Genomic DNA, 115343 nt, shown 5'->3' with positions numbered 1-115343 from the left:
CGCAGCAGCTATGTGGCTCCCAACCTGCCGGCCGACGGTGGCCTGGCCAGTCCGGGCGGCTATGTGATGGATTCCCGGCCGGGCCTTTACGACAACGTGCTGGTACTGGATTTCAAGAGCCTTTACCCCAGTATTATCCGCACCTTCAAGATCGACCCCATGGGACTGGTCGAGGGCCTGGCGGATGACGATGCCATCCCCGGTTTTCGCGGCGCGCGCTTTTCCCGTGACAAGCACTTCCTGCCGGACATCATTACCAATCTCTGGGCCCAGCGGGACATCGCCAAGCGGGAGCAGGATGCCGCCCGCTCCCAGGCCATCAAGATCATCATGAACTCCTTCTACGGGGTGCTGGGTTCAGGGGGCTGCCGTTTCTACGATACGCGCCTGGCCAGCTCCATTACCCTGCGCGGTCACGAGATCATGCAGCAGACTGCCCGCTGGATAGAGGAACTGGGCCATCGGGTAATCTACGGCGATACCGATTCCATCTTTGTCTGGCTGAGCGACCGACCCAGCCTCGAAGAGGCGGATGCGATCGGGAAGGGTCTGGCCAGCGAGATCAACGGGCGCTGGCGGCACAAGCTCAAAGAAGAGCTGGCGTTGGAGTGCGAGTTGGAGCTGGAATTTGAAACCCACTACCGACGCTTTTTGATGCCCACCATTCGCGGCTCGGAGGCCGGTTCCAAGAAACGCTATGCGGGCCTGGTGGTGAAAGGGAGCGAGGAAAAAGGGAGCGAGGAAAAGTTGGTATTCAAGGGCCTGGAAACAGTGCGCAGCGACTGGACCGCCCTGGCCAAGCAGTTCCAGACCCAACTCTACGCCATGGTGTTTCAGGGGGAAGATCCGTCCGACTATATCCGCACGATGGTGGAGAAAACCCGGACCGGGGACATGGACGAGCAGCTGGTCTATCGAAAGCGGCTCAGGCGCAAGCTGGAGCAATACGTAAAAAACGTGCCCCCCCAAGTACGCGCGGCGCGACTGGCCGATGAACTCCGCCGCCAGCAGGGGCTGGCGCCACGCTACCAGAACAAGGGCTGGATTCGTTACGTGATCACCCTCAATGGCCCGGAGCCAGTGGATCACCGTCAGTCGCCGATGGATTACCAGCACTATATCGACAGGCAGCTCAAGCCGGTGGCCGATGCCATATTGCCCTTCATAGAACTGGATTTCGACAGTCTGGTGGATGGCCAGCTGGGCCTGTTCGGAGTGACCGATTGAGCATCGGGATCACATCCCGTGCAACAGGTCCGCTATTGAAGTCCCGCTCGTCATCAGAAGCATAAATGGGGTCACCCATTAGCCGGCCCCCATTTATTTACCAGTTTGCCGCGGAAAGCCCCGTCCTTCAGGTCGGGGATGGATAGCGGGCAATGCAAAGCATTGCTGATTATTTGATACTGGATTAATATCCAGCTATGCCGCTCATTAAAACCCTCCAGGTGCGCGTGCGCGATAAACACACCAAGCTCCTGCGCCAGATGGCCCGGGACGTCAACCTGGTGTGGAACTACTACAACGAGCTTTCCGCCAAGCATTTGAACCGTACCGGCCAATGGCTGTCTGCCTACGACCTGCAGAAGTACAGCAAGGGCAGCTCCCGCTATCTCTCCATCGATTCCACCGCCGTCCAGGCCATCGCCGAGGAATTCGCCACCCGGCGCCGGCAGTTCTGCAAGGCTAAGCTGCAGTGGCGCCGCTCAGGAGGTGTGCGCCGCTCCCTAGGCTGGGTCCCCTTCAAGGCCGGTGCCGCCCGCTGGGTATCCGGCCAGGTGCGCTATGCCGGCCTGTACTTCAAGGTCTGGGACAGCTATGGCCTCAGCCAATACCGGTTCCGGGCTGGCAGTTTTTCGGAGGACGCCCGTGGGCGCTGGTATTTCAATGTGGCGGTGGAGGTTCAGCCGCAGCCTGACCACGGCAAGGTCGCTATCGGCATCGACCTGGGTCTCAAGGACATCGCCACCACCAGTGACCCGGCCCTGAAATTGGAAGCCGGCCGCTGGTACCGGGACCAGCAGCAAAAACTGGGCATCGCCCAGCGCGCCCGCAAGAAACACCGCATGAGGGCCATCCACGCCAGGATCAGGAACCGGCGCAAGAACGACCTGCACCAGTTCAGTCGCAAGCTGGTGGACCGTAGTGCCGCCATCTTCGTCGGCAATGTCAGCTCTAAACAACTCGTCAAAACCTCCATGGCCAAATCCGTGCTCGATGCCGGCTGGGGCCAATTGAAAACGATGCTGGACTACAAATGCGCACACGCAGGCATCGTGTTCGAAGAGGTCGACGAGTCCTACACCACCCAGCGCTGCTCGTGCTGCGGGGTTATTCCCCGCAGCAGTCCGAAAGGTAGGGCAGCGCTCGGAATAAGGGAATGGACCTGCTGCGAGTGTGGTGCCTCGCACAACCGCGATCTCAACGCGGCCAGGAACATTCTCGCGCTCGGGCATGAGCGTCTCGCCGGAGGAATCCCCTTCCTTTAGGAAGGGGAGGATGTCAAGAGATCCGCAATACTTCTGACCGGGTGCTAGAATGCCCGCCAGCCCCGCTCATCACCGGAGTACAAGCACTATGAACACGCCCCCCGCATCCTATCCAATCGGCACCCCCGGCACTCCCTGGGGCGACGCGGAGCGCGCCGAGTGGTTGTCGCGACAGACCCGTCAACGCAGCTACGAGGCGGATGTATTGAGCGTGATCGAGCGCCTTCGTCCGCGCTTCGACGTGGAAGAGTACGGCCGTCTGGACTATGGCCCCGACAGCTATCCGCTGTTGGCGATCCGCAGCCGCGACTGGCGCGACGACCTGCCCGTTGTGCTGGTGACGGGCGGCGTGCACGGCTATGAAACCAGCGGTGTACACGGTGCGCTGCAATTCGTCGAAGAGCATGGGTTGGATTACGCGGGCCGCGTCAATCTGCTGGTCGCGCCCTGTGTCAGCCCCTGGGCCTACGAGCGCATCCATCGCTGGAACCCGCACGCGGTCGATCCGAACCGCTCGTTCCGCGAGGGTAGTCCGGCTGAAGAGTCGGCGGCGCTGATGCGACTGGTGGCGCCCGTCCGCGATCGTGCGCTGTTGCATATCGACCTGCACGAGACCACCGATACCGACGAAACCGAGTTTCGCCCCGCGCTGGCCGCCCGCGACGGCAAGCCGTTCGAGCCGGGCGGGATTCCCGACGGCTTCTATCTGGTCGACGACAGCGAGAACCCGCAGCCCGGGTTCCAGCAGGCGGTGATTGCGGCGGTGGAGCAGGTCACCCATATCGCCCCGGCCGATGGCAACGGCGAGATCATCGGCTCGCCGGTGGTCGCGCCGGGTGTCATTGAATACCCGCTCAAGGAGCTCGCTCTTTGCGCGAGCATCACCAACGCCCCTTACAAAACCACCACCGAGGTCTACCCCGATAGCCCCCGCGCGACTCCCGAGCAATGCAATACCGCGCAGACTGTCGCGGTGTGTGCGGCGATCGACTACGCGTTGGCGCACCGGTAAGAGGAACAGGAGTCGGCGGCTGCGCGGCCCGGCCGGCGGATCGCCTCCGTCGACGATCAAAAGTCGCCGATACCCTGGGCGAGTACGGCTTCAGTGCCCTGGCCCTGCATGACGGCCTCGAGCAGCGCGATCGCGACCGGACCCTGGTGACATCCTCGGTGCCCTGACCTGGGAAGATGGCATCGCCGGCGATCAGGTGGGCACGATCAAGGTGAAGGAGTGCAGTACCGATGTCGCCATGAGCCGCGACTTGGCCAGGATCGCGCTGCAGAAATTGCGCGCGGGTAAGCTCAACATTTTTAGAGTGGCGCGAAACGATTGAAGTGTGATTCTCTCCAAGGGGGTGGTTTATGAAATTGGACGTGGATGATGAAGTTGCCGAGTGTTTAGGTCTTGACGAGAAAGAGTTGCTAGAGGTCTTGGCGATAGCTCTATACAAGCTGGAAAAAATCAACGGTGTTCAGGGAGGAAAAATTACTGGTACCTCAGAAATTGAGTTCCACGGTATCTTGGGTAAGTACGGTCAGTTCATCAACTACGATGAGAGCGAATTGGAAACGGACTTGAAGAATTTATAGAGTTGCTAAGTCGCAGTCGGGGATGTTGATCCGCTGTTTCACGTACCATGCCGCCTTAATTGGTTCAATCGTACTATTTGGCGATTTTCTGCTGTGGGTAGGCTATTGACTATTACTTGAAACGGCGGTTAATTAAGATTTAAATGACGTTCTCATTGGCTGGCGCAGTAAACAAGGAGTGTGTGAATGATTTCACCGTCTGGATTTTTAAATGCATCGAAGCGTTTTGAACAATTGCGGTTTGCTCGAGAGGTAACTGCCGAGAATCTTTCGGAAATATATCGTGATTATGCGAGTATTTGATTGGGGGGAATCGATTCGGAGGCATTGAGATGTTCGGAGATATGGCTTGACCATGAGTGTTCTCGGCCGCGAGCCGAATGGAGTTGGAACGAAGCGGCCAAAATTTATCGCCAACGCCACCCAAAGCGCTTCGAACTATCAATTTGGTATGACGATAAGCTCTGCGGACTGTCTTATGGTCGTCCGTCTTATGCCAGTACCAGAATGAGGATCGAGCTTATCGAAGGTGCTCCGCGAGCGGGAAATCCATTGGGCCCAAGGCGAGTAGTACCTATTACAATAATGAATGCCACCGCTTATGCTGGAATATTGGGCGCTAAAGAACTAAGGATCATGAGGCCCGCTAGAGCGCTAATTGGCTATTATGAGAGCCTCGATTTTACTTACGTAGAGTCAACAGGAGCGGAGCACTTTCCAGACTACCTTTTTAAGGTGTTGAGGTGAATTATGAAAGATGATGATCGTAAAATGTCTGAGGAAGAAAAACTTCTCAGAGAGAAGGCCAAGAAAGTGTTAAAGAAAAATGTTACTCCCCCGTATTCACCAGATGATGACGGCGGTGTTTCCGCAGGACCGCTGTCGAAAGATAAAATGAAAAAACAGGCTGAAGATGATGAGCAGTGAAACAAATGACACTCAGGCGATCAGAAGCGCCAAGCAAGCGCTGATCCTCAACAAGGTAAAACCACAGGCTACCGCTCAACGAACTAAAAGCGATAACAATAAAACCCGTTCTGAAGTGAAGAAACCGTAATCGTTTTTGGCAGAAAATCGGTTGTCAATCGTTTTTCCTTGTGAATGAATGGGCTCACCCCTATCGCCCCGGCCGATGGCAACGGCGAGATCATCGGCTCGCCGGTGGTCGCGCCGGGCGTCTACAAGACCACCACCGAGGTCTACCCCGACAGCCCCCGCGCGACTCCCGAGCAATGCAATGCCGCGCAGGCTGTCGCGGTGTGTGCGGCGATCGACTACGCGCTGGCGCACCGATAAGAGGGACAGGAATCGGCGGCTGCGCGGCGGATCGCCTCCGCCAACGATCAAAAGTCGCCTAAACAGAGGCTGGGTCCGTTCACCGGGCTCGACGGAGAATGCGGTCACCAGATCCAGGGAGGCGCTGGAGCCACTGCTGAGTGTGGTGCGCGTGGATGGTCGTCCGGTTGAGGTGGAGGATTTCATGCGGCTGCGCCGGGCGGGGCTGTGGATATCGCCGCCTGGAGATACTGGTGTGGCCCGATGTCCGGGGCGCGCAGTTGCGCGTGGCGCTGATCGTGGAAGTGCTGCTGGTTAAATCGCTAACGATTTTTAACGATCAACCGAATTTCATTGTTACCTGGGAACAGTTGCTCGACAAATGCTACCGCTCGATTCAGGTCCGCCCAGCGGTGTGGCTCATTTCGGGTAGTGATTAACTGGGAAGCTTTTTCAGCACCGCGAGCACTCAACACAAATTCAATCTGGTAATAGCGTTTACCTTCGTGCCTCACACGGACCAGCTTCAGGCTGGAAACCTTGGCTCCACCCTCTATCAAAAGCGTCGTTTCGCGAGTTGTCAGCGCCTGCATCGTAGAACTATCAACCGATCATGTGAACACCCTCCGTATTGTGAATATCCTCAAAGCAGGATAGCTATCATCGTTTCAGCAAAGTAGTATATTTTGATTGATCAATATAGCATATTTTGATAGATTGGTAGCCGTACCTTGAGGCTTTCCCCCGCAGGAGGCAACAGGCCAAGCCTGGGCGAAGCTTCAGCGGTAGTTATTTGCTGACGAAGCAGTCAGCCTGCAAGGAGGTGGGATATGGCCGAAATAGACGAGCTGTTAGCAACTATGCGCGGAGTTATCGAAAACGCCAGACGGCTATCCATGGGGCTGTGCGACTTCATCACCGCCGAGTCGCTGTCCATTGCCGATGTGATGTCGGATTGGTTTGATCAGTGCCCGTCAAAGGATAGGCCAATTAGCGAACAGGCCGTTGCGCGGTTTGTCGAACAGCGCCAAACCGCTACGCGCATCAAGGCATCCCAGACTTTTTCAGGGGTGGAACTATCGATACTGGACGATTGGCAGGCGCAGGAAATCAAGGCGTTAACATTCTCCCTGAATGCGCTTTGCGTATTCCGGCGAAAGTAAACACCCAATCCAGAGCATCGTGAATATCCGGATCTCTCAAGGAAGCGAGGGGCCGTTTGATGGGGGTCCCAAAATACTCCCCCGATTTCCGCATCTGTCAAGCCCTTGGGGATATTTGGGGTAGAGTAAAGTTTTGTCGCCAAATGGAGCGGTTGATTTAGGTGGTGCAGAAACTTTGTTCTGTCTCCAATATGCTGTCGACTTGTGGAGCAGCTAATTTGGCGTCTTGAGGGCGGAGACTCCAAAAAGGGGTTCCTCGACCTTAGCAGCCTTTATTTTTCAATCCCATTTAAGCCAATGAGCGAGATGTGTCTTCGCTGGTGGATTCCAGTAGCTAGCAAGAATTAGTCTGTTTAGGTCCGATGAAAACTAACAGATGAAGTTAAGTCTTAATCAATTTTTTGGAGTTTGTGTATTTCTCAATCGACGTCCTTGGAAAGAACATGGAATACTCATTTCCAGATTGGCAGCCAGTTAGAGCCTTATAATCAAGTATTTTCGAAGATTCCGACAGGCATTGAGCCTGTCGGATGGAAAATGTGTAGTGTCTAACTAACTGATAAAAGGAAATTCGTGACTATTTATTGTTATGAATTTTTTTAGCACCAACGAGCATCGCTAATAGCCGAATGCCTACGGAAATTAAAATAAGCATACTTGGTGCAGTAAGGTCAGGCATTGTCTTTAATTGGTTGATTTCTTTTTGAATGATCGTCGTATGATTTGCGTTGGACTGGTGCCTTGAAACACGGCTGAAGTCTTGCTTAAGTAATTTATCGAATGATTCAATTTCTCCCGAAAGCATATCCAGAAGCTCCACTTCATTCTTGCCGTCAGTTGGTGGCTTTCTCATATCCTCGTTAATCGCATCACCAATTTTTTTCCATTCTTTAGCGAGGAAGGCTTCAAGCGATGAGAGCGCCCCTAGTTTCGAGTTCACGGACTGATTGGCTTGGTAGGCGTTGTGTCCATGGGGGCTGGTCGCCATCACTCTACCAAAGTGCTGTACGCCATGTTTGGCAGTATTCAGGTTCCGGCTGATTAAGCAGAGTTGATCCGAGGTATTAGCCAGAGTCTGATTCCAGTTCGGATTTTTATCCTTATTCTTAATTGCTGCCAGGGCGGTGTTAACCAGTCGAGTTACCTGTTCCTTGGTCGCGTGTTCGTTAATAGACATATCCTTTTATCCTCATACAGTCGTTGAAGAGCGTATTCTACCCGTCTGATTTGAGATGAATGTGAAACGCTCCATTTTTTCTCAGTTGAAAACTTGAATTTAACAATATATCTCATTGTTCAAAGCCATTCGAACAACGGGCCGCAAGCTACACTTACATAAAAAGGGCATCTCCTGCATGGAGCTGGTCCGCCACCTGGGTATCTCCTACAACGCTGCCTGGTGCATGAAGCAGAAGCTCATGCAGGTGATGCTGGAGCGGGACCAGCAGTACAAGCTGTCCGGCTTCATCGAACTGGATGACGCCTATCTTGGCGGCGAGCGTACCGGATGCAAGCCGGGACGATGGGGCTACGGGAGGGGCGCCCGGGGCTCTTTCTTGTTTTGGCATACTATCTACCTATGCAGTCCGTTGCTAATGCCGGGAATTCTCTAGTTTCTGCACAAAAGGGTCAATATCAACGCTATTTTCATAAATTGCACTATGGTACCAATAATCGGCAACAATAAATGGATCAGATAAACTTTATGGCGTTAATCGATTGAGAGTATGCAGTGTCACAATGTTGATCTGCCCCTCATTTGGGGGCTCTATTTCGTCTCCGCATCAGCTGACGTTTCAGCCACTGCTGGCCAAACCAGGCCCGCCCGTAAACCCACCAGCAGGATGACATACGAAGTTTCCAGGGCTAGAAAGGTACCAATGGGATGGCCTGGCATATCTCGTATCAGCAGGTAGACCAAATAGACCATGGCAATCAGATTGCCCACCAGGGCAGCGGTGAGCGCGTAGCCACGCGCTTGCCAGAGCGACTTGCTGAGCAGGATGTTCAACACGGCGGTGCCGGCGAGCATTGCTCCGGGCAGCATCAGCAGCAGGCGACGCTGCAGGGCAGTATCCTCGCCCACTTTCGGCGATTTCGGCATTGCTCTTGCCAGCGGCGATCGTCGCCAGTACTTCGCGCTCCCGAGTGGTCAGGCGTTGCAAGCGCTCGGCCAGGTTGCGTCCCGTCCCCATCTTTTGCGGGAATTGGCTGATCAGGCGCCGGGTGATGCCGGGTGCGAGCATGGCACCACCATCCGCAACCGTGCGCACCGCCTGCACCAGCGCCTCGGGTGGAATATCCCTGAGCACAAAACCACTGGCGCCCGCCTGCAGGGCGCGAAACACGTATTCGTCGGGATCGAAGGTGGTCAGGATAATGATCCGGCAGGCTGCATCGCCGGCCTCTGCTGTCTCGGCTGATTGTAAGATGCGCGCTGTGGCTTCCAGCCCGTCCATCTCCGGCATGCGGACATCCATCAGGATGATGTCCGGTTGCTGCGCGCGCGCTGCCTCTATGGCCTCGATGCCGGTGCCGGCCTCGGCCACCACCTCAATATCGGGCTCGTTATCCAGCACCAGGGCAAAACCGCGCCGCACCAGCGCCTGATCGTCCACCACCATGACACGTATCATCAGCTTCCCCCATTCGCAGTGGGCAGTTGTGCAGTCACCTCGAAGCCACCGCCGTCGATCACGCCGGCGCGCAGATGGCCTCCGAGCAGTTCCACCCGTTCGCGCATGCCCGCGATGCCATGTCCACCCGTAGTGATATCGTGAATTTGGCCAGCAATGGGCTGCGCACCGGAGCCATACCCGTCGTCGCGAACACAAACAGCAAGTTGACCAGGCTCTGCGCGCAGGCTCACGCGCACGCTGGCCTCGGCGCCGACGTGTTTGATGACGTTGGTCAATGACTCCTGGACGATGCGATAGGCGGCGAGGGCGAGTCTGGCGGGCACAGCCGCGAAATCACCCTGGGTTTCATAGTCCACCCTGGCCACCACCTGCCGCACCTTGTCGATCAGGGCTGGCAGATCACCCAGGTCCGGCTGCGGTGTGAGCCTTGCCTTTTCACTGTTATTGTCACTGGCCGGGCGCAGCACGCCGAGCAGGTGCCGCATCTCTGACAGGGCGTGGCGACCAGCAGCCTCCACCGCAGCCATGGCCTCACCGGCGGCCTCCGGGTTGTTGCGGCTGATGGTTCTGGCGGCGCCGGCCTGGACCATCATCAGGCTGACCTGGTGTGCCACGGCGAACGTGAACACCCATTCCGGAGCATCGTGAATCCCTGGATCACCCGGGGAAGCGAGGGGTCGTTTGATGGGGATCCAAAAACACTCATATCCACCCTACGGACTCAGGGAATTCCATATTTTTCTGCCAGCCGGTCAATGTCTGACTGGGGTCTGGAAGTCTTGGGGCATTTCATTCTGAACCACAGGCTTGACTCACTACTCGTGTCACTGGGGTCCGATTTTTTAACTTCCCAACAGCGATCCCCCTGTTGAACAAAGGTCCCGGTGGTGGTCGCGTACTCGGTATCTCTGGACTTGAATTTGCGAACTTTATTGCGCTCTCGAACCAGTTTCTTCTCCAGCTCCGGGTCGAAAACCGTGGACCGGCTTTTGGCCCCAGAGTCAGCGGGTATATCCATAGACCTGGTGCCCGCCGTCGAAGGGGTCTCGGGTTTGGGCGTCGACTTGCTCTGTATCTCCGCATCGGGCCGGGAAGGAGCAGGAGGTCGTCCCGCCTCAGCCTTATTGGACTTTTCCGCATTGCGGTGTTCAGGCTTCCGGGGCTTCGCCGGGGTGGTAGGATGGTTGGTGTTTGGTGCTTGTGAGGCTTCAGTATTCTTACTGCTTAACAAAGTAATTTTGAGTGGAGATTTATTGCTTGCCGCCGTCCCCGGAACCAGTGGAGCCAGTGATACTGGAATGGTGATCAGTGCTGCGTGCACGCCAAACGCAATAGTCAGAGAAATCGCGAGACGCCAGGTATTCGATGTCTCGCTGCCGGTGCGCAAAGGAATTGTTGTGCTGAAGTCCATCGGTATCACAGAGCTTTCCGCAGTGGAGCTGATCAAAGTCCTGTATCGAAGGGCAACTGATGATCGGGCGGGGTTGCAGATATGACCCGCGTGGGTTTAAAAAGTTCTTCGCCTCATCGGGTATAATCCTCTTGCTCTCAGTATTGATGAAAGAACAGGAAGCTGAGTTAAGAAGGTCATTCGTGTCAACTGTCGTTTGAGTTCCAAACAGGATGGAACACTACACTGGCAAATCGAGTACGTTACCGGTGCGATACACTATCGGAAGTCCACCAGGAAGCTCCCGGCAAACCATGAACAGGTGTTACGCGAATATGAGCGAAGAATTTAAATTTAAAGACAGGGCATTTCTGGTTGGTTCAGCGTTATTTGCAGGTTTTTTTCTAATCCTCAGAGGGTTAGAAATAGTAACGCCTGGAAATTCAGCACGGAATGCGCCTAACTGGATCTTCTTTGCTGCAGGTATCGCGTTTACTGTTGCCGGCATTACGGTAATGGTAAGGAACGCCGGTAGATGGAACGCCTTATCGGCAACCGTTATTTCGTTGGTACTAGGTTCCATTTTTGGCTGGGTTTCTTTGTTTGCTGATGATTCCGGAGTTAGTGGAAGTGTTGCTTTTCTTTCTTTTCTGTCCGGAATCCCGTTTCACAGGATTCTTTTCGGTATCGGGGTAGTCATTTGCGGCCTGGTTTCTTACTTTGCATTCAGGTCATTTCTCAGAGACAGCGGCTAACGAAACCTGCATAGGTTCCGGGACTTTGCCCTGTTGCTGGGCATCCTGCCTTTGCGCAAAGTGTGTCCTCATTGTCATCGAAGGGCTTGAATTGAATTAATACCAGCGGGCATTGCGGCCCGCCGGCATTCCGCTCTCAGCCAGCCGGCTCAGAGGCTAACGGTGGCTCCCAGCGTCCAGGTCAGCGGAGAGCCAGGCATGGTCCAGAGTTTGTGATAGGAACTCACGTAGTATTCCTCGTCGAGCAGGTTGTCGACGTTCATGGTCAATTTCAGCTTGTCGGTGGCCTGGTAGGAGCCCAGCAGGTTGACCAGTGTGTAGGAAGGCAGGGTATAGCTAGGATCAATGGTTTCCCCCAGGCGGTCGTCCACATAGTTCACGCTGGTGCCGAAGGTGGAGGTTTTGCCACCGATGGTAAAGCTTTTCATCAGCATCAGGTTGGCGCTGTTTTCCGGGATGTTGATCAGCGGGCTTCCGGCGGGGATGTCCACGCCCCAGTCTGCGTTGGTGATGTCATTGGTGGTTTCGGCATCGACATAGGCGTAGTTGAACAGCATCCGCAAGGTGCCGGTCAGGTCACCGGTGATGTCGATTTCAACCCCCTGGCTCTCTGCTTCACCGAGGGCGGCGGAAAATCCGGAGTGTGCGGGATCGGCGGTGAGAATATTGGATTTTTCCATTTTGAAGAGCGCGATGGTACTGCTCAGGGCGCCGTCGAGTGCAACCAGTTTTGTACCCACTTCGTAGGATTTGCTCTCCTCCGGTTCAAAGGCGGTGCCGAAGAAATCCGCTCCGCTGTTGGGGCGGAAGCCTTCCGAATAACTCGCATAGACGGACAGGGTGTCGCTGGCTTCATATACCAGGCCGGCGCGCGGACTGGTGGCCGTCTGGGACTGGCGACTTTTCATTCCCGACAGGCGGTTTTCAATGTCCTGGCTGAAGTCGTCATAGCGCAGGCCCAGCAGCACTTTCCAGTGTTTGCCCAGGTCGATCTGGTCCTGGAAGTAAAGGCCCCAAGCGCTCTGCTTTTCCAGCCTATTGGCCAGCGGCGAGCCTTCCGGCGCAACCTGGCCATATACCGGGTTGAATACATCCACCGAGTAGGTCCTGTCGCCGGAATCCCAGTCGACGCGCCAGCGGTCCTGCAGGGATTCGAGTTCATATTCGTAGGTGTCGCTGCCCACGATCGTGTGATGGGTGAGCGCACCGGTTTCAAAAGAGCCGGACAGTTCGATGCGGCCGGATGTATCGGTGGCATCGAAATCCCGGCAGCGGCGCTGGCGCGAAAGGGTCTGGCCGTCTTTGTTGAGCAGCTGGCGCCCGGCGGAGAGCTCCGGATCTGTGGAGCAGCCCTCGAAGGAGGATGCCCGATAGTTGGCGCCGGCGAGGATAAACCAGTTGTCGTTCAGGTCGTGCTGCAGGACCAGCTGGTGGCCGGTGGCATCGATTTCAGTCGGGCCGTCCCCCGGTTCGCCGTAGAAGTTGGAAACCGGGACTTTGCCGGGATCTCCGTCGATGGCGACGATGCCGCGGTCGAAAGGCGCCTCCTGCTTCAGGTATTCAGCTTCGTAACTGAGAGAGGTGTTTTCGGCGAGCGCCACCAGGAACGACGGGGACAGGACGGTCTTTTCGGATTCCACGGTGTCGCGGAAACTTTCACCCTCATGGCGGGCGCCGTTGATGCGGAATGCCACCCGGTCGTTCAGGGTGTCGGCGTAGTCGCCCTCCAAGCGATAGGTGTCGTAGCGCCCGGCGGTCGCGCGCAGGTAGCCCTCACCGTCGCGCTCGAAACTGGGTTTCCGGGTAACGATGTTGATGGTACCGCCGGGCTCTCCGCGGCCGAACAGGGCGGAGCCCGGGCCTTTCAGGACTTCGATGGTTTCGATATTGGAGGCATCCCTGTTGCCGCTGAAGCCGCGGCCGCCGCTGAAGCCGTTGACCAGGTAGCCGGAGGGGAGGTTTTCATCCCCGGCAAAGCCGCGAATCGCAAAGCTGTCCCACAGACCGCCAAAGCTGTTCTGGCGGGCGACGCCCCCGGCGATGTCCAGTGCGCCCTGCAGTTGGACTGCGCCCAGCTCAGTCAGCATGTCCCCTGGGATAACCTGGGTTTGCTGGGGGAGGGATTCCAGGGGAGTGTCGCCGCGATAGGCCTGTTTCTGGGCGGTGACGCTGATCTCCTCGACGGTCGATGGAGCTTCCTGGGCCAGTGATTGTTGGGCGACGGTAAGCCCGAGTGCGGCGGATATCGCGCATGACAGCAGTGTCTTGCCGTGGCTGGGGGGAGTGGGCATGGTAATTTCTCGTGGCGGCGTTAATTCATCGGGCGCGTATTTATAAATATAACGATTCTCATTTGCAAGTCTTGGCGGCGATTTATTGTGCGCCAAGCAAAACTGCCGTCCATCTCCCCGCCGCCGTCACAGTGGCGCCAGCGCCTCCACCAGTTGGGGTTGGCTGGCGAGGGAAATGGTGGAGAGGGCGGGGACGGGGATTGTTTCGCCATCGACGCCGCACCTCTCGATGGCTCTTCACTTGCGTGGCCTGGTGGTGCACCACGAGGGCGCTGGCACCAGCGCTGCGGCCCTGCGCGCCGGCTTTTCCTCGGTGGTGGTGCCCTTCTTCGGCGACCAGCCCTCTTGGGTTTGGCGCCCGCTACCGGTTGGCGCCGCGCCGCCGGCACTCAGGCGCAAGGGGCTGACCGCGGCTGCATCCCGGTTCTCTGGGGAAAGGGCCCTTTCGGCGAGGGGGATTTCGCTATCCGGCCGGGTTCTCGAGAAAAGGAGGAATAGTCGGGTTCTCGCTGTACCTCTGCGTCTTTTTTTGGCTGGGTTTCTTTGTTTGCTGATGATTCTGGAGCTGGTGGAAGTGTTGCTTTTCTTTCTTTTTGGTCCGGAGTCCCGTTTCACAGGATTCTTTTCGGTATCGGGGCAGTCGTTTGCGGCTTGGTTTCTTACTTTGCATGCAGGTCATTTCTCAGAGGCAGCGGCTAACGAAACCTGCGTAGGTTCCTGGACTTTACCCTGTTGCCGGGCATCCTGCCTTTGAGCAAAGTGTGCCCTCATTGTCATCCAAGAAGTGAACAAGATGGGGCGCTACACTCTGGTGGTAATTCCGATGGCTCCCAGGTCGCTCGGTGCCATGCCTGACCGATGAGCATCCCTTTCGCTGTTCCAAACTCCCGAGACGAAGCGCCGCAAATACTGGATAATGCCGCGCCTCAGCGCTAAGGCCCGCCAAGTTCTCCAATCCCGGTAGTACCCCAATGGAAATCAACGTCAACTTCCTCGACAACCTCAGACTCGAAGCCAAGTTCGATGACTTCACTGTCATCACCGACCAGCCCATCCGCTACAAAGGCGATGGCTCGGCGCCCAGCCCGTTCGACTACTTCCTGGCTTCATCGGCGCTCTGCGCGGCCTATTTCGTTCGCGTTTACTGCCTTTCGCGCAATATTCCGACCCACAATATCCGCCTGTCGCAGAACAATATTGTCGATCCGGAGAACCGCTATAACCAGGTCTTCAAGATCCAGGTGGAGCTGCCGGAGGACATCTCCGATAAGGATCGGCAGGGCATTCTGCGCTCGATCGACCGCTGCACGGTCAAGAAGGTGATCCAGACCGGGCCGGAGTTCCAGATCGAGACGGTGGAGAACCTGGATGAGGATGCCCAGGCGCTGCTGATGGCGAAGCCGGACAGTGAGCACCGGACCTGTATCGAGGGTAAGGACCTGCCGCTGGAGCAGACCATCGCCAATATGACCGGCATCCTGGCGGATCTCGGCATGAAGATCGAGATCGCTTCCTGGCGCAATATCGTGCCCCATGTGTGGTCGCTGCATGTCCGCGATGCGGCGTCGCCCATGTGCTTTACCAACGGTAAGGGGGCCACCAAGGAGAGCGCCCTGTGTTCGGCGCTGGGCGAGTTTATCGAGCGCCTGAACTGCAATTTCTTCTACAACGACCAGTACTTCGGCGAGGAGATCGCCAACAGCGTCTTTGTCCATTACCCGGATGAGGAATGGTTTGTGCCGGGGCCGGACGACGAACTGCCGGAGGGCATTCTGGATGAATACACGCTGCCCATCTACAACCCGGACGGCGAGCTGCGGGGCTCCAACCTGATCGATACCAACTCCGGCAGGGCGGACCGCGGTATCTGCGCCTTGCCGTTTGTGCGCCAGTCGGACGGGGAACTGGTGTATTTCCCCTCCAACCTGATCGAAAACCTGTTCCTGAGTAACGGCATGAGCGCGGGCAATACGCTGGCCGAGGCGCAGGTGCAGTGCCTGTCGGAAATCTTCGAGCGGGCGGTGAAAAAGCAGATCATCGAGGAAGAGATTGCGCTGCCCGATGTGCCCCGCGCCGTGCTGGAAAAGTACCCGGATATCCTCGAGGGCATCGAGGCGCTGGAGAAGCAGGGCTTCCCGATTCTGGTAAAGGATGCCTCTCTGGGCGGCCGCTTCCCGGTGATGTGCGTGACGCTGATGAATCCGAGAACCGGCGGTGTCTTCGCGTCCTTCGGCGCCCACCCGAGCTTCCAGGTGGCGCTGGAGCGCAGCCTCACCGAACTGATGCAGGGCCGCAGCTTTGAGGGCCTGAACGATGTGCCGCCGCCCACCTTTAACAGCCTGGCGGTGACCGAGCCCCACAACTTTGTCGAGCACTTTATCGATTCGACGGGGGTGGTTTCCTGGCGCTTCTTCAGTGCCAAAGCGGATTTCGAGTTTGTCGAGTGGGATTTCTCCGGTGATCACGCGGACACCAATGAAACCGAGGCCAGCCGGCTGTTCAACATTCTTAAAGACATGGGTAGGGAAGTGTACATGGCCGTGTACGAGGACCTGGGTGCGCCGGCCTGCCGGATTCTGGTGCCGGGTTACTCCGAGGTGTACCCGGTGGAGGACCTGATCTGGGACAACACGAACAAGGCGCTGGACTATCGGCAAGACATCCTCAATCTCCACGCCCTGAGCGATGACGAACTGGCCGATCTGGCGGAGCGCCTGGAGGAGAGCCAGATCGACAACTACGAGACGATCACCACCCTGATCGGCATCGAGTTTGACGAGAACACCGTCTGGGGGCAGCTGACGGTGCTGGAGCTGAAGCTGCTGATCCACCTGGCGCTGCAGCAGCACGAGGAGGCGCTGGAGCTGGTGGAGACTTTCCTGCAGTACAACGACAACACGGTGGAACGCGGGCTCTTCTACCGGGCGGTGCAGGCAGTGCTGGAAATTGCGCTGGATGACGGGCTCGAGCTGGATGATTACATCGTCAACCTGCGGCGCATGTTCGGTGAGGAGACCGTGGATGCGGTGGTCGGCTCGGTTGATGGCACCCTGCGCTTTTATGGCCTGACTCCGACCAATATGCAGCTGGAAGGGCTGGATAAACACCTGCGCCTGATCGAGAGCTATAGAAAGCTGCATGCGGCCCGCGCCGCCAAGGCGGGAATTGGTTGATGGGCGTGCCGCCGATCGGCGAGCGCCTAGGCCGGCGCATCCCGGTGGATACCCTGTTCTAAATCGGGCTTTTCAGGATTCGTCATGCCGGCGTAAGCCGGCATCCATTTCGGGGGCACCTGGGTTCCGGCATGCGCCGGAACGACGAGAGTGCTGTGCAGGAGGCGGGATGGGCGGGGATTTCTGTCAGGAACTGCTATTCCGAAGACCGCTCGCGGCTCTCGTTTTTATCTATCCTCTCTAGCATCAAACGTCTTTATCTGTGCGTAGGGGCACCTTCCCCGGGAACGCCGAGCTCCAGCTCGGCTGGCGGGCCGCAGGCCCGATCGCGGCCATGGGCCGCTCCTACTGGGCGGCCCCCTTGGCCCGCATGCCGAGCTGGAGCTCGGCGCGCCCAGGGGGAAACGGCTTATAAAAAGCTCCGCAGTCCCGGGTTTATTGCGGCCAACGGCCGCTCCTACACAAACGTCGGAAGGAATCGAAAATGAGCGCTACTGTGGAGCAGAATATCCGTCCGGACTACGACCGTGAGATTCGGGACATCGCAGACTATGTGCTGAACTACCAAGTCGATTCGGAAGAAGCCTGGGACACGGCGCGCAACTGCCTGATGGACACCCTCGGCTGCGGCCTGCTGGCGCTGCGTTTTCCCGAGTGCACCAAACACCTGGGGCCGATCGTCGAGGGCACCGTGGTGCCGAATGGTTCGCGGGTGCCGGGCACCCGGTTTCGCCTGGACCCGGTGAAAGCGGCCTGGGATATCGGCTGTATCGTGCGCTGGCTGGATTACAACGATACCTGGCTGGCGGCGGAGTGGGGCCATCCGTCGGACAACCTGGGCGCGATTCTCGCGGTGGCGGATTATTTGTCGCAGAAACGCATCTCGACGGGCACAGAGCCCCTGCTGATGCGCGATGTTCTGGAGGCCATGATCAAGGCGCACGAGATCCAGGGGGTGCTGGCGCTGGAGAACAGTTTCAACCGCGTGGGTCTGGATCACGTGTTGCTGGTGCGGGTTGCTTCCACAGCGGTGGCCGCGAAGCTGAAAGGCGGGAACCGCAAGCAGGTTATGGCTGCGCTGTCTCACGCCTGGGCGGATGGTGGCGCGCTGCGCACTTACCGCCACGCTCCCAACGCGGGCTCCCGCAAGTCCTGGGCCGCGGGTGATGCCACTTCCCGCGCCGTGCGCCTGGCGGATATCGCCATGCGCGGTGAAATGGGCATTCCCGGTGTGCTGACCGCGAAGCAGTGGGGTTTCTACGATGTGTGTTTCAGCGTTACCAACGCGGATCACAAACTGAAAGCCGCGGAAGACCGCCGGTTCAAATTCCAGCGTGACTACGGCAGTTATGTAATGGAAAACGTGTTGTTCAAGATTTCCTTCCCGGCGGAATTCCACAGCCAGACCGCCTGTGAGGCGGCGGTGATTCTTCATCCGCAGGTGAAGGACCGCATCGAGGAGATCGACAGGATTGTAATCACCACCCACGAATCCGCGATCCGCATCATTTCCAAGGAGGGACAGCTCGCCAATGCCGCGGACCGCGATCACTGCCTGCAGTATATGACCGCGGTGCCGCTGTTGTTTGGCAATCTGGTGGCGGAGCACTATGAAGACAGCTTCCACGATGCGCATCCGGAGATCGACCGGCTGCGGGAGAAAATGGAAGTCGTCGAGGACAAGCGCTATTCGGAGGAATATCTCCACCCGGATAAGCGCTCCATCGCCAATGCGGTGCAGGTGTTTTTCAAGGACGGCTCGTCGACGGAAAAAGTGGAAGTGGAATATCCCATTGGTCATCGCCGCCGGCGGAAGGAGGGGATTCCGCTATTGGAGAAAAAATTCCGGGACAGTCTGGAGACCCGTTTCCCACCTGGCCGCTGTGAGGGGATTTTTGCCCGGTGCAAGGACCGGAAGGCGCTGGAGCAAACGCCAGTGCACGAATTTATGGATTTGTTTGTGATTTAAAAGGAGAGGGCGAACACAAGGTTCACCCTACGGGTGGGGTGTGTAGATACTCTGTTTCAAATCAGGCTCTCATGACTCGTCATACCGGCGCAGGCCGGTATCCAGGCTAGTGGCACCTGGATTCCGGCTTGCGCCGGAATGACGACAGTGCATTGTAGGGGCGAACCTTGTTTCGCCCTTGCTGGCCTTTCCGTCAGCTTAGAACTTGAACTCGGTACCGATACCAGCGTAACTGCGCTCGTAATCGTTCGCCGCGGTTTCGTCGGTAAAGAAACCGAACACCTTGGCCGCAGCGGACAGCTTGTAGTCCACACCCAGGCTGTAGGTTTCCGCCTCGGCCACTACGATATCGGATTCGCCGTACTGGGCCTTCAGGGTCCAGGCATTGATCTTGTAGGCGGCGGAGGCCATCCAGCCATCCTGTTCGCTGCCGTCGGGCCTTTCCTGTTCTTCGTAAAGCGCACCTACCTGCACCGGGCCAATGTTGTACTGGGCCACAAGGCGCTGTACATCCCAGTCGTTGGCTTCTACGTTCTGGTCGTAGGCGTAGGCCAGGTAGACGCCGTAGTTATCGTAGGCGAGGGACACGGAAGTGCCGTTGTCGCGGGTGATATCCTCGCCGAACTCATCCTGGCCGATTACCTCGTCCTGGTGGCTGATGTAGTCGGTGGACAGCTTGAAGCCGGCGAAAGAGGGCGTGGTGTACTGCAGACTGTTGGATTCGCGGTTGTCGCTCCTGCTGATAACGCTCTTGATATCGCCTTCCAGGTCGTTGAACAGATCGACCTTGTTCTGCGCCACCTTCATCGGAGTATCGAACTTGCCGCCGATCACCTGACCGAAGCCGCCCTCCAGGCCCGCGTAGATGTTGCGCTGCTCGAAGGTTTCCTCGGCGTCCCCGTCGATATCCACCTGGTACTCCATCTTGTAGATACCCTTGATTCCGTTGTCGAAGGGCAACTCGCCCTTCACGCCCAGGCGGGAGGCATTGCTCTTGATATCGGTATTGGAGCCTTCGCCCTCGTCGGCGGATTGAAAGTCCACATTGGCCTTGCCGTAGAACTCGAATACCTCGGCGCTGGCCAGGGCCGGAGTCAGGGCGACGATGGCCAGGGAGATTGCGGTCTTTTTCATCGGTCGTCTCGCACAGTTATGATTTTTGGAAATAGAGGGCGGATGGTGTCCGGGCACCCGGCCTCTAGCTGGTGCGGATTCTGCGAGCCGAACATTACAAGAATGTTAAAAATGGCACTTTTCTTAAAAAATTGTGACCGCAGGGTGCCAGCTTATACAGGAAAGGCACTTTATTCGGTCCGATGATGCTGAATAGAGGTCCAAGGGCAGCCCCTGTTTTGCGCCAGGCCGGAAAATCTGGCACAACAAACGCTTCGGCACAGGATGTGGACTGACACTATGCAATGGGCGGCGGGCGCAAGAACGGCGGAAGAGCGGAACTCGCTTTCGCTGACCCTGTTGCTTTGGAGCTACGCCCTGGCGATCGCCGCCGTGGGCTGCCTGCCCCGGATTCCCCCGCCCATATTCCTCGCCGCACTGGCCGCCGCGCTCCTCTGCTGCGCCCTGTTGCTGCCGTCCCGCCGGCGCCTTGTGCCGCTGCTTTTGGCGGTATTTGCCGGGGCGGGGTGGGGCAGCTGGCACAACCGGCAGGCACTGGAGGAGCGCCTGCCGCTCAGTGCCCACGGTGCCGACTTCCTGTTACAGCTCGAAGTGGTTTCCCTGCCGGAAAGCCGGGTCTCCGCCCTCCGCGACGGCGATTCCGAAGCCGCGGTCAATCTGCGTTTCAGCGCGCGGGTGCTGGGGCAGTTGGACGGCGGGGAACTTTCATCGCCGCCCCAGGGGCAACTGCTGGATCTCACCTGGTACCGGGCGGATGCCGAAGTCCGCCGCCAACTGCGCGCCGGCAGCCGCTGGAATTTGCCGGTGCGCCTCAAGCGCCCCCGCGGCAGCGTCAATCCCCACGGTTTTGATTACGAGGGCTGGCTGCTGCGCCGCGGCGTTTACGCCACCGGCTATGTGCGCCCAGGGGATCACACGCCGCAATTTCTCGACAGCTTCAAGGGGCTGCCGGCGATGCGCCACTGGCTGCGGGACCGGCTGGTGGAGCAGCCGGCGCGGCGCCCGGAGCTGTTGCGCGCGCTTCTGCTGGGTGACCGCAGCGGTCTGGACAGCGACGACCGCCGCCTGCTGCGGGAGACGGGCACCGCGCACCTGCTGGCGATTTCCGGCCTGCATGTGGGCATGGTGGCCGGCTTCTTCCTGCTGATCGGCAATCTGCTGGGGCGCCTTATGGGCGCGGTGACCGGGATCTCATTCTTTACGCCGGCGGTGTTTCTCGCCCTGGCCGGCTCCCTGGGCTACACGCTGCTGGCGGGGACGCCGCTGTCCGCACAGCGGGCCCTGGCGATGACCTGGGTGTTGCTGCTCGCGTGGCAGTGGCGGCGCAGAATCGGTCCCGGTCTCGCCTACAGCCTGGCGTTGGCGTTGGTATTGACGCTGCAACCGCTGGCATTTTTCGGCGCCGGTTTCTGGCTCTCCTTTATCGCGGTGGGGGCGCTGCTGCTCGCTTTCAGCCATCGCGTGCGGCTGCGGCGGGACGCAGAGGATACCGAACCGGGGTACGCTCGCCGGATAGGCCGCGGTTTTGCCGGCCTGCTGTTCAGCCAGTGGGTGGTGACGTTGGCATTGCTGTTGCCTTCACTGGTGTTTTTCTCCGGTTTCAGTCTCGCCGGGATGTTGATGAACCTGGTGGCGATCCCCTGGCTGGGCCTGCTGATACTGCCGATGCTGCTGTTGGGTACCCTGTTGATCTGGACTCCGGTGGGCGGTTGGTTTATCGGTTTTGCCGGTTGGCAACTGGATCTGCTGATGGGGTTTCTCGAACAGGGCCGCAGCCTGCTGCCGGCCTGGCAGACACTGGCTCTGCCGCTGGGAACCTTCGGCCTGTTTCTGGCGGCGCTGGGTGTGTTGCTGTTGCTGCTGCCCGCGGGATTACCCGGGCGCCGGTTGGGCTGGCTGTTTCTGTTGCCGCCGCTGCTGCCGTTTCTGCCTCAGGTAAATGGAGAGGATGACCTGCGGGTAACTGTGCTGGACGTGGGGCAGGGGCTGGCGGTGGTGCTGCGCACGCGTCAGCAGCGCCTGCTCTACGACACCGGGCCTCTTTCCGGATCAGGTTGGAGCGCGGGCAGCCAAATAATTGCGCCCTATCTCCTCGGGGAGGGTATACCGGCTCTGGATACGGTTGTGGTCAGCCACGGCGACCGGGATCACGCCGGTGGCCTCGTCGGGCTGGTGGAAACCGTACCGCCTGGCCGGGTCATAGCTCCCGGCCTCCTGGCTGACAGATTCAACAACTTTCCGCAGCGGATGACCGCCAACTGCAGGGCCGGGGAGAAGGAAACGCTGGGTGATCTCAATCTGCTGTGGCTCTGGCCCGAAGACGGGGAGGTCTCCGGGGAGGAAAATGACCACAGCTGCGTGGCCCTGGTCGAGTGGCGCGGCGTGCGCCTCCTGTTGGCCGGGGATATCTCCAGTGGGGTTGAGCAGCAGCTCGCCCTGCGCTATCCGGACCTGGCGCCAGTGGATTTCCTGCTCGCGCCACATCACGGTTCCCGAAGTTCCTCCTCGGCGGCGTTTATTCGCTGGGCGCAACCGGCGAACGTGATCTTCAGTGCCGGTTTCCGCCACCACTTCGGCCACCCGCATCCGGAGGTGGTGGAGCGCTATCGCGATGCTGGCGCCCGTATCTGGAATACCGCGAGCAGCGGTGCAGTCACCTTCTCCTGGTCGGGGGCGAAAGAGCCTCGGATTTCGCTGGCCCGCGACGCCGGGCGCTTCTGGTATCGCAAATCCGCCGATAAATAGCTGCTCGGTTTTTGTGCAAAAAGTGCGCGGAGTACTTTGCTTCAGGCACGATAAAACTGAGCAGCCTCATACGGTCCCGGGAGAGGGGTATCCTTCCCTTCCGCCTTATTAGTAATTTCTGCGAAAAGCACCATTTCCCGGATCAATAACTGCGAGGTGGATCGCAGTGTTCTGCCGGGCCTGTGCTATGGTTCTGGGCCTTTGAACAAATATCGAATTGGAAGTACCAGGTTTTCTACATGAATAAAAAAGTGCTTTGCAGCGCGATGCTGTCGATGGCGACTGCGCTCGCCAGTTACGCCTCCAGTGCGTCGGAGTGGAAATACACTCTGGGAACCGATATCAGCAGTGGGGACTACGGCGATACCTCCGAAACCGAAATTGTCAGCACCCCCTTTACCGTCAGCTACTCACCGTCGGCCAGCTGGACCTTCAAGGCTTCTCTGCCGTGGACACAGATCGAGGGGCCGGGCGGGGTGGTTCCCGGCGGCGATGGTGGTGTTGTTGTCGGGCGCGGCAATGGCCGCGGTAACGGCAATGGCAATGGCGGGGATACGGAAACCGGGATCACCCGGGACTCGGGCATCGGCGACCTGTGGCTCACCGGCACCTACAGCCTGGAGCCGGTGGCGGAGCGCTGGTTCTTCGACCTGTCCGCCAAGTACAAGGTACCCACCGCGGATGAGGATAAGGGCTTGGGGACCGGCGAAGCGGACTACACCCTGCAGGCCGAGGTCTTTACTGTGGTCGGCGATTTCACCCCCTTCGCCACTGTGGCGCGCAAGTTCAAGGGTGATCTGCCGGAAACGGAAATTAAAGATGTCTGGTACACCTCTGTGGGCAGCGGCTATCGCCTGAACGAGCAGAGCAGTGTGGGTGCGTCGCTGGACTACCAGCAGGCGACCACCGACAGCAGCGATCCGTCCACAGAACTTTTCGGCTATTTCAACCACAAGCTGAATGCCCGTTGGAGCGGCATGGTGTACGCCTATCTGGGCCTCGCGGATGGCAGCCCGGATCAGGGTTTTGGATTTCAGGTGAGTTATCGCCCCGGCAATTAATTTTTTTGAACTGCCGGGAACGTTTCGAAGCGGAGACACGTGTTAAGTATGACGCCCCCGGTGGGTCAATCAATTGAACTGGAGAAGACAACGATGAGAATGCCATTCAAAGCCCGCCTGCTGCCGGCAGTGTTGGCCGGGTTGCTGGTGGGAAATTTCGCCTGGGCCGATGAGGATATGCCGGAAACCGATGCGGCGGATACCGAAGTCGTGGAGTCGGTTGCCGAGGTACCCTCCGGCAAGATTGCCGGCTTCTTCAGCGACTTCCTCGGCGGGGAAGAGCAATCCCAGGCCACGGTGGAAGGCCTGCGCGGCGGTTCGATCAGCTATCGGCCCCCGGAAGATACCGGGGATGGTGCAGAAGGCGACGCGGTCGAGGATGTCGCCGATGGCGATACCGATGTTGACGAAGTCGAGGGCGAAGCCGGCGAGGCGGCCGCCGGAATGGGCTACGGCAATGTGTTTATCACCTTGGCGCTGGCGGAGCAGTTGGCTATGTCCTCTACCGCCGGGGAAATCGGCATGACACCGGAGGAATCCCTGAACGAGGTGCTCTACCTGCGCCAGGTCGAGGGTATGGGCTGGGGCCGGATCGCGAAAGAGCTGGGCGTGAACCTCGGCGAGGTGATCAGCGGCATCCGTTCCAACCGCCCCGACAAGGTGGAAAACGCCAAAGCCGAGAGAATGGCCAAGGCAGACAAAGGAACGCGGTCGGAAAAGGCGCTCAAGGTGGAGAGGGTCGACAAGGTTGAGAAGGTGGCCAAGCTCGATCGACCCGAGCGCCCGGTGAAACTGGAGCGCCCGGAAAAAGTGCAGCGCCCGGAAAAAGTGGAGCGCCCGGAAAAGCCCGCGCGCCCTGAGCGTCCATCGCGCTAAGTTAGTAGCATCCGCGACGCGAAGGCCGCCGGCAGCAATGCCGGCGGCTATTTATTCGGGCCGTCCCTGGCCCTCACCCTTCGGGCAGCCTTAGGCTGTGCAAAACGGCAATCCTGCCGTTTTGTTATTCGGGCCGTCCCTGGCTCGGAACGCCGAACCGCTCACCCTACGGGCAGCCTTAGGCTGTGCAAAACGGCAATCCTGCCGTTTTGTTATTCAGGCCGTCCCTGGCTCGGAACGCCGAACCACTCACCCTACGGGCAGCCTTAGGCTGCGCAAAACGGCTGGTCCGGCCGCTCCAGGTATTCACGGCGCCTGCGGCCCTGCCGTTTTGTGCTATGGCCGTCACATAGAAGAAAAAGACGCCCCCGCGGTCTTAGCTGCCGTCGCCAGCTGTGGTAGAGTCTTCATCCGAATTTTCTCTTCCGCAGCCTGGGACCTAAGAAAAGTGTTGGAAATAATAAAATCCGGCGGCTGGTTGATGCTGCCTATCCTGCTCTGTTCCGTTGCCGTCATCGCCATTTGTATCGAGCGCCTGTGGACCCTGAATCCACGCAGAATTGCCCCCCGCACCCTGCTGGGTGAAGTCTGGGGGTGGTTGAAAAACAATCAGATCAGTGGCGACAAGCTCAAAGAGTTGCGGGATTCCAGCCATCTGGGCCGCATCTTCGCCGCCGGCCTGTCCAACTCCCGCCACGGCCGCGATGTGATGAAGGACAGTATCGAAGAGGCCGCCAGTCAGGTGGTACACGAACTGGAACGCTTCCTCGGCGCTCTCGGTACCATCGCCGCGGTGGCGCCGCTGATTGGCCTGCTGGGGACGGTGGTGGGGATGATCCAGGTGTTTACCGCAATCATGCTGGAGGGCACCGGCAATGCGGGTGTGCTCGCGGGTGGTATCTCCCAGGCGCTGATCACCACCGCCGCCGGCCTCACCGTGGCAATTCCCGCGCTGATGGCGCACCGCTACTTCCAGCGCCGGGTGGACACCATCGTGGTCACTATGGAGCAGGAGGCCGTCAAGCTGGTGGATGCGCTGCACAGCGACCGCCGTATCGAAGCGGCCTGAGCAGGAGGCACTATGCAGTTTCGCCGCCAGGCCCGGGAACAGGATGGAGTCAACCTCACGCCGCTGATCGACGTGGTGTTCCTGCTGCTGATTTTCTTTATGGTCTCCACCACCTTTACCAAGGAGAGCCACCTGAAGCTGGACCTGCCTGAAGCGGCGGGGCCCCAGGCGGACAACCCGCCCAGCGCCATCGAGGTAGTGATCAATGCGGATGGCTCCTACGCAGTGGACGGCCGCGCGCTGATCAATAAAAAGCTGGCCACCCTGAAATCGGCGCTGTCGGAAGTTTCCGCGGGCGAGTACAATCGCCCACTCGTTATCACGGCCGATGCCATTGCCCAGCACCAGGCTGTGGTCCGTGCCATGGATGCCGCCGGCCAGTTGGGTTTCGTCCATCTGAGCATCACGACGCGGCAGCCCTCCGGAGAGCAGGAAACGGGGGATTGAGTCTCTTTTTTTCCGCACTCTGTTTTTGTGGTCTGAAACAAATATCCTATGGATAAAATCGCCAACCCGGCGGCGCCCGATCGCCGGGGATCGAAAACCTACCGCCGCCTGCTCTCCTACGCTCTGCCTCTCTGGCCGGTCTTCGCCCTCGCGGTGTTCGGTTTCATGCTGTTTTCTCTCATGAATGTCAGCCTGATCGCAGTGACCGAGCTGTTGCTCGACGCGGTGGGGACGGGCATCCAAGAGGGCCGTGGTTTTCTCTCCAGATATGTCGCCGGCTATTTTCCCGGCGGGGTCATGCCCCAGGAGATCGCGCGCTGGCTGATACCGCTGGCGATGTTGGGAATTATTCTGTTTCGGGCCATCGGCAATTTTATCGGCAGCTACGGCCTGGCCTATGTGGCGCGCTCGGTGATCCACAAGCTGCGCACGGAACTTTTTTCCCATATTGGCGAATTGCCCAGTGCCTATTTCGATCGCTATACCGGCGCCTACCTGATTTCCAAGGTGTCCTACAATGTGGAGCAGGTGACCAACTCCATTACCAAGGCATTGAAAATCCTGATCCGGGAATCCTTTACCACCATCGGCCTGCTCACCTACCTGCTTATGGTGAACTGGAAACTGACCCTGACTTTTTTCCTGTTCGCGCCACTGATCGCCGTAATCGTGCGCACCGTGGGCAAGCGTTTTCGCAAACTGAGCCATCGCATCCAGAACACCATGGGGGATGTGACCCACGTGACCCAGGAAGCGATCGGCGGCTACCAGGTGGTGCGCATGTACGGTGGGCGCGAATATGAAAATGCCCGCTTTGTCGCCGCCAGCGACAACAACCGCCAGCAGTATATGAAGCTGGTGGTGGCGGACAATGGCAGCGTATCGGTAATCCAGGTACTGGTGGGTGTGGCCACCGCTTCCATCGTCTGGCTCGCGCTGGCGCCGGGAATGGTAGAGGCCATGACCGCCGGGGTTTTCGCCTCCTATATCGGTGCCGCGGCTTCGCTGGCCAAGCCGGTGCGCAACCTGTCGGAGGTCTACGCAGATATCCAGAAGGGTGTGGCCGCGGCGGAAAGTATCTTTGAAGTGATCGACGCGCCCAAGGAGCCCCGCGGCGGTACCACGCATCTGCCGTCGCCGGTGCGCGGCGCGGTGACCTTCGAGCAGCTGGGCTTCCGCTACGACGAAGCCGCGCCTCCGGTGCTGACGGACATCGATTTTTTCGTGGAGCCGGGGCAGACGGTAGCGCTGGTGGGCGCCTCCGGTTCCGGCAAGAGCACTCTGGTCAGCCTGTTGGCGCGCTTCTACGAACCGACCAGCGGGCGCATTCTGCTGGACGGTGTGGATATCACCAAAGTGCCCCTGGAGGAACTGCGCCGGCAGATCGGCATGGTGTCGCAGAATATCGTATTGTTTAACGATACCGTGTACCGCAATATCGCCTATGGGGAATTGCAGTCGCGCACGCCGGAAGAAGTGCGGCGGGCCGTGGAGCTGGCTCACGCCAGCGATTTTATCGACGAGCTGCCGGAGGGCCTGCACACGGTGCTCGGGGACAATGCCCAGATGCTCTCCGGCGGCCAGCGCCAACGCCTGGCCATCGCCCGCGCGCTGCTCAAGGACGCACCGGTCCTGATACTCGATGAGGCTACCTCCGCGCTGGACAATGAGTCTGAGCGCGCCATTCAAATGGCGCTGGCGGAGGTGATGAAAAATCGCACCACTTTTGTGATTGCCCACCGGCTCAGCACTATTGAAAGTGCCGATCGCATTCTGGTGATGGAGCAGGGGGCGATTATCGAGAGCGGTACCCATGCCGAACTGCTCGCATGGGGCGGTCGTTACGCCACTTTACTACAGCAGCAGACCTGAGATGTCATTGGAAGACTGGTTCAACAAACGCTGGTACCCGGAAAGAGAGCGCGCTTCTCTGCTTTCGCTGCTCGCGCCCGTGGAATCCCTCTACCGCTCGATCAGCCGCCGCCGTCGCCGCCGCGCGCTGGAGGACCCGCCGCCGTCACTGCCGGTGCCGGTGATCGTGGTGGGCAATATTACCGCTGGCGGCGCGGGCAAGACTCCGCTGGTTGCGGAGCTGGCGCGCTGGCTGCGGGATCGGGGCATGAACCCGGGAATTGTCAGCCGCGGCTATGGCGGCCGCGCCAAACAGTATCCTTATCAGGTCACCGCCCAGTCCCACCCGCTGGAGTCCGGCGACGAACCGCTGATGCTTCACCTGGTCACCGGCCTGCCGGTAATGGTTTCCCCCGACCGCGCGGAGGCGGCCCGCGCGCTGATCGATTACCACCAGTGCGATGTGATCCTCGCCGATGACGGCCTGCAACACTACAAGCTCTGGCGCAGCCTGGAGATTTGTGTGGTGGATGGCCAGCGGGGCCTGGGCAACGGCCGCCTGCTGCCCAGGGGCCCGTTGAGGGAACCCGCCGAGCGGCTGCGCACGGTGGATCTGGTGGTGTCCAACGGCGAGCCACAGGAGCGGGTGAAGTCCCAGTGTGGCGAATTGCTGGAATTCCAAATGAAGCTGGCGCCGTCCAGCTGGCACCAGTTCAACCTGGACCAGACCTCCACCCTGAAACTGACCTCGGGACCGGAGCCGGGACCCTGCCACGGCGTCGCCGCCATCGGCAATCCGCAACGCTTCTTTCGCGAGCTGCGCCAGATGGGCTACAAGGTGACGGAGCAGCCCTATGCCGACCACCACCAGTTCAGCGCCCAGGAGCTGCAGTTCGACGGTGTGACGCCGGTGATCATGACCATGAAGGACGCGGTAAAATGCCGGGACTTCTGGCAGAGCCACTGGTGGGCACTGGAGGTGCGGGGCCAACTGCCGGACCTTTTCTTCCAGAAAGTACATCATCATCTGCAGAGTTTTAGACGTGACTGATTTCGACGTGATTATCCCCGCCCGCTACGGCTCCAGCCGCCTGCCGGGCAAGCCCCTGGCGGATATCGGCGGCCTGCCGATGGTGCAGCACGTCTACCGCCGCGCCCGCGAGAGCGGCGCGGGGCGGGTGATCGTGGCCACTGACGATATGCGCGTGGCGGAAGCGGTGCGCGCCTTCGGTGGAGAGGTGTGCATGACCGCCGACGATTGCGCCTCCGGTACCGACCGTCTGCAGGAGGTGGCCGCCAACCTGGGGCTGGCGGAGGACCGCATCCTGGTCAACGTGCAGGGGGACGAGCCGCTCATACCCCCTGCGGTGATCGACCAGGTGGCCGCCAACCTGGCCGCGAACCCGCAGGCGGGGGTGGCCACCCTGGCGGAGCCGATCCGCACCCTGGAGGACTTCCGCAACCCCAATATCGTCAAGGTGGTGGCCGCCGAGAGCGGCCTTGCCCGCTACTTTTCCCGCGCTCCCATCCCCTGGCCGCGGGACGCCTTCGCCGTCGAATGCCGCGAACTGCCCCGGGGGCTGGAACCTCGCCGGCATATCGGCATCTATGCTTACCGGGTGGCGCTGTTGAACCGCTTCGTGTCCTGGCCGATGGCTCCGCTGGAGCAGTTTGAGGCGCTGGAGCAGTTGCGCTTCCTTTATCACGGCGAGGATATCCATGTGGCGGATGCGCAGGAGGAGGTCCCCGGTGGCGTGGATACCGAGCAGGACCTGGAGCGCATGCGCGAGTTGTTGGCGTGATTCAAACCGATATCGATTTACAACCACTCAATACCCTGGCAATCGCCGCCCGAGCCGCATACTTCGCGCGGGTGGAAAGCCTTGAGCAGTTGCGGGAGGCATTGGCATTCGCCCGGGGGAGGAAGCTGCCGATACTCCCCCTCGGGGGCGGCAGCAATATCGTGTTGACCAGTGACTACCCGGGTCTGGTGATCTATATGGAGCTTCACGGCCTGTCCCTGGAGGAGAGTCCTGAAGGCACCCGCCTGAGCGCCGCCGCGGGGGAAAACTGGCACCAGTTGGTGATGCACACGGTGGAACGGGGGTTGGGCGGGCTGGAAAACCTGGCCTTGATCCCCGGAAAAATCGGTGCGGCGCCGATCCAGAATATCGGCGCCTACGGCGTCGAATTGCGGGACTCCTTTATCGACCTCCAGGCGGTGCATATCGCCACCGGCGAGCTGCGTGAATTCTCCGCTGCCGACTGCGAGTTTGGCTATCGCGACAGCGTGTTCAAAGGGCGCGCGCGGGATCGGTACATCATTACCCAGGTGCGCCTGAAGCTGTCCTCGGATTGGCGCCCGCGCATCGACTACCCCGCACTGGGGGAGTATTTCGCCCGTCGCGAACAGGGCGGCAGGGCACTGACGCCGGACGAGGTGGCGCAGGCGGTGATCGCCATCCGCAACAGCAAGCTGCCGTCACCGGACGAGATACCCAACGCCGGCAGTTTTTTCAAAAATCCCCTGGTGGACGCGGACGTCTACCACAGCCTCAAGAAGGCCCATCCCGACCTGGTGGCCTTCGCCGCCGGCGAGCGCTGGAAACTGGCTGCCGCCTGGCTGATCGACCGCGCCGGCTGGCGCGGCCGGCAACGCAACGCGGTGGGCGTGCACGACCGCCAGGCCCTGGTGCTGGTAAACCCAGGGCGGGGCGCCGGCGCCGAAGTAACCGCCCTCGCCGCCGAGATAGCGGCGGATGTCCGCGCCAGGTTCGGCGTGGAACTGGAACCGGAACCCCGCTACTATCCCTGATCCGGCTGTACGGCGCTCCGGTTCCGCCCCCACTTTGGTCAGCTTATGGACGAGAAAACTTTCACACAACAGGCGGGTTTGTTACAGAGCGCATACGCCGGTACGCAGTGGCTCGACCTGCCTCCCGGCCACGCCCTGCTGATTCCCACTTGGCTGGCACCGAGCGAGGCGGCCTCGCTGTTGGACCACTGCCTCGAGGAACTGCGCTGGGAGCAGCCGATTGTGCGGGTCTTCGGCAACGAGCACCCGATTCCCCGGCGCCACGCCTTTGTCGGCGATAACGATGTCGTCTATCGCTGGTCCGGCCTGGAGCAGCGACCACAGCCCTGGACCGAATCCCTGACCGTCCTGCGGGCTCAGCTGGCCCGCGCCGGCTTTCTATTCAACAGCCTTCTCGTCAATCACTACCGCGATGGAGCCGACGGCATGGGCTGGCATGCGGACAACGAAAAGGAGCTGGGCGAGAACCCGGTGGTGGCCACGGTCAGCCTGGGCCAGGAACGCAGGCTGAGCTTCAAACAGCGCAATGGAGGGGGGCGCCTGTCGGTGATTCTGCCCAGTGGTTCGCTGCTGCTGACATCCGGGGCGGTGCAAAAACACTGGTTGCACCAGTTGGCAAAAAGCAGCCGACCGCTGAAAGAACGGATCAGCCTAACTTTTCGTTATATCAATTCGTAACCCCTTCACACTTATCACTTTTTGGCTGATGGTGAACCACTGGTCTCGCTTTGCACATGGGTATTTGTCTGGTATGTTGCTGGAAGGCTCTGTGGATGGATCTCGGGTGGGGCGGCCGCTCCACTGAGCAAATAACAACAACCTTTTGCCGCGTACGCACGGGTGACGTATGAAGCCGTGTGGGGCTGCACTGAAATATCCGTAGTTGGGGCTAATTTGATCAAAGTCTTGGTGGTGGACGATCACGACCTTGTGCGCATGGGGATTTCGCGCATGCTGGGTGACGTCAGTGGTGTGCAAGTTGCGGGTGAAGCCAGCAGCGGCGAAGAGGCGCTCGCATTCGTGCGCGAGACCGACGTGGACGTTATTCTGATGGACGTCAGGATGCCCGGTATGGGCGGGCTGGAAGCCACCCGTAAACTCCTTGCCCGCCGTCCCCAGGCCAAGGTGATCGCGGTTAGCGCTCTGGACGACGACCTCTTTCCCGGCCGCCTGATGCAGGCTGGCGCCCGCGGTTATGTCACCAAGGGCGCGGACCTGGAGGAGATGATCAAGGCCATCCATACGGTAGTGGCCGGCGATGTCTATATCAGCAGCTCCATGGCGACCAAGATGGCCCTGCGCAATGTCAACGGCAAGGCGGAGAAGGCCTCTCCCTTCGATGTTCTCTCAGAGCGCGAGCTGCAGACGGCGGTAATGATCGTCAACGGCAACAAGGTGGCGGAGATCGCCGATACTCTGTCGATCAGCCCGAAAACCATCAACAGTTACCGCTACCGCATTTTTGAAAAGCTGGGCATACACAGTGATGTGGAGCTGACGTTGCTGGCGGTGAAATATCAGCTTCTGGACCCGGAAGCCGCCTTGTAGAGCTCGATTGTTTTGTAGGATGGGCAAAGCGCAGCGTGCCCATCACTCGCTTGCTGATGGGCACGCTGCGCTTTGCCCATCCTATCAGTTCCCAGATGTTTGACAGCAAACGCTTCCTGCAGACCACCACCCGCAAGCCGGGCGTCTACCAGATGTTCGACGCCGACGGCCGCATTCTCTATGTGGGCAAGGCGAAGAACCTGCGCAACCGCCTGTCCAGCTATTTTCGCGCCTCTGGCCTCACCGCCAAGACCATGGCGCTGGTTCAGCGCATTCACAGTATCGAAGTCACGGTTACCCGCAGCGAAACCGAGGCGCTGGTGCTGGAACAGAGCCTGATCAAATCCCAGCGGCCCACCTACAACGTGATGCTCAAGGACGACAAGGGCTATCCGTATATTTTTGTTTCAGACAAAGACACATTTCCGCGCATCGCCCTGCACCGCGGCGCCAAGCGCAAAAAGGGGCAATATTTCGGCCCCTTCCCCAGCGCCTCTTCGGTGCGCGACAGCCTGAATTTTTTGCAGAAGACTTTTCGTATCCGCTCCTGTGAAGACAGCGTATTCCGCAATCGTTCGCGCCCCTGCCTGCAATATCAGATCCAGCGCTGCACCGCGCCCTGCGTGGACTTTATCACCGAAGAGGATTACCGGGCGGATGTGCGCCACGCGGAGATGTTTCTCACCGGCAGGAGCGACAAGATAATCCGCGAGTTGGCGGATGAGATGGACCGGGCCTCCCGCGAGCTGGAATTCGAAAAGGCCGCGCGCCTGCGCGACCAGATCTCCGCACTGCGCCGCCTGCAGGCGGACCAGGTGGCGGAGCGGTCCAGCGGCGACGTGGACGTGCTGGGCATTGCCAGCCAGGGCGGTTCCAGCTGCGTGCATATATTGTTTATCCGCCAGGGCCGCATTCTCGGCAGCCGCAGTTATTTTCCCGACGAGCGCCTGGGGCTCTCCACCGCGGAACTGCTCTCTGCCTTTATCCCCCAGTTCTACCTGGGTACCCAGCGGGAGGTACCGCGGCAGATCCTTACCTCCGAGCCCATCGAGGACCTGGAGCCGCTACAGCAGGCCCTGAGCGAGCAGAGCGGCCGCGAGGTGGCTATTCTCCACCGCTTGCGCGGCAACCGTGCCACCTGGGTGGACATGGCCCGGCAGGCGGCGGAGCAGAACCTGGGCAGCCGCACCGCGGCGCAACAGAAGCTGCAGAGCCGTTTCGAGTCCCTGCAGGAAGCCCTGCGCCTGGAACAGCTGCCGGAGCGCATGGAATGCTTCGATATCAGCCATTCCGGCGGTGAGGCCACGGTGGCCTCCTGTGTGGTTTTCGATACCGGCGGCCCGGTAAAGTCCGACTACCGCCGATTCAACATTGAGAATATCCAACCGGGGGACGACTACGCGGCCATGGCTCAGGCGCTGAAGCGGCGCTATACCCGCCTGTCCAGCGGCGAGGGCCGGTTCCCCAATATTCTGCTGATCGACGGCGGCAAGGGGCAGGTGCGCCAGGCGGTGGACAGCCTCAACGAGCTGGGCGTGGTGGGTGTGCAGATTGTGGGTGTGGCCAAGGGCACCACCCGCAAGGCGGGTTTCGAAACGCTCTATGTGGTCGCCGGCAACCGGGAACTGGTACTGTCCGCGGACTCGCCGGCACTGCACCTGATCCAGCAGATCCGGGACGAGGCGCACCGTTTTGCGATCACCGGCCACCGCCAGCGGCGCGACAAGAAACGCCGCGAATCCCCCCTCGAAGGGATCCCCGGCGTGGGTCCCGCGCGCCGGCGCGCGCTGCTGCGCCACTTCGGCGGCCTGCAGGAAATCCGCCGCGCCTCGGTGGATGAGATCGCGGGTGTCGAAGGCGTCAGCCGCAAGCTCGCACAGGATATATACTCCGCACTACACAGTGAGTAACGGCAACGCTGACAAAATTTAACGCTTCGAACCTCGTCTGTCGTTTCTTTTTGTGAAATGCCTTGGTAAGTTACGCCCACCGAAAGTACAGGGACAAGCATGACACTCGCCAACCAACTGACACTGCTCCGCGTCGCACTGATTCCGGTTTTCGTGCTGGTGTTCTATTTGCCGTACAAATGGAGCTACATGGCCTCTGCGATTATTTTTGCGGCGGCGGCGGTAACGGACTGGCTCGACGGCTACCTGGCACGCAAACTGAACCAGAGCACGCCTTTCGGCGCCTTTCTCGATCCGGTGGCGGACAAGCTGATGGTGGCCACCGCCCTGGTGCTGCTGGTGGGCCTGCATCAAAACGCCTGGTTTACTATCGCCGCAGCGGTGATTATCGGGCGGGAAATCGCGGTTTCCGGGCTGCGCGAGTGGATGGCGGAACTGGGCCAGCGCGCCAGCGTTGCGGTAACCGTCGTCGCCAAGTTCAAGACTACCGCGCAGATGGCGGCGATTATCGTACTGCTCGCCTTCGATGTGCGCGAGTACCCGATAATGGAGAGCATCGGCTATGTGCTGCTGTATGTCGCCGCGGCCATGACCCTGTGGACCATGGTGGTGTATCTGCGCGCAGCCTGGCCGGCGCTGATGAGCGACGAGAGCAGCGGTAAATCCTGAGTTTTGTAGCTGGGGTGGGGCGGCTATGACTGCCTCACCGGGCACGTTTTAGTTATTGCTGTACAAATATGCCATAGGTTGCGCAGCTGCCATTATCTGTTAATCCCACTTTTCCTATAGCTGGTTTTAGCCGGTTTTTCGGCTCTCCCTTCCCTGTCTTCATTTTCTTTAAGGAAACCCTGTGATGGAAACCCGCGACTACCAGCTCAGCATGAGCGTCCTGATGACCCCCGACATGGCCAACTTTTCCGGCAAGGTTCACGGCGGCGAACTGCTCTCCTATCTCGACAAAGTGGCCTACGCCTGCGCCAGCCGCTACGCCGGAACTTATGTGGTGACCCTGTCGGTGGATAGGGTAATGTTTCGCCAAGCCATCAACGTCGGCGAGCTTGTGACCTTCCTGGCCTCAGTCAACTACACCGGCACCACCTCCATGGAAGTGGGTATCAAGGTAGTGACGGAGGATATCCGTAACAGAGTCGTGCGGCACACCAATAGCTGCTACTTCACCATGGTGGCGTTGGACGACGAGGGTAATCCGACCCCGGTACCGCCGCTCGAGCCCCAGAGTCTGGAGGAAAAGCAGCGCTTTCAGGCGGCCATACTGCGCCGCAAATTGCTGCGCGACCAGGAGGCTGCTCACGATTCCATCAAGAAGGAAGTGCGCGGTCTGGAAGGGTAGTTGAGCTTGCCAGAATAGGTGTGCCAAGAAGCGCGGGATGCGCGAGCCAACGGTGCGTAGCGATGCGTCCATCTTCCGGGGCCTTGAAGGGCACGCTAGGTCTGAATTACTACATTGGATTTAATTAAGGTGTTGGTGCCCGGGGCCGGACTTGAACCGGCACGGCCGTAAGGCCGGGAGATTTTAAGTCTCCTGTGTCTACCGATTCCACCACCCGGGCAGGGAGGTATGCGAGGGGTGATGCCCGATGTCTGGATCGGGCCCTCGCTGATCGCCGTACTCCACAGGGGCAAGTAGGCGGTGGGGAAAATGGAGGCTAGGGTCGGAATCGAACCGGCGTACACGGAGTTGCAGTCCGCTGCATGACCACTCTGCCACCTAGCCAAAAATAACTCTGTAGAGGATTTGCTCGCCGGTTCGAGTCTCACCGGCCCTCTTTAAATCGCCGCAGGCGCTGGAGTTGCAGTCCGCTGCATGACCACTCTGCCACCTAGCCAAAAATAACTCTGTAGAGGATTTGCTCGCCGGTTCGAGTCTCACCGGCCCTCTTTAAATCGCCGCAGGCGCTGGAGTTGCAGTCCGCTGCATGACCACTCTGCCACCTAGCCAAAAATAACTCTGTAGAGGATTTGCTCGCCGGTTCGAGTCTCACCGGCCCTCTTTAAAATCGCCGCAGGCGCTGGAGTTGCAGTCCGCTGCATGACCACTCTGCCACCTGGCCTTGTATCCCGCTCTGAGCAGGAGTGAAAACGCCGCGGATTCTATCCGATTGAAGTGAAAAATCCCAGCATTTTCTTATACTTACGCGCGGCTCGGCGCGTAGGAAGGCGCTATTCTAGGGGCTGGCGGGGATTAGTCAAGCTGGTACTTTCAGTCCAGCGCGAAAACGGGGGGGGGGGGGGCACCTCTTCGCCTCTGCCGCCTTCTCCAAAGGAGGAGAGGAGGGTCCAGGAATTCCTCTTCTGGAAGCCCTAGGGAACTTCTGAATATCGTCATTCCGGCGAAGGCCGGAATCCAGGACGGGTTGATTTCTCTGGGCTCCGGCCTTCGCCGGAGCGACGAAATGGACTTGTTCAGAGGCTCCTAGTTACCGGTGGTTGCTTTTTATACAAGGGAACTGGCTTTTAATAACTTTTTGTACTAGTTGTGTTCAGCCTATTTCCAATCGATCTAAATTTTCGTCTTGCCACCCTGGAAATTTTCCGGGTCTGTTCGATACTTTCCTTAGCTGGCTAGCACAACCTCCCCCCAAACGTGTTTAGTAATGCCGGCAGGGCATGAATTAGGTATGCCCGCTGTGTTGTAAGGATGAAATCCTCCAAGTTTCACTCCTAATGGTCTTGGCCCTGACGCTCTCCCCCCCCATCGTCAGGGCTTTTTTTTGCCTGCCTGTTGTGCCTTCCCCAGTTTTTTGGGGGCCAGGACCTTTATTTCTGTACCCGCTGCCTGCTCCGCCAGTTTGGTGAACTGTGCAAGGGAGACCTCGCCGCGCTGTTCCGCCAGGCCCTGTGCCACGTCGTCGAGGCTGGCCTTGTTATCGCTGGCAGCGCGAATTTCCCGGTCCAGTTCGCGCATGACGCCCACGGCCCGGGCGGTAATGGGGCCGGAGGAGCGTTTGGCCAACAGTGACGGGGCTTCCTCTCCCCAGCGGGCGAGTTTTTCCATGGCCTCGTCAAACCGACGCTGGCTGATACCCCCAGAGCGCCGCAGGATTTCCAGCGAGTAGTACTCCGCGAGACCCTCCACGATCCAGTCACTTTGCCCGTCGCCGCGGATGCCGGTGGCTACGTGGACCAGTTCGTGGATCACGCTGCTGGTGCGATTGCCGCTGATTAGCGGGCGGTCGGCATGCATGTACAGGGAGCGGGTGCCGGACAGGCCGCCGCGCCACATGGGGTCGCCGGCACTGACTATCAGAAGATGGCTCGGAAACTTCGGGAAGACTTTCTTGAGTTCGGGCAGGTTCCAGCTGAGGAAGGCGAGGGTATCCTGGCGGTGGATATCCTCGCCCAGTGGGGCGGCCACCATGGTGTCGACGCCGGCGATAACGTCCTGGCGACTGCCGATACGGCCGACGATCATCCAGCCTTTGGGGCGGATAAAGCGGCGGCCGGGGTCGATCAGTTTGTAGCGGCCGTCGTCGTCCTTGTCATAGGGGAGCGCTGAGGACCACTCCTTCGGCAGGTCCAGTTGCAACCGGGCGCGGGAGCGCAGGCTGGCGGGGGCGGTGGCCGCTATCGACGGAACCAGTTTGTCGCTGCGCAGTATTGCCCAGTCCTCGGTAATGCGGGAGTCGTAGCTGTGCCGGCCCTTTTTCTTGTCGATCTCGAATTGGTAGCTGAGGGTCGCCTTGGGGCCGTCCGGCCGCCATATGGCCCGGTCGTCGGTCAGTTCCAGTGGCTGCTCGCTGTGCACTTCGCGGTAGCGGCCGGATTCCAGGTTCAGCGACAGCTCCCGCGGCAGTTCGTCGCCCTCCAGTTCTATCTGTACCTCCGCCAGGCCGGTGTCCGGGTCTATACCGACGCGATAGAGGAGATCATAGGTCTTGGCCAGTGTGCAGAGGGGGAACAGGAGGGTAAGGAGCAGGATAGAAATTCTGGGAAGCATAGGAACGCCGTAGCCAGTGAACTTGATACCGTTGGACAGCGCGCAAGGGTAACGGTGCCGCGACAAGGCTTTCAAGTGACTTGAACCCCGAAGGAGTCCGGGTTCTGAAAATTGTGAAATGGATAAAGAAGTAGAAGGGAAAATGGTCGGTGAGTGAGGATGAGCTTCGCCCTTCGGGCTCGCTGGTCTCCGGCGGCTGCGCCGCCTCCGGCTCGAACCTCGGCCCGTTTCTGAGTCTGGGAGAGCTTGGGGGATGTTTCAGAAAAGTGGTCGGTGAGAGAGGATTCGAACCTCCGACCCCTTCGTCCCGAACGAAGTGCGCTACCAGGCTGCGCTACTCACCGACTGCAGTGCTTCATCAGCGAAGCGGGCGGCATTATAACAGCCGCGCCGCGGCTGTAAACCACTGATTTACTAGTGTGGTGTAAGGTACTAATTGTGTATATCAGAGCCCCCCAAATTGTTCACAGTTAGGCGCAGCTCGCAGGGAATGGTCATTCCATTTTCAAGAGCTGCAACGAGCTGTGGACGATTTGGGGGGCTCCCTTCGGGCGGGCCGCTAAGCAGCCATCTGCGGCGTTGCATTTGCTTGACATAGATGACTATGCCGGCGCAAATGCGCCTTGCATCTGGCCGCTTAGCGGCCCGCTGATATATACAATTAGTACCTTACACCACACTAATGTTTGTCGATCTGCCGAATCAGGCCCTCCTGGGCTGTGGAGGCCACCAGGACACCGTTGCGAGTGAAGATCTGTCCGCGGCAGAAGCCTCGCGCACCGCTGGCGGAGGGGCTGTCGGTCACATACAGCAGCCAGTCGTCGGCGCGGAAGTCGCGGTGAAACCACATGGCGTGGTCCAGGCTCGCGGGCATCAGGTGCCGGTCGAACAGAGAGATGGGGTGGGGCTGCAGGCTGGTGCCAAGCAGCGCCATATCCGAGGCATAGCAGAGGGCGCAGCGGTGCTCCACCGGGTTGTCGGACATCTCCCCCTGGGCGCGCAGCCAGAACATGCAGCGCGCCTCGCGTACTTCCGCGCCGAAATAGCTATGGGGGTCCACCGGTCGGAAGTCGATCATATAGCGGCGCTGGTCATTCTGCGGTGTGGCCAGGCCGGCTTCTTCCGCCAGTTGCTGGGTGTTCTTCAGGGTTTCCGGTTCGGGGATGCCGATGGTGGGCATATCACTCTGGTGGTCGAAACCGGGTTCGCGGATCTGGAAGGAGGCGGACATGTTGAAAATCGCCCGGCCTTTCTGCCGTGCCACCACCCGCCGGGTGGTAAAGCTGCCGCCGTCGCGGATCGGGTCCACATCGTAGATCACGGGCATTTCGCTGCTGCCCGGGCGCAGGAAGTAGGCGTGCAGAGAGTGGGGCAGGCGGTCCTGCACGGTGCGGGTTGCAGCCGTCAAAGCCTGTCCCAGTACCTGACCGCCAAACAGCACCTTGCGGTAATTTTCCACGTGCTGGCGGCTGCGAAACAGATTGTTGTCCAGTTGTTCGACGTCGAGTAGCTTGCTCAGCTTTTCCAACATGGGCGATACTGCCTGTCATCTATTAACGAGTGGGTTCCGATAGTGTGGAGTAGGCCACGAGCCATTCCATCGGCGGGATAATAACAACAGTTGGCGCAATGACCATTACCGAATTTATCAAGACCGATGTCAAAGCGGCGCTGCACGCGCGGGGACGGCTGCCTTTCAAACTTACCCTGGGGGCTATGTCCAGCCACTACGGTGTCAGCCTGACCCCGGTGCGCCACGCTGTCGATGAACTGATAGAGGAGGGGGTGATCCGGCGCAAGGAGAATGGACGGCTGGAGTTGGTGCCGGACGCGCTGAAAGGGCAGGTGGTGGAGGCGCCGCAGCCCGAGTCGCCGGATCAGAAACTGGACGAGCAGATCCGCCAGGATGTGATTGCGCGCAGTCTCCAGCAGGACACCGAATACCTGCGCGAGCAGGCCACAGCGGAAAAGTACGGGGCCGGGCGCACGGTGGTACGGCAGGTTTTCTCCCGCCTGGCCGGTGCAGGGCTGATCGAGCACGTGCCCCGCTGCGGCTGGCGGGTGCGCGCCTTCAGTGAGCAGGACATGCACGACTACCTGGATATCCGCGAAATGCTCGAACTGAGGGCATTGGACCTGGCCCGGGACAAGTTCGATGAAGACGAACTGCGCCAACTGCTCAAGGCCAACCGGCCGGGGCAGGGCAAAGATCGTTCGCTACTGGATTTCGACCTGCACGACTGCTGGATAGACCGTTGTGGCAACCGCTATATCCGCGAATTTTTTGCCCGCTACAGTCCTTTTTACAACGCCCTGTTCAACTATGCGGTAATCGATGAAGAAGTGAAGCGGGAAATGGCCCGGGAGCACTGCGAGATTATCGAGTGCCTGCTGGAGCGGGACTGGAAGGGTGCACGCGAGGCGCTGTCCCACCATATCCGCGAGCAGCGCGGCGCTGTTTCGCGAATGATCGATTACCTGAACAGCAGAAAAATGGCTTCCTGACCATTCGGAAGGGGTGACCCGCTACCGGGCTTTTGCGGTGGCACGCCTAAATACTTCCCCGCAGGCTCTGCGCTCGTCCGTCTTATCCGGGGATGCCGTGCACAAACGGATCCTCCGGCTCCAGCACCAATCTGGCCTCGGCGCTGATATAGGCGCTGCCGGTGATTGTCGGAATCAGCTGTCCACTTTGCGGGCGCACCCGCCCCTCGAAAACGCTGCCGATAATGCTCTCCTGGCGCCACACTTCGCCCTCTTTTAGCAAGCCGTCGGCATGGAGGCAGGCGAGTTTTGCGCTAGTACCGGTGCCACAGGGAGAGCGGTCGTAGGCCTTGCCGGGGCAGAGCACGAAGTTGCGGCTGTCCGCCAGCGCGGTATCCGACGGCGGCCCGAAGAGTTCGATATGATCGATCTCGCCGCCGTTCCCGCCGCGGATTCCGCTCCGCTCCAGCGCCTGGCGAATGCGCCAGCAGTAGTCGGTCAGCCGATCGGTATTGTCCGCCTGCAAAACCTGGCCGTGTTCGGAGACCAGGAAAAACCAGTTGCCGCCCCAGGCGATATCCCCGCGAACTTCGCCGATGCCGTCCACCTCCACCGGCACCGCTTTGCGGTAGCGGTAGCTGGGCACATTGTCGACGCTCACCCGGTTGTTGTTGTGCAGGGTGAAGGAAACCCGGCCCACCGGGGTTTCCAGGCGGTGTTCGCCGGGACCGATCAAGCCGCGGCGCGCCAGGGTCACCGCCAGCCCAATGGTACCGTGGCCGCACATGCCCAGGTAGCCGACGTTGTTGAAGAAGATCACCCCGGCCGCGCAGTCCCTGTCCACCGGTTCACAGAGCAGGGCGCCGACCCAGACATCGGAGCCCCGGGGCTCGCGCGCCACGGCGGCGCGCAGGTGGTCGTATCGGTCGCGAAAGCGTTCCAGCCTTTCCATCATGGAACCGCTGCCCAGGTCCGGGCCGCCGGAGACGATTACCCGCGTGGGTTCGCCGCCGGTGTGGGAGTCGATAACCTCGATACTGTGCACGGTGAATTTCTCCAACTGATATTTTTTACTGCCGCACTCTGCTGCTTAACTCTGCTGCTTAATTGATCTCCGGACGCGTGGCGATGGCCTTGCGAATCATTCCCAACACTTCCTCGCGCTCTTCCCCGCTCACCGGCAGGCGCGGGTTGCGACACAGTTCACTGCCGTAGCCGCACTCCTGTACCGCCAGTTTGATGTACTGGACCAGCTTGGGCTTGGTATCCAGGTGGAGCAGGGGGGTGTACCAGCGGTAGACCTTGCGCGCCTCCTCGTAATTGCCGCTGGTGGCCAGGTCCCAGAGCAGGCGGTTCTCTCCGGGGAAGGCGTTCACCAGGCCGGAGATCCAGCCGTGGGCGCCCAGGGCGACACTCTCCAGGGCCAGGTCGTCCACGCCGCAGAAAAGGATGAAGTCGTCGTCCACCAGGTTGGCGATATCGGTGAGGCGGCGGGGATCATCGGAGGATTCCTTCACCGCGACGATATTGGGCACCCCGGCCAGTTCGGCCACGGTTTCCGCGGAAATGTCCACGCCGTAACAGGCGGGGTTGTTGTAGATCATCACCGGCAGGTCGGTGGCTTCAGCCACCGCGCGGATATGTGCCGTTACTTCAGCGCTGTCGGCTTTATAGGACATGGGCGGCAGTACCATCAGGCCGTCGACGCCGGCGTCCCGGGCGGAGCGGGCAAAGGCACAGGCGCCGGTGGTGGTGTACTCGGCCACACCGGTGAGTACCGGTACCCGCCCGGCCACCTGTTTCACGGTCGCGCTCAACACTTCCAGTTTTTCTTCGACGCTCAGTGAGCAGTTCTCTCCCACCGTGCCCAGCATCACCAGGCCGTTGATGCCGGCGTTGAGCATCACTTCCAGGTGTTCCATGGTGGCGGGGATGTTCAGGCTCTCGTCGGCGTTGAATTGGGTGGTGGCTGCGGGGAAAACACCGCTCCAGTTGGTTTGCATAATACTTCCTCGTTGGATCAAGAAACCGCTTTAGTCTGAATTGTTATTGTGTACAATAAATAAGGTTTGCAAACACTGTCAACAACAATAACGCCGCCTGGCCGTTTTGCCGGAGGAAAAATGAATCTGGACCTGCTTTATCGCGAACATATTGCCGAACTGAATGCCCGTAGCGCCAGGGCCCTGGAGAACATCGGTTACGATTGCCTGCTGATCCATGCCGGCACCCCCAAGGTGCCGTTTCTGGACGACAACAGCTACCCCTTCCGCACCAATCCGCATTTCAAGCACTGGCTGCCGCTATTGGAGCATCCCTATTCGGTGCTGGTGGTTTCGGCCGGGGACAGGCCGCAGCTGATCTATTTCCAGCCGCGGGACTACTGGCACAAGCCGCCGGCGGACCCGGAGGGCTACTGGGTGGAGCACTTCGATATCGTGTTGGCCACCTCGCCGGAAGAGATCTCCGCAGCCCTGCCGGCGGATCTGGAGCGCTGCGCCTATATCGGCGAGGACCCGCAACTGCTGGGCGGATTCCGCGCCGAACAGATCAATCCGCCACAACTGATCGCCGAGCTGCACTACCGGCGTGCCTATAAAACCGATTACGAGATCGAGTGCCTGCGCCGGGCCAACCGCATGGCTGCGCGTGGACACACTGCCGCGCGGGAGGTATTTTTCGACGGCGGTACCGAGCTGGATATCCACCACGCCTACCTGGGCGGCGCCGAGGTGCTGGAGTGCGAGTTGCCCTATGCCAATATCGTGGCGGTCAATCAACACGGCTCAATACTGCACTACCACGGTGCCGAGCGTGAGCTGTTACGGTCCGAAGATATTCATTCGCTGGTGATCGATGCCGGTGCAGGATACCGGGGTTACGCCAGCGATATCACTCGCAGCTACGCCTACCGCGACGATGAGTACGCCGAACTGGTGGACGCTGTGGACGCGGTGCAGCGGGCGCTGGTGGATGAGGTGCGCGTCGGCGTGGACTTTGCAGAGTTACACTGGCGGGCGCACCTGCACCTGGCGCAGCTGCTGTCCCGTTTTGAATTTGTACACCTTGAACCGGAGGATATTGTGGCGCAGGGCATCAGCCGCTCCTTCTTTCCCTGCGGCCTGGGGCACTTTATCGGCCTGCAGGTGCACGATGTGGGCGGTTACCTGAAAAGTCCCGGCGGCGAGGAATATCCCCGCGATCCCAAGGCGCCTTTCCTGCGTCTGGTGCGCAAGGTGGAGGAGCGCCAGGCGTTTACCATTGAACCGGGAATTTATTTCAGCGATATGCTGCTGGAGGAGCTGGCGCAGGGCCCGGATGCCAGCCGGGTAAACTGGAGAAAAGTGGATGAATTTCGCCGCTACGGCGGCGTACGCGTGGAAGATTGCGTGGTGGTCCATGCGGATGGAGTAGAAAACCAGAGCCGCGACGCCTTTCGCGCAACCGACGGGGGAAAGGCGTGAACAGCGTGGAAGTCGACACCCTGGTGGTCGGCGCTGGCGTAATCGGCACTGCCATTGCCGAGCAGTTACAGAGCCGGGGGGACAGAGTGTTGTTGGTGGACCGAGCGGAGCCGGGCAGCGGCTGTTCCTCCGGCAATGCCGGCCATTTCGCCACCGACGCGGTGCTGCCACTGGCCAACCCGCAGACGATTCTGTCGATTCCCAAAATGCTGATGGACCCCCTGGGCCCGCTGGTAATCCGCTGGTCGTACTTGCCAAGCATGCTGCCTTGGCTACTGCGCTTCGCGCGGGCCGCGCTGCCCGCCAATGCGCGCGCCTCCGCCCGCACCCTTCGCGAGCTGAATCGCCGTTCCATTGCCAGCTTCGACCGCTTGCTGGCGCGCACCGGTTTGCAGGATTTAATGGTCAAGCGCGGCGCGCTAACCCTGTACCAGACGGAAAAGGGCCGCAGGACCCACCGCGCCACCGTGGCAGTGTTGCGGGATTACGGTATAGAAATCGAGGAATTGGACACCGGCGCACTGCGTGAGCTGGAACCGGCGCTCAGCGAGTCCCTGGTCGGCGGTCTCTACTTTCCCAATACCGCGCACACAGTGAACCCGCTGCGGCTGGTGCGGGAGCTGGCGCGGGTTTTCCGAGCCGGTGGCGGCACCTTCGAGCGTGCCGAGGTGCAGCGGCTGACACCACAGGCCGACGGCGAGGTGGCGGTGCAATTGGACAACGGCGCCCTGAATGCGCGTCGGGTCATTGTCGCGGCCGGGGCCTGGTCCAAATCCCTGGCCGCGCAGTTGGGTTGCCGGGTGCCGCTGGATACCGAGCGGGGCTATCACCTGATGTTGCCGCAGCCCTCCGTAGAACTCGAACGACCAGTCGTCTCTTTCGAGCGCTCCTTTGTGATAACACCGATGGAGGACGGGTTGCGCCTGGCCGGAACGGTGGAACTCGCCGGGCTGAAAGCCCCGCCCAACTACCGGCGCGCGGATATTCTCTATCGGCACGCAGAGGCGATTCTACCGGGACTGCGGCGGGACGATGCGCAGCGCTGGATGGGCTTCCGCCCCTCGCTGCCGGACTCCCTGCCGGTGATCGGCCGCGCGCCAAACCGAAAAAATATTTACTTCGCTTTCGGCCACCAACATCTCGGACTGACCCAGGCGGCTATCACTGCGGAAATTATCGCCGATCTGGTCGAAGGGCGGCCGCCGGAGGTGGATATTCGCCCCTTGGCGGTGGACCGCTTCTGAAGTCTTGCCCCGAATAGACACAGCGCTCCCCATAGAACCAGGGCTCGGCGGATGTACTGCGCTGGTCGCGACTCGGGAGCCGGACTTCCCCGAAGGGCTTTATTTTAGATATGATACAACGTATCTTATCTGGGCTCGAGCGGATGGCCGCGAGTCTTCTGTGCGCGCTTATTGCCGTTATTCTCTCAACAGGGGATCTTTATGCTGAAAGTCAGTAATCTCTGCAAGTCCTTCCGGGAACAACCCGTCGTGAAGGGGATTTCCTTTTCAATCGCTGCCGGAGAAGTCTTTTGCCTGCTGGGCTCCAACGGTGCGGGCAAAACCACCACGGTAAAAATGTTGCTGGGGCTGCTTCCCGCAACGAGCGGCGAGGCCCTGCTGGGCGATGCACAGGGGGGTGATGAAAACCTGCTGGAACCGACCTCATCCAGCCGCCGCCATATCATGTATATCCCGGAAAACGTCAGTCTCTACGATGACCTGGATGCGGTCGAGAATATTGAGTACCTGGCGGCCGTCTCGGCGCTTCATCTCGACCGGGCGGCTATCACCGAGGCACTGGTGAGGGTGGGGCTGAGCGCCGCCGATCATCGCAAGCATCTGGGCCAGTTTTCCAAAGGCATGCGCCAGAAAGTGGTGATCGCCTTTGCGCTGCTGAAAAACGCCCGACTGGTCTTGATGGACGAGCCCACCTCCGGCCTCGATCCGGTTGCCACCCGGGATTTTATCGACGTGGTGAAGGCGTTGAGGGCCAATCGTTGCGCGGTGATGATGGTGACCCACGACCTGCAGTGCGCGCACCTGTTGGCTGACCGTATCGGCGTAATGCGCGGGGGTGAATTGAAGGCGGTATTCCCCACGGCGGATATTCATCTGGAAGATGTCGAACGCATTTACTTCGGTGAGCAACGGGAGCCGGTCAGCGACCAATCGGCCCTGGCGGGGGTTTGAGATGCAGGTGAAATCGCTTGCCCGCCTCTGCACCGCGCCGAATACGCCTATGGCTTTCGGCTTCACAGGCCTCGACACCATTCATTCGACGCTGGACGGCCGTAACGGCACCTCTCCGTGATCCGGAAGTTTTAGTCATGATCAGAGCGATCTTTAAACGCGAACTGGTGCGACAGTGGCGCAGCCGCACCCTGCGAATTCTCCTGCCCCTCAGCCTGGTGCTGGTGGCGGCGGTGGCCGGCGTCCACTGGCATCAGCAAAAGGCGTTTTTCGCCACCCAAAGCCACTGGCAGGGGGTGAACGACGAATTGTGGCGGACCCAGCCCGACCGCCACCCGCACCGGGTGACCCACTACGGCAGCCTGGCGTTTCGCTTCAACTCGCCGCTGAGCTTTCTCGACGCCGGCGTCAATCCCTATGTGGGCAATGTGCTGTTCCTGGAATCGCACCGACAGAACAGCAGCGGTTTACGCCAGTTTACGGTGAGCGCCCGCGAGTTGGGATTGGGCTATCTGTCGGTGGCCACCCTGGTGCTGGTACTCTGGCCGTTGGTGCTGATCGCGTTGGCTCACGGCTCGGTGAGCGATGAGCGCGGCAACGGCAATTTCAACCTGCTGCTCAGCCTGGGCGTCAAGCCGGTGCAGTTCCTTGTCGGCCAGGGACTGGTTTTCCTGTTCCTCAGCGCTATCTATTTGGCGTTCCTGGCGATGATGGCCGGCGCCTTCGTGCTCGCCTCACCGGCGGCGGCGGATACCGACGTGTGGCTGCGTCTGGCGCTCAGCCTGCTGGCCTATCTCGGCTATTGGCTGGTATGGATCGCGGCCATCCTGCTGGTTTCCTACCACTGCCGCTCCAGTTCCCGCAGCCTGCTGTTCGCCCTGGGTTTGTGGTTGCTGTGGGTGGTGGTTATCCCCCGTGCGCTGACCACGGTGACTGAAGCTGTCTATCCGGCGCCCTCGCGAGCGGTCTTTGATATCCAGGTGGAGAACGCAATTGCCCGCATCGGAGATTCCCACGATCCCAACGATCCCTACTTCAACGATTTTCGCGAAAGTGTCCTCGCCCGGTACGGGGTCGAGCGGGTAGAGGACCTGCCCGTCAACTGGCGTGGCGTTGTCATGCAGGAGGGCGAGCGTATTGGCACAGTGGTATTCGACGAGCACTACCGGCGGCTTACCGGCATCTACCGGCGGCAGGACAGGTTGTACGACTGGCTTTCCGTGACGTCTCCCTATGCTCTGATGGCCCGGCTTTCTTTCACGATCACCGGCAATGACGCGGAGAGTTACTACGATTTCGAGCGTCAGGCAGAGGCCTACCGTTTCGACCTGATCACCAGGCTCAACGATCTCCAGACCAGGAAGCTCGATTACGAGACCGACGGGCAAACCCGGCTCAGCAGCAGCCACTGGGAAGCGTTCGCGCCCTTTGAGCACCGGCGCCAGACCCTGTCCGTGCCGCCGCAGCGGCTGGCTTTGCTGGCAGTAGCGGTTTTGTTGTGGACAGTGGTGGCGGTGGTCGGTTTTCGCAGGAGGGCATCATGAATCTGGTAAAGCTTGAAACACTGGTTTTTTTTCGCTCGGGGGTTACCCGTGCGCTGCTGACCTTCTATGGGCTGCTGTGCCTGCTGGCCATTTTTGCCGGCCACCAGGCCCTGAAACAGTCCGCCGCCGACTTCGCGGTTGCCGAGCAGCGTTTCGGGCAGCAGCGCGCTCACTGGTCGAAAGCACTGGATGGAAGCGCCGACCCCGCAAACATCGCCGGCCAGGCGGCTTACTACACCTTTATGCCCACCTGGCACCAGCCGACTGCATGGAACGGTCTGTTCCCCGGCCAGCGGGCCGACTACAACAACACCATGCGCGTGCGCCTGCTCGCCATTCAGGGGCAGATGAACGACAGCGCCCTGCAGAATTATCAGCACGCTCCGTCAGCGCGCCTGGATCTGGGTTTTATATGGGTTTATCTGCTGCCGCTGCTGATCGGTGTGCTCGCGGTCAATATCGTCGCCGACGACCAGCAGGCGCGGCGCTGGCCGCTGATCGCGGCTTCCGTGCCATCGCCGGGCAAACTGATTTTCATCCGCCTGGCGGTGCGCTTCGCCGCTCTGTTGGCGCTGAACGTCGCTGTGTTGGGCCTTGCCTGCCTGCTTTTGGGGGTTGCCGACCTCGCCGGTTTCGGTATGGTCACTGCTCTGTTGCTGTTGTACCAGTTGTTCTGGTTCGCGCTGGTGGCCTGGTTGATCAGCTTCAACAGGAATCGACGCCAGAACCTGGTTTATTACAGCGCCCTGTGGATCGCTCTGGCGTTCCTGGTCCCCGGGATTTCCTACCTGGCCCGCCTGGACAGCCAGGAACTGGGGCTGGCCATCGGTGCCCAGGTGGAACAGCGGGAATCCATAAACAGCAGTTGGGATAAAGACAAGCAGGCGGAGTTCGATGCTTACCTCTCCGAGCATCCCGAGTGGGCGGATACCACGCCCCTGCCCGAGGGATTTCACTGGAAATGGTACTACGCCATGCAACAGCACAGTGACGACACGGTGGCCCACGAAGTGGAAGCCTACCGGGAAAAGCGGCTGGAACAATACCGGGCCGGGCTGAACTGGAGTTGGTTGTCGCCCGCTATAGGCCTTCAACTGGCGTTACAGCGCCTGGCCGACACGGACGCGCTCGCCTACCAGCAGTATCTGGACCAGATCGTGTCTTATCATGGCCAGCTGCAACACTTCTATTTCCCTTTCCTGTTTTTCGACAACCAGCCAGCGGACGGGATCGACCTGGCCGCTCTGCCGCACTTCAGCTACAGCCGGACGGGTGTCGGAGCCGTGATGATTCAGGTGATGGCAACTTTGCTGTTATTGATTGCGCTGCTATTGATCGCCGCCTGGCGAAAACTGCGTATGCTGCGATAGGCAAGCGATAAACCCCTGGTGAGAGGGGCGAGCCGTAAGCCCCCGGTAGCAGGCGCGCCCCGGCCTTAACTTAGTGCCATTCGGATCAGAACTGAAAGACAACCGGCAACCCCAACGCCTCGGCAAAGGTGTCGGCGATCAGCTGGTAGCCGGCGTCGTTGGCGTGGATATCGCCGAGTTCACACATCCAGGTGAGCTGGCAGATGCGTACCACGTTAGTCGGCATCACCCGGCCGCGATAAATGGTGGGCTGCTGGTTGAGGGTTTCGAAGGCGTCGCCGATATAGGCGATGCGCACGCCCTGAGCGGCGTAGATACTCGCCTCCAGTAGATTGAAGCTGGTGACCGCGAGAGACGTCAGCCCCGCCTGCAACCGGCCTTCCTCTCCCAGCAGCCAGTGGGCGAGAAAGGGATCGTAATAGGTCATTGCGGCGATCCTTGTCTCCGGCTCAGTTGCCCGGCGCAAGGCATATAGGATTGGTGGCAGTTCTGCGCTGACAGTGGCGGCCTGATCAACCAGGCAGGTGGTATCGGGGGCGTCGATTTCGCAGCCGCTGAAATTGTCAGCGCCGATATTGAGAGTGACCGCCATCACTTGGCCGGGATGGGTCAGCAGGAACTGTACGGCCGCGTCGAGCTGTGAAACAGCGCCGGGATAGGTGCATCGGGAACCGATACCGTAGATCATCGAGGAGGTCGTTTCGCCACTGCAGCCGAGGTTGACCAGTTCCACATCGGGCCCGAAATGTGACAGCAGTCGCTCCGCGTAGCCATCCCCGACAATCTGCCCCCCTTCGCCGTCGGGCTGTTCGCCGGCGGCGAGGGAATCGCCCAGGGCCAGGTAGTAGAAAGGGGCGCCCGACGGGGCAAGGTCCGACGTGTCGGCAGCGGCGTGCGAGCCGCCGAAAATCAAGGCGACGGTAAAAAGACCGGATACAACAAGATTTTTATTCTTGAACATGCCGTGCTCCTTGCGTGGCCGGCGGAAAGTCGTTGCGGTGGCTGGCTGAGTTGCCTTATAGCATATTCCGGGATAAATGTGCTCGGTCAGTGATTATCGAAAAGGTGACTCACTCCTGCGGCGGTTCCACTTGCGGGTGGGAATTCCCGGATCGCAGTATCCGGCTCCATCGGGTTTGCCAGCGTCTCCATACTCCGGTAGGTCCCCGGTATTTATATTGAGTCCAATAACAAAGTTGTCGAGGTTGAAGAGTCGCCACGGCCATCAGATGGCGGTGATTGCTTCGGCGAGAGCCGAAGCAAGGTGGTTCGAAAGGACGAATTTCCCGGATTTGCTTTTCCAAGTTGGATGAATTGCCTATCATTCATGAATGGATAGTCAATTTCAGTCCCCAAATTTAACGGCAGCCAAGGTCGGGAGTATGGATAAGGCAAAAGAGAAGGTTCAGCGTTTCCGCGCGCGGGAGCAACGTATCCTCGATGCGGCGCTGGAGTTGTTGCTGGAACACGGCGAAGAAAAGGTCACCGTGGAACAGATCGCCGAGCGGGTGGATATCGGCAAGGGCACCATCTACAAGCATTTTATTTCAAAAACAGAGATTTACATGCGCTTGTTAATGGACTACGAGAAGTCCCTTACCGAGCGCTTGAAGTCTGCGGTGGCCACCGCGGAGCAGGGAGATATCACTGCGCCGGCGCGGGCCTACTTCGAGTCGCGCATGGCGGACCCGGCCAAGGACCGTCTGTTCCAGCGCCTGGAGGAGAAAATCATCGCTCTCAACCAGGCGCCGGAGATGATTGAGGAATTGCACGCCATCCGCAATTCCAACGCCTCGGCCCTGAACCGGGTATTCGAGCGGCGGATGGAACAGGGCGTGTTGAAAAAAGTGCCTCCCTACTTCTATTACTCCACCTACTGGGCACTGGTGCAGGGGGCCGTGGAGTTGTACCACTCCAAGTCCTTCGCCGATGTGATCGAGGATATGGAGGGCCTGATGGAGTTCATCATGGATGTGGGGGTGCATATCGGCGATATCTCCGGCCGTCGCGGGCAGGAGGAAAAACGCGCCGAGGGTGGCAGCGCGGGTTCATCGTTTGGCTGAACCGCTGTTCGACCAGCTGCAGCAGCTGCAGCGGGAGTTTCGCGGCCATCCGCCGGTACAGCGATGGCATCCTGAGCTTAGCGGCGATATGGACCTGCGGATTTGTCGGGATGGCCGCTGGGTTCACGAGGGAACGGAGATCCGGCGCCAGTCCCTGGTCAGGCTGTTTGCCAGCATCCTCAGGCGCGAAGGTGACGAGTATTTTTTAGTCACTCCCGTGGAGAAATGGCGTATCCAGGTAGAGGATGTTCCTTTTATCGCCACCCAGGTGGCGATCGGACGGGAGCGGAATCGGGAGCTGCTGCTGTTTACCACCAATACCGGCGATGTGGTGCCCCTGGACCACGGCCATCCCTTCCAGTTAAACCCCTTCGGCGAACCGCCGCAGCTCGTGCCCTATATCGAAGTGCGGGACGGCCTGCAGGCGCGCCTTTCCCGCGACGTCTACTACCAGTTGGTGGAATGGGCGGAAGATGTTCCCGTCGAGGAAAAAAATACCACCGGCCAGCTCTGGATTCGCAGTGCCGGCGAGCGGTTTTTGCTCGGCGACTACTGACGCTGGATTTTATTTCTTCTCGCTTGTTTTTTCGCCTTTATGCCCGCCTTTTAATCTTTCCCTGAAACCTTTTTGAAATAAAAAATTAACTTATCTTCCCGGGATAAAATCCGTCACAACTTTTTCGGTAAAAGGCCGAAAAGGTAACAATTCCGCAACAATCCCTTTCTACACTCCCTCGCGTCCGAATCGCCAAGGCGAAAAACAAACAGGGTTTCAGGACCATCTGAAGATCCGTTTTTTAATTCAGGACGCACAGCTGAAGCATAAAAACTGATTCTTAGCTGGCCGTTATTCAAAACTTCCGTAGGGGGAATGTATGAAGCGAGTAAACAACAAGCTGCTGCTGGCAGCCACAATCGCCGCATTGCTGGCCGGTTGTGACAGCGGTGGTGTCGATATCGAGCCGACTACCATAGACAATTCTACTGACAACTCTGTAACCAACCGGGGTGGCGACACTAGCAACTCTTGCGCCACTATTGAAAGCACCGGTGTTCAGGGTACTCCGGAAGGTGCCAACTGCCGCTACGGCACTGACTTCGTGTCTTCCTCCAATCCGCTGACGGAAGATCTCTACCTTCCGGCCCTGCCGAATGGCGGTGCGCATATTTTCGACGGCAGCCTGTTCGTGGGTGAGAGCTATGCTAGCAACGCGGAGCTGCAGGCGGCCGGTATCGCCCAGGGCGGCGACGCCGTCAAGCTGGAAGTCCAGGCTGGCGCCACCATTGCATTCAAAGACAGCTCTGCCTTCATGGTAATCAATCGCGGTTCCCAGATTTTTGCCCGCGGTACCGAATCCGCCCCGATCACTTTCACTTCCGAAACCGACGTGCGTGGCACGGTAGCTGCTGAAGACGTTTCCCAGTGGGGCGGAATGGTGATCAATGGCTTTGGCGTTACCAACAAGTGCGCTTACACCGGCAACCTGGATGCCGGTACTCTGGCGCTCAGCGGCGAGTGCCATGTGGCCGCCGAAGGCTCCACCGACGACGAGGCTTCATACTACGGTGGTGACAACAACGCCGACAGCTCCGGTGAACTGACCTACGTACGCGTCAAGCATACCGGTGCCCAGGTTGCGGCTGGTGACGAATTGAATGGTGTCGCTTTCGATGCCGTCGGCAGTGGCACCATCGTCCGCAATCTGCAGGCCTATTCCACCTACGATGACGGCATCGAATTCTTCGGCGGTGCCGTGAATATCGAAAACTACGTTGCTCTATACGTGCGCGACGACTCCATCGATATCGACGAAGGCTACCGCGGCGCTATCACCAACGCCCTGGTAATTCAGAGCGAGGCCGATGGCAACCATTGTATCGAGTCCGACGGTATCGGCTCCTATGCGGCGGGCGAGGCCAGAAACGCGGACATTATTGCCCAGGGCATCAACAGTCGCCCGGTGATCGATGGACTGACCTGTATCGTCTCCGCCCAGGCGGCAGGCACTCATGATCCGGGTGCCGGCTGGCGTTTCCGCGAAGGTATCTATCCGATGATCACCAACTCCATGATAGCCGCCTCCTTCAGTGCCGACGAAAACGGTGCTGAGGGCAGCAACTACTGCCTGCGTGTCGAGAGTGATGAGACCCTGGCCGAAGCGGAAGCTGGTACCGAAGTTGCTATCACCTCCAACATCTTCGCTTGCGAAGACAAGACCAAAGGCGGTCCGGTAGGCGCCGATGATCTGGAAACCTGGGCCGTAAACAGCGGCAACCAGTTCGCCGCCATCTCCGGTGCGGTAGATCCCACCCAAAATGCCGATACCAACCTCGTCCTACTGGCCGGAACCCCGGCCATGTACACCGCGGATGCCCTGGTTGTGGGTTCGGATGTGGACGGAAACCCTGCCCCTGCTACCGTGACTCCGGTGGAACGCGCCTACCTGGGTGCCCTGGATGTCAACGGTACTGACTGGACCCGGGGCTGGACTTACGGCCTGCACGAAGGCAGCCGCGCTCAGCCGCTGTGGTTTGAGTAAGCCGCAAGCGGGTTAATCCCCGATGCAAGGGCGCCGCTTCGCAACGGGAGCCGGCGCCCTCTTTGCTTCTACCGCAGTGATAAACAGGAACACAAGAGGCCTGGGTAATGGTTAAGAATGAAAAATTTCAGAGAGCGCCGCTGGTACTGGCTATTGCCGCGGCCTCCTCATTGACTCCGCAAGTTTGGGCGCAGGTAGAAATGGACGATGTCCAGGCACCGCAAGCCCAGCAAATTGAAGAGGTGATGGTTCAGGGGCGCCTGCGTGATTCGGCGGAAATGCTGGTCAGTGAGCGCCTGGAAGAAGAGGTGGTCACCGACATTCTCGGTTCCGAGATGATCGGCCGCGTCGGCGATTCGACCGTGGCCGCGGCTCTGCGTCGGGTCTCTGGCCTGTCTTTGGTCAATGACAAATTTGTGTATGTTCGGGGTCTGGGTGAGCGCTATTCCAGCACCACACTGAACGGTGCCACTGTGCCGTCTCCGGATCTGTCCCGCAATGTGATACCACTGGATCTCTTCCCCACCTCCGTGGTGGAATCCCTGGCAGTGCAGAAAAGCTATTCCGCCGACAAGGCCGCCAGCTTCGGTGGCGGCAACGTGGATATTCGCACCAAGGGCATTCCGGATGCTCTGACCTACTCGATTGAAATCGGCACCGGTATGAACACCGAGACCGATGGTGACGTATTGAGCTATTCCGGTGGAAGCGACGATGAGTTCGGGACTGACGACGGCACCCGCGCCCTGTCCGGCAATATCAAGGCCGCGATGCAGCGTTTCAGGGGCGATCTGAGCGTAGCGGGTATCCGCAGGGCGTTGATTGCCGAAGGCAACGAGTATGCCACGGAGCAGGAGGCCGAGGCGGCAGCCCAGGCACTGAACCGGGAACTGGCTCTGAATCTGAACCGGGACATCGCCGTCGAAGAGGATTCCAGCGATCCGGATATGGACATCAAGACCAGTGTGGGCAACCGCTTCTACTTTGGTGAGCAGTGGGAACTGGGCTTCCTGGCCGGCGGTTCCTACAAAAGCCAATGGCGGGAAACGGAGCGTATCAAGCGGAGTCACGGTTTCCCGGAGGAACGTACCGATACCCGCAACGAATCCACTTATGCGGTGAATATGAGCGGCAACCTGAATATCGGGGTGCGCTTCGCCGACGAACACGAGGTGGAGGCAACTACTCTGTTCCTGCGCAATACCGATGACGAAACTTCCATCAGCGACTATTTCAACGAAAACCGGGAGATTTCCGACGGCCTGGGCTTCCGTGAATACGCATTGAAGTATGAAGAGCGGGAAATGCTGGTCAATCAGGTCAAAGGCAGTCACTCCCTCGGCCTGCAAAGCAAAGCAATGGTTCCCGGTGGCATGCTGGACTGGGTACCGGAAGAGCTGCGGGTCGATTGGTTCTATACGGATGCTGCGGCCACCACGGATATTCCGAATGAAGTCAATGTGTACTCGGACAATATCACCGACCCGGCTACCGGTGAGACCATCCGCTCTGTCGTGAGCACCGGCTCCCGCAGTGCGGACTTCCGTTTTACGGAACTGGAAGACGAGGTGCGTAACTACGGCTGGTCCGCCACCTTGCCGCTGGAATTTTCCGCTTCCACTCTGGAGCTGAGCGGCGGCTTTGCCCGCACGGAAAAGGGCCGCACCTACAAGCAGACACAGTTGCGCTTGGATATTTTCAGCGTCGCCGACGATTCCATCCTGGGTGGACCACTGGATCAGGTGTTCGGCGATGAGAATATCACCGGTACGGACAACAATTTTGTGTTCGACCGGGCCGGCAGCAACAAGCAAAGCTATATCGCCGCCACCACCACCGACGCCGTGTACGGCAAGTTCGACTGGACCTTCAATGAAACCTGGCGTCTCTCCGCCGGTGCCCGCTGGGAGGATTACAATCAGGTGGCGTTGGAGTGGAACCCCTACGGCTACACTCCCGCCGACCCGCAGATTCCAACCGACCCGGATGAGCTGGAGCGGGCCGTTTATGTGCAGGACGACGTTTACCCGTCGCTCTCCCTGACCTACATGGGTTCCCTATGGGCGGAGACTTTCCAGTTGCGTTTCGGTGCTTCGAAAACCGCCGTGCGCCCGGATCTGCGCGAAATTACCGACGCTATCTATATAGATCCGATAACGGACGAACAGGTTAAGGGGAATGCCAATGTGCGCCCGTCGGAGATCAACAACTACGATGTTCGTGGAGAATGGTTCTTCGACAGCGGGGACAGCCTGACCATCTCCGCCTTCTACAAGGATATTACCGATCCAATCGAATTTTTCGAAGCGGCTACCAGTGATACCAACCAGCTCCGCGAAATTGTTAACGCCGAGTCCGGTGAAATTACCGGTGTCGAGATAGAGGGTATGAAGAGCTTGGGTTTCATGGGCGGCCTTATGGAGATCTTCTTCATACAGGGCAACCTGACCCTGCAGGATTCGGAGTTGGTGGCCGGCATAGAAGCCGACGCACCGACTAACCAAGTGCGCGAAATGGCTGGTGCTTCCGAGTATGTGGTCAATATGCTGGTGGGTTTCGACTCTCCGAACGGCAGTCACTCCGCCACTCTGGGCTACAACGTCTTTGGTGAACGCCTGTATCTGGCTGGCCGAAACGGCGCACCAGATGCCTTCGAGCAGCCGTTTCACTCGCTGGATCTGACTTACTCCTGGTATCCCAGCAACGAGATGACCATCAAGGCGAAGCTGCAGAACCTGCTTGACGAGTCCATCGAGATTGAGCGCAGCGACGTGATCGTATTCGAGGAGAAGCCGGGATCATCTTTCGCATTGAGCGCGCAATACAAGTTCTGAATTGTAATTTCAAGGATCATCAAAATCGAAAAACAGGGACAGGGCCACAGGGATGTGGCAAGCGATTGATCAAGACCGCCTCAGAACCGGGTACTGTCACCAGTACCCGGTTTTTTTCCTCACTGACCTGACATGCTGTTCCAGATCTTCCTGCAGTTCCCGCGTCCGCACCATTTCGCAATAGCGTCCGTCGAGGCGATTGATACAGTCTTGCTGTACGGCATCGCTGGCTGAAGCGGTAGCATCCTCGATCAGCATTGGGCAGTAACCGAAGTCGGCTGCTGCGCGAATGGTGGATTCCACTGCCACGTCGGTAAAAACCCCGCAGCAGTAGAGCTGTGTAATGCCCAGTCGGCACAGTAGGGTGTGGATATCGCTGTTGCCGAATGGGCTGGCGGAGGTCTTGTTGATCACCAGGTCATCTTTTTGGGGCGCGACGGATTCGATAAATTCGGCTTCCCGCGAGCCGGGCGGGCAGTGCAGCCCGAGTTTCTTGTGCCAATAAGTGCGGTCGCGGCCATCCCCGGTCTGCGACATGACCCGGATATGGATGACCTCCAGGCCCTTGTCGCGAAACAGCGCCTGTAACTTCTGCACATTGGGCAATACCTGCTGTTCCAGGCGCGCAAAGTAGTATTCCTCTCTCTCCTTGCCGAAAGCGCTGTAGCCCGGATCGGTGAAGATTCCGCAGCCGCGCGCGGCATCGAGGTATTGCAGGTCTATGCAGAGTAGGGCGGGTTTCATGAATCCAGTGCATCGGGGATTTACTGAATCAGTTTAGCCGGTGTTGTGGGGGCGGTTGATTCCTTTGTAGGAGCGGCCGATGGCCGCGACAAATTTGTCTGGAACAAATTTGGACGCCGAAGGCGCCCAAAGGGTGAGCGCCAGGGACAAATCCGCCGGGAGCGGATTTGAGCAACTTCAACTGGCCGGAGGCTGAGGTACACGGATGTGCCGAGCTATGGTGCGAATCAGCGGCTTTACTTCGTAGCTACCGCCGATCGCGGCCATGGGCCGCTCCTACAGCGTATTGCTACCCCTTACATATTCGGGTAGTTGGGCCCGCCGCCGCCCTCCGGCGCGACCCAGACGATATTCTGCGTGGGGTCCTTGATATCACAGGTCTTGCAGTGCACGCAGTTCTGGGCGTTGATCTGGAAGCGCAGCTTGCCCGCTTCCTCCACCACCTCGTAGACGGCGGCGGGGCAGTAGCGCTGGGCCGGTTCGTCGTAGATGGGCAGGTTGTGGTTCAGCGGTATCTCGTCGTCCTTCAGGGTCAGGTGACAGGGCTGGTCTTCCTCGTGGTTGGTGTTGGAGATAAACACCGAGGACAGCTTGTCGAAGCTGAGCACGCCGTCGGGCTTGGGGTAGTCGATTTTCTTGCAGTCCGCGGCCGGCCTCAGTTGGGCGTGATCGGCCTTGGGATCGCGCAGGGTCCAGGGCAGCTTGCCCTGAAAGATGTTGATGTCGATAAAGGCGTAGGCGGAGCCGAGGATATTGCCCCACTTGTGCTGGGCCGGGCCGAAGTTGCGCTGTTTGTGCAGCTCTTTCCAGGCCCAGCTGTCGCGGTACCTGGTGGTGTATTCGGTGAGTTCGTCGTTGGCGCGGTCCGCCGTCAGGGCCTCCACTGCGGCTTCCGCGGCGATCATGCCGGACTTCATCGCGGTGTGGTTGCCTTTGATCTTGGCGAAGTTCAGGGTGCCGGCGTTGTCGCCGATCAGCAGGCCGCCGGGGAAGGTCATCTTCGGTTGGGACTGCAGGCCGCCCTTGGTGATGGCGCGGGCGCCGTAGGCAACCCGGTGGCCGCCCTCCAGGTACTGCTTGATCACCGGGTGGTGCTTGTAGCGCTGGAACTCGTCGAAAGGGCTCACGTGGGGGTTGCTGTAGGCCAGGTCGGTGATCAGGCCCACGACCACCTGGTTGTCCTCCAGGTGATAGAGGAAGCCGCCGCCGTGGGAGCCGCTCTCGTCCAGGGGCCAGCCGGCGGTGTGTACCACCAGGCCCTGCTGGTGCTTGTCGTCGCTGACTTTCCAGATTTCCTTGATGCCGATGCCGTAATGCTGCGGGTCCACGCCTTCGTCCAGCTTGAAGCGCTCGATCAGCTGTTTGCCCAGGTGACCGCGGCAGCCCTCGGCGAAGAGGGTGTACTTGGCGTGCAGCTCCATGCCGGGCATGTAGGAGTCCTTGTGCTCGCCATTGGCACCCACGCCCATATCGCCGGTGGCGATGCCTTTGACGGAGCCGTCCTCGTTGTAGAGCACTTCGGCGGCGGCGAAGCCGGGGAAGATCTCCACTCCCAGGTTCTCCGCCTGCTCCGCCAGCCAGCGGCACAGGTTGCCGAGGCTGATAATATAGTTGCCCTCATTGTGCATGGTGCTGGGCACAAAGAGGTTGGGTACGCGGGTAGCTTTCTCTGCGCTGCCCATCACATAGATGTCGTCGCCTTTGACGGGGGTATTGAGAGGGGCGCCGCGGTCTTTCCAGTCCGGGAAGAGTTCGTTCAGGGCGGTGGGTTCGAATACCGCGCCGGAGAGAATATGGGCACCCACTTCGGAGCCCTTTTCCACCACGCATACGGAGATGTCTTCGTTGAGCTGGCGAATACGGGAGGCCGCCGCCAGTCCCGCGGGGCCGGCGCCCACGATCACTACATCGTATTCCATTGATTCGCGTTCCACGGCGCTCTCCTCAGCTGGTTATTTTATGAGCTGTGTTTTACAACTCGGGCCTGCGCATCATGTATCTTTTATTGTGTCCGGGTGATTCGACGTTGAATCCCGGCCCCTGATTGGCTGCGGATTATATAGGCCTTTAACCAGCCCTACCAATTGCAGGATTATTCAATTGCCGTGGCAAATACGCCTCGGTTCGATGAGATAGACTGTTGAAATTGCTCGCTTTTATGCCCGGAAATAGATTTGTTGAATGGTGTTGGGTCCGGCTATTCGGCTATTGATTTTGCCTGTTAGAAGGGTCAACATAGCCGCCGTTCAAACGCCTGTTTGACTCAAAGACCGTATTTGCTCGCGATGTGAACAGTCAGTCGCGGTTCCCAAGTAAAGACTACTGAGACGGGATATCCATGAAAGTTCTTGTAGCTGTGAAACGCGTTGTGGACTTCAACGTCAAGGTCCGCCCGAAGGCGGACGGCTCCGACGTCGATACCGCCAACGTGAAAATGTCTATCAACCCCTTCTGCGAAATCGCCGTGGAAGAGGCGGTACGCTTGAAGGAGAAAGGCGTTGTCAGCGAGATAGTCGCCGTCTCCATGGGACCCAAGCAGTGCCAGGAGCAGATCCGCACCGCGCTGGCGCTCGGCGCCGACCGCGGCATCCTGGTGGAAACCGATGCCGAGCTACAGCCGCTGGCAGTGGCCAAGTGTCTGAAGGCGATCGTGGATAAAGAGGAGCCCCAACTGGTGATCCTGGGTAAACAGTCCATCGACGGTGACAACAACCAGACCGGCCAGATGCTGGGCGCGCTGACCGGGATGGGGCAGGGCACCTTTGCTTCCGAAGTAGTGGTGGAAGATGGTTCCGTGAAGGTGACCCGAGAGGTCGATGGCGGCCTGCAGACCGTCTCCCTGAAGCTGCCGGCGATCGTCACCACCGACCTGCGCCTGAACGAGCCGCGCTACGCCTCCCTGCCCAATATCATGAAGGCGAAGAAGAAGCCGCTCGACACCACTAGCCCGGAAGAGCTGGGTGTGGATGTCACGCCGCGCACCAAGACCCTGAAAGTCGAGCCGCCGGCGGAGCGCCAGGCGGGCGTCAAGGTCGCCAGCGTGGACGAACTGGTAGAGAAACTGAAGAACGAGGCGAAGGTAATCCAATGAGCATTCTGGTTATTGCGGAACACGACAACGCCGAGATCAAGGGCGCCACGCTCAATACCGTCGCCGCGGCCAAGGCCATCGGTGGCGATATCCACGTACTGGTAGCCGGTGCCAACTGCGGTGCCGCAGCCGAGGCTGCAGCCAGGATCGACGGCGTCGCCAAGATTCTGGTGGCGGACAACGCCGCCTACGAACACCAACTGGCGGAAAATGTGGCCAAGCTGGTGGCGGACCTGGGCGGGGACTACAGTCATATCCTGGCTCCGGCCACCACCACCGGCAAGAATATGCTGCCGCGCGTTGCGGCGCTGTTGGACGTGCAGCCCATCTCCGACATCCTCGCCGTGGAGAGTGCCGACACCTTCAAACGCCCCATCTACGCCGGCAACGTGGTTGCCACGGTACAGAGCTCCGATACCACCAAGGTGATCACCGTGCGTACCACTGCGTTCGACGCTGTGGCTGCGGAGGGCGGCAGCGCCGCGGTGGAGGCCGTGGATATCGCTGAGGACGCCGGCGTTTCCTCCTTCGTTGGCGAAGAGCTGGCGGTATCCGACCGCCCGGAACTGACTGCCGCCAAGGTGGTGATCTCCGGCGGCCGCGGCATGCAGAACGGTGATAACTTCGAGCTGCTGTACAAACTGGCCGACAAGCTGGGGGCCGCTGTGGGCGCATCCCGCGCCGCGGTGGACGCGGGCTTCGTGCCCAATGACATGCAGGTGGGCCAGACCGGCAAGATAGTCGCTCCCGACCTGTACATCGCCGTGGGCATCTCCGGCGCCATCCAGCACCTGGCGGGGATGAAGGATTCCAAGGTGATCGTGGCCATCAACAAGGACGAAGAGGCCCCAATCTTCTCCGTCGCCGACTACGGACTGGTGGCGGATCTCTTCGATGCAGTGCCGGAACTGGAAACAAAGCTGTAATTTTCAGTTAATATACTGATCGACCAGAAGGGCGGCATTGAGCCGCCTTTTTGTTTTTGAGTCGCTCTACCGTGAAGGGCCATCGCTGGCCGGTTTCGCCGGAGGGTGATCAAATTGCATACACTGATTAAATTATATGCTGTATGATGCGCCAAAGAGTGAACATTGCGTTTCTCAAAGTGACGAAAGAGAATAGGCGTCAATAATCGATAAATATGCTCAATCGTTGAAGTTGACTCACAGGGTTGTTCATGTCCGCAGTAAAACGAGCCTTTGTCTCTATTGGTGCAGTCGTTGGGCGGCGCAAGTCTTTGCCGCGCAGCACCCTGGCTTCCACCGCTGTCGTCGGTGGCTGGCTGCTGCTCAACCTGGTGGCTTACGGTGCACTGGTGGTTCCCGACGATAGCGAGGAGTCGCTGTTGGCCAGGCGCAGTGTGCAGGCATCCGCCGTTGGCCGGGTGGAATCCCTGCCCAATACCCCTTTCTTCGGCCGTGCCCCGGTGAAGGCTGCCAGCCAGCAGCCGGAAGTGGATCTGGCCAATATCCCCATCACCCAGCTCAACCTGGTGCTGTCGGGAGTGCTCGACAACAGTGCCAAGGACAAGGCCAGCGCCCTGGTGTCGGAGAAGGGCAAACCGGCCCAGCGCGTCTATATCGGTGACAGTCTGCCCGGGGGGGCGGAACTTTACTCCGTGGCAGTGGACCATATTGTGCTACAGCGCAACGGCAAAATGGAAAAGCTGACCTATCCGGATGAGGATGGCCGCCCCAGCGTTCCCATGCGGGAGATTGCCAACTACGCTCGCCAGGCAGTGGAAGCCAGTGCGAGCAGTGCCGCCAGTCGCTCGGAGAAACAGCAGTCCATCCGCGAGCGCCTGGAGGAGCTGCGCGAGTTGGCCCGCGAGCGGCGGGCTGCCCGTACAGACTAATCGCCAGATTGCCAAGACCATTTCTTTCAGACATACAAAATAAAAGAGCCAGATAAATAATGATGAGGATGTTCTATCGACGGCTGTTCGCAGTCAGCCTGGGTTTGTTGATATCGACTTCAATACTGGCTCAACCCCCGGAAGGGGACGTTCTGGCGCGGGGCCCGGAAGGGGCGGCGCTGACCCAAGGTCCGGAAAGGGTGACCCTGTCGCTGGACAACGCCGATATCCGCGACCTGATCAACTGGGCGGCGGATTTCACCGGCAAGAACATCATTGTGCACCCCAATGTGAAGGGTAAGGTCACCGTCGTTGCCGGCGACCCCATGTCCCATCAAGAGGCCTTTGAAGTCTTTATGTCCGTGCTCCAGGTCAATGGCTTCAGCCTGGTGGAGCAGGGGGGGGCCTGGAAAGTGGTGCCGGATGCCCTGGCCAAGCAGCAGGCGATTCCGGTCGTGAGCGACGAGACCCGCGCACCGCCAGAGTCCCTGGTGGTACGTACCGTGCGGGTGGAGAACATCTCTGCGGCCCAACTGATTGCTATGCTGCGCCCGCTGATTCCGCAGACCGGCCACTTGGCCGCCTACGCCGACACCAACACCCTGATCATCGCTGACCGCGCCGCAAACATCGATCAGATAGTGCATCTGGTCAAACAGCTGGATCGCGCCGGCGCCATCGAGATTGAACTGGTGCCACTGCAGTTCGCCTCCGCCAAGGAAGTAAAACAGGTATTGGGTGAGTTGCTGCAGGCGGGTGGCAAGAGCAGCCCAGGTAGTGAGGTGCAGCCCCTGCGCATCGCCGTGGACGAGCGCTCCAACAGCGTGCTGCTCACCGGCGATCCGGTAACCCGCCAGCAACTGAAGAATGTGATCGCCCGCCTCGACCAGCCGCTGGATGGTGAGGGCAACACCGCAGTGGTCTATGTGCAGTACGCGAGCGCCGTGGATCTCAAGCCGATCCTCGAGGGCATGAGCGGCAGCATCCAGAAGACCGAGAAGGACCAGCAGATCGCCGATGTGGAAGTGAGCATCCAGGTCAACGAGGCCCTCAACGCCCTGATACTCACCGCGCCGCCGTCACTGCTGGAAACCATGAAAGGGGTGATCGCCAAGCTGGACGTGCGTCGCGCACAGGTGTTGATCGAGGCGATTATCGTCGAAGTGACCGAGGGCACCGGCAACGAGCTGGGTATCAGTTGGATCACCGGGGCCAACGAAAATGCGGTGGCGGGCTGGAACAATAGCCCCGCCACTCAGGCCATCAATGAGGATGGTGAAGTGGTCGAAACCTTCAACCCCTTCTCCCTGCCGCTGGCCAGCCTGACCGGCCCCGGCGCCCTGCACCTGGGCTATTTGAGCGGCACCGATATCCGCGTCGCGATCAATGCCATCGCCTCGGAGAACAACGCCAATATCCTCTCCACGCCAACCATCATGGCTCTGGACAATGAGGAGGCGGAGATACTGGTGGGCCAGAATGTGCCCTTCGTTACCGGTGAGCAGCTGCTGTCCGGCAGCAATAACGACCCGTTTACCACCATTCAGCGCGAGGATATCGGTACCGAGCTCAAGGTGATCCCGCGGGTAAACAACAACAATTCCGTGACCCTGGAAATCGAGCAGAAGGTGGAGAACGTGCTGCCCACCAGCGAGGGCGCGGTGGATATCGTGACCAGCAAGCGGGAGATCCGCACCAAGGTTTTGGTCGACGACGGCGCCATACTGGTGCTCGGCGGCCTGATCGAGGACCAAGTCACCGAGTCGGTATCCAAGGTGCCGCTGTTGGGGGATATCCCGGGTATCGGCCGCCTGTTTCGCAATACTGACAAAAAAGTCAGCAAGACCAACCTGATGGTGTTCATACGCCCGAAGATCCTCAGCACCCAGATCGCCGGCTACGAGGAGACCCGCAAACGCTACCTGGACCTGCAGGAAAAGCAGATTCACCTGAAGGACAGGACCAGCCTGATCTGGGACTGGCATCGCGGCGACGTGCTGCCGGACCTGCTGCCACCTACCGGCGGCTACGACGGCATGGGAGTGAAACCGGACGGCGAGGCGCCGGTGGAAGTTCTCGATGCAGAGGTGATAGAGGCGGAAAAATGACGGCCAGCGCGGAAGTGACAACCCGGGCAGTGAAGCGGTTGCCCTATGCCTTCGCCAAGCGCCACCGTGCGCTGCTGCTCGACGTGGACGGCGGCGCTCGCTGCCAGTATGTCGCGCCACTGAACCCGTCGGTACTGGCGGAGGTGCAGCGCCTCTGTGGCCGCCCGGTGGATATCGAGGCGGTGGGAGAGGAGGCTTTCCAGGCCGCCCTGCAGCGGCTGTACGAAAACCGCGAGGGCGGCAATCTCTCCGATGTGGAGACACTGGGCGACGACCTTGACCTGGCCGCGGTGGCCGACTCCCTGCCGGAGACCGAAGACCTGCTGGAGCAGGAAGACGACGCCCCCATCGTCAAGCTGATCAACGCCATCTTCGCCGAGTCCCTCAAGCAGGGAGCCTCGGATATCCATATCGAGACTTTCGAGAAGCGCCTGGTGGTGCGTTTTCGCGTGGACGGCGTGCTGCGTGAAGTGCTGCAGCCGCGCCGCGCGCTGGCGCCGCTGCTGGTGTCCCGTATCAAGGTAATGGCCAAGCTGGACATCGCCGAGAAGCGCATTCCCCAGGACGGCCGCATCTCCCTGCTGATGGCCGGGCGCGAGGTGGACGTACGCGTCTCCACCATGCCGTCCTCCGCCGGCGAGCGGGTGGTGATGCGCCTGCTGGACAAGCAGGCCGGCAAGATGGACATGGGTAAGCTGGGCATGGCGGACCGCGACCTGCAGGTGATGACCGAACTGCTGGGTCGCCCCCACGGCATCCTGCTGGTCACTGGCCCCACCGGCTCCGGCAAGACCACCACCCTTTACGCCGGCCTCGCCAGCATCAACAACCGGGAGAAGAACATCCTCACCGTCGAGGACCCGGTGGAGTACAACCTGGAAGGCGTCGGCCAGACCCAGGTGAACACCAAGGCGGACATGACCTTCGCCCGCGGTCTGCGCGCGATACTGCGCCAGGACCCGGACGTGGTGATGGTGGGGGAGATCCGCGACCTGGAGACCATGCAGATTGCAATCCAGGCGAGCCTTACCGGCCACCTGGTGCTCTCCACGCTGCACACCAATACCGCACTGGGCGCGGTGACCCGTCTGGTGGACATGGGTATCGAACCCTTCCTGCTCTCCTCCAGCCTGATCGGCGTGCTGGCCCAGCGCCTGGTACGGGTACTCTGCCCGAAGTGCAGGCAGCCCCACAGCGCCGACGCCTCCGAGTGCCGTCTGCTGGGCGTGGAGGAGGCGGTGATCTACCGCCCCGCCGGCTGTGAGAACTGCAGCCACAGCGGCTATGTGGGCCGCGTGGGTATCTATGAACTGGTGCCCGTCAACGATGTCATGCGCCAGCTGATCCACGACCGCGCCTCCGAGAGCAAGCTGGTCACGGAAGCGCGCAAGGTGGCGTCCAGTATTCGCGAGGACGGCGTGGCGAAGGTATTGGCGGGGGTGACTTCGCTGGAGGAGGTGGTGCGTGTTACGCAGGAGTCTTGACGGCGGGATCACGGGACCCGGGTCCCGATTCTCCCCTACCTTTTCCGGGCTTGGAGGTCTCTAAATCGTGGCCGCCTTCCAATACATCGCCCTTACCGATTCCGGCCGCAAGAACCGCGGCACTCTCGAGGCCGACAGCCCCCGTGCGGCGCGCCAGCAGTTGCGCGCCAAGGGGCTGGTGCCACTGGAGGTGTCCCCGGCGGCGGACAGTGCCGGCGAGAGTGGCGGCAGCCTGCTTGCCGGCAGCCCGGGCCTCAGTATCAAACATCTGGCGCTGCTCACCCGCCAGATCGCCACGCTGCTGCGCGCCGGCATTCCCCTGGAAGAGACTCTCGGCGCCATCGCCAGCCAGACCCGCAATCACAAGATCCGTCGCATCGTGCTCGCGGTGCGCGGCAAGGTGCTGGAGGGCCACAGCTTCGCCCAGGCCCTGGGCAGTTTTCCCCGCGCCTTCCCGAAGCTGTACCGCGCCACGGTGGAGGCGGGAGAACACTCGGGCCACCTGGATGCGGTGCTTGAGCGTCTCGGCGACTACACCGAGAATCAGCAGAAATTCCGCCAGAAGGTGCAATTGGCGCTGATCTACCCGATGGTGCTGGTATTCATCTGTGTCCTGGTGGTGACCGGCCTGATGGTCTACGTGGTGCCGGACGTGATCGAGGTGTTTACCGGCACAGGCCAGGTGTTGCCCCTCCCCACGCGCATACTGGTGGCGGTGAGCGATTTCATCTCCGCTTGGGGTTGGCTGGTGCCCCCGGCGCTGGCGGCGCTGATAGTGGCGATTATTTTCCTGTTGCGCCGTCCGGCAGCCCGCTACCGCTTTCACCACCGGCTGCTGGAACTGCCGCTGATCGGCTGGCTGGTTCGGGGTGGCCAGAGCGCCCGCTATGTGGGTACCCTGGCGATTCTCACCGGCAGTAGCGTACCGCTGGTGCAGGCGATGGGTATCGCCAGTGGGGTGATGAGCAACGATTTTCTCAAGGAGCGTTTGCAGGCGGCGCAGAAATCTGTGCGCGAAGGTGGCAGTTTGCGCCGCGCGCTGGAAGACGTGGAGTATTTCCCGCCCATGATGATCTATATGATCGCCAGCGGTGAATCCTCCGGCACCCTGGATGAAATGCTCCGCCGCGCTGCGGAATCCCAGGAGCAGGATCTGCAGGGGGCGGTTACCGCGTTTGTCAGTCTGTTCGAACCGGCCATGCTGCTGCTGATGGCCGGGATCGTTCTGTTTATTGTGATGGCGATCATGATGCCCATCATGAGCATGAATCAACTGGTTGTGTAAAAGCCTGTCTACAGGCGAAGGGAGCGAGAAAATGAGAACTTTACGAAAAAGCGGCGGCTTTACGCTGATCGAGATCATGGTGGTGATCGTGATTCTCGGGGTGCTCGGCGCCCTGGTGGTGCCCAACGTGCTGGGACGCACCGGCGAGGCGCGGATGAAGGCCGCAGTGGTGGACCTGCGCGCCATCGAGACTGCGCTGGATATGTACCGCATGGATAACTTCGTGTACCCCAGCTCCGACCAGGGTCTGCAGGCGCTGGTGAGCAAACCTTCCGGCTTTCCAGAGGCGAAGAACTGGAACGAGCCCTATCTGAAAAAGGCTCCCAAGGATCCCTGGGGCAATGAGTACCAGTACATCAGCCCCGGTAGCACCGGCCCCTACGATCTGTACAGCCTGGGGGCCGACGGCAAGCCCGGTGGTGAGGGTGAGGCGGCGGATCTATCGCTCGCCGAGCTTTGAGTTTGACCGGGATGGCGTGCCGGCTTGAAGTAGGGGGGCTTGAATCGCTCCCCGGACAGATCGGGACTCGGGGCTCTCGGCTCGCGACTCGGGTTTGTCTGCCGGACGGGCGCTGCCAAAGCGCGGGTACTGCCGGCACTCTATCCCCAAGCCTTTCTCACGCCGGGTCCCGGGCCCCGGGTTCCGGTTCCCGTCAATCCGGCTTCACCCTGATCGAGATTCTGGTCGTCATCGTTATCATCGCCACCCTGGCGGGGATGGCAGTGCTGTCCCTGGGCGGTGCCGGCAACCGCAACTGGACCGGCGAGGTCCAGCGCCTGGCCAGCCTGTTGCAGTTGGTGGCGGACCGGGCTTTGATCGACAAGGCGCACTACGGGGTGATGGTGGAAAGTGACGGCTACAGCGTGGTGCGTTTCGATGCCGCGGCCATGAAGTGGCAGGCTCTGGACACCGAATCCGCGGGCCGCAGCGCTGCGCGTTTCGCCTCTCATCAGCTGCCGGAAAATATCCGCCTGGAAGTGCTGGAGGAAGCCCAGATGCCCGGCACCGAATCCAAGGAGTTCGCCGCTGAGCGAAAAGAGGAGGAGGAACAACTCCCTCAGTTCGTGGCGCTTTCCAGCGGTGAAATCCTCCCGGTAGAGCTGGCCATGTTCCTGCTCAGTGACGGCGACATCAGCCGCGGAGCATCGATTTCCTATACCAGCCTGGCGGGATTGAAGGTGGAGTGGCAGGTGGATGACTGAGCGTAGATACGGGTCCCGGGTCCCGGGTCCCATAGTTCCCATTTCTCGCTCCTCCGGTTTCACCTTGGTGGAGGTGCTGGTCGCGCTGGTGATCTTTGGCGTAATCGCCGCCAGCGTGCTGAAAACCATGCAGGGCAGTGTGCGCCAGCAGGCAGCCATGGAGGAGCGCCTGGCCGCCAGTTGGGTGGCGCAGGAAGTGCTGGCTGAGATTCGCGTGCGCAGCCCCTGGCCGCCGGTGGGAGAGAAAGCCGAACGGGTGCCGCTGGGTGGGCGCGAGTGGCAGGTGACCGCCACCGTGGAGGACACCAGAGAGGAGCGTATGCGCCATATCATCGTGGAAGTGGCGCGGCCGGACGGCGAGTATCCGGTATTCACCCTGGATGCCTGGGCGGCGAAGGGGGGGCGGAATGGTGAATGATGACAAATTTGCAGGAGCAAATTTGGACGCCGAACGCGCCCGCAGGGCGAGCGCCATGGATGGCGCGAGTCAATGCGGAATGCGGAATGTGGGACGGGCAAAGGCGCGCAGCGGGCAGATAACGGCGCATTCCGCATCCAAACAGTCCGGCTTCACTCTGATCGAGATCATGGTGGTGCTGGTACTGGTTTCCATCATCAGTATCGGGTCCTACGCCCTGCTGGACACCTTCAACGCCACCGACCGGGCACTGGAAGGGCGCGCGGAGGAACTGCGGCGGCTGTCCATGGCTCTCTACCGCATCGACGATGACCTCCGCCAGCTTACGGTCCGGCCGGTCAAGAATGCCTACACAGGCTACGAACCGGCCCTGCGGGGCGATGCGGACGAAATCGAGTTTACCCGCCTGGGCGCGGCCAATCTCACTGGCGAGCCCCGCGGCGAGCTGCAGCGCGTGGGTTACTCCCTCGGTTATCCTGAGGAGGAGCCCGGCGGAAACGCCCTGGAGGAGGACAGCGGCGGCTTGTTCCTGCGCAGTCGCTGGCGGGTGCTGGACCGAGGCCCAGATTCGGAGCCGGTGGCGGAGCCGTTGCTCGCCGGCGTCGACGCGCTGACCCTGCGCTATTACGACCCGGATACCGAAACCTGGCTGTCCCAATGGCCGCCGGCATCCTCACAGACTTCCGCCGGCCAACTGGACATCCGCCTGCCCCAAGCTCTTGAGCTGGTGTTGATGACCCGCACCGGCGGCGAGTTGCGGCGGGTCTTTCCCGTAGCCAGCCCTCCCGATAAGGACGCCGGCGAGCGCGGGGAAAACCCGTGAATGCCGCCGGGCCCAAACAACAGCGCGGGGTTGCGCTGATCACCGTGCTACTGGTGATGGTCATCGCGATCGCCGCGGTAACCCACTCCATACTGCGCAACCGAATCGCCCTGTCGCGCACCGGCATGTTGCTGGCCAATACCCAACTGGCTGAGTTCGTCGGCGGCGCCGAGGCTTGGGCGCGGGTGGCCCTGGAGCGGGACTGGGAGGCGGACAAGGAGGCCGGTAAGAGGGGAGAGGATCCACCCGCCGACCATGCCGGCGAGCCCTGGGCGCAGAAAGCGTTGGAATTCAATCCGGACAATGGGAAGATCCGGATTCAGATCAAAGACTTACATTCATGTTTTAATGTGAACAATCTCACTGCAGGCGGCTCGGGCAGGCAGGGCGGACAGGGCAGACAGGGGGGCGAGCAAAACGAGATTTTCGAACGCCTCGTGCGCAATGTCAGCGGCAAGCCGGAGCTGGCCAACGCGATCCTGGACTGGCTGGACGCCGACGACACCCCGAAAGCGCCGGGCACCGAGGATGACGGCTATCTGGGGCTGGATGTGGCCCATCGCACCCCGGATACGCAGATTACCGATGTGTCCGAACTGGCCGCAGTGCAGGGGATGGAGGCGGAGGACTGGCAGAAATTGCGTCCCTTCCTGTGTGCCCTCCCGGAAACGGACACGAAAATCAATGTGAACTTCGCACCGGTGGAATTAATCGAGGCGGTGCAGCCGGAGGCCAACAGCGAGGAGATTGTTCGCCAGCGGGAATCGGAGATGGTTTTCAGTGATTACGCCCAGTTGGCCAGCTACGGTGTGACCGGCGGCTCGGGGCTGGTTTTCGAGAGCAGCTATTTTCTCGCCCGGATCGCGGTGCAACTGGGGGACGGCGGCGACTACCGCCAGTACTGGGAGACCACTTTAAAAGTCGACCAGGGCAAAGGCAGCGCTGAGGTGTTGCATCGCCAGCGGCGCAGCTTCTCCACCGGGCACATGCAGGAGTTACTGCAGGATTCTTCCGAATCTGCGGATGATAAATCAAGAAAAACCAAATAGTTATGGCAGATAGTTTAAGTTTTGAATCAAAGGGTGCAGCACCTGGGCGGCAACTGATGTTGCTGCGCTTACGGGAGGATGAAAGTGGCCTCGGCATCCTCTGCTGGTGCAGCGACGGCTGGCGTCCCGTGGCCCTGGACGACAGCTTTGTGCGCGCCTTTGACCCGGACCGCGAGCCGCTGGAAACCCCGGAGGACGCAATCCAGCTCGATTTTCCCGAGAACGCCCGGGCGCTGCTGCTTCTTCCCGGCAACTGGGTGTGGAGCGGCGTGGAGGCGATCCCCAAAGCCGCGCGCCGCCAGAGCAGCGCAGTTGGGTACATGGTGGAGGAGCGGTTGGCCGAGGACGTGGAGGATCTGCACTTCCTGTGCCGGCCCATCAGCGGTGAGCAATGCAGTATCTATGCCGTCGCCAGGGAGAAGATGGATGCGCTGCACAGCCAGTTGCAGCGCTTGCAATGGCCGGTGGTCGCGGCTGTACCAGAGTACCAGCTACTGGAACCGCTGAATCGGGATATCGCCCTGTGGATAGACGGCAGCCAGGCGCATATCTGGCACAAAGCAGGGTACGGCCTCACTGTTCAGCGCCAGCATCTGCAGCCGCTGTTGGCCCATCTGGCGGAAGCTGGCGAAAGTGACGATGACGCGGATGAGAGTGCTGAGAGTGCGGTGCCCGAGCTGCAACTGCTCGGTGCCGGCGGGGATGACTCCCTGGTCATAGCGGAATTGGAAACCCTGTTTGGCGAGCGCCTACAGCGCTCCGAGCGGGCGGCGGAGGAAGAACTCCTGGCCTGCGCCAGGCCCGATTGCCTGGCCAATCTGCTGAGCGGCGATTACCAGTTGGACGACGGCAGCGATGAGCGCGACTGGTGGTACAAGCCGGCGATTGCGGCAGTGGCCTGCTTCGTGCTTCAACTGATGCTGTACTTGGCTGCCGGGGGCTATTACCAATGGCGCGCGGGCAGTGCGGAGAGCGAGGCGCAGGCGCTGTTCGGCGAACTCTTTCCGCGGGACCGGCCGAGCGCGGATATCCGCCGCCAGATCGACGGCTACCTCAACCAGGCCGCCGCCGGCAGCAGCAGCTTCGGGCGCCAGATGCAACTGTTGAGCAGTGTCTGGAGCCAGCACAAGGGCGGTGAACTCAAGCTGGAGTCCCTGCGCTTCGACGGCAACCGCGGGGAAATGGTGTTGCAGCTACAGGCGCCCAACCTGACCGACCTGGACACCCTCGTGGGACGCCTGTCCAACGGCGAATACAAGGCGGAGCTATTGGCAGCCAACGAACTCGAGAAGGGCGTGTCCGGACGTATCCGGCTGCGCTAATCAGTTATTAGTGAATTCAGTGATCTAACAGCGATGAAAGAACAAATCGAACAATGGCGACAGAAATGGCAGGCGCTGCCGACCAACGACCAGCGCGCCCTGGGCTTACTCTCGCTGTTTCTCGGCGGGATGTTTGTGGTCTACGGCCTGTTTATGCCCGCCAAGAACTTCTTCGACAGCGCCCGGGCCGAAGCCGAGAAATCACGTCAACTGGTGCAGTGGATCGAGTCTCAGCGCCCAATACTGGAGCGCCTGGATACCAGCTCCATGGGCGCGCCGGCCCAATCCCAGGGCACTCTGTTGCAGCGGGTCACCGCCGCCGCGGAACAACACAAGATTACTATCAGGCGCTTTGAGCCGGAAGGAGAGGGGCGCATTCGCCTGTGGATAGAGCAGGCCCGTTACCAGGATCTGCAACCCTGGCTGAACAACCTGATACAGCAGCGCTTTACCATTCGCACTGTCAACCTGGACGCGCTGCCCCAGGAAGGGATGGTGTCCGCGCGTCTGACCCTGGAAGGATAATCAGTCCTTCAATAGCTGGAAGTTATTTTTCAATAATTTTCCGGTCAAAATATAACCTTGCGTTCGTTTTTGTGAGTTTATTGGACGGAATTTTGCCGTCATATTTCTGTTTTTTTGGGCTGTTGGTTGTTGAGCCAAGTGTGAAGCCGCCAGGATGGTCCAACGGAAGTGGCACCTAAACCCCTATACTTGGGGTACGAAGACGAAATGGATGCCACGATGCTGTTTAAAGATATCGCCACCAACCACCTGGTCGAGGTAGCCGATATAGTCACCTTGGCGAATCCCTACGAGTTGACTGTTGTGGGTCGCTACCTCTGGGGCGAGGAGGTGCAGGATCCGGAGGTCTTCGACAAGACTCAGTTGAGCTTCCTGTCCGGAGAAGCGCTGCCGCTCTGCTGGCATGACAGCCGATACCGTGACCGGGAAGTTCGCCGACTGCGCTGCGGTACCCGGGCGGAGGATGGGGATTACTACCAGGGAGCATGATCCGTGACCAGATAGCCGTGACGGAAGCGCCACTGTTAACTGATCACTGATCACTGTAGAATCCGCGCCAATTTTCGAGGCGGGTGGTTCCATGTCATTCGAACAGTTTGAAGAGTACTCCCTCTGGTTCGGTGTCGGCGGACTCATCCTTTTTATGGTCTTTATCGTCTGGAACCTGGCCAAGGAGTCCAAGGCTGGGCGTTTCGGCACCTTTATTTTGTTTATCGCCCTGGGCCTGGGCCTGCTCGGATTCCTTATAAAAACAGTCCTGGTAGAGATACTGGGCATTGGTTAGCGGATATGCCGTTATTTGACCGCCCCGAACTGAAAGTCCAGAAAGACCGCCGGGTGTGCCGGAACACAGACATGCGGGTTGCCAAGTACACCCGACGCGGCTTGCTGTTGTCCCTGCTCGCTTTTGCCATTGCCATCGCAATGGGGGATCTCCGCTCGGAGATGCCGCAGCTGGTTTTGATTCTGGGCATCGGACTGGTGCTGCTGACCCTGGCGCGCGGCTATTATGTCTTCCGTTTCGCCGGTATCTACGCCGCCGGGCCCAATCGATGGCGTCAACGCTATTTTCTCTCCTCCACTCTGGGGGCCCTGTGGTGGGGGATAATCCTACTCTGCCACGTGTGGCTGGTGGGCTTTGCCCCGGAAACTCACTTCCTCTGGCTGTACACGGTAATCTTCTGTTCCAGTGTCGCCACCGTTTTTGCTCCCTACCATCGATTTCTCGCCTGGTTTATCTCTGCCTGCCTGTTACCCGCCGCTGTGGTGGCCTTCCTGTCGGGAGATATCCTCGGCACCATCTACGGTGCGGCGACCTTTATTTTTGTGTGGTTGACGGCACATCAGGGGCGTCGGGAGTCCGAGAACTACTGGGATCGCATCGCGGCCATGTACGAGCTGCAGCAGCGCGCCAGTCACTTGGCCGCGGCGAGCAAGCACTCGGAGGCGGCGGTGGCGCTGACCAACGAATTTATCGCCAATATCGGCCAGGAATTTCGCAGCCAGGTGGCGGACTCCATGGATGCGCTGACCCTGCTGGAGGAGGAGCCGCTGACCAAGCGTCAGCATGAACTGATCCAACTGGCGAAGAGAACCGGCGGCCAGCAGCTGAAGCTGGTGGACAATGTGGGGCTCTTCGCCCGCGTCGCGCGCCAGGATATCCATCTGCGCCAGGGGCCTTTCAATCTGATCAAGGCGATTGAGAAATCCTTCAAGTTTGCGGCCGACACCGCGCACCAGCAGCATCTGGAACTGAACTTCCAGATCGACGATAACCTGCCGGTTATGGTCACAGGTGACAACCGCAGAACCGGCCAATTGATCCGCAACCTGGTGGATTCCGCCACCATGATTGCCCACCGGGGTGAACTTTGGGGGCAGGTGAATTTCGAGTACCTCAACAGTGCCGAGGGGCAGTTGACCATCCAACTGCGCGATTCCGGTGAAGGAGAGATACTCCCCGAGGAAAGTGAGCTTTTCGGCGCCTTCTCCCGCCTGGATAGCACCCAGGTGACCACCGGCCTGGGCTTATCCATCGCCAAGGGCCTGGCGGAGATCATGGGCGGCCATATGCAGCTGTATTCCTCCGACGAGGGCAATCGCTATCAAGTGGCAATGAAATTCGCCATTGAGCCCAACCAGCGCACCTATCTTACCCCCGAGCGCCGCTTGCAGGACCACGAAGTGGTGTTCCTGCACCAGGGAGGGCTGTTTGTTGCCGGCCTTGTTCAGGCACTGCACTCCTTCGGCATGGAGGTGGCCAGTTACAACTGGTCGGAAGCCAACCGCAAGGTCGCTGAGGAATCCCTGCGACAGGCACTCAGCTACGGGCGTCTGATATTGCTGGTGCCGGCCATGGGCGATCGGCAGTTGCTCGCCGATGTCACCGCGATTCTCAGCGATGAGAGCGAAAGCCAATCCCCGTTGCTGTGTCTTGGGGGCTATGGCCATGAGGGCGACTTCGCCCCACTGCAGCAGGCGCTGCCCAACCCTCGGTATCTGCCGCGGCCGGTAACCCGCAAGGAACTGCACGACGCGCTGATCGAACGCCTCTTCGGCAGTGCCAAAAAAGTCAGTCGGCGCATTGTTTGTCGCAGCGAAGAGCAACCACGGCATAGATCGCTGCTGCTGATCGAGGAGACTCACCAGCACGGAGTCACTGAAGAGATGTTGCAGGCACTGGGCTACCGCGTCGATGTGGCCTCTTCGATAAAGGAGGCCCTGGAGCGCCTGCCGGAGGGCGGATACAACCTGCTGCTGGTGGATTGCCAGCAGAACACCGAGCACAGTGCACAGATTATCGAGAGCCTGCGCCGCTGGGAGGCGGACAACACCCCCGGCGACCGCTTGCCGATCGTCGCCCTGACCAGCACCACACGGGAGCAGTTCGAGAGTCGCTGCCTGGCGGCGGGCATGGACAGTTTCCTTACCAAACCGCTGGACCGGGACAGCCTGCGTGAGACACTGGAGCGCTGGCTCGGAGGACTGTGACGTACACAGCGCTTCCCCGCACTCGAAAAGAAGTCCTTCCACTCACTAATTTATTCTTTATTGCTGTGAGTGATAGAATAATATATTCTTTTGTCATCTTTGGGGCTCACTAAAAATAGCGACAGGAGGCTCCCCATGATCGGCAATTTGTGTGGCACGGGTCAGCGGGCGGTGCTGGTGACTCTATGCCTGCTGGGGCTCTTGTCCGCTTGTAGCGATTCCACTGAACCCCTGTCGTCGGACAGGAATTACGGTTTCTCCACCGATGTCCCGGGCATCCAACTGCCCATGCTGTCCGCCGCCTTTTGGATTGAGCGGATTGGGGACGACTCCGAACGCCTCACCGCTGATGTCATCGCCGAATTCAACCGGCGCAACCTGGCTTCAGATCCGCACCTCCACGATCTCGCAAACCTCCCCGATACCCTCGCCCGGGAACAGCTGCTGTCGCTGCTGGACGACGTCAGCCGGCCGGCCCGGTCGCCGCGCTATTATGCCGACGGACGCGAAGTCTCCAGTGCGGATTACGCGCGACTGGAATCCGCACTGGGGCGCGAGGCCGTGCCCGCGGAGCTGGAAGTGCGGTGGGGACTGGCGGTCCGGCGCGACAGCATGCGCAGCTATCCCACCGGCGAGCGGGTGTTCAGGGACCCCGCCGAAAAGGACCTGGACCGTTTCCAGGAAACCGGCGTATTCCCGGGGCAGGTGGTGGCCCTGTTGCACGAGAGCGCGGACGGCGACTGGTGGTTTGCGATGAATTATCACTACGCGGCCTGGCTGCCCAAGGCCGCTGTCGCCACCGGTCCGCGGGAGGAAATCGAACGTTGGCGGAACAGGGCTCCGCGCCTGGTGGTCACCGGCGCAAAGGTTGGGACCAACTTCAATCCGGTCGACCCGCGAACATCTCAGCTGCAGTTGGATATGGGCACCAGCCTGCCGCTGATGACTGCCGTCGAGGTCGGGCACGACGTCAACGGGCAGAACCCCTACGCCAGCCATGTGGTGGAGCTGCCGGTGCGCGACGACGACGGCCGCCTGGAATTCCGGCCCGCACTGATCGCGCGCAGCCGGGATGTGAGTGTGGGGAATTTATCTTACCGGCCGTCGGTACTTTTGCGGCAGGCATTCAAGTTTCTCGGCGAACGCTACGGCTGGGGGCACGACTACAACGCCCGGGATTGCACCGGCTTTATCGGCGAGGTTTACAAGACTTTCGGCATCCTGATGCCGCGGAACTCCGGCCAGCAGGGGCAGAGCGATTTTGCTCCCACACTTTTTTTTGCCGACGGCGATGGCGACAACGAGCGCCGGCGGCGCGCGCTGGAGCGGCTGCAAGTGGGCGACCTGATTTATACTCCCGGCCATGTAATGATGGCTATCGGCCGCGTAGAAGGCGAGCCCTACGTCATCCACGACGTAGTGGGGTTGGCCTATTACGATGAAAGTGGGGAATTCTATCGCGGCACACTCTCCGGCGTGTCGGTTACCCCTTTGACGCCCCTGTGGCTTAGCCCCGGCAAAAAACTTGTCGACAGTATCTACGCCATCAAATCGATCCGCTAACCGGTGTTTTTATGAAAATAGTTGACGTCAAGCTCGGCATGCTGAAAGTGCCTCTGATCACGCCCTTCAAAACTGCCCTGCGCACCGTCGAATGCGTGGAGGATGTGGTCGTCATCCTGGAGACCGACACCGGCCAGTTGGGCTACGGCAATGCTCCAGCCACGGCGGCGATTACCGGGGACACCCACGGCTCCGTGGTTGAGGCGATCCGCACCATCTTCACTCCGCTGTTGCTGGGCCGAGAGGTGCAGCATCTCAACCGAATCTGCGGCGAAGTGCAGGCCGCGCTGGTCAATAACTACAGCGCAAAGGCGGCGATCGAAATTGCCCTCTACGACCTGTTCGCACAACTGCACCGGGCGCCGCTGTACCGGATTCTTGGTGGGGACGGGAACGGCCTGACCACCGACATCACCATCAGTGTCGATTACATCGACAAGATGGTGGCCGATGCCAAGCGTGCGGTGAAGCGCGGTTTTGAGATACTGAAACTCAAGGTCGGCAAGGACATCGGTCTCGATATGGAGCGTATAAAGGCGGTTTACGCCGCGGTGGAGGGGCAGGCGCGCCTGCGCCTGGACGCCAATCAGGGCTGGAATCCGAAACAGGCGGTGCTGGCGATCAAAAACCTGGAGGAGGCCGGGGTGGTGCTGGAGCTGGTGGAGCAGCCGGTGAGCGCCCGGGACCTGGACGGCATGCGCTATATCGCCGAGCGGGTGCAGACTCCGATCATGGCCGATGAAAGCATTTTCGGGCCCATTGACGCGTTCGAGGTGATCAGGCAGCGCGCCGCCGAGATTATCAATATCAAATTGATGAAGACCGGCGGAATTTCCAATGCGATAAAAATCGCAGATATTGCTTCTGTCTACAATGTCGAATGCATGATGGGCTGTATGCTGGAAACCAGCATCGGCGTTTCCGCGGCTGCCCATGTGGCGGCGGCAAAGCCCTGCGCGGTGACCAAGCTCGACCTGGACGTACCCTCCCTTTGCCAATATGATCCCGTGGTTGGTGGCGTTACCTATAAAGATGCGGATATCATCCTCAGCGAGACCCCGGGGCTGGGTATTGAGCGCATCGAGGGCCTGAGGCCGCTGGACAATTGAGCGGAGTATCCAAGCGGAGCAACAGGGCATGAACTGTTTATTGAAAATGCGTTCCATGCGAGAGCAGATGTCTGTCAATGAACGCAAACTCGCTGATTTTATTCTGGACAACACCAAGCTGCTGCGCGATTACTCCTCTCAACAGCTGGCGGACGCGGTAGGGGTCAGCCAGTCCAGCGTCGTCAAGTTTTCACAGAAGCTCGGTTACAAAGGTTATCCCAGCCTCAAGCTGGCCGTGCACGAATCCTACGCACTCAATTCCCGCGCCGAAGCCAGTGAGGCGGAGCCCGAGTCTTTTTTTCCCGGCCCCGAGAGTATTCTCAGCACCCTGGGCCAGAAGAAAATGGAAGTGTTGCAGCACACGGTGAGTGTCAATGATCCGCAACAGCTGGGAGCGGCGGTGGAAGCGCTCGGCCGTTCCCGCTGTATTCAAGTCGCCGCCTGTGCCAGGTCGGTGGCGGTGGCCCGCTACCTGAATCTGCACCTGCGGGAAAACGGCCGCTGGTCGGTGTTCGAGCAGGACATGGATCTGCAAAAATCCATCGTAGCCAATATGGAGGCGGGCGACCTGCTCTGTATCGTCTGCGACATGGGCGGCGAGGAGTCCCTGGTGGAAGTCGCCAAACGCGCCCGCGAATGCGGCGCTAAAGTATTGAGCCTCACCCGCTACAACCACAATGCGGTGAGCATGCACGCGGATATTCGCCTGTTCGTAATGCCCATGGAGGAAGAGGATCGGGCGCTGCAGCGGCTGCTGTTCCAGGCGGGACAATTGCACTTGGTGGAAAGCCTGATAACCGGTTTGATTCTAGGCAAATAACCTGTTTGCAATCGCTTTTTTTCTTGTAGGAGCGGCCATGGGCCGCTCCTCAGGTATTGATCAGTTCTCAGGTTTGACCAGCTGCCATTCCAGATCGTAATTCCACTGATCGAAATACAAATTCCCACCGCGCCACTCCACCTCCCCGCGCTGCGAATCCACCGTCTCTGAGCGAAAATGTTCTTTCTCGGGGAAAAAGGGCTGGCTGTAATCGCTGTTGAACACCAGGCGGAAGGCGTCCAGCCCGCCCAGGTAGAACCAGGTTTCCGCTTCCGTCTCGCCGGCCAGCACACCGTGGGTGACGTCCATGGGCAGCCAGCCGTAGGGCTCCAGGTAGAACTCTCCCCAATCGTGCATGGTATCGAAATCTCCCGGGGAAAATTCCCAACCGGACTGCCAGCGCGCAGGAATACCGTTCATGCGCATCAGGGTGATCAGTAGCAGTGTCTGCTGGCCGCAGTCGGCGTGGCCCGCATGGGCGGCGTAGTGGCTGATATTGCGGATGGTGGAGTATTCGCGGGCACTGGCCCAGGGGATTTTGTCGACGTGGGCAAAGAGTTTTTGCGCGATCCGGTAGCTGTTGGATTCGCCGCCGACAACACGCTGTGAGAGCGCGCGCAGTTCCGGAGTAAAGACGATATGTGGTGGGCGCTCCGCAAGGTAGGGTGCCAGCTGGCCGTCTTTAGATAGCTGCTGCACGCGTCGCTGATCTACAACGGTGTGGCGGGACAGGCTGTCGAAGGCATAGCGGATCTTGAACTCCGTGGCCTCGCCGGCGCGGGCCGTTTTCTCCAGGTAAATGGTGCGTTGCGGTTGCAGGGGGGGAGCCAGCTGGTAACGGCCGGGGCTGCTGGCTAGCAGCTCGATATTTTCCTGACTGCCGGGTAGGGGGATGGGGAAGGGCAGCCAGGCGCGCACGGTTTCCCCGGCGGGAACCGCATCGGGTTTGACCCGCAGGGTGTAATCCACCTGGATGCGGTTGCGCAGCGGCGTCTTCCCGTTGATCACTTCGCGGTGGTGCGGGTGCAGGGAATAGAGGGGAGCCTTCTCGGTGAACCCGCGAAAATCAGCGCTGCGCTGTGCGAGCTGGTCGGAGAGTTGCAGCAGGTTGTACGCAGCCATGCGGAAGTAGCGCCGCTCGCCATCGATCTGTTTGAATTCCAACCACTCTGCACGATCCCAGTCGCGTATTTCCTCTTCGCGGGCGTCGGGAATATAGCGTCGAATCGACGCCTTCAGTGCCGCGTAATCCTGCGGAAAATCCCGTTCAATCCGGCGCATCCGCTCGGCCTCGAACGCCAGTTGTCTGCGCAATGTGGGGGCTTCAGCGATTTGCAGTAATTTTTCAATCTGTACTTTGGTATGGCGGTACTGCCCGGCATCCACCAGCGCCTTTACAGCCTGGAGCCGGTCTGGATTATCCGCTTTGGCGCATAAAGCTACACAGAGGAACAGGACCGGGGAGAGAAGGCGCAGGGAATGCATGGAAAGCTCCCATTAAATAAATTATTCGAAGTTTTTGTGCGGAGATAGGAATAAATTATATTTACATCGAGATCGTGTATTGATAAATTATTCTGAAGAGGTCGCTGCGTCAAGCGGTTGGGGCGCAGCCAAGCCCGTTCCCAACCTTCAGAGGACCGCACTAATGATAAGAAGAAACTTTAAAAGGCAGCTTCTCACCGCAACCATCGGGGCTGTAATCGGCAGCGCCTCTACTCTCGGAAACTTCGCCTACGCCCAGAACAACGACGGTGCGGTGAGTGGCCTCATCAGGGAGGGGGGCAGTGGAATTCTCGTTGGTGCACAGATAACCATCATCAATAAAGAGACCGGCGCTTCCCGCACCGTGACCGCCGACACCGGCGGTCGCTATCGCTTTTCCCGCCTGCCTATCGGCAATTACCAGATTCGCGCGAGAAAAGAGGGCTTCGACAGCGTGCTGGTGGAAAATGTACGTGTAACCATCGGTGCCGTTACCAACGTGGACGTGGACCTGTCCACAGGCTCTCTGGAGGAGGTGGTTGTAGTTGCGGACCGGGGCTCCCATCGCATCGATCTAACTTCGTCCGAATCCGGAATGACCATCAACAGCGCGGAACTGGAATTCCTGCCGGTGGGCCGCAGCCTGGAATCCGTGGCATTGCTGGCTCCCGGGGCGGTAGGTGGTAGCAGCGCGTTTGGTGGCGTCTCGTTTGGCGGCGCCTCGGTGGGTGAAAACGCGGTTTTTATCAATGGTCTGAATGTCAGTGACGTAGAGACTGGCATCGATGCGGCCAGTGCTCCCTATGCGTTCTATGAGGAATTCCAGGTAAAGACCGGCGGCTACTCGGTGGAGTACGGGCGTACCACCGGCGGGGTGGTCAGTGCGGTGGTCAAGCGTGGGACCAATGAGTTTCAGTTCGGTGCGGAAAGTTATTATTCCCCCGATTCCCTCCGCGGCACTGGCGAGGACTCCTATAATCGCAATGGCCAGCGGATTTTCCACAGTTCCGACGACGAGAGCGACAGCTGGTCCACCAGCCTTTACGTCTCAGGTCCGATAATCCAGGACAAGCTTTTCTTTTTCGCCCTGTACGAACCGCGCAGCAATGAACAGGTTTCCTATAACAGTTCCGGTGATACCCGCAGTGAATCCAAGGACGACTCGGGATTCTGGGGCGGCAGGCTGGACTGGTTGATAGCGGAAAACCATAGCCTGGAGCTGGTTGCATTTTCCGATAAAGGCGAAGAGGAGACCGACCGTTTCGTGGACGATGTTTTCAACGATACCGCGGTGGAGGAAACCGGAGGCGAAAACGCTATCGCCACCTATACCGGTTACTTCGGGAATAACCTGATGGCGCGGGTGCTGTACGGACACAGTGAAACCCGCTATGTCACCGACAATACCACTGGCCTGGAGTGCAATCGGGTATACGACAACCGTGCCGATGAGGAGATCGGCTGCACCACCGATAGCCGCTTTGACGGCCGGCTGAACTCCCGCGATGCCCTGCGCCTGGACTTCGAGTATGCACTTGGGGATCACCTGATCCGTTTTGGCCTCGACAACGAGACCCGAACCACGGAAATGAGCCGGCTGACCACCGGCCCGGGCGAAGTTTACTATTCGATCTACGGCATTAATCCCGGCGATGAAGTCAACGGGGCCGTCGTTCAGGGGGACGCCTATGTGGTCGCCCGTACCCGCAACTCCATCGGAACTTTCGACCAGGATACCTCCGCTTACTACCTGGAGGATATCTGGAGCCTGAACAGCGAGATGACCCTCACTCTGGGCCTGCGCTTCGACGAGTTCGATACCAAGGACGCCGCCGGCAACTCTTTCCTGAAAATCGACGATATGATTTCCCCGCGCGCCGGTTTCGCCTGGGATATCAACGGCGATGGCCAGTCCAAACTGTTTGCCAATGCCGGTCGCTACTATTTTCCTATCGCCAACGGCCTGGCGGCCCGGGAGGGCGGCGGCACCCTGGACGTGCGCAATTACTACGAGCTGGCCGGCCTGGAGACCAACACCACCGGTGCGGGACTGACCAATGTCACCCCGATTCTCGGCGACAAACTCGGGCCCACCGAGCAGTTCGGCGCCGCCGGTGACGGCCTGGAAAATACCGAGGAGTTCGTGGACAACGATCTGGAAGCCAGCTACCAGGACGAATTTATTCTCGGCTATGAGCGCCTGCTCAACGACGAGTGGAAAGTCGGCATACGGGGGATCTACCGCAAGTTCCACAACGCCATCGAGGATATGAAAATCAATGTGGACACGGCGAACTGTGGCAATATTTCCGGCTGGGTATTCGCCAACCCGGGCCGCGAATTGACCCTCACCCGCGACTGCGGTAACGGCCCGGAAAAAGTCACCATCGACCTGGGCGAAGCGCAGGACTTCGACGTCAACGGCAACCCCATCGGCGGGCCGGAGGCGGAGCGGGAATACAAGGCCTTGGAGCTGGTCCTGAAGCGGGAGTGGTTCGACAACTGGTCGATGGATGTTTCCTACACCCTGTCCCGCAGCGAGGGCAATTACGAGGGCGGTGTCAACTCGGATACTGAAAATAATATTCCCGGATGGACCGAAGCGGGTGACAACGTAGCCTATCTGCTGGGCAATGATGGCCGAACGCCCAACGACCGCACTCATGCCTTCAAGCTGCGCGGAGCCTATCAGGTCAACGAAAGTCTTACATTGGCGGCCAACTTCAGCCTGATTTCCGGCCGTCCGATCAACGCCCGCGCCCAGGGTAATCCGTTTACCGAGAACACCTCCTACGACTACAACTACATCTGTGTGGCCAACTGCGACGCCGACTCCAACGGCGACCGAGTGTTCGAGCGACTGGACAAGGGAGAGTACGGCGATACCGACTGGGTGACCAGCCTGAATATGAGTGCTTTCTACCGCACGCCGCTGTACGAATCTGACCTGGTGTTAGGCCTGGAAGTTTTCAACCTGCTCAATAGTCAGAGCGCCACCGGTGTGGATGAAATTGTCCGCTACGGTATGACCACTCCCAATGAGGATTTCCTGTCCCCGACGGACTACCAGGAGCCCCGCCGGGTGCAGTTGAGTGCGCGGATAGATTTTTAGGGTGAATTAAGTATTGAGGCGATCCTGCAAGGTAGTACCCGGCATCAGGGCCTTCGCATCACGGTTGTTGCGTAATTAAGCATTGTAGGATGGGCACGCTTCGCTTTGCCCATCCTACGGGGGTAGCAACACTTAAGTCAGCATGGCTTGAAACAGGCCTTTAACACTACAGTTAATCGTCCGATATAAAGTAAAAAGTATTCTCCCTCAGGCAATATCACCCCCAATTGCCGCAGGTGTTCGGGCCCCTCAAGGGCCCTTTTTTTCGGAGTGAAGACCGGTGCGATATAAAGCTTTTATTCTATTGATCACCACGTTGCTGCTGGCCTGCGACGGACCGGGAAAGGATTCGCGCGGCGATACTCCCAAGCACATACCGCTTCCCCATGCGGCGCTGGAAACACTGATAGAGCGAATCATGATGGAGGAAAAAGTCCCCGGTATGGCAGTGGGCATCTGGCAGGAGGGGAAGCCACAATTCCTGCGCGGCTTCGGTATCACCAGTGTGGACCGGCCGCGACCGGTGGATGAACACACCCTGTTTAAACTGGCCTCCACCACCAAGGCGTTTACCACCGCGGCTCTGGCGTTGCTGGTGGAGGAGGGAAAACTCAAATGGGACAGTCGAGTGGTGGATTTCCTGCCCGGGTTCGCCCTGGCCGATCCCTGGATCACGCGGGAGTTCCGCGTGGAAGACCTGCTCACCCACCGCTCCGGCCTGGGCCCCGGTGCGGGGGACCTGATGCTCTGGCCCCAGCCGAATTCTTTCTCCCGTGAAGATATTCTCGCGGGATTGTCGCATCTGCCGCTGTCGGGGAAGTTTCGCGCCGACTATGCCTACGACAACCTGCTCTACATAGTCGCCGGTGAACTGATCGAATCGGTTTCCGGCCAGCCCTTTGAAAGCTTTGTTGAAGAGCGTTTATTGAGACCGCTGAATTTGCGCGAATGTTACGCGGGCCCGGTGCCGGAAACGGCGAGGGACAATCTGGCGGATCCCCACCTATTGATTTCCGCAAAAATCGCAGTCGATACCGCAAACTTGGCACCCGACACACGGATCGTCTCCGCGGCTGCCGGGGGCATGCACTGCAATGCCGCGGGAATGTTGCGCTGGTTGCAGTCCCTGCTCGCCGGCGGCGTGACCCCCGAAGGCCGGCGGTTGTTCAGTGAAGAGACTCGCGATCGCTTGTGGAAGCCGGTTACCCTGATGCCCATGTCGCGGGCGCGGGCACAGCGGGACGGAGGGTATTTCTACACCTATGCGCTGGGCTGGCGGGTGCAGGATATGTACGGCAAAAGGGTGATCCACCACACCGGTTCGCTGTCGGGCATGTACGCCTGGACGGCAATGGTGCCCGAATTGGACCTGGCGATGGTGGTGCTGATGAATCGCAGCGCCGGCACCGCGCGCCAGGCGATGATCTACAGCCTGCTGATGCCTTACCTGGATGCGCCGGAGCGGGACTGGCTGGCGTATTTTCAGCGGGAAAATGCCGTACAGCCTGCCAGCCCGTCACAAATCTCAATTCCCGAAAATGATTCCCCGCTCGTCGAGTCGGACCTGCCCGGCCTTTACCGCGATGCCTGGTTCGGCGATGTGGAAATTGAAATGAGTCCGGATGGCCTGCACCTGAGCGCGATAAAATCTCCGAGGCTTTCCGGCGACCTGCACCGACAGGCCCCGGGGGTCTGGCAGCTCCGTTGGCAAGACCGTACCCTGGATGCGGACGCCTGGCTGGTGGCCCGCAAGTCGCAGGATGGAAAAGAAACCTTTACCCTGCAACCTCAGTCCACGAATATCGATTTCAGTTACGATTTCGCGGATCTGTACTTTGTGCGGACAGGCAAAAAGTAGGGTGCGCCACGCGCACCGACAGGTAAGTTGTTTTTTTGGAGAAGGCGGAATGTACAGGCGCACCTTGATCAAATCCCTGGTAGCCGCGCCATTGCTGGGCGGACTCGCGGCGGGTGCTGCGGCGGAGGAATCGCAGCCGAAAATCCAACGGCCGGCGCGGTTGCGGACGGGGATGACCATAGGCTTGGTAAGCCCCGCCAGCAATGTCTGGGAGAACGAGGATATCCGTTTCGCCATGGATGTGGTGAAGTCGCTGGGGTTTGAGGTGAAGGAGGGCACCCACCTGTACCAGCGGAATCAGTACCTCGCCGGCAGCGATGAGGACCGGGCCGCGGATCTCAATGCCATGTTCGCCGATAGCGGGGTAGATGCGGTGTTCTGCCTGCGCGGTGGCTACGGCAGTGCGCGTATCCTGCCGTTGCTGGACTACCGGACGATCGCCGACAACCCAAAGGTGCTGCTGGGTTACAGCGATATCACTGCGCTGCTCAACGCCATTCACCGGCACACCGGCCTGATCACTTTTCACGGCCCCATCGCCGCGCAGAATTTTACCGACTATACCCTGGAGGAATTCCGCAAGGTGCTGGTTAACAGCAGAGCGCCGGTACCGCTGGGCGCGCCCCCGCCATTCGACGGCGGCCCCGGGCGGGTGGAGCGGAAAAACCGCATTACCCGTTTCCGCGGTGGCAGGGCCAGGGGGCGGCTGGTGGGCGGCAACCTCAGCCTGGTAGCCAGCCTGCTGGGCACACCCTACGAACCGGATTTTCGCGGCAGGATCCTGTTTCTGGAGGATGTGGAAGAGGCGCCTTACCGCATCGATCGCATGCTCACTCAACTACGCCTGGCAGGGAAACTGGAGCAGGTGGCGGGCATCGTCTTTGGAAAATTCACCGAGACGGATACCGACGAGAACACCTTCAGCGTGGAACAGGTACTGCGCGACCGCACCGCCGGCCTGGCGGTGCCGGTAGTGCGTGGACTGATGATCGGACATGTGGAGGACCAGACAATTGTTCCCGTCGGGGCCATGGCGGAGCTGGACGGAGACAAGGGCAGCCTGACCCTGCTAGAGTCCCCTCTTGTTTGATATTCCCACTTGTAGGAGCCTGCTTGCAGGCGAATGGCTGAAATAACAAGAAAAAAGCAGTATGAACGAACCGAGCTGGCTTTCCGTACTCCCCCCCTTCCTGGCTATCGGCCTGGCGCTGCTCACCCGCCAGGTTTACCTGGCGCTTTTTGCCGGTATCTGGCTCGGTTATTTCCTGCTGGGCGACGCCGGTATGGTCGCTTCCCTGGCTGAGGGCATAGACGGCGTTATCGCGGTGCTGGGCAACGCGGGGGATGCCCGCGTGGTGGTTTTCACCCTGGTGATCGGCGCATTTATTTTTACCCTGGAGCGCAGCGGCGCGGTCAACGGCTTTGTGCACTTCCTTGAGCGCAGCCGCTGGGTGACCAACGGCAGACGGGCCCAGTGGCTGGCCTGGCTGGTGGGTGTGGGAATCTTTATCGAATCCAATATCACCGTGCTGGTGTCCGGCACAGTGTCGCGGCCGCTGTTCGACCGTTTCAGGGTCGCGCGGGAAAAACTGGCCTATATTATCGACTCCACCTCCGCGCCTATCTGCATGTTGATCCCACTGAACGCCTGGGGCGCATTCAACCTGGGCCTGCTGGAGGGGTTGGGTGTGAACGATCCGCTGGCGGTGCTGCTGGCGAGCATTCCGCTCAATCTCTACGCCATTGCCGCGGTGGCGATGACCGCGTTCACCATCACCCGCAACTACAATCCCGGCCCAATGGCCGCCGCCGAGGCGCGTACCGCTACTGGCGAGATCGACGGCATAGAGATTTCTACCGGTTTGGAAAAGGACAGCGCGAGACCGCGGCTGGTGAATATGCTGCTGCCGGTAGCGGTATTGATTGTAGCGATGCCGGCGGGACTTTGGATTACCGGAGGAGGGGAGATCTTCGCCGGTTCCGGCTCCACCAGCGTGCTCTGGGCCAGCCTTGCGGCGCTGGCCACCATCTCGCTGCTGGTGCTGCTCCAGCGCACCATGAGCCTGGACAGGCTGACCCATGTGTGGATGGAAGGCGCGGGCCATATGCTGCCGATCGCGGTGATCCTGGTGCTGGCGCTTGCGCTGGGTGCAGTGGCCAAGACGCTGGGCACCGGCATCTATGTAGCCGGCCTGGTGGGTGACACGATACCGCTGGCACTGCTGCCGGTGGTTATTTTCCTGGTTTCCGGTGTGATCGCCTTTTCCGTGGGCTCCAGTTGGGGCACCTTCTCGATCATGCTGCCGATTGCGATACCGATCGCCACTGCGCTGGGCGCAGAACCGGCTCTTTTTGTGGCTGCGGTATTGTCCGGGGGGATTTTCGGCGATCACTCATCGCCGATTTCCGATACCACTATCGTATCGTCGCTGGCGGCGGGCACCGAGCATATGGATCATGTGAAAACCCAGCTCCCCTACGCGTTGCGCGCGGGAACGATCAGCGCCCTGGGTTTTGTTCTCCTGGGGTTCCTGCTGTTGTAGGAGCGGCCGTTGGCCGCGATCGATGTTGGTTGAATCCACAGATCGATCGCGGCCAGCGGCCGCTCCTACATGGTGAGTACCAGGCTCAGAACTGGTAGCTGATTCCCAGTCGGGCGTGCCAGAAAGAGGGCTCCGAAACCCGTGTTTGTCCAGCCGGGTCCAGGAATTCCTCGAAAACATAGCGGCCCTGGTCGTCCACACTGGCGCTTACCGCCGCTTGGTAGCGGGGGAAGCCGGTCTGGTGCATCACCCCCCAGTCGTCATTGAGCAGGTTGCCCAAGTTCGCCACTACAAAATAGGCCCGGGCGCGGTCGTCGGGGCGGAAACCCGGCAGCTCCTGATCGATACGGAAGTCGAACTTGGTCCACCAGTCGCTGTTCAACTCGTTGCGCTCCGTAATGCCGCCGCGGTCCAGGTCCTCGGAATCCACCCAGGCGAAGAAGGCTTCGGTATCGAAGTCCTCCCCGAACACCACATTGGGATCATCCGCGCCGCTGGGTACGTACAGCAGGTGGCGGGATACCCAGCCGGTGGAGTCGCCGAACATAAAGCCGCTGTCAAACGTATAGCTGTAGGGGCGGCCCTGGTTGGCGGATCCGAACAGGCTGAAGCGGGTCTCGTAACCGGAGAAGAACTCTCTCGCGTAGTCCAGCTTAAGGGTGAAGCGGTGGGGAATTGCGTAGTTGGAGGTCGCGACACCGGGGTCTTCCGGATCGGCGGTGGCGATATTGGTGTAGTTGGAATAGGCCACCGAACTGGTCATCGGATTGACGTCTTCAGCGTCGGTATAGGCGTAGCCCAGGGCCACGTCCAGACCGAAGTCAAAGGACTTGCTCAGGCCCAGCGACAGGACGTTGGAGTAGCCGGAATCGCCGTCCACATTGGTCAGCATAAAGTCCTGGTCGCGGCCGTTGGCGCTGTCGTAGATCGAGCGGCCGTCGATGGCGGTGCCCACCTGTACTCGGGAGATGTCGCGGACGATCGCCGCATCCTGATAGTCGCTGTACAGCCAGTCCGCGGAAACCAGGTAGCCGTTTTCAAACTGGTAGCTGCCGCCCACTGCGTACTTCCATACCGAGGGGATTTCGAAATCCGGGTCCAGCAGGTTGACGCCGCCGGCACCGCTCTCGGCATTGGCCACCGCGTCGTACAGCTGTTGGGGGACACCGTAGATGGGCTGGCCGGACCCGGTCCATTCCATATCGGGCAGGGGCGTGCCGCTGGAGTCGCTCACTTCCAGTTGGGTGACACCGTTGTTGGAGTAGTTGTTGGAAATCCACACATTGGGATTGCCGCCGGAGTAGAGTCCGATACCACCGTGAACTTCCAGGTTGCCATCGATATTCCAATTGAAGCCCAGGCGCGGTTGTAGCAGGTCCTGACCGTCCATGTTGTGCTGGTTGGAGAAACCGTATAGCGCCTCTATCTCCGGGTTTTCCGTCGGCTTGTCGCCGCTGGTATACCAGTCGTAGCGCAGACCTCCCACGAGGGTCAGGTCGACATTGGCGAAGGTGTATTCGTCCTGCAGATAGACGGTATTGATGTCGTAGCTGAACTCGGCCGCCGCATCCTCCGGGTTATTGGTACCGGCGGCGCTCTCGTAGATGACGCGCGAGGCAATGCCCTGCTCGAAATCCTCGATACTGGCGAATCGGTACTCGCCCTCGGCCTCTTGAACGAACATATTGAAGACGTCAAAGGTGTCATGCTCGTAACCGAACAGCAACTGGTGATCCTGTAGCTGCAAGCGGCCGGCCAGTTTCAGGTTGAAGGTCTCGTAGTAAAGCTTATTGGCGTGACGGGAGTCGTCAGCCCCCAGGTAAACAGTAGCACGGGAGCTATTGCCGTCGCCGTCGTGGTCGTTCTCGGTGCTGATCTGCACCTCGCCGAAGTCGGTGCCGCCCAGAGACAGCTGGCGGTTGTCCAGCTCCGAATAGCCGAATTTTACTTCGGTGGAGAAGATATCGCTCCAGTCGGAAAACAGCTGGCCCACATAGGAAGTCAGCTCGGCTCCTCGCTCGTAGTAGTGATTGGACAGTTCCAGTTCATCCGGATCTCCGTCGGACTGGGCGATATGGAAACCGTCGTTGTAGTTGTAGCTGAAGGCCGCGCGCTGGCCGTCGGCGATATTCCAGTCCAGTTTGACCAGCAGCTTCTCGTCTTCCACCGGCAGGCTGGAGGGCAGGCCGCCCGGCTCGTAGCCGTATACATCGCGGGAGATGCGCAGGATTTCATTCAGTTGTGCCTGTGATACCCCTTGTACTTCGGCGACTGCGCCGGCGCCAGCGGGGCCGCGGTCGAAGGTGTCCACGCCTTCGAGTTTTTCGTAGGAGGCGAAAAAGAACAGCTTGTCCTGAATAATCGGGCCGCCCAGGGTGGCGCTGTAGCGCTGTTCATCAAAGGATGCGATATCGAAGCTTTCGCCTTCCAGCGAGTCTCCGCTGAAGCCGTCGTCGGTGTAGTCGTAGAAAACGGAACCGTGCCATTCGTTGCTGCCGGACTTGGTTACCGCGTTGATATTGCAGGCGCTGAAGCCGCCGTATTGCACGTCAAAGGGTGCCAGTTCAACGGCTACCTGCTGAATGGCATCGTAAGAGAAGGGCATACGCTCAGTTGGATAGCCATTGCCGTTCAGGCCAAAATTGTCATTCATGCGCACGCCATCGACGGTGAGGCTGTTAAAGCGCGGATTGGCACCGGTACATTGGATAGCATCGCCGAAGGATTCGTCGATATAGATCCGCGGGTCCATGCGCACCAGAGACTTGATGTCGCGGGTGGTGGAGGGGGCGCTTTCAATATCATCCAGGTTGAAGTTCGAGGAGGGGCCCAGGGCGGTGACCCGCTCCAGCATGCGCGCCACTACGGTGACTTCCTCGAATTCGCTGGAACTGAGGTTGACGGGAAGATTCAGGGGGTCGCCCAGGGTCAGGTACAAATCATCGATTACCTGCTCGCCTTCGTCAGATTTTATCGTGACGACATAAGGGCCACCCACACGCAGCCCCTTCAGGTTGAAGCGGCCGGATTCGCTGCTCAGGATTTCGCTGCGGCTGTTGGAGGGGGTATGGACGACGGTGACCCTGGCGTTGTCGATGGGATTGCCATCGGTGCCGGTGACGACACCGCGAATGGCGGCGGAAGTTTCCTGAGCATAGGCCGCGGGCGTCATGCCCATCGCCGAGATCACCGCTGCGGACAAAAGTGCACGCGGGAAAAAGCAGCGTTTCATGAAATTCTCCTCGTCTTGAAGTGGCCAAAGAAGCAGGGCCATCGGTGTGGTGTGTGATTTATCGTTTCCTCGGTTCTGTTCAATGCTTCCGAGAATTAGCGCCGGCGCTATTCTCAGGGAGAAAAATGACACTGGGATGAAAATTTTATTGATGTTATTTGGTGCGGAGTTTGAATAGGGAAAGTCGTTGTACTCAACAGTTAACCACTTTCGCTCTTTTTTCTGTAACATAGAGGCAACAATTATGCCAAAAGGTGCCTGTATGGTTATGTTTTGGCTGTCGGTTTTTATGCTGCGGAAGTGCCATTCAAATTAGAACCATCTGGCACCAATATCGGGCATCCGCTTCATTACAATGAAGCAGGCTGCATCAAAATGGGCTCCCGGAAATACGCCGGAAATAATTTCTGTCTTCAAGTTCAAGTTTGTCATAAAGTCCAGATAGGATAGGCCGGGACGGAAAAACACAATGAGGCATGAAGTGAAACAAAATAGAAATATTTTTGTAAAAGTAATCTTCTGCTTTTCCATATTACTGACCTCGGCCAATACAATGGCCTGGGGAGAGGACGGTCACCGGGTGGTGGGAGAGATCGCCTGGGGCTATTTGCGTCCGGAGGTCAGAACCCGGGTGGAAGAGCTGCTGGAGAGTGTCGGGGAGCCGAACCTGGCGGAGGCCACTACCTGGGCGGACCGTATTCGCAGCGACAGCCGCTACGACTGGGCGGCGCCGATGCACTACATCAGCCTGCCGCGCCAGTGGGATGGATATAAGGAAGAGCGCGACTGCCCGCCGGCTGGGTGCATCCTCAAGGCCATTGATCACTTCGGGAAAATACTCGGTGACCCCAGTGCACCGGAAAACGATCGCGCCGAGGCATTGCTGTTTGTCGCCCACTTTGTCGGCGACCTGCACCAGCCGCTGCACACCGGCCTGACTGAGGATCGCGGAGGTAATGATATAAAAGTCGAGTTCTTCGGTTTTCCCACCAACCTGCACGCACTCTGGGATGTCTACCTGCCCGCGGGCTTTGTGCGCGACTGGAAGCAATACGCCGAAGAACAGCGGCGGTCAATCGGCGAGCGGGAGCGCAAACAGTGGCTGGACAGCACGCCGGAGGACTGGGCTGCTGAATCCCAACGCCTGGTGCACAGCCATGCCTATACCAGCCAGGTTAAGTTGGGGGAGGATTACTACCGTCGCAACCGGGAGATTGTCGCGCAGCGCCTGCGCCAGGGCGGTGTGCGCCTGGCGGGTGTGGTCAACCGGGTGCTGGGGCAGCAGTAATCATTGCCGGCCGTAACAATGGTGCGCGCGGCGCACCCTACGATGGGTGGTGGTGCCGAGGCAGTCTCAGTGATAGTACCGCCGCCAGCAGCAGAAATGCCGCCGATATCCATAGGCAGGCCTCCAGTCCGGCCGTCTGGTAGACCCAGCCGGACAGCACTGTCCCCGCCAGTCTTCCCATGGCATTGGCCATATAGTAGAAACCCACATCCATGGACACACCATCCTCCCTCGCATAGCTGACGATCAGGTAGCTGTGCAGGGAGGAATTGATTGCGAAGAGTGCGCCGAACAGCATCAGCCCTCCGAGCAAACTGGCCGCGGGGTGGATGTCTCCGAACAGGGCCATTGCTATCAGCGCGGGGACCAGCGCCAGTACTCCGGCCCAGGCAAAAGCGGTTCTGCCGTCCGGCAGTTTTCCCCTGCCGGTAAAGTGCGGAGCCAGGGACTGGACAATGCCGTAGCCGATAATCCAAAGCGCCAGGAAGCCGCCCACTTGCCAGTAATCCCAGCCGAAGTGGCTGGCGAGAAATACCGGCAGCGCCACCACAAACCATACATCCCGCGCGGCAAACAGGAACAGCCGCGCCGCGGACAGCAGGTTGACCGCGCGGCTCTTGGAGAAAATATCGCGGAATTTGCTTTTCGCTTTGGCCTTGCCCAGATCCCTTTTCAGCAGCAGGACGCTCGCCAGCCACACCAGCGCCAGGGCGGCTGCCATTATCCCCACGGCGCCCCTGAACCCGAGCAGGGCCAGCAGGGCGCCGCCGAGAAAAAAGCCCACGCCCTTCAGGGCGTTTTTCGATCCGGTGAGTATTGCCACCCATTTGTACAGGGTGCCCTGGGCTTCGGCGGGTACCAGCAGCTTGATGGCACTCTTGGCGCTCATCTTGTTGAGGTCCTTGGCGACGCCGGAGAGCGCCTGGGCGGCCATCACCCAGGGAACCGTCAGCAGCGCGGCGGGAACCAGCAGCATGGCGAGGGCGATTACCTGCAGCGCCAGGCCGATATTCATGGTGCGGTTCAATCCCAGCCGCGCGCCCAGCCAGCCGCCCACCAGGTTGGTCACGACGCCGAAGAACTCGTAAAAGAGAAACAGCAGGGCGATCTGCAGCGGGCTGTAGCCCAGGTCGTGGAAATAGAGCACCACCAACATGCGCAGGGCGCCGTCGGTGAGGGTGAAGGCCCAGTAGTTGCCGGTGACCAGCAGGTACTGGCGGACTTGGGATGGCAGGGAGGAGAGAGAAAGCATCAGGATCTCGATGACCGATGTAGGAGCGGGCCATGCCCGCGATCAGCAGAGGTTAAGCCCACCGGCTGATCGCGGGCGTGGCCCGCTCCTACAGGGAGATTGATCAAAGGCTTTTACAAATTCCGATCCATGGAGCCAACCATTCGCGCCAGCTCTGCAGTGCGGTTGGCATAGCCCCACTCGTTGTCGTACCAGGCATAAATTTTTACCTGGGTATCGTTCACCACCATGGTGGACAGGGCATCGATGATACTGGAGCGGGGGTCCGTCTTGTAATCGATGGAAACCAGCGGGCGCTCCTCGTAGCCGAGGATATTCTTCAGTTCAGTTTCCGCCGCGGCTTTCAGAAAACTGTTGACCTCGTCGACGCTGGTGGCCCGTTCCACTTCGAATACGCAGTCGGTGAGCGAGGCATTGGCCAGGGGCACGCGCACTGCATGGCCATTCAGTTTGCCTTGCAGTTCGGGAAAAATTGCCGTGATCGCGGTGGCGGAACCGGTGGTGGTGGGGATCAGGCTCATGCCACAGGCGCGGGCCCGGCGCAGATCCTTGTGCGGCGCGTCGAGAATGGTCTGGGTGTTGGTGAGATCGTGGATGGTTGTAATGGAGCCGTGTTTGATCCCCAACTTTTCGTGGATCACCTTGACCACCGGCGCCAGGCAGTTGGTGGTGCAGGAGGCGGCGGTCACGATACGGTGCTGATCCCTGTCGTAAAGCTGGTGGTTGACGCCCATGACGATATTGAGCACGCCCGGCTCCTTGACCGGTGCGGAGACCACCACCCGTTTGACACCCTGGTCGAGATAGGCCTGTAGCAGGGCGGTGGATTTCATCTTGCCGGAGGCTTCGATCACCAAGTCGCACCCGGACCAGTCGGTATCGGCGATGGCGGTATTTCGCGAGCAGGCCAGGCGCCGGCCGTCGATGTCGATGGTATCGCCGTCGGCCTCGGCGGTATGCTGCCAGCGGCCGTGCACCGAGTCGAAATTCAGCAGGTGCGCCAGGGTTTCCGCATCGCCGGCGGGGTCGTTGACCTGCACGAATTCCACCTCTGGCCAGTCCCAGCCCGCGCGCAGGCAGAGGCGGCCGATACGGCCGAAGCCGTTGATACCAATTCTGATTGCCATATTTTTCTTGCTCCGTTAGCAACAGGAGCGCAGACGCTCCGGCCTGTCTCCCATGGAGGATAGCTTCTTCAGGTTTTCGTCGAGGAACTGCCGGTTGTGTTCGGCAGTTTGCTCCAGGACCGCCTTTGCCCAAGGGGGCAGGGCGGGATTGATACGGTAGAAAACCCACTGTCCCTGGCGGCGGTCAAGCAGCAGGTCGCATTTGCGCAGTTGGGCCAAGTGACGGGAGATTTTGGGCTGGATTTCCCCCAGGGCACCGGTCAGCTCGCAGACGCAGAGTTCTCTCTCCATATGGATCAGCAATATGCAGCGCAGGCGGGTTTCATCGGCCAGGCATTTGTAGAATTGGAGAGGATTCATTTGCGGGACTGCTCCTGGATATGCGCTGAATCATATATATGGATTTTCATATATGCAAGACTGGAGAAACGGGTGTTGGTAGGTTGAAGGGCTATGGTGGGGGAATGGGAAGCGGGCCTGTGGCCCGCGGGCGGAGCTGGAACTCCGCGGTCCCGGGGATCAGAGCTTGAATTCGGCCCACACCGGCGCGTGGTCGGAGGGGCGGTCCATGGCGCGGATCTCGTAGTCCACCCCGGTGCCCACACAGGCCTGGGCCATGGGGGCGCTGGCCAGGATCAGGTCGATGCGCAGGCCCCGCTTGGGGTCGCGCTCGAAGCCCCGGCTGCGGTAGTCGAACCAGCTGAATACATCATTGGTGTCCGGGTTCTGTTCGCGGAAGGTATCCACCAGCCCCCAGCCCTGGATTTTTTCCAGCCACTCGCGCTCTTCTGGCAGGAAGCTGCACTTGCCGTCGCGCAGCCAGCGCTTGCGGTTGGGTTCGCCGATACCGATATCCAGGTCTGTGGGGGAGATATTCATGTCGCCGATCACCAGCAGGGGAGCACTGGGTTTGCAGTGCTTCTGCAGGTATGTGTCCAGGTCCGCATAGTATTTGCGCTTGGCGGGGAATTTGATCGGGTGCTCGCGGCTTTCCCCCTGAGGGAAGTAGCCGTTGATCACCGTCAGCGGTTCCCCCTTGCCGATATCGAACTGGCCGATCACCGTGCGTCGCTGGGCGTCGGCGCCATCTTCGGGGAAGCCGTACTCCTCTTTGACAAACGGCAGGCGGGAGAGCAGGGCGACGCCGTAGTGGGTCTTCTGGCCGGAAAAAATAACTTCGTAACCCAGGTCGCGCACCACATCCACGGGAAAATCCTCGTCGGTGACCTTGGTTTCCTGCAGGCCGATAATCTCCGGACTGTGGCTCTGCACCAGCGCCTCCATCTGGTGCAGGCGCGCGCGGATACTGTTGACGTTGAAGGATACGACTTTCATATTTTCCCCCTGAAAATAAAAAGGTTGGGCTCAAGCCCAACCTGAAAACAATGATCGCGGCCGCGGGCCGCTGCTGCAATTCCGTCCCGAGGCTTAGAGCCTGTTCATAATCTTCTGACGAGGTTGGGAGACTGGGAGGGATGGTCCTTTGCGGGACCGTCGGAGGCATGGATGCCGACGGTGAGCCTATAAGGACGTATTCACAGCGTGTCCCGCAAAGGACCATCCCTCCCAGTCACGTTCAGAAACGCGAGATTATGAACAGAGTCTTCGGAAGCGGAGCTGGAGCTCCGCGCTCCCGGGGTTTAGAAATTCGCCACCTGTGGTGGCGCCTTGGAGGCCTTTTTATTCAGGCCGATAAAATCCGCCATGATGTAGCCGGCCTCGTTGAGGATCGGGTCATCTTCAAGCTTGATTTCCACTGGCCCACCCAGCGCGGCGACATCTTCGGATTCGCTTTCCTCCAGGGCCTCAAAGCTCTCGTAGGGTTCCAGGCCCTTGGCGTTGCGACGGCGGTTTTCCATGGTGAGCAGCCGCTCGTTCAGCGCTTCGCGCTCCTCTTCCCGCGCCTTTTCGTTCAGGGAAATGGATTGCTGGTCGGCCCGTTCCCGCTCGAAGCGGAACTGTTCGCGCAGGTAGATAAAGTCCGGGTCGGTCGCGGTGCGCTGATTGTGTTTGCTGACCAACACCGGCAGCAGTTCCTTCAGGTCGAAGTACTTGGCGTGCGGAACGGCGTGGATGCGATCCCAGGGCAGGGCGGTATCGTAGGCGCTCTCACCCACGCTCTCGGTATCGATCAGCTGTGGCATGGGAATATCCGGAGTCACTCCGGCATGTTGGGTGCTGTCGCCGGATACCCGGTAGAACTTGGACTGGGTGATCTTCAGCTGGCCTTCCTTGAGCGGCGCCATGGTCTGTACCGTACCCTTACCGAAGGATTGGTTGCCCACCACCAGGCCGCGGTTGTAGTCCTGGATGGCGCCGGCAAAAATTTCCGAGGCGGAGGCGGACAGGCGGTTGATCAGCACCATCAGCGGCCCGCGGTACATGGCGCGGGAGCGGGAGCGGTTATGTCTGGAAATCTGCTCGTTGGCATGCCGGATCTGCACCACCGGGCCCTGGTCGATAAACAGGTCGGTGAGCATGGTGGCCTCCTGCAGGGAGCCGCCACCGTTATTGCGCAGGTCCAGGATCACGCCATCGACGTTCTCCTCTTCCAGCTCGTTGAGCAGCCTGGCCACATCGCGGGTGGTGCTCTTGTAGTTCGGATCGCGGCGGCGATAGGCCTCGAAATCGATATAGAAGGTCGGCAGGTTGATCACGCCGATCTTGTAGTTCTTCTCTCCGTCGGAGAATTCGAAAATCGCCTTTTTCGCCGCCTGGTCCTCGAGCTTCACCTTGCTGCGCTTGATCAGGATGGTCCGGTGGCTGCCGTCGCCGCCGGTGGGGATTGTCTCCAGGCGAACATAGGTGCCGGCAGCGCCGCGAATCAGTTCCACCACGTCATCCAGGCGCCAGCCGACAACGTCGACCATCTCGCCTTCCTTGTCCTGGCCCACGGCGACGATCTTGTCGTTGGGTTTGAGTTTGCCGGTGCGATCCGCGGGACCACCGGCGACAAGACGGGCCACCTTGGTATATTCATCCTCCATCTGCAGCACGGCGCCGATGCCCTCCAGGGAGAGAGACATGCTCATATTGAAGTTTTCCAGCGAGCGCGGCGACAGGTAGTTACTGTGGGGATCGTACAGGCGGGTGAGTGAGTTCATATAGAGTTCGAACACATCGTCGCTGCTCTGCTGCTTCACTCGCTTCAACTGGCCTGTGTAACGGCGGGTGAGCAGATCGCGGATCTCCTCGTCCTTTTTACCGGTGAGGCGCAGGTTGAGCACACTGGATTTGAGGCGCTTGCGCCACAGCTCGTCGGCGGCGCTGATGGAGACGGGCCACTGGCTGTCCTCGCGGTCCACCTCCAGGGATTCGTCTCTATCGAAGTCGAACTCGGGCAGGCCCTTATCCAGTTGGGAAAGGATATTGTTCAGGCGATCGGTTACCCGCAGGCGGTAGCGGTTGTAGATCTCGAAACCATGGTTTACCTGGCCGGTGCGTAATTCGTCGTCCAGCTTGGTGCGCCACTGGCGGAACTCGTTGATGTCGGAAGCCAGGAAATAGCTCTTGGTGGGGTCCAGGGCCTTAATATACTCGTCCCACAGCTCCTCGGACATCTCGTCGCCGAGCTTCAGCTTGTTATAGTGCAGCATCTCGAGTTTGCCGACGATCTCCCGGGCGGTACTGCCCTGGTCCTCCTCCGGTTGCAGGGAATCCGCTTCGGCCAGGGTGGCCACGGGCAGCAGGGTCAGGGTGAGGATTAAGAGGCCGGAAAACAGGGCGGCGATCCGATTGGTCAGCATAGGGGGTCTCTTTAATACGTCCTACTTCACAGTTCACCACCGCCCGGGGTGGCGGCGGCGAGATATAGCTTAGGACAAGTATAAAGGCACAAAGCTCCAAAAGGCATGAAATGTGTCCAACTCGGGACAGTTGATGCCCCAAAAAAGCCTTCAGAGGAACAAAATTCCCCTTCCCGGCGGCGATTTGCTCTTGCGTACCACGGTTTGTGAACTGATCTGGGCCTAAGGCTGGGTGGGTCAATAGTTTTTACTTTAACTAGAACCAATAACTCATTGATTTGGTGGTAATTTACTGCTCAGTCAGAAGGCCCGGCCAGGCGGGGGAGCTCGACAGTCCCCCGGAGGCGCACCTCTGTCGGCCTGTTGATCCCGGGCGGCGGTATCCTGGGCAGATCCTGCCGTGCTGCCGGCGAGCCCGGCGGGTCACGCCGCGACGAGCTGCCGCTCAACTTGAATCTGGTGCAGTGTCCGCCAGTGCCTGGAAGGTACGGAAAACCCTTAGCCTGGGCTCTGTCGGGGCGGCGCAGGCAATTGTGTAAGAAAATGGCCCTGGTGCCAGACAAACGTATTGTCGCGGCTATGGCCCGGAAGTACCGGGGGAGCTGGCCCGATAGCGGATTGCGGGAAGCTGATTCCAACTTTCCACAACTTACTTTGTCACAACGTTGATTGTGTCTCTCGAGATAACCCGGGCGCAGACCTGGCGGAGTAATCTGTTTATGTTGATAAAGACCAAGAAGCGGGGGGATCTGGCGGAAGGGAGTGTCACTCCCGAGACCGCCTACCTGAATCGCCGCACGCTGTTAAAAGGCATCGGCCTCGGCGGCATGCTGGCCGCGGGCGGTGCTCACGCCGGTTTGCTCGATTTCCTGTCTCCGGACTCTGAAGAACGGGAGGCGGCCGAGCGAAAGGCATTGCAATTCAGTCCGCACTCTCCCGAGCCCTCACTGACCCTGACGCCAGAAGCCAAGGCCATCAATCACAACAATTTCTACGAATTCGGCACCGGCAAGACAGACCCGGCCCGCAACAGCCAGTCGTTGAAGGTGGAGCCCTGGACGCTGACCGTCGAAGGGGAGGTCGCCAAGCCGGGCAAAGTGGATGTGTGGCAGTTGATGGCCGGATCGCAGCTGGAGGAGCGCATTTATCGCATGCGCTGCGTGGAGGCGTGGTCCATGGTGATCCCCTGGATCGGCTTTGAACTGGGCAAATTCCTCCAGCGTTTCGAACCTACCAGCAGGGCCAAATACGTCGCCTTTGAAACACTGTACGATCCCGGGCAGATGCCGGGACAAAAAGACCGGTATCTGGGCGGGGGTATCGATTACCCCTACGTCGAGGGCCTGCGTATCGATGAAGCGATGAATCCCTTGACCATTCTGACCGTCGGTTTGTACGGAAAGACCCTGCCGCCCCAGAACGGCGCCCCGATCAGGCTGGTGGTGCCCTGGAAATACGGCTTCAAGGGAATCAAGTCCATCGTCAAAATACGTTTGCTGGAAAAAATGCCGCCCACCACCTGGAATATCCTGGCCCCGAACGAGTACGGGTTTTATGCCAATGTGAATCCCGCGGTGGACCATCCCCGCTGGTCCCAGGCCACGGAGCGGTTTATCGGCCCCGGCGGCCCGCTGTCGGTCACCCGGCAGGAAACACTGCCGTTCAATGGCTACGGCGACCAGGTGGCCTCCCTGTATTCACAAATGAACTTGAGAAAATACTTTTAGCGTATGGCAGTTCTCGAACAGCGATCCGGAATCCAGCCGCTCCGGTTTCGCAAAACCCTGGCGATTATTTTGCAGGTTGCGGTGCATATCGGCTCGGCACTGCCGCTGTTGTGGCTTTTTTATGCGGTAAACGCGGGGTTGATGGGCGGCGATCCGGTAAAGGAGCTGATACATTTCCTGGGCATTGGCGCCCTGCGATTGCTGCTGCTGACCCTGCTGGTTTCCCCGCTGGCCCAGTGGCTGTCCACTGGCCAGCTGAACCGGTTGCGCCGCCCGCTGGGACTATGGTGTTTTACCTGGGCCTCACTACATTTCACCAGTTGGCTGGCCCTGGATCTCGCCTTTGACTGGTCCCTGATTGGTGGCGAGCTGATAGAGCGCACCTATATTCTGCTGGGTTTTATGGCCTGGATACTGCTGCTGGCCCTGGCTCTTACCTCGGTTCCAAAGCTGATGCGACTGATGGGGAAACACTGGAAAAAACTCCACGGCTTTGCCTATGTGGTCCTGCTGTTGGGCTGCTGGCATTTCTGGTGGTCGGTAAAGAGCGGCTGGATGGAGCCGGCCCTCTATCTCGCGGCTGCGGTGTTTCTGCTTTTACTGCGCCGGCGCAAAGTGGTTCACTGGCTGGGCAGTTTTATCCCCGCTCCCGGCCGGCCACGATAATTCCCATGCAAAAAGAGTGCGGTGGTTTTCAGTAACAGCACGGGATGAATATCCGCTGATTGAGTTGAGGGCAGGGTACCGCTTTGCTAAAGTCAACGCACTCTATCACCAGAAGTGGTCCACATCCGCGATGAACGCCGTTCGAATATGCTATCTGCTGATCGCACTGCTGGTGTTCCAGGTAGCGACGGCTTCCTATGAGGCTGAGCACCAGCGGGAGCCGGCCACTCCAATAGAATTGCAGCATGCCAATGCCGGCAATCACCCGCTTGAGATACCGGATGTGGATGAGCTGGCTTTGGATACGGCACCCGATCCCGATCGCTCGAATGTATCCGTGGCCGAGCAGGATTTCTGCCAGCAATGTTGTGACTGCCACTGCTGCGGCTTTGCCGGACCGATGGGACAGTCTTTACAGCAACTCCCTTTCGGCGCCGCCAATTTTCGGGATTTTGTCTATTTTTCCGTACCCTCCAGCTATCCCTCCGTGGTTTTCCGCCCACCCATAGCCCGCGTCTGATCGCTTACCGCGCGGCCTCCGCGCCACTGTGATTGACTTGGGAGAACCCTATGTTTTTGGTATTTGCGCACTCGAGATGGAGTGTGCTGTATCGCCGCGCCGTGCCTGCGGTGTTGGTGATGCTGTTCTGGATGCCGCCGGCCGCTGCAGAGCAGGGCGGGGGGCCGTTGCTGACGCTCTCTTCGGCTATCGAGCGGACCCTGGCGCAGAATCCGGAGTTGGCGGTGTTCCGGCTGCGCGACAGGGCGCTGGCGGGCCGGCAGCAGACAGCGGCGCTGCGCCCGCCCCTGGAGCTGGGTGCCGAGCTGGAGAATTTTGCCGGTACCGGCGGCGCCAGTGATGCACAGCTGACCGTCGCCCTTTCATCGGTGATCGAACTGGGCGGCCAGCGCCGCGCCCGCGTCGATGCCGTATCCGCTGCCCGCGATCTGCTTGTGGCCGAAGAGCAGGCGAGGGCGCTGGATTTGCTCGGCGAAGTGATCCGCCGCTACACGGAAGTGCTCGCCGCGAGGGAGCGGCTGGCGCTGGCCGGGGAATCCGTACGTCTCGCCCGGGATACGCTGCGCGCGGTCAAGCGGCGCGTGGAGGCTGCTGCGGTGCCGCGGGCAGACAGGTTGAGGGCCGAGGCCGCGCTGGCGGAAGCCGGGCTTCGCCAGGCCTCGGAAAAGCGTTTGCTGGCCTTCCACAAGCGGGCGCTGGCGGCTCTGTGGGGACAGCTGGATGCGGATTTCGATGTGGATACCGCCGCGCTCTATCGCCTCGAACCCGCCGCGGATTTCGCTGAACTCTACGCTCGCGCGCAGCAGAATCCGGCCATTGCCCGTTTCGCCTCCGAGGAGCGGCTGCGCGAGGCGCAGCTTCGCCTGGCCGAAACCCAGTCCAGCCTGGATATCGGCTGGTCTCTGGGTGTGCGCCAGTCACGTGAGCTGGATGAAACCACCCTGGTGGCCGGCGTCGAGGTGCCGCTGTTCCCGGCGCGACGTAACGTCGGTGAAATTGCTACAGCCATCGCCGAGCGGGAGCAGGTGGCACTGCGCCGCGAGACCGCGCTACTGCGATTGCACAGTCAGCTCTACCGGGCCGTCAGCGGCCGCGAACAGGCTCTGGCCAATGTCCGGGCGCTGCACCGTTCCATTATTCCCACATTGCGAGAAGCGCTCGAACAGGTGGAGCGCGCCTACCGTCGCGGCCGCTATTCCTATGTGGAGTGGGTTTCGGCGCGGGAGGAACTGATCCGCGCGCAGCGCGCGCATATCGAAGCCGCTCGGGCGGCACTGCGCTACGGCGCGGAAATAGAACAACTCACAGCCGCGCCCCTGCTGCCCGCGGGTCCGGAGAACAGCAAATAAATTCAGGGTCTGAGAATGAAAACATTTAATTTAGTCGGATCGCTGCTGGTGTTGCTGGCCCTCTGCCTGAGTGTCCCGGCTTCTGCCAGCGAATCGGCTCATCACGAGGATGAACACGGGGGTGAGCATCACGAGGAAGGCGAGCACCATGGAGAAAATGACCGGGTGCAGATTTCCGAGGCAGCGGCGCGCAGGTCCGGCATCGAAACCGCACTGGTCGGCCCCAGCATCATTCGCGAAACGATAACCGTCTACGGCAAAACAGCATTGGACCACGACAATATCAGCCATGTGCGCGCGCGCTATCCCGGCCCCGTGGTCGAGGTGATGGCGGAAATCGGCCAGCGGGTGGAAAAGGGGCAGCGCCTCGCCACCATCGAATCCAATGACAGCCTGCAGACCTATCCGCTGCTGGCACCCATCGCCGGCCAGGTGATCGAAAAACAGATCAGCCGCGATGAGTACAGCGGCGATCGCGTGCTTTTTACCATCGTCAATGACGATCGCCTGTGGGCGGAGCTGCAGGTTTTTCCCGGGCAGCGCCCGCGGGTCGCCCGCGGGCAGAAAGTGCGGATTCTGGCCAATGACCGGGAGCTGGAGTCAATCATCGCCAGCCTGGCGCCGGCAACCCACGGCAAGCCTTTTGTCATTGCCCGCGCCGTTGTCGACAACCCGGGAGGCCACTGGACACCGGACCTGATGGTGCGGGGCAAGGTGGTAGTCGGCGAGGTGGAACTGCCGTTGGTGGTCGACAACCGCGCGCTGCAGCCATTCCGTGGTGCCACCGTGGTATTTGTCAAAACCGGTGACGGATACCAAGCCCGGCCGCTGCAACTGGGCCGCAGCGACGGCCGCATGACCGAGGTGCTGGATGGACTTGAGGCCGGCGATCGCTATGTGACCGCAAACAGCTACCTGATCAAGGCGGATATCGAAAAGTCCGGCGCGGCACATCACCACTGAGAGAGGGCAGAAGATGATTGAATCCATACTGCGTCTCTCCATCGAGCGGCGTTACCTGATGTTGTCACTGGTGTTGGTGCTGATCGGTGTGGGTAGCTGGAGCTACCGGCAACTGGCGATCGACGCGGTGCCGGATATCACCAATGTGCAGGTGCAGATCAATACCGAGGCTCCAGGCTACTCGCCGCTGGAGGCGGAACAGCGCATCACCTACCCGGTGGAGACGGCGCTGGCCGGTCTGCCCAACCTGGCCTATACGCGCTCTCTGTCCCGCTACGGCCTGTCGCAGGTGACGGCGGTGTTTGAGGAGGGCACGGATCTGTATTTCGCCCGCAACCTGATCAACAACCGCCTGGGCGCCATCAAGAGCCGGCTGCCGTCGGCCCTGGAGCCAGAGATGGGTCCCATCGCCACGGGCCTCGGCGAAATTTTCATGTACACCGTCGAGGCAGAGCCCGGCGCGCCCCAGCCGGATGGCCGCCCCTATGACGCCATCGCACTGCGGGAAATCCAGGACTGGATCATCAAGCCGCAACTGGCGGTGGTGCCCGGGGTCACCGAGGTCAATACTTTCGGCGGCTTCAACAAGCAATACCACGTGACGCCGGACCCGCAGAAACTGCTCAATTTCGGTGTATCCATGGAGGATGTCAGCGAGGCCCTGCGGCAGAACAACGACAACCGCGGTGCCGGCTTTGTGGAGCGCGGCGGCCGTCAGTTGCTGGTGCGCTCCCCGGGACAGCTCAAGGATATTGCCGAGATCGAAAATGTGGTGGTGGCCAACCGCGCCGGCGTGCCGGTGAAAATTGCCGATGTCGCCGAAGTGGCTATTGGCAGGGAACTGCGCACCGGCGCCGCCACCCGCGACGGCCGCGAAACCGTCCTCGGCATCGTGATGATGCTGGTGGGGGAAAATTCCCGCGCAGTTTCGCGGGACGTGGCGGAAGCCCTGGATAAAATCCGGGCCTCGCTGCCCGAGGGAATAAAGCTGGAAACCGTCTACGACCGCACTTCGCTGGTGGAAAAGACCATCGCCACGGTACAGAAAAACCTGGTGGAGGGCGCGCTGCTGGTCATTGCGGTGCTGTTCCTGCTGCTGGGAAACCTGCGCGCGGCGATCATCACCGCCGCGGTGATTCCGCTGTCCATGCTGGCGACCATTACCGGCATGATAAAAACCGGCGTGACCGCGAACCTGATGAGTCTGGGCGCACTGGACTTCGGCCTGATCGTCGACGGCACCGTGATTATCGTCGAAAACTCCATTCGCCGGCTGGCCGAGGCGCAGCAGCGCAACGACGGCCGACTACAGCTCGCCGAACGCCTGGAGCTGGTATTCCGGGCCACCAACGAAGTGATCCGTCCGAGCCTGTTCGGGGTACTGATCATTACCGTGGTGTATATCCCGCTGTTCACCCTGAGCGGCGTGGAGGGCAAGATGTTCCACCCGATGGCGGCAACCGTGATCATGGCGCTGCTCTCGGCGCTGGTGCTTTCCGTGACGGTGGTGCCGGCAGCCGTGGCGGTGTTCCTGACCGGAAAAATCAGCGAGCGGGAGAACCGGGTCATCATCGCGGCAAAATCCCTTTACCGGCCGCTGCTGCTGGCGGCGATGAAAATCCGCTGGCTGGTACTGTCCGCAGCTGCGGTGCTGGTGCTTTTCTGCGTCTGGCTTGCGACCACGCTCGGTTCCGAATTTGTGCCGGAGCTGGACGAGGGGGATATCACCTTACACGCATTGCGGATTCCCGGCACTGGCATCGAGCAGTCGGTGCGGATGCAGAATCAACTGGACAGCCGCCTGCGGGAATTTCCCCAGGTGGAAATGGTGTATGCGCGCATCGGCACACCGGATGTCGCCACCGATCCCATGCCGCCGAATCTGGCGGACAACTTCGTCATCCTCAAACCGCGGGAAACCTGGCCCGACCCGGAGCTGCCCAAGAGCGAGCTGATCGCCCAATTGAAAGCCGCTGTGGAGGAAGTGCCGGGCAACAACTACGAATTTACCCAGCCGATCCAGATGCGCTTCAACGAGCTGATTTCGGGCGTACGCGCCGAACTCGGTATCAAGGTCTTCGGCGATGACCTGGACCAACTGGCAAATTCCGCCAACGAAATACTCTCGGTACTGAGAAGCATCCCTGGTGTCGCCGACGCCCGCGTCGAACAGGTGGAGGGGCTGCCGGTGCTGTCGGTGGTGCCCGAGCGCCTGGCGCTGGCGCGTTACGGTCTCAATCTGCAGGATCTGCAGGGCCTGGTGGCCGCAGCCATCGGCGGCGAGTCCGCCGGCCTGATCTACGAGGGCGACCGCCGCTTCGAACTGGTCGTGCGTCTGCCGGAAGAGCTGCGCACCGATATCCTCCGCCTCGGTGATCTGCCGGTATCGCTGCCGCAAGGCAGTCCGCTTGGAGACTATGTGCCCCTGTCGGAAGTTGCCCGCCTGGAGATGACGCCGGCCCCCAACCAGATCAGCCGCGAGAACGGCAAGCGCCGGGTGGTGGTCACCGCCAATGTGCGCGACCGGGACCTGGGATCTTTTGTCGAAGAGGCGAGGGCGCGCATTGCCGATCAGGTGCAACTGCCGCCGGGCTATTGGCTCGATTACGGCGGCACCTTCGAGCAACTGGAATCCGCCAGCAAACGGCTTTTTCTGGTGGTACCGCTGACCCTGGCCATTATCCTCGGCCTGCTGATGCTGGCCTTCAACTCGTTGAAGGATGCGTTGATCATTTTCACCGGTGTGCCGCTGGCGCTGACCGGCGGCGTGCTGGCACTCTGGCTGCGCGGAATGCCGCTGTCGATTTCCGCCGGGGTGGGCTTTATCGCCCTGTCCGGCGTGGCGGTGCTGAACGGCCTGGTGATGCTGTCGTTTATCCGCGAACTCTGGCGGGAGCGCGGCGAGCTGCTGTCGTCCATCGTCGACGGCGCCATGATCCGCCTGCGCCCGGTACTGATGACCGCACTGGTGGCCAGTCTCGGCTTCGTGCCCATGGCGCTCAATACGGGGACCGGCGCCGAAGTGCAACGGCCCCTGGCCACGGTGGTGATCGGCGGGATCATCTCCTCGACAATATTGACGCTATTTGTATTGCCACTTCTCTATGGAATTGTGCATGGCAGATCGCAGAGAGGTTACCCGGTTTAAATTTTTTTCAAATAAATAGGCCCGCGGACTGCAGGGCCTATTCAATCAGCCGTTTCGCGTCGCCCGATATGCCGCCGCCGCACGCAATATCGGTCAACTCGGCCGGAGTTGGCGCCGCCGGAAAAGGTCGGCGGGGAAGCCGTTACTTGAAGGGGATATACACTTCAACCCGCAGCCCGCAGCCCGCAGCCCGCCGCCGCTGCGGTTGCGCAGAGTGAGCTGCCCGCCGTGGGCCTGGATAATATTCCGGGCGATGGACAGACCCAGTCCCACGCCACCGGTTTCGCTGCTGCGGGACTTGTCCAGCCGATAGAAAGGTCTGAGTACCGCGGACAGTTCGTTTTCGGGGATTCCGGGCCCCGGGTCTTCAACGAGAACAGAGACCCCCTGCCGGTCCGCTTCCATGCGAATATGCGCCGAGCCGCCGTATTTGACGGCGTTGTCGATAATATTCTGTAGCCCGCGGCGCAGGGCCACCGGGCGGCAGTCCAGGATATACGCGCGCTCGGTGTGTGTGCAGCTTACGGGATAGCCCTCCTCCCTCAGGTCCTCGGCAAGGCTCTCGACCAGCGCGGTGAAATCGATGCGCCGGGGTGTCTCGTTCGGCTCTATGCCCCGGACGAAATCGACCACCGACTGGATCATCGACTTCATGTCGTTGACCACCCTGAGCAGGCCCTCGCTCTCCTGCGGATCGCGCAACAGCTCCGCGCGCAGTTGCAGGCGGGTGGCCGCCGATCGCAGGTCGTGGGAAATGGCTGCCAGCATTTCCGTCTGTCCGTGCACCAGCCTGCGCAGGCGGTACTGCATGCGGTTGAATGCCCTGGCCGCTGCCACGACTTCGCGCGGACCGCTCTCGGGCAGGGGAGGGGTGTCGATATTGACCCCGATGTCGTCCGCTGCCTGGGCGAGCTGTTCCAGTGGGGCCACAGTTCGGCGTATCAGGTACCAGGCCAGCAGCAGGGCGACCGCGCTGGAAAACAGCAGGTAGATGAGCACCGCATCGTGGATCAGGGATTCGCCTTCGGGAAGGATGGCGTGGAAGACGGCCCGCTCATCGTCCGGAAAGCTGATGGACACCAGCACATCGAAACCGCGCCGGGGATCGCCGCGGGCGAGCAGTCGAGCGGCCGCCAGGCGGCGCAGGCACACACGGGCGTCGAATCCGGGAACGTCGGCGAAGGCGCTGTCGAGGGACTCGGACATTCGCGCGGAGAAGTCGTTGTCCCGGCAGCGCTCGTCGTCCAGGCTGGCCGGTTCCGGAAACATGGTGAGAAACTGGGTTTCGGCGGCGGCGAGAATCTGTTCGCGATCCTCTTTGGGAAAGCTCCGCGCGAGGTTCACGACCCCGATAATCCGCGCGGCGAGATCCGTGGCTTCAGTGAGCAGAATGGTCTTCTCGCGATTGATTTCGTAGATCGCCAGGCTGACCGCGTGGGAGAGTAGGAAGGCGGCAGAGAGCACCAATGCAGCCCGAGACTTGATGGAGCTGGGCAGCCAGGCGGTCACATCGTCTCCACCGGGTAGGTGAATATATAGCCGGTGCCCCAGGCGGTCTTTATGATTTCCGGCTTTTTGGCGTCATCTCCCAGTTTGCGCCGCAGGCGGCTTACGTGGGAGTCGATGCTGCGGTCGAAGGGATAGCTGTTCCTGCCCTTTGTCAGGTCCAGCAGCCGGTCGCGGGAGAGGGGATTCTGCGGGTTTTGCACGAATGCCAGCAGCAATTCGGTCTCGCTGGTGGAGAGGGGAATGGCGGTGGCGTCTACCACCAAGGTGGCGGTCTATGCACTGGCGCGATCCTATCCGGGGACCGAGTTGCTGGTTTATATCGGCGCGACCATGGCCTGCTTCCCGATTTTCTTCGCGGTGATCGAGAACGACCTGCGCCGGGTGTTGGCCTACAGCCTGATCAACCAGCTGGGTTTTATGGTGGTGGGTATCGGTATCGGCACTGCGCTGGCGATCAACGGCGCGGTGGCCCACGCGTTCAATGATGTGATTTTCAAGGGGCTGCTGTTTATGTCCATGGGGGCGGTGCTGCACGTCACCGGGAAAATCAACGGTTCGGAACTGGGCGGGCTGTATAAAACCATGCCCAAGACCACGGTGCTGTGCATCGTCGGCGCCGCGTCGATTTCCGCCTTCCCGCTGTTCAGCGGTTTTGTCAGCAAGTCACTGGTGATGAGCGCGGCGATCGCGGAGGGCTACGACTGGGTGTGGCTCCTCCTGCTCTTCTCCGCGGCAGGGGTCTTCCACCACGCGGGGATCAAGATTCCCTATTTCGCCTTCTTCGCCCACGATTCCGGCATCCGCGCCCAGGAGCCGCCGATCAATATGCTGGTGGCCATGAGCATCGCCGCGGTCCTGTGCCTGGCGGTGGGCATCTACCCGCAGGCGCTGTACCAGCTGCTGCCCCATGAAGTGTCCTACAGCCCCTACGATGTCACCCATGTGCTGACCCAGCTGCAACTGCTGTTCTTCTCGGCGCTGGCGTTCGTGTGGCTGAACCTGCGCCGGTTGTATCCGCCGGAGCTGCCGTCGGTGAACCTGGATGTGGACTGGCTGTACCGGCGACTGCTGCCGGACGCCGTCCGTCGTGCAGTGGCCGGGGCTTTTCGTGTCGATGCGCAGCTGCGCGGTGGCGCGGTCAAAGCCGTCGAGCGGCTACTGGATAGCGTCAGCGCCCAGCAGAGGGCCGGTGGCATCCTGGCGCAGAACTGGCTGACCGGCAGTATGGTGGCGGGTGTGGCGCTGTTGCTGGGGGTTTTCCTGCTGTTGGGATTAGTCGGCTGACCAGCAGCGTCCTGTGGTACCGGCGGCCAGTACCTAGTGTGGTGTAAGGTACTAAATGCGGATATCAGCGGGCCGCTAAGCGGCCAGATGCAAGGCGCATTTGCGCTGGCGTAGTTGCTCTACGTCAAGCAAATGCAACGCCGCAGATGGCTGCTTAGCGGCCCGCCCGAAGGGAGCCCCCCCTCTTCACCAATAGAGAGGGCCCACAGCCGCGTTGCCGCTCTTGAAAAGGGCGAGCCATTCCCTGCGAGCGGCGCCTTCCTGTGAACATTTTGGGGGGCTCTGATAACCGCATTTAGTACCTTACACCACACTAGATACCCTGTTCCAAATCAAGCTTTGGTCATGCCGGCGCAGGCCGGTATCCAGCCCAGTGGCACCTGGGTTCCGGCCTGCGCCGGAACGACGACAATGCGTCGTAGATCTGTAGGATGGGCACAAATCGGCAATCCTGCCGATTTGTGCCCATCCTACGAATCCAGTAATTGTCGGGAATCCCGCCTGCGCAATGTGGGCGAGAGGCGCACCATATCGATCAGCGCGTCCATATAACGTTCCCCCAGCTCCGCCAGATCGCCGATCTGCGGCTGCAGCAGCCAGTCCTCCAGTACCCCCACCAGCGCGCCGTGCAGCATGGGCACAACCACTTCGATATCCAGGTCGGCGGGAAGCTGGCCCCTGGCGACCGCCGCGGTAATCAGTTCGCGTACCCGTTCAACACCCTCGGCGTGGCCCTTGATCAGGCGCTGGTGGATCTCTCCACTCTCGGTCACCAGTTCGCAGCGGTGGAAGACAATTTCCAGGATCAGTTGCCACTGGCGGTTGCGGGATACTTCCCGGAACAGCCACAGCCAGAGGCTGCGCAGCACACCCAAGGGATCTCGATTTACGTCTTCGGTGGTGCATTCACAGAGTTTCTCGCCGGGGAATTGCACCCGCTCGGTGAGCGCTGAGAAGAGGTCCGCCTTGTTGCGGAAATGGCCGTAGACGGCGCCGCGGGTGACGCCCGCGAGTTCGGCGATTTCGGTCAGGGAAGGGCGGGCGACCCCGTGCTCGTGAAACACGGTGATGGCGGCGTCCAGGATACGCTCGCGGGTTTCCCTGGCTTCCTCTTTTCTGCGTCTGGCCATTTGGCTGGGCTCCGGGTACTTCTGTGCGGTGCGATGATATTGGTGTGTATCCTAATTCATATTCATGCGTGAATAAATACTTTGGAGTTGGAATAACCACACCTGTCGCTCCTTGAATTACAATGCGATCACTACAAGCCGTTACAAAAAAAATGAAAACACAAAGATATTGCCTACTGCTCGACCTCGAAGATGATCCTGCGCTTATCGAGGAATATAAAAAGTATCATCAGGGGGTATGGCCGGAAATCATTCAAAGCATAAAGGGTTCTGGCATAGAGGATATGGAGATCTACCTGCTGGGTAACCGGTTGACAATGATCATAGAGGTAAACGAAAACTTTTCTTTCCGGCAAAAAGCTGAAATGGATGCAGCCGATCCTACAGTACAGAAATGGGAAGCATTAATGGCGCAGTTCCAAAAACCGCTGCCCTGGGCCAAAAAAGGGGAGAAGTGGGTGAAGGCAGAGTGCGTATTTAAGTTGCCTTAGTCACAGGGCAATAGACGGCGCCCCGTCGGCGGCGCGTCCAGGATGCGCTCGCGGCCTCTCTGGCTTCCGGGTACTTCTCAATTGCTCCGTTGGCCTCGGATACCCGGCTACTGGCCGACTTTCAATTGAAGTCGGTAGATTTGGCGCCGTTAATAGCGACTACTACAAGATTTGGGCGGTGGGACCGTCCTCCTGCATCGGAGTAGGCACATCCTAGTCCATATTCACGGGTGAATAAATACTTGATATTCATTTATGCATGAATATAGAATCCGTTCAATCCATCAAAACAGGACAGAGCTGTCTGTCCGTGCAACCTTTGCTTAAGTGCGGCCCGCCCGGAAGGCGGGCCTTTACCGAGGTAGTCATGCTCAAAAAGAAAGCGTTCGTTAGTAGTGTGCTATTGGCATCTGTACTGCTCGCTGCCTGTGGAGAGGAATCCGCTGCTCCGCCACCGATGGCACCACAGGTAACTGTTGTGACCCTCAAGTCGGAGCCGGTGACCCTGACACGGGAACTGCCCGGCCGAACCAACCCCTACAAGGTGGCCGAGGTGCGTCCCCAGGTGAACGGCATCATCGGACAGCAGTTGTTCCGCGAGGGTGGCCTGGTGGAGGCGGGACAGCCCCTTTATCAACTGGACGACGCCATCTATCGCGCCGATGTCGACAGCGCCAAAGCCAGCCTGCAGAGCGCCCGCGCGACATTGAACGAGGCTCGCCTGAATGCCGAGCGCATCGCGAAACTGGTGAATACCGGCGCAGTGAGCAAACAGGAGAACGATAGCGCCCAGGCGACCCTGCAGAAGGCGGAAGCCGAAGTGGCCAGGGCCAAGGCGGCGGTGCAACAGGCCCGTATTCAACTGGACTACGCCCGTATCAGCGCGCCCATCGGCGGGCGCATCGGCAAGTCCGCGGTGACCCAGGGCGCCCTGGTCACCGCCAACCAGTCCGCCGCACTGGCCACGGTGCAGCAACTGGACCCCATTTATGTGGACCTGACCCAGTCCGCCAGTGAACTGCTGAGCCTGCGCAAGGCCCTGGATGCCGGCACCCTGGAAAACTCCGGCGACCTGCCGGTGAGCATCCTGCTGGAGGACGGCAGCACCTACGAACACAAGGGCAAACTGGAATTTGCCGAGGCCAGCGTGGACCCCTCCACCGGCAGCGTGCTGCTGCGGGTAGTGGTGCCCAACCCGGAGCACCTGCTGCTGCCGGGCATGTACGTGCGCGCGGTGGTGGGCCGCGGCGTGCGCGAGAACGCGATCCTGGTGCCCCAGCAGGGCATCGCCCGGGATCCCAAGGGCAGCACCTCGGCCATGGTCGTGACCGGCGAGGGCACAGTGGCCCAGCGCTCGGTGCAGGTAAGCCGCACCATCGGCGACAAATGGCTGGTGGAGAGTGGCCTCGAGGCCGGTGACAGGGTCATCGTCGAGGGTCTGCAGAAGGTACGCCCGGGCGTGCCGGTACAGGCCGCCGAGGCACAGCCGCCCGCGACGCCCGGGGGTGTCGAGGCCACCGTCGGCGAGGACCAGCCCGAAGAAGTCCAGGCGCCGACCGCGCAAGAGTCGTAAGGAGGTCCGGCAGTGGCAAGTTTCTTTATCAACCGCCCAATCTTTGCCTGGGTGATCGCGATCATGGTCATGGTCGGCGGCGGCCTGGCGATCACCCAGTTGGCGATCGAGCAATATCCGAATATCGCGCCGCCCGCAGTGACCGTCAACGCCCATTATCCCGGCGCCTCGGCGCAAGTGGTTGAGGGTTCGGTTACCCAGATAATCGAGGAAAACATGAAGGGGCTCGACGGCCTCCTGTACATGTCCGCCACCAGCCAGGCCAATGGCTCCGCCTCGATCACCCTCAATTTCTCCAGCGACACCGACGCGGACACCGCCCAGGTGCAGGTGCAGAATAAGCTGCAACTGGCGATGCCGCTGTTGCCGCAGGAGGTGCAGCGCCAGGGGGTCAACGTCAGCAAGTCGCGCAGCGGCTTCCTGCTGGTGGCCGGCTTTGTATCCTCGGACGGCAGCATGTCCAAGACGGATATCTCCGACTATGTCACCTCCAGCCTGGTGGACCAGATCAGCCGGGTACAGGGCGTGGGCAATGTGCAGGTGTTCGGTTCCAAGTACGCCATGCGTATCTGGCTGGACCCCAACAAGCTGAAGACCTACAGCCTCACACCGGCGGATATCTCCGCGGCGGTGCGGGCGCAGAATGCACAGGTGGCCGTGGGCAGTCTCGGCGGTACGCCGGCGGTGCCGGGGCAGCAGCTCAACGCGTCGGTCAATTCCCAGGGGCGGCTGCAAACGCCGGAGGAGTTCCGCAATATCGTGGTGCGCGCCAATCCGGACGGCTCGGTGCTGCGCCTGGGGGAGGTGGCCCGGGTGGAGCTGGGCGCCGAGGATTATTCGACCCTGACCCGCTTCAACCGCCAACCCGCCACCGGTGTGGCCATTTCCCTGGCCAGCGGCGCCAACGCCCTGGAGACGGCGGAGGCGGTGAAGGCGAGGTTGAACGAACTGGAGGCGAGCTTTCCCCCAGGGCTCAAATATGTGGTGCCCTTCGACACCACGCCTTTCGTCAAGATCTCCATCGAGGGCGTGATTCACACGCTGATGGAGGCGGTGGTGCTGGTGTTCCTGGTGATGTTCCTGTTCCTGCAGAACCTCCGTGCCACCCTGATCCCCACCATCGCCGTACCGGTGGTGCTGCTCGGCACCTTCGGCGTACTGGCGGCGCTGGGTTACTCCGTGAACATGCTGACCATGTTCGCCATGGTACTGGCCATCGGCCTGCTGGTGGACGACGCCATCGTGGTGGTGGAAAACGTCGAGCGGGTGATGGCGGAAGAGGGCTTGTCGCCGAAGGAGGCCACGAAAAAGTCGATGCAGCAGATCACTGGCGCCCTGGTGGGTATCGGCGTGGTGTTGTCGGCAGTGTTTGTGCCCATGGCGTTTATGAGCGGTTCCACCGGCGTCATCTACCGGCAGTTTTCCATCACCATCGTATCGGCCATGGCGCTGTCGGTGCTGGCCGCCATTGTGTTGACGCCGGCACTCTGCGCGACCCTGCTCAAGCCGGTGAAAAAGGGCGGAGAGCACGGCACTTCCGGTTTCCTGGGGGGCTTTTTCGGCTGGTTCAATCGCAATTTTGAGCGGGGCAGTGAGAAATACCGGCGCGGTGTGCGCGGCATTCTGGCGCGCAGCGGCCGCTTCGTGGCAATTTATGCCGCCCTGTTCGCGGCCGTGGGCCTGTTGTTCCTGCACACCCCCAGTTCCTTCCTGCCGGAAGAGGACCAGGGCGTCCTCTTTTCCATGGTGCAGGCGCCGGTGGGCGCCACCCAGGAGCGTACCATGGAGTCCATCCACAAGGTGGAGGACCACTTCCTGAACAACGAACAGGATACGGTGGCATCCGTCTTCTCCGTGCAGGGCTTCAGTTTCGCCGGCAGCGGCCAGAATGCCGGTATTGTCTTCGTCAAACTGAAGGACTGGAGTGAGCGCGAGGAGGAATCGCAAGGCGCCGGCGCCGTCGCCATGCGCGGCATGGGCGCGCTGATGCAGATCAAGGACGCCATTGCCTATGCCTTCGCGCCGCCGGCGGTGATGGAACTGGGCACCTCCAACGGCTTTAACTTCTACCTGAAGGACAACGGCGCCCTGGGTCACGAGGCGCTGCTGGCGGCCCGCAACCAGTTTCTCGGCGCCGCGGCACAGAGTGAGCTGCTGGTCAATGTGCGCCCCAACGGCCAGGAGGATACGCCCCAGTTCCAGGTGGATATCGACACCGCCAAGGCTGCTTCGCTGGGCGTGTCCCTGAGCGCCATCAACAATACCCTCAGCGCCGCCTGGGGCAGCCAGTATGTGGACGACTTTATCG

93 protein-coding genes, 3 tRNA genes and 1 pseudogene (2 of these 97 cut by a window edge) are annotated in these 115343 nt (G+C 60.1%); 71 read left to right on the top strand and 26 right to left on the bottom strand.

Annotated elements, in window-relative coordinates:
• The 9 genes from PP263_RS06345 to PP263_RS06310 all read left to right on the top strand — a co-directional run.
• Positions 1–1227, top strand: partial view of a DNA polymerase II gene (locus PP263_RS06345; protein WP_308367521.1) — the 3' portion only. It extends 1146 nt beyond the left edge of the window; the window shows 1227 of its 2373 coding nt (coding positions 1147–2373); its start codon lies off the left edge, out of view; the stop codon is at positions 1225–1227.
• Between the two features lie 197 nt (positions 1228–1424).
• Positions 1425–2489 carry a transposase gene (locus tag PP263_RS06340; RefSeq protein WP_308367520.1) on the top strand — a complete coding sequence of 355 codons (1065 nt, stop codon included), beginning with the start codon at positions 1425–1427 and terminating at the stop codon, positions 2487–2489.
• A gap of 88 nt (positions 2490–2577) precedes the next feature.
• Complete coding sequence (locus tag PP263_RS06335; RefSeq protein WP_308367519.1) at positions 2578–3501, top strand: M14 family metallocarboxypeptidase; 924 nt, start codon at positions 2578–2580, stop codon at positions 3499–3501.
• 196 nt (positions 3502–3697) lie between these two features.
• A complete protein-coding gene (locus tag PP263_RS22680) occupies positions 3698–3823 on the top strand; it encodes a hypothetical protein (protein ID WP_374693700.1) in 126 nt (41 codons plus the stop codon).
• Between the two features lie 28 nt (positions 3824–3851).
• Positions 3852–4079, top strand: coding sequence for a UPF0175 family protein (locus PP263_RS06330; RefSeq protein WP_308367518.1), 228 nt, complete (start codon positions 3852–3854; stop codon positions 4077–4079).
• A gap of 750 nt (positions 4080–4829) precedes the next feature.
• On the top strand, positions 4830–5006 hold the full coding sequence (locus tag PP263_RS06325) for a hypothetical protein (protein ID WP_308367517.1): 177 nt from the start codon (positions 4830–4832) through the stop codon (positions 5004–5006).
• A gap of 174 nt (positions 5007–5180) precedes the next feature.
• Positions 5181–5375 carry a hypothetical protein gene (locus PP263_RS06320; protein WP_308367516.1) on the top strand — a complete coding sequence of 65 codons (195 nt, stop codon included), beginning with the start codon at positions 5181–5183 and terminating at the stop codon, positions 5373–5375.
• A 233-nt stretch (positions 5376–5608) separates the two neighbouring features.
• Entirely contained in the window at positions 5609–5794 is a 186-nt protein-coding gene (locus tag PP263_RS06315) for a hypothetical protein (RefSeq protein ID WP_308367515.1), read from the top strand.
• Positions 5795–6184: 390 nt separating this feature from the next.
• The gene (locus PP263_RS06310) at positions 6185–6517 is read left to right on the top strand and encodes a hypothetical protein (protein ID WP_308367514.1); all 333 of its coding nucleotides are present in this window, start codon (positions 6185–6187) and stop codon (positions 6515–6517) included.
• Positions 6518–7094: 577 nt separating this feature from the next.
• On the opposite strand, the gene PP263_RS06305 is transcribed toward PP263_RS06310, so the two are convergent.
• The gene (locus PP263_RS06305) at positions 7095–7694 is read right to left on the bottom strand and encodes a hypothetical protein (RefSeq protein ID WP_308367513.1); all 600 of its coding nucleotides are present in this window, start codon (positions 7692–7694) and stop codon (positions 7095–7097) included.
• Between the two features lie 160 nt (positions 7695–7854).
• On the opposite strand from PP263_RS06305, the pseudogene PP263_RS06300 reads away from it, so the two are divergent.
• Positions 7855–8055, top strand: a pseudogene (locus tag PP263_RS06300) (IS1595 family transposase); the annotation flags it as partial.
• A 258-nt stretch (positions 8056–8313) separates the two neighbouring features.
• Here PP263_RS06300 and PP263_RS06295 read toward each other — a convergent pair.
• From PP263_RS06295 to PP263_RS06285, 3 genes are all read right to left on the bottom strand, one after another.
• Complete coding sequence (locus PP263_RS06295; RefSeq protein ID WP_308367512.1) at positions 8314–9153, bottom strand: response regulator transcription factor; 840 nt, start codon at positions 9151–9153, stop codon at positions 8314–8316.
• Positions 9153–9770: an ATP-binding protein gene (locus PP263_RS06290; RefSeq protein ID WP_308367511.1), complete on the bottom strand. Its 618-nt coding sequence runs from the start codon at positions 9768–9770 to the stop codon at positions 9153–9155. The genes PP263_RS06295 and PP263_RS06290 overlap by 1 nt, the downstream gene beginning before the upstream one ends.
• Positions 9771–9877: 107 nt before the next feature.
• A complete protein-coding gene (locus tag PP263_RS06285; RefSeq protein WP_308367510.1) occupies positions 9878–10576 on the bottom strand; it encodes a hypothetical protein in 699 nt (232 codons plus the stop codon).
• A gap of 305 nt (positions 10577–10881) precedes the next feature.
• Here PP263_RS06285 and PP263_RS06280 point away from each other — a divergent pair, with 305 nt between their 5' ends.
• Positions 10882–11301 carry a hypothetical protein gene (locus tag PP263_RS06280; protein WP_308367509.1) on the top strand — a complete coding sequence of 140 codons (420 nt, stop codon included), beginning with the start codon at positions 10882–10884 and terminating at the stop codon, positions 11299–11301.
• Between the two features lie 149 nt (positions 11302–11450).
• On the opposite strand, the gene PP263_RS06275 is transcribed toward PP263_RS06280, so the two are convergent.
• Positions 11451–13592 carry a TonB-dependent siderophore receptor gene (locus tag PP263_RS06275; RefSeq protein ID WP_308367508.1) on the bottom strand — a complete coding sequence of 714 codons (2142 nt, stop codon included), beginning with the start codon at positions 13590–13592 and terminating at the stop codon, positions 11451–11453.
• 971 nt (positions 13593–14563) lie between these two features.
• On the opposite strand from PP263_RS06275, the gene PP263_RS06270 reads away from it, so the two are divergent.
• Both PP263_RS06270 and PP263_RS06265 read left to right on the top strand, forming a co-directional pair.
• Positions 14564–16765 carry an OsmC domain/YcaO domain-containing protein gene (locus tag PP263_RS06270; protein ID WP_308367507.1) on the top strand — a complete coding sequence of 734 codons (2202 nt, stop codon included), beginning with the start codon at positions 14564–14566 and terminating at the stop codon, positions 16763–16765.
• Between the two features lie 484 nt (positions 16766–17249).
• Entirely contained in the window at positions 17250–18734 is a 1485-nt protein-coding gene (locus PP263_RS06265) for a bifunctional 2-methylcitrate dehydratase/aconitate hydratase (protein WP_308367506.1), read from the top strand.
• A 198-nt stretch (positions 18735–18932) separates the two neighbouring features.
• On the opposite strand, the gene PP263_RS06260 is transcribed toward PP263_RS06265, so the two are convergent.
• Positions 18933–19868 carry a porin gene (locus tag PP263_RS06260; RefSeq protein ID WP_308367505.1) on the bottom strand — a complete coding sequence of 312 codons (936 nt, stop codon included), beginning with the start codon at positions 19866–19868 and terminating at the stop codon, positions 18933–18935.
• A gap of 279 nt (positions 19869–20147) precedes the next feature.
• Between PP263_RS06260 and PP263_RS06255 the strand changes: the two genes are divergently transcribed.
• From PP263_RS06255 to PP263_RS06190, 14 genes are all read left to right on the top strand, one after another.
• On the top strand, positions 20148–22613 hold the full coding sequence (locus PP263_RS06255) for a DNA internalization-related competence protein ComEC/Rec2 (RefSeq protein WP_308367504.1): 2466 nt from the start codon (positions 20148–20150) through the stop codon (positions 22611–22613).
• Positions 22614–22852: 239 nt separating this feature from the next.
• The gene (locus PP263_RS06250; RefSeq protein WP_308367503.1) at positions 22853–23674 is read left to right on the top strand and encodes a hypothetical protein; all 822 of its coding nucleotides are present in this window, start codon (positions 22853–22855) and stop codon (positions 23672–23674) included.
• A 93-nt stretch (positions 23675–23767) separates the two neighbouring features.
• The gene (locus tag PP263_RS06245; RefSeq protein ID WP_308367502.1) at positions 23768–24550 is read left to right on the top strand and encodes a hypothetical protein; all 783 of its coding nucleotides are present in this window, start codon (positions 23768–23770) and stop codon (positions 24548–24550) included.
• A 448-nt stretch (positions 24551–24998) separates the two neighbouring features.
• Positions 24999–25619 carry a MotA/TolQ/ExbB proton channel family protein gene (locus PP263_RS06240; protein WP_308367501.1) on the top strand — a complete coding sequence of 207 codons (621 nt, stop codon included), beginning with the start codon at positions 24999–25001 and terminating at the stop codon, positions 25617–25619.
• A gap of 12 nt (positions 25620–25631) precedes the next feature.
• Complete coding sequence (locus tag PP263_RS06235; RefSeq protein WP_308367500.1) at positions 25632–26066, top strand: biopolymer transporter ExbD; 435 nt, start codon at positions 25632–25634, stop codon at positions 26064–26066.
• Positions 26067–26114: 48 nt separating this feature from the next.
• On the top strand, positions 26115–27938 hold the full coding sequence (gene msbA / locus PP263_RS06230; protein ID WP_308367499.1) for a lipid A export permease/ATP-binding protein MsbA: 1824 nt from the start codon (positions 26115–26117) through the stop codon (positions 27936–27938).
• Between the two features lies 1 nt (position 27939).
• Positions 27940–28968 (top strand): tetraacyldisaccharide 4'-kinase, encoded by a 1029-nt coding sequence (gene lpxK / locus PP263_RS06225; RefSeq protein ID WP_308367498.1) that lies wholly within the window; start codon positions 27940–27942, stop codon positions 28966–28968.
• Complete coding sequence (kdsB, locus tag PP263_RS06220; RefSeq protein WP_308367496.1) at positions 28961–29719, top strand: 3-deoxy-manno-octulosonate cytidylyltransferase; 759 nt, start codon at positions 28961–28963, stop codon at positions 29717–29719. Before lpxK ends, kdsB begins: the two co-directional genes overlap by 8 nt.
• Positions 29716–30732: a UDP-N-acetylmuramate dehydrogenase gene (gene murB / locus PP263_RS06215; protein ID WP_308367494.1), complete on the top strand. Its 1017-nt coding sequence runs from the start codon at positions 29716–29718 to the stop codon at positions 30730–30732. The genes kdsB and murB overlap by 4 nt, the downstream gene beginning before the upstream one ends.
• 78 nt (positions 30733–30810) lie before the next feature.
• Positions 30811–31410 (top strand): alpha-ketoglutarate-dependent dioxygenase AlkB, encoded by a 600-nt coding sequence (locus tag PP263_RS06210; RefSeq protein WP_308367493.1) that lies wholly within the window; start codon positions 30811–30813, stop codon positions 31408–31410.
• A 216-nt stretch (positions 31411–31626) separates the two neighbouring features.
• Complete coding sequence (gene uvrY / locus PP263_RS06205; protein WP_308367492.1) at positions 31627–32280, top strand: UvrY/SirA/GacA family response regulator transcription factor; 654 nt, start codon at positions 31627–31629, stop codon at positions 32278–32280.
• A 95-nt stretch (positions 32281–32375) separates the two neighbouring features.
• The gene (gene uvrC / locus PP263_RS06200; RefSeq protein WP_308368573.1) at positions 32376–34190 is read left to right on the top strand and encodes an excinuclease ABC subunit UvrC; all 1815 of its coding nucleotides are present in this window, start codon (positions 32376–32378) and stop codon (positions 34188–34190) included.
• Positions 34191–34289: 99 nt separating this feature from the next.
• Positions 34290–34859, top strand: coding sequence for a CDP-diacylglycerol--glycerol-3-phosphate 3-phosphatidyltransferase (gene pgsA / locus PP263_RS06195; protein WP_308367491.1), 570 nt, complete (start codon positions 34290–34292; stop codon positions 34857–34859).
• Between the two features lie 184 nt (positions 34860–35043).
• Positions 35044–35541: an acyl-CoA thioesterase gene (locus PP263_RS06190; protein ID WP_308368572.1), complete on the top strand. Its 498-nt coding sequence runs from the start codon at positions 35044–35046 to the stop codon at positions 35539–35541.
• Positions 35542–35674: 133 nt separating this feature from the next.
• On the opposite strand, the gene PP263_RS06185 is transcribed toward PP263_RS06190, so the two are convergent.
• The 5 genes from PP263_RS06185 to tesB form a co-directional block, all read right to left on the bottom strand.
• Positions 35675–35761 (bottom strand) — tRNA-Leu (locus PP263_RS06185).
• 90 nt (positions 35762–35851) lie between these two features.
• Positions 35852–35925 (bottom strand) — tRNA-Cys (locus PP263_RS06180).
• Positions 35926–36909: 984 nt separating this feature from the next.
• Positions 36910–38148, bottom strand: coding sequence for a hypothetical protein (locus PP263_RS06175; protein WP_308367490.1), 1239 nt, complete (start codon positions 38146–38148; stop codon positions 36910–36912).
• Positions 38149–38415: 267 nt separating this feature from the next.
• Positions 38416–38492, bottom strand: a tRNA-Pro gene (locus tag PP263_RS06170).
• Between the two features lie 335 nt (positions 38493–38827).
• Complete coding sequence (tesB, locus tag PP263_RS06165; RefSeq protein WP_308367489.1) at positions 38828–39679, bottom strand: acyl-CoA thioesterase II; 852 nt, start codon at positions 39677–39679, stop codon at positions 38828–38830.
• A 98-nt stretch (positions 39680–39777) separates the two neighbouring features.
• Between tesB and PP263_RS06160 the strand changes: the two genes are divergently transcribed.
• The gene (locus PP263_RS06160) at positions 39778–40653 is read left to right on the top strand and encodes a GntR family transcriptional regulator (protein ID WP_308367488.1); all 876 of its coding nucleotides are present in this window, start codon (positions 39778–39780) and stop codon (positions 40651–40653) included.
• 82 nt (positions 40654–40735) lie between these two features.
• Here the strand turns inward: PP263_RS06160 and PP263_RS06155 are convergent, their stop codons facing one another.
• Positions 40736–41692 (bottom strand): 4-hydroxyproline epimerase, encoded by a 957-nt coding sequence (locus PP263_RS06155; protein ID WP_308367487.1) that lies wholly within the window; start codon positions 41690–41692, stop codon positions 40736–40738.
• Positions 41693–41735: 43 nt separating this feature from the next.
• A complete protein-coding gene (locus PP263_RS06150; RefSeq protein WP_308367486.1) occupies positions 41736–42635 on the bottom strand; it encodes a dihydrodipicolinate synthase family protein in 900 nt (299 codons plus the stop codon).
• 120 nt (positions 42636–42755) lie between these two features.
• Between PP263_RS06150 and pepQ the strand changes: the two genes are divergently transcribed.
• The 5 genes from pepQ to PP263_RS06125 all read left to right on the top strand — a co-directional run bounded on the left by pepQ (position 42756) and on the right by PP263_RS06125 (position 49205).
• The gene (gene pepQ / locus PP263_RS06145; protein ID WP_308367485.1) at positions 42756–44096 is read left to right on the top strand and encodes a Xaa-Pro dipeptidase; all 1341 of its coding nucleotides are present in this window, start codon (positions 42756–42758) and stop codon (positions 44094–44096) included.
• On the top strand, positions 44093–45340 hold the full coding sequence (locus PP263_RS06140) for an FAD-dependent oxidoreductase (RefSeq protein WP_308367484.1): 1248 nt from the start codon (positions 44093–44095) through the stop codon (positions 45338–45340). Before pepQ ends, PP263_RS06140 begins: the two co-directional genes overlap by 4 nt.
• Positions 45341–45541: 201 nt before the next feature.
• Positions 45542–46291, top strand: coding sequence for an ABC transporter ATP-binding protein (locus PP263_RS06135; RefSeq protein WP_308367483.1), 750 nt, complete (start codon positions 45542–45544; stop codon positions 46289–46291).
• Positions 46292–46428: 137 nt separating this feature from the next.
• Positions 46429–47835 carry a DUF3526 domain-containing protein gene (locus PP263_RS06130; RefSeq protein WP_308367482.1) on the top strand — a complete coding sequence of 469 codons (1407 nt, stop codon included), beginning with the start codon at positions 46429–46431 and terminating at the stop codon, positions 47833–47835.
• Positions 47832–49205 (top strand): DUF3526 domain-containing protein, encoded by a 1374-nt coding sequence (locus PP263_RS06125; RefSeq protein ID WP_308367481.1) that lies wholly within the window; start codon positions 47832–47834, stop codon positions 49203–49205. The genes PP263_RS06130 and PP263_RS06125 overlap by 4 nt, the downstream gene beginning before the upstream one ends.
• Before the next feature lie 85 nt (positions 49206–49290).
• Here PP263_RS06125 and PP263_RS06120 read toward each other — a convergent pair whose 3' ends face one another.
• Positions 49291–50166: an SGNH/GDSL hydrolase family protein gene (locus tag PP263_RS06120; RefSeq protein WP_308367480.1), complete on the bottom strand. Its 876-nt coding sequence runs from the start codon at positions 50164–50166 to the stop codon at positions 49291–49293.
• A gap of 421 nt (positions 50167–50587) precedes the next feature.
• Between PP263_RS06120 and PP263_RS06115 the strand changes: the two genes are divergently transcribed.
• The 4 genes from PP263_RS06115 to PP263_RS06100 all read left to right on the top strand — a co-directional run bounded on the left by PP263_RS06115 (position 50588) and on the right by PP263_RS06100 (position 56642).
• Entirely contained in the window at positions 50588–51268 is a 681-nt protein-coding gene (locus PP263_RS06115; protein ID WP_308367479.1) for a TetR/AcrR family transcriptional regulator, read from the top strand.
• Entirely contained in the window at positions 51261–51824 is a 564-nt protein-coding gene (locus tag PP263_RS06110; protein ID WP_308367478.1) for a DUF1285 domain-containing protein, read from the top strand. Before PP263_RS06115 ends, PP263_RS06110 begins: the two co-directional genes overlap by 8 nt.
• 319 nt (positions 51825–52143) lie before the next feature.
• The gene (locus tag PP263_RS06105) at positions 52144–53808 is read left to right on the top strand and encodes a serine/threonine protein kinase (protein WP_308367476.1); all 1665 of its coding nucleotides are present in this window, start codon (positions 52144–52146) and stop codon (positions 53806–53808) included.
• 107 nt (positions 53809–53915) lie between these two features.
• A complete protein-coding gene (locus PP263_RS06100) occupies positions 53916–56642 on the top strand; it encodes a TonB-dependent receptor domain-containing protein (RefSeq protein WP_308367475.1) in 2727 nt (908 codons plus the stop codon).
• Positions 56643–56738: 96 nt separating this feature from the next.
• Here the strand turns inward: PP263_RS06100 and PP263_RS06095 are convergent, their stop codons facing one another.
• Together PP263_RS06095 and PP263_RS06090 are read right to left on the bottom strand one after the other, a co-directional pair.
• A complete protein-coding gene (locus PP263_RS06095; protein ID WP_308367474.1) occupies positions 56739–57386 on the bottom strand; it encodes an isochorismatase family cysteine hydrolase in 648 nt (215 codons plus the stop codon).
• A gap of 296 nt (positions 57387–57682) precedes the next feature.
• Positions 57683–59305, bottom strand: a complete 1623-nt coding sequence (locus tag PP263_RS06090) for an electron transfer flavoprotein-ubiquinone oxidoreductase (protein ID WP_308368570.1) — start codon at positions 59303–59305, stop codon at positions 57683–57685.
• A gap of 419 nt (positions 59306–59724) precedes the next feature.
• On the opposite strand from PP263_RS06090, the gene PP263_RS06085 reads away from it, so the two are divergent.
• From PP263_RS06085 to PP263_RS05995, 19 genes are all read left to right on the top strand, one after another.
• Entirely contained in the window at positions 59725–60477 is a 753-nt protein-coding gene (locus tag PP263_RS06085) for an electron transfer flavoprotein subunit beta/FixA family protein (RefSeq protein ID WP_308367473.1), read from the top strand.
• On the top strand, positions 60474–61403 hold the full coding sequence (locus PP263_RS06080) for an FAD-binding protein (RefSeq protein ID WP_308367472.1): 930 nt from the start codon (positions 60474–60476) through the stop codon (positions 61401–61403). Before PP263_RS06085 ends, PP263_RS06080 begins: the two co-directional genes overlap by 4 nt.
• Positions 61404–61654: 251 nt before the next feature.
• Positions 61655–62332 (top strand): type II secretion system protein N, encoded by a 678-nt coding sequence (locus PP263_RS06075; RefSeq protein ID WP_308367471.1) that lies wholly within the window; start codon positions 61655–61657, stop codon positions 62330–62332.
• A 59-nt stretch (positions 62333–62391) separates the two neighbouring features.
• Positions 62392–64440, top strand: coding sequence for a type II secretion system secretin GspD (gene gspD / locus PP263_RS06070; RefSeq protein ID WP_308367470.1), 2049 nt, complete (start codon positions 62392–62394; stop codon positions 64438–64440).
• Positions 64437–65924 (top strand): type II secretion system ATPase GspE, encoded by a 1488-nt coding sequence (gene gspE, locus PP263_RS06065; RefSeq protein ID WP_308367469.1) that lies wholly within the window; start codon positions 64437–64439, stop codon positions 65922–65924. The genes gspD and gspE overlap by 4 nt, the downstream gene beginning before the upstream one ends.
• Positions 65925–65991: 67 nt before the next feature.
• The gene (gspF, locus tag PP263_RS06060) at positions 65992–67209 is read left to right on the top strand and encodes a type II secretion system inner membrane protein GspF (protein WP_183459664.1); all 1218 of its coding nucleotides are present in this window, start codon (positions 65992–65994) and stop codon (positions 67207–67209) included.
• A gap of 31 nt (positions 67210–67240) precedes the next feature.
• Entirely contained in the window at positions 67241–67669 is a 429-nt protein-coding gene (gspG, locus tag PP263_RS06055) for a type II secretion system major pseudopilin GspG (protein ID WP_308367468.1), read from the top strand.
• Between the two features lie 11 nt (positions 67670–67680).
• Positions 67681–68412, top strand: coding sequence for a type II secretion system minor pseudopilin GspH (gene gspH / locus PP263_RS06050; protein ID WP_308367467.1), 732 nt, complete (start codon positions 67681–67683; stop codon positions 68410–68412).
• A complete protein-coding gene (gene gspI, locus PP263_RS06045) occupies positions 68405–68830 on the top strand; it encodes a type II secretion system minor pseudopilin GspI (protein ID WP_308367466.1) in 426 nt (141 codons plus the stop codon). Before gspH ends, gspI begins: the two co-directional genes overlap by 8 nt.
• Positions 68831–68918: 88 nt before the next feature.
• Positions 68919–69653, top strand: a complete 735-nt coding sequence (gspJ, locus tag PP263_RS06040; RefSeq protein WP_308367465.1) for a type II secretion system minor pseudopilin GspJ — start codon at positions 68919–68921, stop codon at positions 69651–69653.
• Positions 69650–70702 (top strand): type II secretion system minor pseudopilin GspK, encoded by a 1053-nt coding sequence (gspK, locus tag PP263_RS06035; protein ID WP_308367464.1) that lies wholly within the window; start codon positions 69650–69652, stop codon positions 70700–70702. Before gspJ ends, gspK begins: the two co-directional genes overlap by 4 nt.
• Before the next feature lie 56 nt (positions 70703–70758).
• Positions 70759–72024 (top strand): type II secretion system protein GspL, encoded by a 1266-nt coding sequence (gene gspL / locus PP263_RS06030; protein ID WP_308367463.1) that lies wholly within the window; start codon positions 70759–70761, stop codon positions 72022–72024.
• A 33-nt stretch (positions 72025–72057) separates the two neighbouring features.
• Positions 72058–72549, top strand: coding sequence for a type II secretion system protein M (locus PP263_RS06025; RefSeq protein WP_308367462.1), 492 nt, complete (start codon positions 72058–72060; stop codon positions 72547–72549).
• A 219-nt stretch (positions 72550–72768) separates the two neighbouring features.
• Entirely contained in the window at positions 72769–73038 is a 270-nt protein-coding gene (locus PP263_RS06020) for an acetyltransferase (protein WP_308367461.1), read from the top strand.
• Between the two features lie 91 nt (positions 73039–73129).
• Positions 73130–73333, top strand: coding sequence for a DUF2788 domain-containing protein (locus PP263_RS06015; RefSeq protein ID WP_183459650.1), 204 nt, complete (start codon positions 73130–73132; stop codon positions 73331–73333).
• Between the two features lie 71 nt (positions 73334–73404).
• Positions 73405–75540 carry a hybrid sensor histidine kinase/response regulator gene (locus PP263_RS06010; protein WP_308367460.1) on the top strand — a complete coding sequence of 712 codons (2136 nt, stop codon included), beginning with the start codon at positions 73405–73407 and terminating at the stop codon, positions 75538–75540.
• A 135-nt stretch (positions 75541–75675) separates the two neighbouring features.
• Complete coding sequence (locus tag PP263_RS06005) at positions 75676–77103, top strand: SH3 domain-containing protein (RefSeq protein WP_308367459.1); 1428 nt, start codon at positions 75676–75678, stop codon at positions 77101–77103.
• A gap of 11 nt (positions 77104–77114) precedes the next feature.
• Complete coding sequence (locus PP263_RS06000) at positions 77115–78212, top strand: dipeptide epimerase (protein WP_308367458.1); 1098 nt, start codon at positions 77115–77117, stop codon at positions 78210–78212.
• 28 nt (positions 78213–78240) lie between these two features.
• Positions 78241–79032 (top strand): MurR/RpiR family transcriptional regulator, encoded by a 792-nt coding sequence (locus PP263_RS05995; protein WP_308367457.1) that lies wholly within the window; start codon positions 78241–78243, stop codon positions 79030–79032.
• Between the two features lie 60 nt (positions 79033–79092).
• On the opposite strand, the gene PP263_RS05990 is transcribed toward PP263_RS05995, so the two are convergent.
• A complete protein-coding gene (locus PP263_RS05990; protein WP_308367456.1) occupies positions 79093–80517 on the bottom strand; it encodes a transglutaminase domain-containing protein in 1425 nt (474 codons plus the stop codon).
• A gap of 163 nt (positions 80518–80680) precedes the next feature.
• On the opposite strand from PP263_RS05990, the gene PP263_RS05985 reads away from it, so the two are divergent.
• The 4 genes from PP263_RS05985 (at position 80681) to PP263_RS05970 (ending at position 88030) form a co-directional block, all read left to right on the top strand.
• Entirely contained in the window at positions 80681–83629 is a 2949-nt protein-coding gene (locus PP263_RS05985; RefSeq protein WP_308367455.1) for a TonB-dependent receptor, read from the top strand.
• Between the two features lie 280 nt (positions 83630–83909).
• Positions 83910–85487, top strand: a complete 1578-nt coding sequence (locus tag PP263_RS05980; RefSeq protein WP_308367454.1) for a serine hydrolase — start codon at positions 83910–83912, stop codon at positions 85485–85487.
• A 49-nt stretch (positions 85488–85536) separates the two neighbouring features.
• Entirely contained in the window at positions 85537–86577 is a 1041-nt protein-coding gene (locus PP263_RS05975) for an LD-carboxypeptidase (RefSeq protein ID WP_308367453.1), read from the top strand.
• 61 nt (positions 86578–86638) lie between these two features.
• Positions 86639–88030 carry a Na+/H+ antiporter NhaC family protein gene (locus tag PP263_RS05970; protein ID WP_308367452.1) on the top strand — a complete coding sequence of 464 codons (1392 nt, stop codon included), beginning with the start codon at positions 86639–86641 and terminating at the stop codon, positions 88028–88030.
• 85 nt (positions 88031–88115) lie between these two features.
• Here PP263_RS05970 and PP263_RS05965 read toward each other — a convergent pair whose 3' ends face one another.
• Positions 88116–91262, bottom strand: a complete 3147-nt coding sequence (locus PP263_RS05965; protein ID WP_308367451.1) for a TonB-dependent receptor — start codon at positions 91260–91262, stop codon at positions 88116–88118.
• Between the two features lie 481 nt (positions 91263–91743).
• Between PP263_RS05965 and PP263_RS05960 the strand changes: the two genes are divergently transcribed.
• The gene (locus PP263_RS05960; RefSeq protein WP_308367450.1) at positions 91744–92550 is read left to right on the top strand and encodes a S1/P1 nuclease; all 807 of its coding nucleotides are present in this window, start codon (positions 91744–91746) and stop codon (positions 92548–92550) included.
• A 37-nt stretch (positions 92551–92587) separates the two neighbouring features.
• Here the strand turns inward: PP263_RS05960 and arsJ are convergent, their stop codons facing one another.
• The 5 genes from arsJ to PP263_RS05935 all read right to left on the bottom strand — a co-directional run bounded on the left by arsJ (position 92588) and on the right by PP263_RS05935 (position 98675).
• Positions 92588–93802 carry an organoarsenical effux MFS transporter ArsJ gene (arsJ, locus tag PP263_RS05955; protein WP_308367449.1) on the bottom strand — a complete coding sequence of 405 codons (1215 nt, stop codon included), beginning with the start codon at positions 93800–93802 and terminating at the stop codon, positions 92588–92590.
• Positions 93803–93915: 113 nt separating this feature from the next.
• A complete protein-coding gene (locus tag PP263_RS05950) occupies positions 93916–94929 on the bottom strand; it encodes an ArsJ-associated glyceraldehyde-3-phosphate dehydrogenase (RefSeq protein ID WP_308367448.1) in 1014 nt (337 codons plus the stop codon).
• Positions 94930–94944: 15 nt separating this feature from the next.
• Positions 94945–95289, bottom strand: coding sequence for a metalloregulator ArsR/SmtB family transcription factor (locus PP263_RS05945; RefSeq protein ID WP_308367446.1), 345 nt, complete (start codon positions 95287–95289; stop codon positions 94945–94947).
• Between the two features lie 159 nt (positions 95290–95448).
• Positions 95449–96264 carry an exodeoxyribonuclease III gene (gene xthA, locus PP263_RS05940; protein WP_308367445.1) on the bottom strand — a complete coding sequence of 272 codons (816 nt, stop codon included), beginning with the start codon at positions 96262–96264 and terminating at the stop codon, positions 95449–95451.
• 305 nt (positions 96265–96569) lie between these two features.
• Positions 96570–98675 carry a carboxy terminal-processing peptidase gene (locus PP263_RS05935; protein ID WP_308367444.1) on the bottom strand — a complete coding sequence of 702 codons (2106 nt, stop codon included), beginning with the start codon at positions 98673–98675 and terminating at the stop codon, positions 96570–96572.
• Between the two features lie 719 nt (positions 98676–99394).
• Between PP263_RS05935 and msrP the strand changes: the two genes are divergently transcribed.
• From msrP to PP263_RS05905, 6 genes are all read left to right on the top strand, one after another.
• Entirely contained in the window at positions 99395–100402 is a 1008-nt protein-coding gene (gene msrP / locus PP263_RS05930; RefSeq protein WP_308367443.1) for a protein-methionine-sulfoxide reductase catalytic subunit MsrP, read from the top strand.
• A gap of 3 nt (positions 100403–100405) precedes the next feature.
• Positions 100406–101068, top strand: a complete 663-nt coding sequence (locus PP263_RS05925; protein WP_308367441.1) for a protein-methionine-sulfoxide reductase heme-binding subunit MsrQ — start codon at positions 100406–100408, stop codon at positions 101066–101068.
• A gap of 130 nt (positions 101069–101198) precedes the next feature.
• A complete protein-coding gene (locus tag PP263_RS05920; RefSeq protein ID WP_308367440.1) occupies positions 101199–101588 on the top strand; it encodes a hypothetical protein in 390 nt (129 codons plus the stop codon).
• Between the two features lie 50 nt (positions 101589–101638).
• A complete protein-coding gene (locus PP263_RS05915) occupies positions 101639–102937 on the top strand; it encodes a TolC family protein (protein WP_308367439.1) in 1299 nt (432 codons plus the stop codon).
• Positions 102938–102952: 15 nt separating this feature from the next.
• Positions 102953–103900 (top strand): efflux RND transporter periplasmic adaptor subunit, encoded by a 948-nt coding sequence (locus PP263_RS05910; RefSeq protein ID WP_308367438.1) that lies wholly within the window; start codon positions 102953–102955, stop codon positions 103898–103900.
• 13 nt (positions 103901–103913) lie between these two features.
• On the top strand, positions 103914–107048 hold the full coding sequence (locus tag PP263_RS05905) for a CusA/CzcA family heavy metal efflux RND transporter (RefSeq protein WP_308367437.1): 3135 nt from the start codon (positions 103914–103916) through the stop codon (positions 107046–107048).
• A gap of 93 nt (positions 107049–107141) precedes the next feature.
• On the opposite strand, the gene PP263_RS05900 is transcribed toward PP263_RS05905, so the two are convergent.
• Positions 107142–108557, bottom strand: a complete 1416-nt coding sequence (locus tag PP263_RS05900; RefSeq protein WP_308367436.1) for an ATP-binding protein — start codon at positions 108555–108557, stop codon at positions 107142–107144.
• Positions 108554–108817 (bottom strand): helix-turn-helix domain-containing protein, encoded by a 264-nt coding sequence (locus tag PP263_RS05895; protein WP_308367435.1) that lies wholly within the window; start codon positions 108815–108817, stop codon positions 108554–108556. Before PP263_RS05895 ends, PP263_RS05900 begins: the two co-directional genes overlap by 4 nt.
• Here PP263_RS05895 and PP263_RS05890 point away from each other — a divergent pair.
• Positions 108798–109841 carry a proton-conducting transporter membrane subunit gene (locus PP263_RS05890; protein WP_308367434.1) on the top strand — a complete coding sequence of 348 codons (1044 nt, stop codon included), beginning with the start codon at positions 108798–108800 and terminating at the stop codon, positions 109839–109841. The two genes, PP263_RS05895 and PP263_RS05890, sit on opposite strands and share 20 nt — an antisense overlap.
• A gap of 470 nt (positions 109842–110311) precedes the next feature.
• Here PP263_RS05890 and PP263_RS05885 read toward each other — a convergent pair whose 3' ends face one another.
• A complete protein-coding gene (locus tag PP263_RS05885) occupies positions 110312–110971 on the bottom strand; it encodes a TetR family transcriptional regulator (protein WP_308367433.1) in 660 nt (219 codons plus the stop codon).
• Positions 110972–111093: 122 nt separating this feature from the next.
• On the opposite strand from PP263_RS05885, the gene PP263_RS05880 reads away from it, so the two are divergent.
• The 3 genes from PP263_RS05880 to PP263_RS05870 all read left to right on the top strand — a co-directional run.
• Positions 111094–111462: an L-rhamnose mutarotase gene (locus PP263_RS05880; protein ID WP_308367432.1), complete on the top strand. Its 369-nt coding sequence runs from the start codon at positions 111094–111096 to the stop codon at positions 111460–111462.
• A gap of 478 nt (positions 111463–111940) precedes the next feature.
• A complete protein-coding gene (locus PP263_RS05875; RefSeq protein ID WP_374693699.1) occupies positions 111941–113035 on the top strand; it encodes an efflux RND transporter periplasmic adaptor subunit in 1095 nt (364 codons plus the stop codon).
• 12 nt (positions 113036–113047) lie between these two features.
• Positions 113048–115343, top strand: partial view of an efflux RND transporter permease subunit gene (locus tag PP263_RS05870; protein WP_308367430.1) — the 5' portion only. Its footprint extends 887 nt past the window's final position; the window shows 2296 of its 3183 coding nt (coding positions 1–2296); its start codon is at positions 113048–113050; its stop codon lies off the right edge, out of view.

It is taken from the genome of Microbulbifer sp. TB1203 (genome assembly GCF_030997045.1).
In the GTDB taxonomy this organism is placed as follows: Bacteria; Pseudomonadota; Gammaproteobacteria; order Pseudomonadales; family Cellvibrionaceae; genus Microbulbifer.
This window is presented reverse-complemented; position numbering and strand designations above follow the sequence as displayed.

Coding starts and splice junctions, on each gene's coding strand:
- PP263_RS06340 (WP_308367520.1), top strand. CDS start 1,425: ATGCCGCTCATTAAAACCCTCCAGGTGCGCGTGCGCGATAAACACACC.
- PP263_RS06335 (WP_308367519.1), top strand. CDS start 2,578: ATGAACACGCCCCCCGCATCCTATCCAATCGGCACCCCCGGCACTCCC.
- PP263_RS06330 (WP_308367518.1), top strand. CDS start 3,852: ATGAAATTGGACGTGGATGATGAAGTTGCCGAGTGTTTAGGTCTTGAC.
- PP263_RS06325 (WP_308367517.1), top strand. CDS start 4,830: ATGAAAGATGATGATCGTAAAATGTCTGAGGAAGAAAAACTTCTCAGA.
- PP263_RS06320 (WP_308367516.1), top strand. CDS start 5,181: ATGAATGGGCTCACCCCTATCGCCCCGGCCGATGGCAACGGCGAGATC.
- PP263_RS06310 (WP_308367514.1), top strand. CDS start 6,185: ATGGCCGAAATAGACGAGCTGTTAGCAACTATGCGCGGAGTTATCGAA.
- PP263_RS06305 (WP_308367513.1), bottom strand. CDS start 7,694: ATGTCTATTAACGAACACGCGACCAAGGAACAGGTAACTCGACTGGTT.
- PP263_RS06295 (WP_308367512.1), bottom strand. CDS start 9,153: ATGATACGTGTCATGGTGGTGGACGATCAGGCGCTGGTGCGGCGCGGT.
- PP263_RS06280 (WP_308367509.1), top strand. CDS start 10,882: ATGAGCGAAGAATTTAAATTTAAAGACAGGGCATTTCTGGTTGGTTCA.
- PP263_RS06275 (WP_308367508.1), bottom strand. CDS start 13,592: ATGCCCACTCCCCCCAGCCACGGCAAGACACTGCTGTCATGCGCGATA.
- PP263_RS06270 (WP_308367507.1), top strand. CDS start 14,564: ATGGAAATCAACGTCAACTTCCTCGACAACCTCAGACTCGAAGCCAAG.
- PP263_RS06265 (WP_308367506.1), top strand. CDS start 17,250: ATGAGCGCTACTGTGGAGCAGAATATCCGTCCGGACTACGACCGTGAG.
- PP263_RS06260 (WP_308367505.1), bottom strand. CDS start 19,868: ATGAAAAAGACCGCAATCTCCCTGGCCATCGTCGCCCTGACTCCGGCC.
- PP263_RS06255 (WP_308367504.1), top strand. CDS start 20,148: ATGCAATGGGCGGCGGGCGCAAGAACGGCGGAAGAGCGGAACTCGCTT.
- PP263_RS06250 (WP_308367503.1), top strand. CDS start 22,853: ATGAATAAAAAAGTGCTTTGCAGCGCGATGCTGTCGATGGCGACTGCG.
- PP263_RS06245 (WP_308367502.1), top strand. CDS start 23,768: ATGAGAATGCCATTCAAAGCCCGCCTGCTGCCGGCAGTGTTGGCCGGG.
- PP263_RS06235 (WP_308367500.1), top strand. CDS start 25,632: ATGCAGTTTCGCCGCCAGGCCCGGGAACAGGATGGAGTCAACCTCACG.
- msbA (WP_308367499.1), top strand. CDS start 26,115: ATGGATAAAATCGCCAACCCGGCGGCGCCCGATCGCCGGGGATCGAAA.
- lpxK (WP_308367498.1), top strand. CDS start 27,940: ATGTCATTGGAAGACTGGTTCAACAAACGCTGGTACCCGGAAAGAGAG.
- uvrC (WP_308368573.1), top strand. CDS start 32,376: ATGTTTGACAGCAAACGCTTCCTGCAGACCACCACCCGCAAGCCGGGC.
- pgsA (WP_308367491.1), top strand. CDS start 34,290: ATGACACTCGCCAACCAACTGACACTGCTCCGCGTCGCACTGATTCCG.
- PP263_RS06190 (WP_308368572.1), top strand. CDS start 35,044: ATGGAAACCCGCGACTACCAGCTCAGCATGAGCGTCCTGATGACCCCC.
- PP263_RS06175 (WP_308367490.1), bottom strand. CDS start 38,148: ATGCTTCCCAGAATTTCTATCCTGCTCCTTACCCTCCTGTTCCCCCTC.
- tesB (WP_308367489.1), bottom strand. CDS start 39,679: ATGTTGGAAAAGCTGAGCAAGCTACTCGACGTCGAACAACTGGACAAC.
- PP263_RS06160 (WP_308367488.1), top strand. CDS start 39,778: ATGACCATTACCGAATTTATCAAGACCGATGTCAAAGCGGCGCTGCAC.
- PP263_RS06150 (WP_308367486.1), bottom strand. CDS start 42,635: ATGCAAACCAACTGGAGCGGTGTTTTCCCCGCAGCCACCACCCAATTC.
- pepQ (WP_308367485.1), top strand. CDS start 42,756: ATGAATCTGGACCTGCTTTATCGCGAACATATTGCCGAACTGAATGCC.
- PP263_RS06135 (WP_308367483.1), top strand. CDS start 45,542: ATGCTGAAAGTCAGTAATCTCTGCAAGTCCTTCCGGGAACAACCCGTC.
- PP263_RS06130 (WP_308367482.1), top strand. CDS start 46,429: ATGATCAGAGCGATCTTTAAACGCGAACTGGTGCGACAGTGGCGCAGC.
- PP263_RS06125 (WP_308367481.1), top strand. CDS start 47,832: ATGAATCTGGTAAAGCTTGAAACACTGGTTTTTTTTCGCTCGGGGGTT.
- PP263_RS06120 (WP_308367480.1), bottom strand. CDS start 50,166: ATGTTCAAGAATAAAAATCTTGTTGTATCCGGTCTTTTTACCGTCGCC.
- PP263_RS06115 (WP_308367479.1), top strand. CDS start 50,588: ATGGATAAGGCAAAAGAGAAGGTTCAGCGTTTCCGCGCGCGGGAGCAA.
- PP263_RS06105 (WP_308367476.1), top strand. CDS start 52,144: ATGAAGCGAGTAAACAACAAGCTGCTGCTGGCAGCCACAATCGCCGCA.
- PP263_RS06100 (WP_308367475.1), top strand. CDS start 53,916: ATGGTTAAGAATGAAAAATTTCAGAGAGCGCCGCTGGTACTGGCTATT.
- PP263_RS06095 (WP_308367474.1), bottom strand. CDS start 57,386: ATGAAACCCGCCCTACTCTGCATAGACCTGCAATACCTCGATGCCGCG.
- PP263_RS06090 (WP_308368570.1), bottom strand. CDS start 59,305: ATGGAATACGATGTAGTGATCGTGGGCGCCGGCCCCGCGGGACTGGCG.
- PP263_RS06085 (WP_308367473.1), top strand. CDS start 59,725: ATGAAAGTTCTTGTAGCTGTGAAACGCGTTGTGGACTTCAACGTCAAG.
- PP263_RS06080 (WP_308367472.1), top strand. CDS start 60,474: ATGAGCATTCTGGTTATTGCGGAACACGACAACGCCGAGATCAAGGGC.
- PP263_RS06075 (WP_308367471.1), top strand. CDS start 61,655: ATGTCCGCAGTAAAACGAGCCTTTGTCTCTATTGGTGCAGTCGTTGGG.
- gspD (WP_308367470.1), top strand. CDS start 62,392: ATGATGAGGATGTTCTATCGACGGCTGTTCGCAGTCAGCCTGGGTTTG.
- gspE (WP_308367469.1), top strand. CDS start 64,437: ATGACGGCCAGCGCGGAAGTGACAACCCGGGCAGTGAAGCGGTTGCCC.
- gspG (WP_308367468.1), top strand. CDS start 67,241: ATGAGAACTTTACGAAAAAGCGGCGGCTTTACGCTGATCGAGATCATG.
- gspH (WP_308367467.1), top strand. CDS start 67,681: ATGGCGTGCCGGCTTGAAGTAGGGGGGCTTGAATCGCTCCCCGGACAG.
- gspI (WP_308367466.1), top strand. CDS start 68,405: ATGACTGAGCGTAGATACGGGTCCCGGGTCCCGGGTCCCATAGTTCCC.
- gspL (WP_308367463.1), top strand. CDS start 70,759: ATGTTGCTGCGCTTACGGGAGGATGAAAGTGGCCTCGGCATCCTCTGC.
- PP263_RS06025 (WP_308367462.1), top strand. CDS start 72,058: ATGAAAGAACAAATCGAACAATGGCGACAGAAATGGCAGGCGCTGCCG.
- PP263_RS06020 (WP_308367461.1), top strand. CDS start 72,769: ATGCTGTTTAAAGATATCGCCACCAACCACCTGGTCGAGGTAGCCGAT.
- PP263_RS06015 (WP_183459650.1), top strand. CDS start 73,130: ATGTCATTCGAACAGTTTGAAGAGTACTCCCTCTGGTTCGGTGTCGGC.
- PP263_RS06010 (WP_308367460.1), top strand. CDS start 73,405: ATGCGGGTTGCCAAGTACACCCGACGCGGCTTGCTGTTGTCCCTGCTC.
- PP263_RS06005 (WP_308367459.1), top strand. CDS start 75,676: ATGATCGGCAATTTGTGTGGCACGGGTCAGCGGGCGGTGCTGGTGACT.
- PP263_RS06000 (WP_308367458.1), top strand. CDS start 77,115: ATGAAAATAGTTGACGTCAAGCTCGGCATGCTGAAAGTGCCTCTGATC.
- PP263_RS05995 (WP_308367457.1), top strand. CDS start 78,241: ATGAACTGTTTATTGAAAATGCGTTCCATGCGAGAGCAGATGTCTGTC.
- PP263_RS05990 (WP_308367456.1), bottom strand. CDS start 80,517: ATGCATTCCCTGCGCCTTCTCTCCCCGGTCCTGTTCCTCTGTGTAGCT.
- PP263_RS05985 (WP_308367455.1), top strand. CDS start 80,681: ATGATAAGAAGAAACTTTAAAAGGCAGCTTCTCACCGCAACCATCGGG.
- PP263_RS05975 (WP_308367453.1), top strand. CDS start 85,537: ATGTACAGGCGCACCTTGATCAAATCCCTGGTAGCCGCGCCATTGCTG.
- PP263_RS05970 (WP_308367452.1), top strand. CDS start 86,639: ATGAACGAACCGAGCTGGCTTTCCGTACTCCCCCCCTTCCTGGCTATC.
- PP263_RS05965 (WP_308367451.1), bottom strand. CDS start 91,262: ATGAAACGCTGCTTTTTCCCGCGTGCACTTTTGTCCGCAGCGGTGATC.
- arsJ (WP_308367449.1), bottom strand. CDS start 93,802: ATGCTTTCTCTCTCCTCCCTGCCATCCCAAGTCCGCCAGTACCTGCTG.
- PP263_RS05950 (WP_308367448.1), bottom strand. CDS start 94,929: ATGGCAATCAGAATTGGTATCAACGGCTTCGGCCGTATCGGCCGCCTC.
- PP263_RS05945 (WP_308367446.1), bottom strand. CDS start 95,289: ATGAATCCTCTCCAATTCTACAAATGCCTGGCCGATGAAACCCGCCTG.
- xthA (WP_308367445.1), bottom strand. CDS start 96,264: ATGAAAGTCGTATCCTTCAACGTCAACAGTATCCGCGCGCGCCTGCAC.
- PP263_RS05935 (WP_308367444.1), bottom strand. CDS start 98,675: ATGCTGACCAATCGGATCGCCGCCCTGTTTTCCGGCCTCTTAATCCTC.
- msrP (WP_308367443.1), top strand. CDS start 99,395: ATGTTGATAAAGACCAAGAAGCGGGGGGATCTGGCGGAAGGGAGTGTC.
- PP263_RS05925 (WP_308367441.1), top strand. CDS start 100,406: ATGGCAGTTCTCGAACAGCGATCCGGAATCCAGCCGCTCCGGTTTCGC.
- PP263_RS05920 (WP_308367440.1), top strand. CDS start 101,199: ATGAACGCCGTTCGAATATGCTATCTGCTGATCGCACTGCTGGTGTTC.
- PP263_RS05915 (WP_308367439.1), top strand. CDS start 101,639: ATGTTTTTGGTATTTGCGCACTCGAGATGGAGTGTGCTGTATCGCCGC.
- PP263_RS05910 (WP_308367438.1), top strand. CDS start 102,953: ATGAAAACATTTAATTTAGTCGGATCGCTGCTGGTGTTGCTGGCCCTC.
- PP263_RS05905 (WP_308367437.1), top strand. CDS start 103,914: ATGATTGAATCCATACTGCGTCTCTCCATCGAGCGGCGTTACCTGATG.
- PP263_RS05890 (WP_308367434.1), top strand. CDS start 108,798: ATGGCGGTGGCGTCTACCACCAAGGTGGCGGTCTATGCACTGGCGCGA.
- PP263_RS05885 (WP_308367433.1), bottom strand. CDS start 110,971: ATGGCCAGACGCAGAAAAGAGGAAGCCAGGGAAACCCGCGAGCGTATC.
- PP263_RS05880 (WP_308367432.1), top strand. CDS start 111,094: ATGCGATCACTACAAGCCGTTACAAAAAAAATGAAAACACAAAGATAT.